Below are 114,598 nucleotides of genomic sequence, written 5' to 3'. Positions count from 1 at the left end.
TCCCCAGAACCTTGTTCAGCTCCGAGCACGAACTTTTTCGCGACAGCGTGCGAACGTTCCTCGAAAAAGAGGCCGTGCCGTTCCATGGGCAGTGGGAAAAACAAGGCTATATCGACCGCAAACTCTGGAACAAGGCAGGGGAGGCGGGGATGTTGTGCTCGCATCTGCCGGAAGAATACGGCGGCCTGGGGGCGGACTTTCTCTACAGCGCGGTGGTGATTGAAGAGGTCGGTCGTCTCGGCTTGACCGGTATCGGTTTTTCCCTGCATTCGGACATCGTCGCGCCTTACATCCTGCATTACGGCAGTGAAGCGCTGAAACACAAATACCTGCCGAAACTGGTGTCTGGCGAGATGGTCACGGCGATTGCCATGACCGAACCGGGTGCCGGTTCCGACCTGCAAGGGGTGAAAACCACCGCGGTGCTCGATGGCGACGAGTATGTGATCAACGGTTCGAAGACGTTCATCACCAACGGCTTTCTCGCTGACCTGGTGATTGTTGTGGCCAAGACTGATCCGAAGGCCGGCGCCAAAGGAACCAGCCTGTTTCTGGTGGAAGCCGACACCCCAGGCTTCGCCAAGGGCAAGCGTCTGGAAAAAGTCGGCATGAAGGCTCAGGACACCTCGGAGCTGTTCTTCCAGGACGTGCGTGTGCCAAAGGAAAACCTGTTGGGGCAGGCTGGGATGGGCTTCGCGTACCTGATGCAGGAATTGCCTCAAGAGCGTCTTACCGTTGCCGTCGGCGGGCTGGCTTCGGCTGAAGCAGCGCTGCAATGGACGCTGGAATACACCCGCGAGCGCAAGGCATTTGGCAAGGCGATCGCCGACTTCCAGAACACCCGCTTCAAACTGGCGGAGATGGCGACCGAGATTCAGATCGGTCGGGTCTTCGTCGATCGCTGTCTGGAACTGCACCTGCAAGGCAAGCTCGACGTGCCGACCGCGGCGATGGCCAAGTATTGGGGCACTGACCTGCAATGCAAGGTGCTCGACGAGTGCGTGCAGTTGCATGGCGGTTACGGTTTTATGTGGGAATACCCGATCGCCCGGGCGTGGGCGGATGCGCGGGTGCAGCGGATTTATGCGGGGACCAATGAAATCATGAAGGAGATTATTGCGCGGTCGCTTTGATTTGCAGTGATTGGACTGACGCCTTCGCGAGCAGGCTCGCTCCCACAGGGATTGCGCTGTACCTGTGGGAGCGAGCTTGCTCGCGATGGGGCCTATGAATCAATCAAGGTGCCGGGTTCGGGTGATCCTTGTGAATCGCCTCAATCCCCTCCAGTACTTCATCCGACAGCTTCAACTCGAAGCTGGCGATGTTGCTCTCTAATTGCTCCATCGTCGTCGCGCCAATGATGTTGCTGGTCACAAACGGCTGCTGCGTAACGAACGCCAACGCCATTTGTGCCGGATCCAGGCCGTGTTCACGCGCCAGTGCCACATAACGACTGCACGCTGCTTCCGACTGCGGGTTGAAATAGCGGCTGAAGCGGCTGTAGAGGCTCAGGCGGCCTTTAGGCGGACGCGCGCCACCTTCGTACTTGCCCGACAGGAAACCGAACGCCAGCGGCGAATAGGCGAGCAGGCCGCACTGTTCGCGGATTGCGATTTCCGCGAGGCCGACTTCGAAGCTGCGGTTGAGCAGGTTGTACGGGTTCTGGATCGACACAGCGCGCGGCCAGCCACGGGCTTCCGCCAGGGCGAGGAAACGCATGGTGCCCCATGGCGTTTCGTTGGACAGGCCGATGTGGCGGATCTTGCCGGCCTTGACCTGTTCGTCCAGCGCTTCGAGGGTGTCCTCCAGCGGCGTGAGGTTGGCTGCGGTCGTGTGTTTGTAACCGAGCTGACCAAAGAAATTGGTGCTGCGCTCCGGCCAATGCAGCTGGTAGAGGTCGATGTAGTCGGTCTGCAAGCGCTTGAGGCTGGCGTCCACGGCTTCGGTGATGTGCTGGCGGTTGTGTCGCAGGTTTTTGTCGCGGATGTAGTCGATGGTGTTGCCGGGGCCGGCGATCTTGCTGGCCAGGATCCAGTCGGCGCGATCACCGCGGCTTTTGAAGTAATTGCCGATGTAGCGCTCGGTGGAGGCGTAGGTTTCGGCCTTGGGCGGCACCGGGTACATCTCGGCGGTATCGATGAAATTGATCCCGGCACTCTTGGCTCGTTCAATCTGGGCGAAGGCTTCAGCCTCGCTGTTTTGCTCGCCCCAGGTCATGGTTCCGAGGCAGATGGCGCTCACGTTCAGATTGGTTCGGCCTAGCTGTCGATAGTCCATCGGGTGCTCCTTGGGCAAAACAATCATAAAAGCAGGTTGAATTATTTTTCGCAATCTGCATAATTGCGCACCTCTTTCTGCAGTGGAAGTGATGCGCCGCCGCCGAAGAATCTTGCCGTTGAACGGACGCGCCGACCCGAGCCCCCGAAAGCGTCTGTATCCGGCTGCCTTTGACTTGTCAAAGTACGCACTATTCAGTAAGATCCGCCGTCTAATTTACAGGGCGGCCCCTGAGGCTATAAAGAATGAAAACTTTTACTGCTAAACCGGAAACAGTACAGCGCGACTGGTTTGTCGTCGACGCTGCAGGTCAGACCCTGGGTCGTCTGGCCACCGAAATCGCGAGCCGTCTGCGTGGCAAGCATAAAGCTGAGTACACTCCTCACGTTGACACCGGCGATTACATCGTTGTTATCAATGCCGAGCAGATTCGTGTAACCGGTGCTAAAACCACCGACAAAATCTACTACTCCCACTCCGGTTTCCCGGGCGGCATCAAGTCGATCAACTTCGAAAAGCTGATTGCTAAAGCCCCTGAGCGCGTGATCGAGACCGCGGTCAAAGGCATGCTGCCTAAGAACCCGCTGGGTCGCGACATGTATCGTAAGCTGAAAGTCTATGCGGGCGCTGTACACCCTCATACTGCTCAGCAGCCCCAAGAACTGAAGTTTTAACGGAATAGTTCATTATGTCGGCGACTCAAAATTACGGCACTGGCCGTCGCAAGACCGCAACCGCACGCGTTTTCCTGCGTCCGGGTACTGGTAACATCTCCATCAACAACCGCACCCTGGAAAATTTCTTCGGCCGCGAAACTGCCCGCATGGTAGTTCGTCAGCCGCTGGAACTGACTGAGACTGTCGAGAAATTCGACATCTACGTCACCGTGATCGGTGGTGGTGTAAGTGGTCAAGCTGGCGCAATCCGCCACGGTATCACTCGCGCACTGATGCAGTACGACGAAACCCTGCGTGGCGCTCTGCGCAAAGCTGGCTTCGTTACTCGCGATGCACGTGAAGTTGAACGTAAGAAAGTTGGTCTGCGTAAAGCGCGTAAGCGTCCGCAGTACTCGAAGCGTTAATTCGCTTTTACGTTCAAAAAGAACGCCCAGCTTCCTCGCGAAGCTGGGCGTTTTTTTATGGGCGTGAGTTATCGAAGAATTGCTCTGTGACAACTTGCCACAGCCGTAGAAGCCCTATACTGCAAGGCTTGGCAGTGGAGCCCCTCGGTAATTACCTTGTCAGAATTGGGGCTTTTCATTACCATTCGGCAAAATTTTTATAAGTTCAGATTTTTACTTAGTAGACGCCTGATTTAACAGGCCACAAAGCTGATGGGAGAGGACTGAATGAGCAATGACGGCGTGAATGCAGGCCGGCGTCGCTTCTTGGTAGCAGCCACATCCGTGGTGGGTGCTGCAGGAGCGGTGGGGGCTGCGGTCCCGTTCGTGGGGTCATGGTTTCCCAGTGCCAAGGCGAAAGCCGCAGGTGCACCGGTGAAGGTGAATGTCAGCAAAATCGAGCCAGGCCAGCAGATGATTGCTGAGTGGCGCGGTCAGCCGGTGTTCATTGTCCGCCGTACCGAGGAAATCCTGGGGAATCTGAAAAAGATCGAGGGCCAGCTGTCTGACCCGACCTCCAAGAACTCGACACAACCGACCTATGTCGACCCGGAAACGCGTTCGATCAAGCCAGAGGTTCTGCTGCTGATCGGTATCTGCACGCACCTGGGTTGCTCGCCGACCTTCCGTCCAGAAGTGGCACCTGCGGATCTGGGCAAGGACTGGGTAGGTGGTTATTTCTGCCCTTGCCACGGTTCCCACTACGATCTGGCTGGCCGCGTCTACAAGTCGCAACCTGCGCCTTTGAACCTGCCAGTTCCCCCGCATTCCTATGAGACCGATGACATCATTGTCATTGGCGTCGATACGGAGAAAGCGTGATGAGCAAGTTCATGGATTGGGTTGATGCGCGCTTTCCCGCGACCAAAATGTGGGAAGACCATCTCAGCAAGTACTACGCCCCGAAGAACTTCAACTTCTTCTACTTCTTTGGTTCCCTCGCACTGCTCGTTCTGGTCAACCAGATCGTTACCGGTGTCTGGCTGACCATGAGCTACACCCCATCGGCGGAAGAGGCGTTTGCATCCGTCGAATACATCATGCGCGACGTCGAGTACGGCTCGATCCTGCGTCTGCTGCACTCCACCGGCGCTTCGGCGTTCTTCATCGTGGTCTATCTGCACATGTTCCGTGGCTTGCTCTACGGTTCGTACCAGAAGCCGCGTGAGCTGGTGTGGGTCTTCGGTATGCTGATCTATCTGGCGCTGATGGCTGAAGCCTTCATGGGTTACCTGTTGCCGTGGGGGCAGATGTCCTACTGGGGTGCCCAGGTGATCATCTCGCTGTTCGGTGCGATCCCGGTCATCGGCAACGATCTGACTCAGTGGATCCGTGGTGACTACCTGATTTCCGGTATCACCCTGAACCGCTTTTTCGCCCTGCACGTTGTTGCCTTGCCGATCGTGATCCTCGGTCTGGTGGTGCTGCACGTTCTGGCGCTGCACGAAGTCGGTTCGAACAACCCGGACGGCGTGGACATCAAGAAATTCAAAGACGAAAACGGCGTACCGCTGGACGGCATTGCCTTCCACCCGTATTACACCGTGAAAGATATCGTCGGCGTGGTGGTGTTCCTGTTCATCTTCTGCTCGATCGTGTTCTTCTTCCCGGAAATGGGTGGTTATTTCCTCGAGAAGCCGAACTTTGAAGTGGCGAACGCCTTCAAGACTCCAGAGCACATCGCTCCGGTCTGGTACTTCACCCCGTTCTACGCGATTCTGCGGGCAATTCCGGACAAGCTCCTGGGCGTTATCGCCATGGGCGCGGCCATCGCTGTGCTGTTCGTCCTGCCATGGCTCGATCGTAGTCCGGTCAAGTCGATGCGCTACAAAGGCTGGATGAGCAAGATCTGGCTCTGGGTGTTCTGCATCTCGTTCGTGATCCTGGGCGTGCTGGGCGTATTGGCCCCAACCCCTGGGCGGACGTTGCTGTCGCAGGTATGTACCTTCCTGTACTTCGCCTACTTCATTCTGATGCCGTTCTACACCAGGCTCGAGAAGACCAAACCGGTTCCGGAAAGGGTGACTGGCTGATGAAAAAGCTATTTGCTGTACTGATTCTTGCTGCCATGCCAGTGTTCTCGTTCGCGTCGACAGCGGGTGCTCCCGAGTTGGAAAAAGTCGACATCGACGTTTCCGACCAGGCTGCCATGCAGGATGGCGCACGTACGTTTGCCAACTATTGCATGGGTTGCCATAGCGCCAAGTTCCAGCGCTACGAACGTGTAGCCGATGATCTGGGCATTCCTCACGATCTCATGCTGTCGAAGCTGGTGTTCACTGGCGCCAAGATCGGTGACCACATGAACATCGGCATGCAGCCGGCTGATGCCAAGACCTGGTTCGGTGCCGCGCCACCGGATCTGACATTGGTCGCTCGTGTTCGTGGTACCGACTGGCTCTATGGTTACCTGAAATCCTTCTATGAAGACCCATCGCGTCCTTGGGGCGTGAACAACAAGGTGTTCCCGAACGTCGGGATGCCTAACGTTCTGGTCGGCCTGCAGGGTCGTCAGGTGGTAGGCTGCAAACAAGTTCAAATCGTCGAAGACGGCAAGAAGCAATACGATCCGCTGACCGGTACGGCGCTGACTCATGAAGCGTGCGACCAGCTGACCGTAATGCCGAAAACCGGCACGCTGAGCGAAGAGCAGTTCGACGAGAAGGTCAAGAATCTGGTGACCTTCCTGGCCTACTCGGCCAACCCGGTGAAGCTGCAGCATCAGCGCATCGGTACCTATGTGTTGCTGTACTTGGCGTTCTTCTTCGTATTCGCTTACTTGCTCAAGCGTGAATACTGGAAAGACGTCCATTGATATTGCTGTAAAATTGCTGTCAATCGCGCGCGCCCAAGGGCGTCTCTGAAGGTGTAACGAGCCTGGTGATCCAGGCGTTACGGGAGGCGCCCTCTGGGCGCGCGCGTTTTTCCGTTTCCGATAATTTCAACAAGCGAGGAGGACCGCCATGGGCGTGACCAATCGGTTGGCCTGTTACTCCGACCCCGCCGACCACTATTCCCACCGAGTGCGTATCGTACTTGCAGAGAAGGGTGTCAGCGCCGAGATCATTTACGTGGAAGCTGGTCGCCAGCCGCCTAAACTGATTGAAGTGAACCCTTACGGCAGCTTGCCCACCCTGGTCGATCGTGACCTGGCGTTGTGGGAGTCGACCGTGGTGATGGAATATCTGGATGAGCGTTACCCGCACCCGCCTTTACTGCCGGTTTATCCAGTGGCGCGTGCCAACAGCCGTCTGCTGATTCATCGTATTCAGCGTGACTGGTGTGGTCTGGTGGATCTGATCCTGGATTCCCGGTCCAAGGAAGCAGCCCGTGTCGTGGCTCGTAAAGAGCTGCGCGAAAGCCTGACTGGCGTGTCGCCGTTGTTCGCCGACAAGCCGTTTTTCCTCAGTGAGGAACAAAGCCTGGTGGATTGCTGCCTATTGCCAATACTCTGGCGATTGCCGATTCTGGGTATTGAACTGCCGCGGCCTGCCAAGCCGCTGCTTGATTACATGGAGCGCTCGTTTGCGCGTGAGGCTTTCCAGGCGAGTCTGTCTGGTGTCGAACGCGATATGCGCTAAGGCTTAAGGAGCCGCTATGAACTCCAGTCGACCTTATCTGGTCCGCGCGCTCTACGAGTGGATTGTGGACAACGATTGCACCCCGCACATGCTGGTCAATTCCGAGTATCCGTCGGTGCAGGTGCCTCAGGGTTTTGCCAGTGACGGACAGATTGTCCTGAACGTATCGCCGGCAGCCGTGCGTCATCTGCACATGGACAACGAAGCGGTCAGCTTCGAAGGGCGTTTCGGTGGCGTGCCGCACACCCTGTACGTGCCTATCGCATCGATCCTGGGTATTTACGCCCGGGAGAACGGTCAGGGCATGGTGTTCGATCTGGAATCGCCTATGGAAGACGAGGAAGAGATCGAGCCGGATGATGATATTCCGCCACCCGACAGCGAGCCGCCGCGTCCCAGCGGTCGACCCAGTTTGAAAGTGGTGAAGTAATAAAAAAGGCGATCCAGATGGATCGCCTTTTTTATGTCTGCGTGTTGCGTGTCAGTCGATGTATTCGAACAGTTTCACAATCTTCTGCACACCGGAAACGCCTTGCACCAGGTTGGTGGCCTGAGCGGCTTCCTGTTTGGTCAGCAGGCCCAGCAGGTAGACGATGCCGTTCTCGGTAACAACCTTGATGCGCGAGCCCGGGATGTTCGGGTCGGTGAGCATCTGAGTCTTGATCTTGGAAGTCAGCCAGGTGTCATTCTGGCGGGCAAGGAAACCGGAGGGTGGCAGAACCTGCAGTTCGTTGTGAACCGTCTTCACCCGCTGAACAGCCGCCGCAGCCTGTTCGGCTTTGGCCTTGAGGTCTGCGCGCGGGGTTTGCCCGGCAAGCAGCACGATGCCATTGAAGCTGGTGACGACGATGTGCGAGTCGTTATCCAGGGCTGGATCGGCCTTGGCAATGTTCACGCCGACCTTGGTGTCGATCAGAGAGTCGTCGATCTTACTGCCGAAGGTGCGGGTGCCGCGGTCATCTTCAATCGGTGCTTCACGGCTGGCGTTAACCACCGAGGTGCAGCCGCTGATGCCGAGGCACAGGGTCAAGGCCAGAAGGCCTAGGCGATTAGGGGTCATTCTTCACTCCCGAACAGTTGGCTGTCGATCAAATCGCAAAGGCAATGGATCGCCAGCAGGTGGACTTCCTGAATACGTGCGGTGACGTTGGCCGGTACGCGAATCTCGACGTCCTCGGGCAATAGCAGCGATGCCATGCCGCCGCCATCGCGACCGGTCAATGCTACGACAATCATTTCGCGATCATGTGCGGCCTGGATCGCTTGAATAATGTTTGCTGAGTTGCCACTGGTGGAAATCGCCAGCAATACGTCACCCGGCTGGCCGAGGGCGCGGATCTGTTTGGAGAAGATTTCGTTGTAGCTGTAGTCGTTGGCGATCGAGGTGATCGTCGAACTGTCGGTGGTCAGCGCAATCGCTGGCAGGCTCGGACGCTCGCGCTCGAAACGGTTGAGCAGCTCGGACGAGAAGTGCTGGGCATCACCGGCAGAGCCGCCGTTGCCGCAGGACAGCATTTTGCCTTCGTTGAGCAGGGCGTTGACCATCACTTGGCTGGCTTGCTCGATGTGCGGTGCAAGTACGTCCATCGCCATTTGCTTGGTATCGATACTGGCCTGAAAAAGCTGGCGAATTCGGGATTGCATGTCCATCTGTGTGACCTTAATTAGCGCGGCTACTCGGCACATGAATGTGCAGCCCGCAAAGCAAAGAGCAAAAGTGTTGGGTGAAAGTGTCCGGTTCGGGGTGCTTGCGATCAGCTGTCGAAGGCATTCTGCAACCAGTTCAACTGATCAAGGTTGCTGTCGATGGCAACCACGTCGAAACGGCAAGGGGAATTGGCCCAACGCGACTCGCGCTGAAGAAAATACTGCGCGGCAACTATCAGCTTCTGCCGTTTGCGCTCATCGATGCTACCGAGCGCGCCACCCCATTGAGTGTTTTTTCTGTAGCGGACTTCAACGAATACTACTGTATCGCCATCAAGCATGACCAGATCAAGCTCGCCGCGTTTACACAACCAGTTCTGCGCCAGCAGGCGCAGACCTTGTTGTTGAAGATGTTCGAGCGCATGGCGCTCGGCATCTTTACCGCTTTGCTGGCGTGATCCGTCGGGCATCAGCGCGGGGTGTCCGGCAGGCGTTGAACCTGGCCGCTGACGAACTGTGCCCATGGCAACTGACGCACGACTCGCTGGGTTGCAGTCATGCCCAAGCTGCCCGATTGACCTTCGATGCGGCTGTCCGGCAGAGCCTTGAGTTGACCCAGGCGTGGTGCCAGGCGATAGGCGTCAACGCCCATCGCGTACAGACGGCCCAGGCTGCCAGCAGCTTGTGGCCATTGAGCGGTAACCTGTTTGCGCAGTGGATCGTTGGCCTCCAGCAACCATGGGGTTTCGCAGAAGCGAATGCCGTTCATGTCGTTGTACTGATTCACGTCGCCGCTGGCGCTGAACACGTGGGAGGTGGCATAAACCGGCACATCACCGGCGTACTGGAAGTTCAGGGTGGGCTTGATCTGCTGGGCTTGCTGAGGCGTTGCAGCCAGGAAGATGAACTCGATGTCCTGACGGCGCGAAGGCTGGGCGGCTACCTGCCCGCCAACGGTGCTTTGCAGGCTCTTTGCACGACCTTCGCTCTGACGCAGCTGGAACATGTCGGCGATCTGCTGGGCCAGTTGAACCGGTTGGTCGACACGTTCGGTAGCGACGATGCTGCCACCGTTAGCCTGCCAATCCTGGCTGAACGCTTTCAAGACGCGATCGCCCCATTCGCCTTTCGGCACCATGATGGCTGCGCGATGCAGGCCATCGGCGCGAGCGCGGCGGGACACTTCACGGGCTTCGTCTTCAGCCGCAAGACCGAACTGGAACAGCTGGGCCGGACCTTGTGCGCCTTCGCTGTAATTCAGCGCCAGGGTGGTGATCGGCAGTTGCGGGCGAGCGCTGAGCTGTTTGACCAGAGGTTTCTCCAGCGGGCCGACGACCAGTTGCACGCCGTCGGCCTGAGCCTTGCGATAGAACTCGTCGAGGGACGTCAGGCGCGAGCTGTCATAGAGCTCGATGGCTGGCGGCTTCTGCCCGGCTTGTTGGGCCTGGTAGTGAGCTGCCATGAAACCTTCGCGCAGTGCTTTGCCGACCGACGCCAGCGGGCCGTCCTGTGGCAGCAGCAGGGCGATTTTGCTCAGGGGCTGGCTGGCCAGTTCCTTGAGCTTGGTCAGTGGCAGCGGCAACTGGATGGCGGCCGGGTGCTTTGGATTCTGTGCGCGCCAGTTGTCGATCGCGGCTTGCTGCTGTTCCAGGGTGCCGGCAGTTTTCACCGCCAGTGCCAGGCCCATCCAGCCGCCGAGGTCGTCGGTGGCGCTCGGCTGCAATTGATCGGTCGGCAGCGAGGCGATCAGGGTCCAGATCGCTTCGTGGTTTTTGCTTGCCGCGTCACCTTCGAGCATTGGCGCGATGAAGATGCGCTCCCGTGCGGCGGCCAGCGTCTGGCCATCGGCTTCAAGGGCGCGGGCATGGACGGTGCCGGTGCGAACCTGTTGCTCAACCGGCAGTTCACTCAGGCGTTGCAGGCTCGGATGACTCAAGGCTGTCAGCGCCGCTTTGGGCTGATTGCGAACCATGGCCAGTTCAGCCGCCAGGGTACTGGCGAAAACCTGTTGGCCAGGCTTGAGTGTTTCGACGGGGACTTGTTGCAGGATTTGCGCGGACTGGCCGGCATTCCCCTGACGATAGGCCAGGTCTGCCGCGCTCAGGCGCAACAGGGAGGCTTTTTCCGGGTCTTTGCTTTGAGCGGCCTGTGCGAGCAATTGCTCGATACTGGCATCCGGGGTCCGTGGAAGTTCGCCAAGGCTGGAGGAGGGCGAGCTGGCGCAAGCCGCCAGCAAGGCAGCGAGGCAGAGGGCAGTGAGCAGCCGCAGGCAAGCGATCATGTAAGTGTTCCTGATACTCGATCAAATTAGCGTGGAATTGTACCCAAGCACTGGCCGGGGCGCGATGTTACTGGTGTGAATCGATCAATTTAGCTCGTGCAAATGTTGCGGCACTGCACAAAAGGCTGCAAAACCGAGGGTTGCTTGCGCGTATCGCGAGCGTCGCGACGCGCTACAATGGCGGCTTTTACCGATCATGAGGTGTGCGCTTTGACTGCTCCAGGTGCTTTGAATTCCGCTGCTGGCTCGCTTTATGTGGTGGCGACGCCCATCGGCAACCTGGACGATATCAGTGCGCGTGCACTGAAAATCCTGCGCGAGGTCGCCCTGATCGCCGCCGAAGATACCCGTCACTCACAGCGATTGATGCAGCATTTCGGTATTCCTACGCCGCTGGCGGCCTGCCATGAACACAATGAGCGGGATGAAGGTAGCCGCTTTATCACTCGCTTGCTTGCCGGCGACGATGTGGCGCTGATTTCAGATGCCGGCACGCCGTTGATTTCCGATCCGGGTTATCACCTTGTGCGTCAGGCTCGTGCTGCGGGTATCAATGTGGTGCCGGTTCCGGGCGCCTGCGCGTTGATCGCAGCGTTGTCGGCGGCGGGGTTGCCGTCGGACCGTTTCATCTTCGAAGGTTTCCTGCCGGCCAAGGCTGTCGGTCGGCGTGCCCGTCTTGAGTTGGTAAAGGAAGAACCGCGTACGCTGATTTTTTATGAAGCCCCGCACCGGATCCTTGAGTGCCTTCAAGACATGGAGTTGGTGTTTGGTGGTGAACGTCCTGCGTTGCTGGCGCGCGAGCTGACCAAGACTTTCGAAACCCTTAAAGGCTTGCCGCTGGCCGAGTTACGCGAGTTCGTCGAGTCAGACAGCAATCAGCAGCGCGGTGAGTGCGTGGTGTTGGTGGCGGGTTGGTCTGCCCCCGAGACCGAGGACGCCGTCAGCAGTGAAGCGATGCGCATTCTGAATCTGTTGCTTGAAGAAATGCCGCTCAAGCGAGCCGCAGCGTTGGCGGCGCAAATTACCGGCGAGCGCAAGAATGTGCTCTATCAGGTCGCGCTGGATAAACAGAAGGGCGAGTAAAAACCGACGTGCAGGCGTAGCCCAAGGCGTTTAGCGCTTGTCCTTCGGCTGCTCTGCCGTTAATCTTCGCGGCGGAGAGTCGATCGGACAGTCGCTGCCCTCTATGAAAATTAGGGGGGGGAGGAAAGTCCGGGCTCCATAGGGCGAAGTGCCAGGTAATGCCTGGGAGGCGTGAGCCTACGGAAAGTGCCACAGAAAATAACCGCCTAAGCGCTTCGGCGCCGGTAAGGGTGAAAAGGTGCGGTAAGAGCGCACCGCACGTCTGGCAACAGTTCGTGGCTAGGTAAACCCCACTTGGAGCAAGACCAAATAGGGTCCCAAGGCGTGGCCCGCGCTGGGACCGGGTAGGTTGCTAAAGATGTCCAGTGATGGCCATCGTAGACGAATGACTGTTCAAGACAGAACCCGGCTTACAGATCGACTCTCCACCTTTTTCCCCCTACCTGCTTTAATCATTGAGCAGGGCGCCTGTAGTAGCAATTTCCCTCCTTACAGAATCAACAGCAGAAGCACTTTCCTAATACCGAAAAAATCTTACTCTTAACAAATTACTTTAACTTTCGAGCGCAGCCATCAGTGCTGGTTCAAGTTATTGAGCGGGATTACACGTCTGATTCTCCTTACCCCTCCTAATACGCTCCTAAATCTCAGTTCTGTAAGGCTTTTCCTTTAATCCGCGCCTTGACGGTGCGGTGGCCGCATTCCTATAGTGTGCACAAGTGGCGGAAAGTGGCATGAAGTGGGTTTTTTGAGCTCAAAACGCTAATATTTGGAGAAACGCTGTCGTGTTTCGCGGAGCTAACGCTATCAGTCTCGATGCAAAGGGCCGTCTCGCTATGCCGAGCCGGTACCGTGACGAGCTCGTTTCGCGTAGTTCCGGTCAGTTAATCGTCACAATTGATGCCGTTGATCCGTGTTTGTGTGTTTACCCCCTCGATGAGTGGGAAATTATTGAAACCAAACTGCGCGCACTGCCTTCGCTTCGCGAAGAGAACCGCCGCCTGCAACGTTTACTGATTGGTAATGCCGTCGACCTCGAGCTCGATGGCAGTGGTCGTTTTCTGGTTCCACCGCGTCTTCGTGAATATGCCAAGTTGGATAAGCGCGCGATGTTGGTAGGCCAACTCAACAAGTTCCAATTGTGGGACGAGGATGCCTGGGATGCGGTTTCTGCCGCTGACCTGGCTGCCATTCAACAACCGGGCGCCATGCCTGATGAACTGCGTGATTTGATCCTGTGACTATTGATAGCGGCTTTAACCACATCACCGTACTGCTTGACGAAGCCGTGGAGGCTCTCGCCGTACGTCCTGATGGCTGCTATCTGGACGGTACGTTCGGGCGCGGCGGACACAGCAGGTTGATCCTCAGCCAGCTCGGTCCCGAGGGTCGGGTGCTCGGATTCGATAAAGATCCTCAAGCGATTGCCACCGGGCAAACGCTAGCGGCCGAAGACGGCCGCTTTGTCGTTGTACAGCGCAGCTTTGCCGAGCTCGGTTCGGAAGTTGCCGAACGTGGTCTGGACGGCAAGGTCAGCGGCGTTTTGCTCGACCTCGGCGTGTCCTCGCCGCAGCTCGACGACCCTGAGCGCGGCTTCAGTTTCCTCAATGATGGCCCGCTGGACATGCGCATGGATCCGTCCCGCGGGATCAGCGCTGCCGAATTCGTCAACACCGCCCCGGTGGAAGAAATCGCCCGAGTGTTCAAGCAATACGGCGAAGAACGTTTCTCCGGCCGCATGGCCCGTGCCGTGGCCGAGCGTCGCGACATCAAGCCGTTCGAGCGCACTGCCGATCTGGCTGAAGTCCTGAAAGTCGCCAACCCGGCCTGGGAAAAGGGCAAAAACCCGGCGACCCGTGCGTTCCAGGGCTTGCGTATTCACGTCAACAACGAACTGGGTGATCTGGAAGCCGGCCTCGAAGCCGCGCTGGAATGCCTGGAAGTCGGCGGCCGTCTGGTGGTCATCAGCTTCCACTCGCTGGAAGACCGCATCGTCAAACTGTTCATGCGCAAGCTGGTGAAAGGCGAAGCCGACAACCTGCCGCGCAACCTGCCGGTACGTCACGTCGCCTTCGAACCAATAATCAAAATCCATGGCAAAGCGCAGTCCGCCTCCGAGGCCGAACTCAAAGCCAACCCACGTTCCCGTAGCGCCGTCATGCGCGTCGCGGAGAAGCTGCGGTGAGCAAGCTTTTCGCCAAGCCACTTCCCGGCGGAAGCTTTTTCATGTTTCTGCTGTTTATTGGCGTGCTCGTGTCGGCCATCGGCGTTTCCTACAGCGCCCACTGGAACCGTCAACTGCTGAACTCGCTGTACAACGAGTTGAGCGTGCGCGACAAGGCGCAAGCGGAGTGGGGCCGTTTGATTCTCGAACAGAGCACCTGGACCGCCCACAGCCGTATCGAAGTCCTGGCGACCGAGCAACTGAAGATGCGCATTCCTGGCGCAGCTGAAGTGCAGATGGTGGCGCCATGATGAAACTCGAGGGCGCACTCTTTCCATGGCGGTTCCGCCTGGTGCTGGGTTTGCTCGGCGTCATGGTCGCGGCGATTGCCTGGCGCATTATCGATCTGCAAGTAGTCGACCGTGCCTTTCTTAAAGGTCAGGGCGACGCGCGCAGTGTTCGTCATATTCCGATTCCGGCTCACCGTGGTCTGATCACCGACCGTAACGGCGAGCCTTTGGCCGTGAGTACCCCAGTCACCACCCTTTGGGCCAATGCCAAGGAAATGCAAACGGCCAAAGAAAAGTGGCCTGCACTGGCGGCTGCCTTGGGGCAGGACCCGAAAGCCCTGGCCGAACGTCTCGAGGCCCAGGCCAACAAAGAATTCATTTATCTGGTGCGCGGGCTGACCCCCGAACAGGGCCAGTCCGTGCTCGATCTGAAAGTGCCGGGCGTTTATGGCATCGAAGAATTCCGGCGTTTCTACCCGGCCGGTGAAGTCACTGCCCATATGGTTGGTTTTACCGACATCGATGACCACGGTCGTGAAGGCGTCGAGCTGGCCTACGACGAATGGCTGGCCGGGGTCCCCGGCAAGCGACAGGTGATCAAGGATCGACGCGGTCGACTTATCAAAGATGTTCAGGTGACCAAAAACGCCAAGGCCGGTAAGCCCTTGGCGTTGTCCATTGACCTGCGTCTGCAATATTTGGCCAACCGCGAACTGCGTAACGCGATCATCGAGAACGGCGCCAAGGCCGGCAGCCTGGTGATCATGGACGTGAAGACCGGCGAGATCCTCGCCATGGTCAACCAGCCGACCTACAACCCGAACAACCGTCGCAACCTGCAACCGGCGATGATGCGTAACCGCGCGATGATCGACGTGTTCGAACCGGGTTCGACCATGAAAGCGATTTCCATGAGCGCCGCGATTGAAACCGGGCGCTGGAAGCCAACCGATACCGTTGAGGTGTACCCGGGCACCTTGCAGATTGGTAAATACACCATCAAGGACGTATCCAAGAGTGAAGGTCCGGTACTCGACCTAACTGGCATTCTGATCAACTCCAGTAACGTCGGCATGAGTAAGGTCGCCTTCGATATCGGCGGCGAAACGATTTTCCGTCTGGCGCAAAAAGTCGGCCTCGGCCAGGACACGGGCCTGGGCTTCCCGGGCGAGCGCGTCGGCAACCTGCCGAACTACCGCGAATGGCGCAAGGCTGAAACCGCCACGCTGTCTTACGGCTACGGTATCTCGGTGACCGCGATCCAGTTGGTCCACGCTTTCTCGGCCCTGGCCAACAATGGTCGCCTCGCGCCGCTGACCCTGATCAAATCCGACAAGGCGCCGCAAACCACACAGGTATTGCCGGAAGCTGTCGCGAAAACCATGCAAACCATGCTGCAACAAGTGATCGAAGCCCCGCGCGGTGTATTCCGTGCGCAAGTGCCGGCGTATCACGTGGGCGGCAAGTCAGGTACCGCGCGTAAAACGTCGGTCGGCACCAAAGGCTACGCCGAGAATTCCTACCGCTCGCTGTTCGCCGGCTTCGGCCCGATGAGCGATCCGCGTTACGCCATTGTGGTGGTGATCGATGAACCGACCAAAGCCGGTTACTACGGTGGTCTGGTATCGGCGCCCGTGTTCAGCAAAGTGATGTCCGGGACCTTGCGCCTGATGAACATCACCCCGGACAACCTGCCACCTACTCAACAAGCGAACGCAGCACCGGTCGTTCCGCTGAAAGCCAATGGAGGGCGAGGCTGATGTCTCTGAGTCTGAACAAGATTTTTGCCCACGCCGGCCGCGATCTGTTGATCCGCGAACTGACCCTGGACAGCCGCAACGTGCGGGCTGGCGATCTGTTTCTCGCCGTCCCTGGCGGCAAACTCGACGGTCGCGCGCACATCGCCGACGCCCTGCAACGCGGCGCTGCCGCTGTGGCGTATGAAGTCGAAGGCGCGACTGTATTGCCGATTACCGATGTGCCGCTGATTCCGGTCAAAGGCCTGGCGGCGCAGTTGTCGGACATTGCCGGGCGTTTTTACGGTGACCCTAGTCGTCACCTGAACCTGATCGGCGTGACCGGCACCAACGGCAAAACCAGCGTGACGCAGTTGGTTGCGCAAGCATTGGATTTGCTCGGCCAGCACTGCGGCATCGTCGGCACGTTGGGCACCGGTTTTTACGGGGCACTCGAAAGCGGCTTGCACACCACGCCGAACCCGATCGCCGTGCAGGCGACCCTCGCCGACCTGAAAAAGGCCGGCGCCAAAGCCGTAGCCATGGAAGTTTCTTCCCACGGTCTGGATCAGGGCCGCGTGACCGCACTGGCGTTCGATGTGGCGGTGATGACCAACCTGTCCCGCGATCACCTGGATTACCACGGCACCATGCAAGCCTACGGCGAAGCCAAGGCCAAGCTGTTCGCCTGGAATGATTTGAAGTGCCGGGTGGTTAACCTTGACGACGAATTCGGCCGCCAACTGGCAGCCGATAAACGCGAGTCGCGCCTGATCACCTACAGCCTGGAAGATGCCAGCGCCTACCTGTATTGCCGTGAAGCACAGTTCGATGACGAAGGCGTGCGCGCCACGCTGGTCACGCCGCAGGGCGAGCATCATCTGCGCAGCACTTTGCTCGGTCGCTTCAACCTGAGCAACGTGCTGGCTGCGGTCGGCGCCTTGCTGGGTCTGGACTACGCGCTGGACGAAATCCTCAACGTGCTGCCGAAACTCGAAGGCCCGGCCGGACGCATGCAGCGCCTCGGCGGCGGTACTCAGCCGCTGGTAGTGGTCGATTACGCCCACACGCCGGATGCGCTGGAAAAAGTCTTGATGGCCCTGCGTCCACACGCCAAAGGCCGTTTGCTGTGCCTGTTCGGTTGTGGTGGTGATCGCGATCGCGGCAAACGCCCGCTCATGGCTGAAGTGGTCGAGCGTCTGGCTGACGGCGTGCTGGTGACCGATGACAACCCCCGCACTGAAGACCCTGCAGTGATCTTCGACGACATCCGCGCCGGTTTTACCGCTGTGGATAAAGTCACCTTCGTCGCTGGCCGTGGCCAGGCGATTGCCCAATTGATCGCCAGCGCTTCGGCGGATGACGTGATTGTCCTGGCCGGTAAAGGTCACGAGGACTATCAGGAAGTCAACGGCCAGCGTCACGCGTTCTCTGATCTGGTCGAGGCCGATCACGCCTTGACCGCGTGGGAGGTGGTCCATGCTTAAAGCCTTGAAACTGAGCGAACTGACCGGCGCGCTGAATGCCCGCTTGGTCACTGCCGATGCCAGCTTCGACGGCGTCAGCATCGACAGCCGCGCGATCAAACCAGGCCAGCTCTTTATTGCCCTGACCGGCCCGCGTTTTGATGGTCATGACTATCTCAATGACGTCGCCGCAAAAGGTGCCGTAGCGGCGCTGGTCGAGCGTGAAGTCGCCGACAGCACACTGCCGCAATTGCTGGTGAAAGATACTCGTCAGGCGCTGGGGCAACTCGGTGCGTTGAACCGTGCGGCTTACACCCATCCTGTCGCAGCGATTACCGGTTCCAGCGGCAAGACCACGGTCAAGGAAATGCTCGCCAGCATCCTGCGCACGCGCGGTCCGGTGTTGGCGACCCGTGGCAACCTGAACAACGACCTCGGCGTTCCACTGACCCTGCTCGAACTCGTACCGGAACATACCGCTGCGGTGATCGAACTGGGAGCTTCGCGTCTCGGCGAAATTGCCTACACCGTCGGCATGACCAAACCTCATGTAGCCGTGCTCAACAACGCCGGGACCGCCCATGTTGGCGAGTTCGGCGGGCCGGAAAAAATCGTCGAAGCCAAGGGCGAGATTATCGAAGGGCTGGATGCCGATGGCGTCGCCGTTCTCAATCTTGACGACAAGGCGTTCGACATCTGGAAGACCCGCGCTGCCGGTCGCAAAGTGCTGACCTTCGCCTTGAGCAATGTCAGCGCCGATTTCTACGGCAGCGATCTGGACCGTGACGCTCGCGGTTGCCCGGCGTTCAACCTGCACAGTCCTGAAGGTATGGAGCGCGTTCAACTGAACCTGCTCGGCACCCATAACGTTGCCAATGCCATGGCCGCCGCCGCCGCCGCCCATGCGCTGGGCGTGTCGTTGTTCGGCATCGCCACCGGTCTCGGCGCAGTACAACCGGTCAAGGGCCGCACCGTTGCGCAACTGGCCACCAATGGCATGCGCGTAATCGATGACACGTACAACGCGAACCCCACCTCCATGTGCGCCGCCGTTGATATACTTGCCGGCTTTTCCGGTCGCACCGTTCTGGTGCTCGGGGATATCGGCGAGTTGGGCGATTGGGCGGAGCAGGGGCACCGCGATGTGGGCGAGTACGCCCGCGGCAAGGTTTCCGCGCTTTACGCTGTCGGGCCAATGATGGCTCACGCCGTGAACGCTTTCGGCGAGCAGGCTTATCACTTTGCCACTCAGGCTGAGCTGATCAAGGCCTTGGGCGCCGAGCAAGACACAAACACCACCATTTTGATCAAGGGCTCGCGCAGCGCTGCGATGGAAAACATCGTCGTCGCTTTGTGCGGGACCAGCCTGGAGAAACATTAATGCTGCTGCTGCTAGCGGAGTATCTGCAACAGTTCTACAAAGGCTTCGCGGTCTTTCAGTACCTGACCCTGCGCGGGATTCTCGGTGTGCTGACCGCGTTGGTTTTGTCGCTGTGCTTTGGCCCGTGGATGATCCGCACTTTGCAGAACCGTCAGATCGGTCAGTCCGTTCGTAACGACGGTCCACAATCGCACTTGTCCAAGTCGGGCACCCCGACCATGGGCGGCGCGCTGATTCTTTCGTCCATCGGCGTCAGCACGTTGCTTTGGGCTGACCTGACCAACCGTTATGTCTGGACTGTGTTACTGGTGACCTTGTTGTTCGGCGCCATCGGTTGGGTCGACGACTACCGCAAAGTGATCGAGAAGAACTCCCGTGGCTTGCCGAGCCGCTGGAAGTACTTCTGGCAATCGGTGTTCGGACTGGGCGCGGCGATCTTCCTTTATATGACTGCAGCGACGCCGGTGGAAACCACCCTGATCCTGCCAATGCTCAAGGACCACAGCATTCCGCTGGGCATAGGCTTCGTCGTCCTGACCTACTTCGTGATCGTCGGCTCGAGCAACGCGGTCAACCTGACCGACGGCCTCGACGGTCTGGCGATCATGCCCACCGTAATGGTCGGCGGCGGGTTGGGAATCTTCTGCTACCTGTCAGGTAACGTGAAATTCGCTGAATACCTGCTGATTCCGTATGTGCCGGGCGCAGGCGAGTTGATCGTGTTCTGCGGCGCCTTGATCGGCGCGGGCCTCGGGTTCCTCTGGTTCAACACGTACCCGGCTCAGGTGTTCATGGGCGACGTCGGCGCACTGGCGCTGGGCGCGGCACTGGGCACCATCGCGGTGATCGTCCGTCAGGAAATCGTCCTGTTCATCATGGGCGGCGTGTTCGTGATGGAGACCCTGTCAGTCGTCATCCAGGTCGCATCCTTTAAGCTTACCGGTCGCCGTGTGTTCCGCATGGCACCGATTCACCACCACTTTGAACTCAAGGGCTGGCCCGAGCCACGCGTGATCGTCCGTTTCTGGATCATCACCGTGATTCTCGTGCTGGTTGGCCTTGCCACCCTGAAGCTGAGGTAGAACGAGTGTCTCTGATCGCTTCTGACCACTTCCGCATCGTTGTCGGCCTCGGCAAGAGCGGCATGTCCCTGGTTCGCTTCCTGGCGAACCGGGGCACGTCGTTTGCTGTCGCCGACACGCGGGAAAATCCACCGGAACTGGCCACGCTCAAGCGTGACTATCCGCACGTGGAAGTGCGTTGTGGCGAGCTGGACGTCGAATTCCTGTGCCGCGCCGACGAGCTCTACGTGAGCCCCGGCCTGGCGCTGGCGACCCCGGCCCTGCAGGCTGCCGCCGCCCGTGGCGTGAAATTGTCCGGTGACATCGAGCTGTTCGCGCGTAACGCGAAGGCGCCGATTGTCGCCATCAGCGGTTCCAACGCGAAAAGCACCGTCACCACATTGGTGGGCGAGATGGCTGCAGCGGCCGGCAAGCGTGTCGCTGTTGGCGGCAACCTCGGCACGCCAGCGCTGGACCTGCTCAGCGACGACGTCGAGCTGTACGTGATGGAACTGTCGAGTTTCCAACTCGAAACCACCGATCAACTCAACGCCGAAGTGGCGACCGTGCTCAACGTCAGCGAAGACCACATGGACCGCTACAGCGGTCTGCCGGCCTATCACCTGGCCAAGCACCGGATCTTCCGGGGTGCCAAGCAGTTTGTAGTCAACCGTCAGGATGCCCTGAGCCGTCCGCTGATGGGCGAAGGTCAGCCGTGCTGGACTTTCGGTTTGAGCAAGCCCGATTTCAAGGCATTCGGTATCCGCGAAGAAGACGGCGAGAAGTACCTGGCCTTCGAATTCCAGAACCTGATGCCGGTGCGCGAGTTGAAAATTCGCGGCGCCCACAACCAGTCCAATGCTCTGGCGGCATTGGCGCTGGGGCACGCGGTCGGCTTGCCGTTCGATGCCATGCTCTCGAGCCTGCGTACCTTTGCCGGGCTTGAGCATCGCTGCCAGTGGGTCCGTGACCTGAATGGCGTGAGCTACTACAACGATTCCAAAGCCACCAACGTCGGTGCCGCACTGGCTGCCATCGAAGGCCTGGGCGCGGACATCGACGGCAAACTCGTGCTGATCGCCGGTGGCGACGGCAAGGGTGCCGAGTTCAAGGACCTGCGTGATCCGGTGACGGCCAACTGCCGCGCCGTGGTGTTGATGGGCCGCGACTCCGAGCTGATCGCTCAGGCCATCGGCGATGCCGTGCCACTGATTCGCGTCAACTCGCTGGTCGAAGCGGTCGAGCAATGCCGCGCCATCGCAGAAAAGGGCGACGCGGTGCTGCTGTCCCCGGCCTGCGCCAGTTTCGACATGTTCAAGAATTACGAAGACCGTGGTCACCAGTTCGTCCGCGCTGTGGAGGATCTGGTATGAGCCTGATGAACATCATCAAGCCCTATCCGTCGCCGATCATCACCGGGCGCGGCATCGACCTCGACTTCCCGATGCTCGCCGGCTGCCTGGCGTTGATCGGCCTCGGGCTGGTCATGATTGCATCGGCCTCGACCGAAGTGGCTGCGGTGCAGTCGGGCAGTGCCCTGTATTACATGATTCGCCACCTTATTTACATCGTGCTGGGCCTGGGTGCCTGCATCGTCACCATGATGATTCCGATCGCCACCTGGCAACGCCTGGGCTGGCTGATGCTGATTGGTGCGTTCGGTTTGCTGGTGATGGTGATCATCCCGGGGATCGGTCGTGAAGTGAACGGTTCGATGCGCTGGATCGGCTTCAGTTTCTTCAACGTTCAGCCGTCGGAAATCGCCAAGGTCTTTGTCGTTATTTACCTGGCCGGTTACCTGGTGCGTCGCCAGAAAGAAGTGCGTGAAAGCTGGATGGGCTTCTTCAAGCCGTTCATCGTTCTGCTGCCAATGGCGGGTCTGTTGCTGATGGAGCCGGACTTCGGCGCCACGGTCGTGATGATGGGGGCTGCTGCTGCAATGCTGTTCCTCGGCGGGGTCGGGCTGTTCCGTTTTTCCTTGATGGTTGTCCTGGCGGTCGCGGCGGTGGTGTTGTTGATTCAAGTGCAGCCGTATCGAATGGCGCGCCTGACCAACTTTGCGGATCCGTGGGCCGACCAGTTCGGTGCTGGCTATCAGTTGTCTCAAGCGTTGATCGCTTTTGGTCGCGGCGAATGGCTGGGCGTTGGCCTGGGCAACAGCGTGCAGAAACAGTTCTACCTGCCGGAAGCCCACACCGACTTCGTGTTCTCGGTCCTGGCCGAAGAGTTGGGTGCTGTGGGTTCTTTGTGCACGGTGGCGCTGTTCGTCTTTGTCTGTATTCGTGGCATGTACATCGGTTATTGGGCCGAGAAGGCCAAGCAATTTTTCGCCGCCTACATCGCGTACGGCTTGTCGTTCCTGTGGATTGGTCAGTTCCTGATCAACATCGGGGTGAACGTCGGGTTGTTGCCAACCAAAGGTCTGACCCTGCCGTTCCTCAGTTATGGCGGCAGTTCGTTGGTGATCTGCTGTGCCTGTCTCGGCTTGTTGCTGCGCATTGAATGGGAAAGTCGAACCCACTTGGGCAGCGAAGAGATGGAGTTCCATGAGAGCGACTTCGCCGAGGAGCCGACCCATGGGCGCTAACGTATTGATCATGGCCGGCGGCACCGGTGGCCACGTGTTCCCGGCGCTGGCCTGTGCTCGCGAATTCCAGGCCCGTGGTTACACCGTGCATTGGCTCGGGACCCCGCGCGGCATTGAGAACGATCTGGTTCCAGTGGCCGGCATCGAACTGCATCGAATCAATGCCAGCGGTCTGCGCGGCAAGGGCAAATTGTCCCTGCTCAAGGCGCCGTTCATGTTGCTCAAATCCATCTGGCAGGCGCGGGCGATCATTCGTCAGCTGCGGCCGGTGTGTGTCGTCGGCTTTGGTGGTTATGTGACCGGTCCTGGTGGCGTTGCAGCCAAACTGGCCGGCGTGCCGGTGATCGTTCATGAGCAGAACGCCGTGGCCGGTACCGCCAATCGGTTGCTGGTGCCGTTGGCCGCCCGAGTCTGTGAAGCGTTCCCCGACACCTTTACCCTGTCGGGCAGCCGTCGGACCACCGGTAACCCGGTGCGCACCGAGCTGTTCCTCGAAACACCGCGACAGGCGCTGGCCGGTCGCAAGGCGCGTTTGCTGATCCTGGGTGGAAGCCTGGGCGCAGAACCGTTGAACAAGTTGCTGCCTGAAGCCCTGTCGCAAGTCGCCCCCGACCTGCGCCCGGAAGTGTTTCATCAGGCCGGCAAAAACCACGATGAAGTGACTGCAGAGCGCTATCGCGCGGCTGGCGTCGAGGCGCAAGTGCAGCCTTTCATCAAAGACATGGCCCAAGCCTATGGCTGGGCCGACCTGGTGGTGTGCCGTGCAGGCGCGCTGACCATCAGTGAACTGGCTGCCGCCGGTCTGCCCTCGATGCTGGTGCCTTTGCCCCATGCGATCGACGATCACCAGACCCGCAACGCCGATTATTTGGCCCGTGAAGGCGCTGCCTTCCTGATGCCGCAAAGAACGACTGGCGCAGCGGATCTTGCCGCACGCCTGACAGAGGTCTTGATGCAACCACAACGACTGACCGACATGGCCACCGCGGCACGCCGCCTGGCCAAACCCGATGCAACCCGTAACGTGGTCGATACCTGCCTGGAGGTGGCCCATGGTTGAGAATCAGAAAGCCATGCCGCAACCGGAAATGCGCCGCATCCGTCGCATCCACTTCGTCGGAATCGGCGGCGTGGGCATGTGCGGTATCGCCGAAGTGTTGTTGAACCTGGGCTATGAAGTGTCCGGTTCCGACCTGAAAGCTTCGCCGGTGACAGAGCGTCTCGAGTCCTTCGGCGCCCAGATCTTTATCGGCCACCGCGCCGAGAACGCCGCGAACGCCGATGTGCTGGTTACCTCCAGTGCCGTGAACACGTCCAACCCGGAAGTCGCCACCGCCCTGGAACGCCGCATTCCGGTGGTGCCTCGCGCTGAAATGCTGGCTGAGCTGATGCGCTACCGCCACGGCATCGCCGTCGCCGGTACCCATGGCAAAACCACCACCACCAGCCTGATCGCTTCGGTGTTTGCCGCCGGTGGCCTGGACCCGACATTCGTGATCGGTGGCCGTCTGAATGCCGCGGGCACTAATGCTCAACTTGGCACCAGCCGTTACCTGATCGCTGAAGCTGACGAAAGCGACGCCAGCTTCCTGCACTTGCAGCCGCTGGTGGCCGTGGTCACCAACATCGACGCCGACCACATGGCGACCTACGACGGTGACTTCAATAAACTGAAGAAAACCTTCGTCGAATTCCTGCACAACCTGCCGTTCTACGGTCTGGCGGTGGTGTGCCTGGACGATCCGGTGGTGCGTGAAATCCTGCCGCAGGTGAAACGTCCGACGGTCACTTACGGCTTCGGCGACGACTGCGATGTACGCGCAATCAATGTGCGCCAGCAGGGCATGCAGACCTTCTTCACCGTGCTGCGTCCTGATCGCGATCCGCTGGATGTCTCGGTGAACATGCCGGGCAACCACAACGTGTTGAACGCACTGGCAACCATCTGCATCGCCACCGACGAGGGCGTCAGCGATGAAGCCATCGTCCAGGGCCTGTCCGGGTTCCAGGGTGTCGGCCGACGCTTCCAGGTCTACGGCGAACTGCCGGTAGAAGGTGGCAGCGTGATGCTGGTCGACGACTACGGTCACCACCCGACCGAAGTCGCCGCGGTCATCAAAGCCGTGCGCGGTGGCTGGCCGGAACGCCGTCTGGTGATGGTCTACCAGCCGCACCGTTACAGCCGGACCCGCGACCTGTACGACGATTTCGTCAATGTATTGGCCGACGCCAACGTCCTCCTGCTGATGGAAGTCTACCCGGCCGGTGAAGAACCGATCCCGGGCGCCGACAGCCGCAAGCTGTGCAACAGCATCCGCCAGCGCGGTCAGCTCGACCCGATCTACATCGAGCGCGGTGTTGACCTCGCGCCGGTGGTCAAGCCGCTGCTGCGTGCTGGCGACATCCTGCTGTGTCAGGGCGCCGGTGACATCGGTGGTCTCGCACCGAAACTGTTGAAAAGTCCGTTGTTCGCAGGCGCCGTTGCTGCGCCGAGTGTGGGGAAGTTGAAATGACTGCTGCTTACGCCAACCTCGTCTCCACCCTCTTGCCGAAAGATTTCGGTCGCGTCGCCGTGCTCTTCGGCGGCAAGAGTGCCGAGCGTGAGGTTTCCCTGAAGTCGGGTAACGCGGTTCTCGACGCGCTGCTAAGCGCCGGTGTGGACGCGTTTGGTCTCGACGTGGGCGATGATCTTTTGCAGCGTCTGCTGAACGAAAAAATCGACCGCGCCTTCATCATTCTCCACGGTCGTGGCGGTGAAGACGGCAGCATGCAGGGCCTGCTGGAATGCTTGGGTATTCCGTACACCGGCAGCGGCATTCTGGCCTCGGCCCTGGCCATGGACAAGCTGCGCACCAAACAGGTCTGGCACAGCCTCGGTATTCCGACGCCACGCCATGCCGTGCTGAGCAGCGAGGCCGATTGTATTTCGGCGGCGACGGAACTGGGCTTCCCTTTGATCGTCAAACCGGCCCATGAAGGTTCAAGTATCGGGATGGCCAAAGTGACCTCCGCGTCGGAGTTGATCGACGCGTGGAAAGCGGCCAGTACCTACGATTCGCAAGTGTTGGTCGAGCAATGGATTCAAGGTCCGGAGTTCACCATCGCCACCCTGCGTGACCAGGTGTTGCCACCGATCGCCCTGGGCACGACGCACAGTTTCTACGACTACGACGCCAAGTACGTGGCTTCCGATACTCAGTACCGGATTCCGTGTGGCCTGGACAGCAGCAAAGAAAAAGAACTGATGGACCTCACGGCGAAAGCCTGTGAGGCGCTGGGTATCGCCGGTTGGGGCAGGGCTGACGTGATGCAGGACGCCGACGGGCAGTTCTGGTTCCTGGAAGTCAACACCGCACCGGGCATGACCGATCACAGTCTGGTGCCGATGGCGGCTCGTGCTGCCGGTCTGGATTTCCAGCAACTGGTTCTGGCGATTTTGGCCGCCAGCATTGCCGGCAATAACGAGCCGCGAGGTTAAGACCATGCAAGGCGCACAGCTGAGACATCAGCCCTCCGCACCACCCGGCCGCAAGCCGGTGCCGCGGGGTGCCAGCCGAATGGTGGCCAAAGAGCCGATGTCTGCGCGCCTGCCGAAAGCCAATTTTGGTTTTCTGAAATCCTTGTTCTGGCCGGTGCTGTTGGTCGCACTGGGTTTCGGCACTTACGAAGGCGCGCAGCGTTTGTTGCCGTACGCCGACCGGCCGATCACCAAGATCAACGTGCAGGGCGACTTGAGTTACATCAGCCAGCAAGCGGTGCAGCAGCGGATCGCTCCATACGTGGCGTCGAGCTTCTTCACCATCGACCTGGCGAGCATGCGCACCGAGCTTGAAACGATGCCGTGGATTGCCCACGCCGAAGTGCGTCGGGTGTGGCCGGATCAAGTGGTGATCCGCCTGGAAGAACAACTGCCGGTGGCCCGTTGGGGCGATGAATCGCTGTTGAACAACCAGGGGCAGGCGTTCACCCCGCGAGAGCTGGCGAACTACGAACACTTGCCACAGCTGTTCGGCCCACAACGGGCCCAACAGCAAGTGATGCAGCAATACCAGGTGCTGAGCCAGATGCTCAGGCCGTTGGGCTTCTCGATTGCACGCCTGGAATTGCGTGATCGAGGCAGCTGGTTCCTGACCACCGGCGCCGGCAGCGCGGGCCCGGGAATCGAACTGTTGCTGGGACGCGGCAACCTGCTGGAAAAGATGCGCCGCTTCATTGCCATCTATGACAAGACGCTTAAAGAACAGATTACGAACATTGCGCGCATCGATCTGCGCTACGCCAACGGCCTCGCTGTTGGCTGGCGGGAACCTGTAGCGCCCACGACAGCCCAACCCGCTGTCGCGAAGAATTAAGAAGAGGCAGGACCCATGGCAAACGTGCAAAGCGGCAAAATGATCGTCGGTCTCGATATCGGCACCTCCAAGGTGGTGGCGCTGGTCGGCGAGGTCTCGGACGACGGCACGCTGGAAATCGTCGGGATCGGTACCCATCCGTCTCGTGGCCTGAAAAAAGGCGTGGTGGTGAACATTGAGTCCACCGTGCAATCGATCCAGCGCGCGATCGAAGAGGCGCAGCTGATGGCTGGTTGCCGCATTCACTCGGCGTTCGTCGGCGTGGCTGGCAATCATATCCGCAGCCTGAACTCTCACGGCATCGTGGCGATTCGTGATCGCGAAGTCAGCTCCGCCGACCTCGAGCGCGTGCTCGACGCCGCCCAGGCCGTGGCAATCCCGGCTGACCAGCGCGTGCTGCACACCCTGCCGCAGGATTACGTGATCGATAACCAGGAAGGTGTTCGTGAGCCGCTGGGCATGTCGGGCGTACGTCTGGAAGCCAAGGTTCACGTAGTCACCTGCGCCGTCAACGCCGCACAGAACATTGAAAAATGCGTGCGTCGCTGCGGCCTGGAAATCGACGACATCATTCTCGAGCAACTGGCTTCGGCCTACTCGGTTCTGACCGACGACGAGAAAGAACTGGGCGTGTGCCTGGTGGACATTGGTGGCGGCACCACCGACATTGCGATTTTCACCGAAGGCGCGATCCGTCACACCGCGGTCATCCCGATTGCGGGCGATCAGGTGACCAACGACATCGCCATGGCGTTGCGCACTCCGACCCAGTACGCCGAAGAAATCAAGATTCGCTACGCCTGCGCCCTGGCCAAACTGGCCGGTGCCGGTGAAACCATCAAGGTTCCAAGCGTCGGCGACCGTCCACCGCGCGAGCTGTCCCGTCAGGCCCTGGCCGAAGTGGTCGAGCCGCGTTACGACGAGCTGTTCACGCTGATCCAGGCCGAGCTGCGTCGCAGTGGCTACGAAGACCTGATCCCGGCCGGCATCGTGCTGACCGGTGGTACGTCGAAGATGGAAGGCGCAGTCGAACTGGCCGAAGAAATCTTCCACATGCCGGTCCGCCTGGGCGTGCCGCATGGCGTCAAGGGCCTGGACGATGTGGTCCGCAACCCGATTTATTCCACCGGCGTTGGCCTGTTGATGTACGGCCTGCAGAAGCAGTCCGACGGGATTTCGTTCTCGGGCATCAGCAGCCGCGACAGCTACAGCAATGAAGAACCGAAAGTCGCCTTGCTCGATCGCTTCAAGAGCTGGGTACAAGGCAACTTCTAAAGATTTACCGCAGCACCGTTGTAGATACAGGCAGTAGGCGAAAAAACTAGAGAAATGAAAGGAGAGGGAAAATGTTCGAACTCGTAGACAACATCCCCGCAAGCCCGGTAATTAAAGTTATCGGTGTTGGCGGAGGCGGCGGCAACGCCGTCAACCACATGGTCAAGAGCAACATTGAAGGCGTTGAATTCATCTGCGCCAACACTGATGCCCAGGCGCTGAAATCCATCGGCGCGCGGACCATCCTGCAACTGGGCACCGGCGTGACCAAAGGTCTCGGCGCTGGCGCCAACCCTGAAGTAGGTCGTCAGGCCGCTCTCGAAGATCGTGAGCGCATTGCCGAAGTCCTGCAGGGCACCAATATGGTGTTCATCACCACTGGCATGGGCGGTGGTACCGGTACCGGTGCTGCGCCGATCATTGCTGAAGTGGCCAAGGAAATGGGGATTCTCACCGTTGCGGTGGTGACTCGTCCGTTCCCGTTCGAAGGCCGCAAGCGCATGCAGATTGCCGATGAAGGCATCCGTCTGCTGTCTGAAAGCGTCGACTCGTTGATCACCATTCCCAACGAGAAGCTGCTGACCATCCTTGGCAAGGACGCGAGCCTGCTGTCCGCATTCGCCAAGGCCGACGATGTACTGGCCGGTGCCGTTCGCGGTATCTCCGACATCATCAAGCGTCCGGGCATGATCAACGTCGACTTTGCCGACGTACGGACCGTGATGAGCGAAATGGGCATGGCGATGATGGGCACTGGCTGCGCCAGCGGTCCGAACCGTGCACGTGAGGCCACCGAAGCGGCCATTCGCAACCCGTTGCTGGAAGACGTGAACCTGCAAGGTGCACGCGGCATCCTGGTGAACATCACCGCCGGTCCTGACCTGTCTCTGGGTGAGTACTCCGACGTGGGTAGCATCATCGAAGCCTTTGCTTCCGAACACGCAATGGTCAAGGTCGGTACCGTTATTGATCCGGACATGCGCGACGAGCTGCACGTGACCGTGGTTGCTACTGGTCTGGGCGCGAAAATCGAGAAGCCTGTAAAGGTCATCGACAACACCATGCACACGTCCGTGGCATCGCAACCGCAACAGCAAGCGTCTTCGCGTCAGGAAGCGCCTGCGGTAAACTACCGTGACCTGGACCGTCCGACCGTCATGCGCAACCAGGCTCAAGCCGGTGCTGCGACTGCCGCGAAGATGAATCCGCAAGATGATCTGGACTACCTGGACATTCCGGCTTTCCTGCGTCGTCAGGCCGATTAATGGAATGTATCAGGGCTATGAAGGTGATTGGTGTTCAGCAAAGGTCTGGTCTGCTATCATCGCCAGCCTTTGTTGATACCAGTTCGCAATTTGCGCTGAAGCGGCCCAAGCCATGATTAAACAACGCACACTGAAAAATATTATCCGTGCTACAGGTGTAGGCCTGCACTCCGGGGAGAAGGTATACCTGACCCTCAAGCCCGCACCTATCGACACCGGCATTGTGTTTGTTCGTGCCGATCTCGACCCTGTGGTGCAGATTCCTGCCCGCGCGGAAAACGTTGGTGAAACCACGATGTCGACCACATTGGTCAGTGGTGACACCAAAGTGGATACGGTGGAGCACTTGCTCTCGGCCATGGCTGGCCTGGGCATCGATAACGCCTACGTCGAGCTCTCCGCGTCTGAAGTTCCGATCATGGATGGTAGCGCTGGACCTTTCGTATTCCTGATCCAATCGGCCGGCCTGGAAGAACAGGACGCTGCCAAGAAGTTCATCCGGATCCTGCGGGAAGTGACAGTGGAAGACGGCGACAAGCGCGCCACTTTCGTCCCTTTCGAAGGTTTCAAAGTGAGCTTCGAGATCGATTTCGATCACCCGGTTTTCCGTGACCGCACACAAAGTGCAAGCGTGGATTTTTCCAGCACTTCGTTTGTAAAAGAAGTCAGCCGCGCCCGTACCTTTGGTTTCATGAGTGATATCGAGTACCTGCGCAAGCACAACCTCGCACTCGGCGGCAGCGTTGAAAACGCTATTGTGGTCGACGCGGATGGTGTACTGAACGAAGATGGCCTTCGCTATGAAGACGAATTCGTGAAGCACAAGATCCTCGATGCAATTGGTGACCTCTACCTGCTGGGCAATAGCCTGATTGGTGAGTTCAAGGGCTTCAAGTCCGGACATGCATTGAACAACCAGCTGCTGCGCAAGTTGATTGAGCAGACAGATGCTTGGGAAGTCGTGACTTTCGATGACGCCAGCACTGCACCGATCTCTTACATGCGTCCAGTTGCGGCCGTGTAAGTAAAAAACCTCTCTAGTTTTTTAAAGGCTGCCTTCGGGTGGCCTTTTTTTATACCTGATCGGTCCCACGCAGAGCGTGGAAACGATCAAATCCTCAGTCAGCAGCAACCACCCGGTTACGCCCACGTTCCTTGGCCTGATACAACGCCTTGTCCGCTGCGAACAGCAGTTGTTCCAAGCTGATCTCGGCAGCTGTGGTCCAGGTACTGATACCGATACTGACAGTAATCGGCGACTCGGCACCTGCCACCAGCGGTAATTGCTCGACTGTCGCTCGGATGTGTTCGGCAATCTGTTGCGCACCCTGGCTGTCGGTTTCCGCGAGAATCACCGAAAACTCTTCGCCGCCGTAACGGGCGACCAGATCCGCTGGTCGCCTCACATTGTCGGAGATCACCTTGGCCACCGAGCGCAACGCATCATCGCCACCCTGATGACCATGACGATCGTTGAAGGCCTTGAAGTGGTCGGCATCAATCATCAGCAGCGACAATGGCTGGCCGGAACGTTGAGCGCGGAACCACTCATGACGCAGGACCTGATCCAGCGTTCGGCGGTTGGCTAGGCCGGTCAAGGCATCGGTGGCGGCCAGTTGCGCCAGTTCCTGTTCGGCGTTGTGGCGCAGGCGCAGTTCCCGGCTGAGCAGCCAAGTCAGCCAGAGCAAGCTGATGCACAGCGCAATAGTCGCAACGCTAACCACCACCGCCGTGCGCTTCCACGAGGCAAACACTTCATCACTGGACAGTGCAACGATGACGATCAACGGCAAGTTGCCTACCTTGGAGAACGTGTACAGGCGTTTGTCCTTATAGCGGCTTGAAACACCGGTGAAGCTGCCGTTGCCTTCTTTGACGATGCGCTGGAAGTTGGGGCGGCTGCTGAAGTCCTTGCCAATCAGCTCTTCGGCCAAGCGTGGTTCCTGAGCCAGAAGAATCCCGTCCGAGCTGATCAGGTTGACCGAGCTGTCACGACCGATGCTCAAGCTGTTGAACAGCTGATCGAAATAACTCAAGCGCATGGCGGCTTCGGCCACGCCAAGAAATTCACCCTGTGAGCCGCTGATCCGGCGACTGAAGCTGATTCGCCATTCATGTTCAGCCTGCCTGGACCGGAAGGGACGGCTGATGAGCATGTTCGGATCACGATTGTTTACGTGCGACTGGAAGTATTCGCGGTCAGCAAAATTGCCCTTTCTGGGCTCTACCGAGGCCGAGTCGGCGATCACGTCGCCCTTGTTGTCCAGCAACAAAATGTCGCCCTTGTACGGCGCGGCAGTGGCACGGTCAAACAAGGCCAGATGGCGGATGGCAGGGGAAACGCTCTTGAGGTCTTCACGCTGCGAGGCTGCGATCAAGCCGAGCAAGGACAGGTCATAGAGTTCGACGTTGCGTAACACGTCTGCGTCGATCAATTGCACGATATTGGTTGCTGCGCGAGTGGCAGACTGTTCAGCATCGGCGCGTTCGCGAATGAGCAGGAACGCCACGATGCTTAGTATCGCAATCACCAGCAGCAAACTGCCAAGAACCAGAAGCCGCTCCGATCGCGTCGACCGGATCGGATGGTGAGATGTTGCACTGCTCACACTCATGGTTCTGACTTCTGCTAATGAGGCGTTATGAAAGTGTTTTGCAAGACTCAGGCAGAATCCCAGAAACCGTTTGCGTTCGGAGCGCCTGTATAAATCCCGGATAAAAAAAAGGCCAGCAAAACATGCTGGCCTTTTACTTATTGAAGCTTAGAAGACATTGAGCGGGTAGTCGACGATCACCCGGTATTCATCGGTGTCCTGATCCAGCGCGCCGTAGCCGTTGCCGCCACGGTTGGTCGCCCATTGAAGGCGCAGCGCCAGGTTTTTGGCCTTGCCGCCCTGAACCACATACTTGAGATCAATGTCGCGTTCCCAGTGCTTGGCGTTTTTGCCATCAGCGCTGTACCACGAGGCATAACCGGGGCTGTCCGGATCGACCTTGGTCAGGTCCAGTTCACCTCGGGAGTAAGAGACCGCCGAGGTCAGGCCGGGCAGGCCGAGCCCGACAAAGTCGTAGGCGTACTTGAGTTTCCAGGAGCGTTCGTTCGGGCCGTTGAAGTCCGAATACTGCTGGGAATTGTCGAGATAGACGCTGTCGCCCTGGCTGATGTAGTCGAACGGCGTGTCGCCGTTGACCCGCTGATACGCGGCGGTGACGCTGTGATTGCCCACGCCGACGGTGAAATGCAGGCTGTACGTGTTGTTGTCGATGTTACCCAGCAGCGCATTGCCGGTGTCTTGCGTGTGATAGGCGTGCAGACCCGGGTTGAGGCTGACCAGATCATTCAGCGCGTAGGTGTAGTCCAGATCGTAGTAATACTGGTTCCAGATGTCCTTGAGCTCGGAAGCATAAAGACTGCTGGTCAACCCCGGCAGACCGCTCCAGGCGACACCGGCCCAGTTCAGGTGCCGGCTTTCGTCACCGTCGGCCAGGCTGCCGTAGGACGTGCCGATTCGGGTGTGTCCGCTCTGGTTGTAAGGCTTGGTGAAACTTGCCTGGCCACCTTCAATCATCCAGCCGTCGAAACTGTGGTTGGTCAGGCTGACGCCGCGAAAGGTCTGAGGCAACATGCGGGTTTCGCCGCCGGCGATCACCGGGTTGGTGAGAAACAAGTCACCGGCCTTCAGTTCGGTATCGAAGGCACGCACTTTCAGCGTAACGCCCGCCGTCGAGAAAGAGCCCGGCGCTTTACCGTTGCCATCGCTGACCGGCAGGATGCTCGAATTATCAGTGCCGCCACCGCCGTCGAGCTTGAGCCCGAGCATGGCGTGGGCATCAACGCCGAAACCGACGGTGCCTTGGGTGTAGCCCGATTCGAAGAGGCCTAGGAAACCCTGGCCCCATTCAATGTTGTCGTCCGTCTGCTGCAGGCGGTTGCGGTTCATGTAGTAGTTACGGGCGTTGAGGTTGAGGCTCGAGCCTTCAACGAAACCTTCGGCGTTTGAGTCGTCTGCGGCGTGAGCAGCAGGAACCACCGTTGCAGCGATTGCAATGAATAACGGGCTGAATCTAAGAGGGAAACGCACTAGCAGTAAAGCTCCTTGGGTCAACTAAGAGCCTCATTGTTTTGAGACTCAGGATGTTTCTTGTTAGGGAAGACGAACTGAAGCTGTTTAAAACCACAACGAAAAAAAGCCGCTGATAGCAGCGGCTTTGTCTACAACTTTTCAAAGGGAAGAGCCGATGAAAAGTGTCGAGGGAACAGAGTGATACTTGGCAATCAGCTGTCTTTCTCAATCCGTGACTGGGCTTGAGTGGTCGACGCTTGAGGGGTTTGCGCAGCTTCCTGAGCCTTGGCCGTCATTTCGCTCTGATTCTGTTTGAATGCAGCAGCGCGTGCGGAATTTTGCGCGACGAACGTCTGCGACTCTTCAGCCATGGCGAACGGAGACAGAAACAAAGAGGACAAAACGAAAGCGCTGGCAATACCCATAGTGTTGGACATCTTTAAAACCTTCTTGCTTGGCAAGTGCTGTTTGGTGCGGCAAAGATAAGGGGGATTGGAGAGGGGAAAAAGAGCGGATTCATGAAAGGACTGTTGCGTGGGAGGTAAGAGTTGTGCAGCACCTGTGCCGACGTAAGTAGCGTTCAGTCAGGTTGACCGCGTTATCGTTCTTCGCTTGGACCGTAGGAGCGAGCGATGCGGCGACCCGACTTGCCCGCGAAGGCGTCAGGCCGTCAATACAAAACCCGACGGACTCGCTTGCGGCTTGAAGCTTGCTGCTTCCGACACAGGTATACTGCCGCCTTTCGCGGCTCGCTGACCGGGCCCGACTCTATGGCATCACCCGGAGCTTTCATGACTTCCCCGACACAACCGCCGGTTGCCGACGCTTTGAGCGACGACCAGGCAGACCTGCCAGACAGCGTCGACTCCAGCGCAGACAGCGAAACCAAAGCCGAGATCCCTGCGTTCAAATTCCCGTTCAAGCCGGGCGACCTGGCTGCCGCAAAGAACGCCAGCCAGCCTTGGTACAAGAACGGCGCCAAGAACGGCCATACCAAGACCCCGGGCGCAGCGCCACCCGGCACTCGTCGCTCAATGGGTAAACGCTGACTGTCAGGCGTTTTGTTGACCGGTAATTGTTCCTCCTGTCATTGAGATTATTCCCACAAGGATGAGCGATTCGCCCTCTGGGAAAGTCGGCGGCCACTCGTCAAAGATTCATACCCCTGAATTTTTGATGAAGGCCGCCAAAATGTCTCTTGTAAAAACCCTCTCTCTACTGTCGCTGGTGGTCCTGACCACTGGCTGCATGTCGTCTGCGCCCGATCCGCAGATCCGTTTCGGTGTCGAAGCCCTGGTTCCACCGTTCGAGAGTCGTAACGACAAGGGTGAGCTGGTCGGATTGAATATCGAGTTGGGCGATGCACTGTGTGCCGAACTCAAATCCCGCTGTGTCTGGGTTGATCAGGATTACGCGACCAACATTCACGCCCTCGAATCCAACCTTTTCGACGTGATCATGCCGATGACGGCAACATCGGCGCGTCGAGAGCGGGTCGATTTCACCGATAATCTTTACCCCCTGAGTAGCCGTCTGGTGGCGCGCAAAGGGGCGAATCTTCAACCGGATGTGCAATCGCTCAAGGGCAAGCGTGTCGGCGTCCTGACAGGCACCAGCCGCGAAGCGTTCGCCAAGTCCCGTTGGGCCCCGGCCGGAGTGACGATTCGCAGTTTCGCTCTCAACAATCAACTGGTCGACAGCCTGCTGGTGGGTGATATCGATGCAACCCTGCAAGACTCCATTGAAATTACCCAAGCGTTATTAAGCCTGCCCCAAGGGCAAGCTTTCGAGTTTGCCGGTGCCCCTCTCAAGGACCCCATGCTGGGCAGTGGCGTGGCCATGGCTGTGCGAAAAACCGACACCCTGCTGCGCGATAAATTGAATGCGGCGCTTGAGCGTCTTAAGCAAAATGGCCAGTACCAGGCGATTACCCAGCGTTATTTGCCACCCGCAGCACCAGACTCACCACGCTACTTTCCGAATGAGGAAGGTCTGCCATTCTCCGATGCGGTGCAGGTCGGCGAGACCCTTTACTTTTCCGGGGTGATCGGCCTCGGGGCTGATGGTGAACTGGTGAAGGGCGGCATCGGCCCGCAGACGACCCAGGCCATGGAGAACTTGCGTACCGCGCTGCAACGCAACGGTTCGTCCCTGGCTCAAGTGGCCAAATGCACGGTCATCCTTGCCGACATAAGGGATTTTTCCGCCATGAGTGCTGTGTATCGCAGTTTCTTTCCGGCGGATCGTTTGCCCGCACGTACGACGTTTGCTGGCAAGTTGGTCGAGAACGCGCGAGTAGAAGTGGAATGTCTGGCGGTGACGGCCAGCTAACCCTCTTGACGACGAATCACTGCGAAACGGGATTGCGCAGTGGTTCCGAAGTCTTGCGTCTTAGGCTGCCCGCAACGAAATGAACGCGTAATTCTCGGGAGCATCAGTCGCCACGTGCGCCCCGGCCGCCTGCACTTGCCCGGCAATGTCCTCGCCCGACACATGAAACAACCAGTCAGCGCCTGACCCGGCCACAGGCTGCGTCGCAACTTGGTCGATGACCCTCGCAAACGCCGTCATGTCTGGCAGATAAGCAGTAAAGCCATCGCCCTTCAGTGCTGTAGTCCGAATCCCCAACAACGCGCAAATCGCATCCTTGGTCCGAATGTCATCGCGATCCGCCTGACGGGAGCGCTGGATTAATCCCACCAGTTCCTGATCCACCAATTCACCACCCACAATCAGATCCGGTCCCTTTTCCCACGACTCGGGAGGACATTCCTTCACGGCAATGTTCAGGGGGATGTGTGGATTGATTTCCATCGGGTAGATGCGGCACACCAGCGGCCGGCGTTCGTAGATGCGGCAGAGGTTGTCTTCGTCAAGATTCCGGCAAGGACCGACGTTGTAGGCGGCAAAGGTAATGGCTATGTGCGCCTCGGATGCGCCGCTTCGAACCCTCACCGAACGGCGTTCGGCGTGTTCGCGTTGCTGCACTGGCAGGCCCAGGCCATTGCCCAGGAAACCTTCCACCAGCACGATCACCTGACCGCCATCGGCCGCCCACATTCGGGCTTCGGGCAGGGTCAGGGGCACGTGGTGGTCATTGCAGCATTTGCCACAGCCTACGCAGGAAAACGTCGTATTCATTGAACGGCCAGTCGCATAAAAGGACATGAAACGGCGACAGAATGCCGCCGCAAAGGCCGCTATCGAAGCAAGTTATGCGCCAGTCACTGCGCCTTGGTGGTGGGGCGGATGGAGTCCCATTCGGTGACGTAAGCGGTTTTGCTTTTCTTGTTGTAGAGACACAGTTCGGTGCCTTGCTGGCCTTTCATGTGTTTTTGCGGGTATTGGCCTTGCAACAGCAGTGCGGTGTAGCCAACCCGGTCATCGAACTGCGCGGCGTTGCCGACGGGTTTGGCATTCTTCAAGCCGCTGGCCTTGGTGCAACTGGCGAGCACCGCTTTGTCGTAGGCGGCCCAGGCGTCGGGGCTGGAGGCATGGGCCTGGGTAGCGAGGGCGGCGAGACAGAGGAGGGTAAGGGTCGAGGCTTTCATGTGCTGGCATCCTTGGGCGGGTATTGACCAAGGTCTGAGTATGTCAGGCCGGAACCGGTTCCCGGCGGATCACACGCATTCCGGCGTTTTCATACAAACGCTGCGCCCGAAGGTTGTCTTCCAGCACCTTCAAATCCACAAAACCTTCGTGTCGTTGCTGAAATATCTTGAAAGCATGTAGCAGCAACGCGCGTCCTAATCCTTGCCCTTGAGCCCGTGGATGCACCACCAGGTTTTTGATATAGGCGCTGGTCCAGCACTGGCAGACGCCGACGATACCTTCGGTATCCAGAGCAATAAAGCACAGACTCGGATCATATTCAGGATCGGTTTCAAAACGCTGTTGCCAGACGTCGAGTGCCGGCACGCGACCGCCACCTTGCTGATAGCCCAGTTCCATTAAACGATGAACGGCTTCAGCCAGAACGGGGCGGTAGTCGCTGAGGACGATTCCCTGAGGCCAAGTGATCGCAGGCACAACGTCAGCGAGGTTGCGCCGCATCAAAAAGCAGAAGTCCTTGCTCAAGCCTCAATGACCTTGTTCAGCGACAGCCTTGGCTGCTTCGATCAGGCACTTGGTCAGTTCTGGCGAGGAGAACTTGGTCAGCACCGCGTTCGCGCCGGCAAGACGGGCCTTTTCGCTATTCATCGCGCTGTCCAAAGAGGTGTGCAGCAGCACATAGAGGTGCGAGAAGTCCGGGGTTTCGCGCAGGGTTCGGGTAAATGCGTAACCGTCCATCTCCGACATTTCGATGTCCGAGACGATCAGGTTGATCTGCTGGGCCGTGCCTTGCAGGTCCAGCAGGCAGTCGATGGCTTCCTTTGCGCTGCGGGCGGTGTGGCATTGCAGGCCGAGGTTGCGCAGGGTGTGCACCGATTGCTGCAGCGCCACCTGGCTGTCATCGACCACCAGAATCCGTGCGTTGCCGAGTACTTCGGCGTCTTCCATGCTCAGTTCGGTCGGGGCCGTTTCGATCTGCGCCGGGGCGATGCCATGAATCACTTTTTCGATGTCCAGCACCTGTACCAACGTGCCGTCGACCGAGGTCACGCCAGTAATGTACGAGCGCACGCCGCCAGAGCCAAAGGGCGGCGGACGGATGTCGGTGGTCAGGCAGTGGACGATCTTGCTCACGGCTTGAACGTGCAAACCCTGCTTGGAGCGGCTGACATCGGTGACGATCAGGCAGCCACCGTTCGGGTCTTCCAGCGGTCGTTCGCCGATGGCACGGCTGAGGTCGATCACCGACAACGAGGCACCGCGCAGGGTGGCGATGCCTTTGACGTGGGGATGTGACTCCGGCAGCTTGGTCAGCGGCGGGCAGGGAATGATTTCACTGACTTTCAGCAGGTTGATCGCCATCAGCTTGCCGCTGCGCAAGGTAAACAGCAGAAGCGAAAGTGAGTCTGCGCGGGCTTTGTTTGAAGACATAAAAACCTTCTGTGGAAAAAGGTGATGGGCGACCGCGAGGATCGCCAACAGCTATCGATGCCGGGTTATCGACTTGTTGCGGGCAGGCTTTAGGGGTATTCCGTCGCCAGACCATTGAGTGCGATCCCTGTAATTGGATGGACTCGCCCAAGCCGAGGCGTCAATGCGCCACGGTGGCAGTCTAAACAGCCAACGACAGCGAGGGCGAGTCCATGAAAAAGCATACTTCGATTGATCAATTCCTGTCTTCTTCCGATTTGTCGGCCTGCACAACCGTGGCGGTCGATCTGGCCAAGCAGGTCTTTCAGGTCGCCGGTGAAGACGTCCTCGGCCAGGTGCACTACGAGCAACGGATCAAGTCGCGCGAGGCGTTTTATGAGTTTCTACGCCAGTTGCCGCCTCATGTCGTGGTTCTGATGGAGACCGGCCCGGGTGCTCAAGCCTGGGCCCGGCAGCTGCAAGACCAAGGCAATCTGGCGCGGATTCTTCCAGCCGGCTTGGTGACCACACATCGCAGCGGGCCTAAAAATGATCGCAACGATGCGCTGGCGATCCTGCGGGCTGGTCGCGATGAAAAGATCTGCGCAGTGCCGGTCAAAAGCGTTGCGGCGCTGGCAATGCAGGCGTTGCATCGCGCCCGCCAGGGCTATGTGCGTCGACGCACGGCGGTGAGTAATCAGATGCGCGGCCTGCTGCTCGAGCATGGCGTGGCCTTGGCGCAGGGCGATGTTGCGATCAGCCAGAAAATTCCGCGGGTACTGGAAGATGCCACCCAGCCGGTGCCGGGTCTGCTGCGTGAACTGATCGACGAACTGTTGGCCGAGTGGCGCCATTTGGGCGAACGCATCAGCGTGCTGACGGGGCGCCTCGAAGTGGCCGCCAACGCCGACATGACGGCGAAGCGACTGATGACTGTGCGCGGCATCGGCCCAGTCACTGCCACGGCACTGGTGGCCAAGGAAACCAAGCCTGAGCGATTTCCCAATGCCCGCAAGTTTGCCGCGTACTTTGGCATGGTGCCTGACCAGCACAGCAGCGGGCAGACGGTCCGGCTGGGGGACATGACCAAGCGAGGCGATGTTTATTTACGCAGCCTGATGATCCAGGGAGCCCATGCGGTACTGCAACAACTACGACCTGATTCCCAGCAACCCGATGACCGCCGCTTGTTGCGCTGGATGAGCCGACTGGGCCGTAAGGAGGCTGCGGTCAGGTTAGCCAACCGCAACCTGCGAATCGTCTGGGTGCTTCTACAGAATGACCAGACTTATCGTCGCCAGGCTGGTGATGGCCGGCAAGCGACGATGAGCCACTGAGCGACAGAGTTCTGCCACCGAGGTACTAACTGTCCGGCCCTTTGCTGAAAAAAAATTGACCCCAGGTAAGACCGGCGTGGATTGATGCCTTAGCTGCTACTGGCCTTCGAGGCCTGACTGTAATCGGCATACCACGAGCTCTTCCAATTTTGGCCAGAAGCCGAAGACGGCTTCCTCGAATAGGCCTAATACATAGATGCAACGGGGCGGCAGTTTTTTTAAAAGCGGGTAGACAGTGGGGGCGAGTCCATCCAATTACAAGGGATCGCGTTATTTCATGCCCAGGCGTTTGGCCATTCGCCCAAGATTCGCCCGATCCAAGCCTAGCTCACGCGCCGCACTCGCCCAATTGTTTTGGTGCCGTTCCAGACAGGCGTCGATCAGTCGACGCTGATAATCCTCGGTCGCTGCCCGCAAGTCTCCCGAGACCAAAGCAGCAGGGCTGACAGGGGCTGGCTCGGTTGCAAGCTCAACGCTGCCAGTGGGCAGATCCAGATCCGCCGCGCTCAAACTCAGAATCTTCGGCCGTTCCTTGCAATTACCCAGCGCCTTCAAGGCACTTCGGCCAATCAAATGCTCCAGCTCCCGCACATTTCCCGGCCATGTATACGCCAGCAATGCAACCTGCGCATCGCTGTTCAGGCGCAGGCTGTTGAGGCCCATGCGTGAACGGTTTTGCTCCAGAAAATAGCCGCTGAGCAGCAGCACATCCCGCCCACGGTCACGCAGCGCTGGCACCAGCAACGGATAAACGCTCAGGCGGTGATAGAAGTCGGCACGGTAACGGCCGCTGCGCACTTCCTCCGCCAGGTCGCGATTGGTCGCGGCGATCAGCCGTACGTCCACCTGATGTTCTTTATCCGACCCCAATCGCTGCAGCTGACCGCTTTGCAGGACTCGCAGCAATTTGGCCTGGACGGTCAGGGACAGCTCACCGACCTCATCGAGAAACAGCGTGCCGCCATTGGCCAGTTCAAACTTGCCGCGCCGATCGTTCATCGCGCCGGTGAAGGCACCGCGGACGTGGCCGAACAATTCGCTCTCCACCAGCGTATCCGGCAGCGCGGCACAGTTGAGGCTGATGATCGGCTTGTCGGCCCGGGGCGATGCGGCGTGGATGGCTTGGGCGACCAGTTCCTTGCCGACCCCGGTTTCGCCGGTGATCAGCACGGTAAGATCGCTGCCGCCCACCAGATTGATTTCTTCCACCAGCCGTTTGTGGGCCTTGCTCTGGCCAATCATCTCGCGGTTCTGCTGGCCGCTGGCTTGTCGGTAAACCTCGGCGCGCTGATGTTCGTCTTCGACACGATTGGCCAGGCGTTCGATGCGCTCGGCGGCGTTGACGGTGGCGGCGGCGAGGCTGGCGAAGGCTTCCAGGGCGTCCAGTTCGATCGGTTCGAAGCGCTCCGGATCGAGTGCGTCGAGGGTCAGCAAACCCCACGGACGCTCGTCGATAAACAGCGGGCAGCCCATGCAGTCGTGGACTTCCAGATGATCGTCAAGGCCATCGACCAGTCCGTCGTAAGGGTCGGGCAAGTCGCTGTCGGCGGCGAAACGGGTCGGGCCGGGGCTGCTGAGCAGCGCTTCGAAGCGCGGGTGTTCGCTGACTTTGAAGCGTCGGCCTAGGGTGTCGGTGCTCAACCCGTCGACGGCCAGCGGCACCAGCCATTCGCCATCAAGGCGCAGCAGGGCAGCAGCATCGCACGGGAGCAAGGCGCGCATGGCTTCGAGCAAGCGCCGATAACGCTCGCCTTCGGGGAGTTCGCGGGACAGGTCGGCGACCAGTGGAAGCAGGGTGGTTAGCAAGGCTTTTGCAGTCATAGTGACTCCATGTAGTCGGTATGACTATAAGTCAGTGTGTGTCGATATGACTATAAAGAACTTAACTGATTGATTTATAGGGTTTTATTTTCTGGCATGAAAACTGATAAGTACAAGGCAGTCAGTTAGAAAATCAAGCAGATCAGGAGTCGCCTTATGCTTAGCGTTCAAGACCGTGCAATCGTCAAATCCACTGTGCCCTTGCTGGAAAGCGGTGGCGAAGCATTGATCACTCATTTCTACCGCATGATGCTGTCCGAGTATCCGGAAGTTCGCCCGCTGTTCAACCAGGCCCACCAGGCCAGCGGTGATCAGCCGCGCGCTTTGGCCAATGGTGTCTTGATGTATGCGCGGCACATCGACCAGCTCGACCAGTTGGGCGACTTGGTGGCCAAGATCATCAACAAGCACGTCGCCCTGCAAATCCTCCCGGAACATTACCCGATTGTCGGCGCCTGCCTGCTGCGAGCCATCTCCGAAGTGCTGGGCGACGAGATCGCCACACCTGAAGTGATGGCCGCCTGGGGGGCTGCTTACGGTCAACTGGCCGACATCCTGATCGGCGCCGAAACCAGCATCTACGACCAGAAGGAACAGGCACCGGGTGGCTGGCGCGGGGCGCGGGAATTCATCGTGGTGGCTAAGGTCGAAGAAAGCGCGGAAATCATCTCGTTCTACTTCGAACCGGCTGACAAAGGCCCGATTCTGGCAGCAGAGCCGGGCCAGTACATTGGCATGAAACTGATCCTCGATGGTGAAGAGATTCGTCGTAACTATTCACTGTCGGCCTTGGCCAACAAGGGCCAGTACCGGATCAGCGTCAAACGTGAAACCGGTGGCCGCGCCTCCAACCATCTTCACGATCAATTACATGTGGGCTCCAGCATCCAGCTGTTCCCGCCATCGGGCGAATTCACTCTGACCGACAGCGACAAACCGTTAGTGCTGATCAGCGGCGGCGTTGGCATCACACCGACGCTGGCGATGCTCGAAGCGGCGCTGGCGACCGAACGGCCGGTGCACTTTATCCACTGCGCGCGTAACGGTAGCGTTCATGCTTTCCGCGACTGGATCGATGGCTTGGCCGAGCGTCACCCGCAACTCAAACGCTTCTATTGCTACGACGAAGATGATGGCGTGAGCCCGGCGGCGCACAAGGTTGGCCTGTTGAGCCAGGAGCAACTGGGCGAGTGGTTGCCGCAGCAGCGCGATCTGGACGCGTACTTCCTCGGTCCTAAAGGCTTCATGGCGGCGGTCAAGCGCCACCTCAAAGCCTTGGGTGTGCCGGAGAAGCAAAGCCGTTACGAGTTCTTCGGGCCGGCTTCGGCGCTGGAGTAACCGCTTATCTTGTAGGGGCACGGCTTGCCGGCGAAGGCGATCTTAAGGATGCCTTCGCCGGCAAGCCGTGCTCCTACGAGTGCGTGTCGGTCTTTCAGCCCTTCAGTTCTTTCAAATGTTTGTACACCGTTGCCCGCCCCATGTTCAGCACGTTCGCCACATAGTTGGATGCGCTTTTGCCTTTGAAGGCGCCTTCGGCGTGCAGTGCCAGCACCAGTTCGCGTTTATGGTCACGGGTCAGCAGGTTCAGGCTCAGCTGGCGTTCGCGAAGCCAGGCGTGGAGGAAGGTGTTGATGCGCTCCTGCCAGTCATCGCGAAACAGCGAATCGGGCTGCGGAATCAACTTGCTCGGTGACAGGAACAGATCCAGAGCGGCTTTGGCATTTTCGAACAACGAAATATTCAGATTAATGCACAGCACCGCCAGCGGATGACCTTCGCTGTCGCGCAGCACACTGCTCAGGCTGCGAATCTTCTGGCCATCCCAATTGAGCTTTTCGTACGGCCCGATGTTTCGTTCGCTGATCTCTTCGCTGAGCATGTCCTCCAGCGCCGAGTCGTCACCGATTTCCCGTTTGGACAGGTTGTTGGCAATGTAGTCGACCTTCTGTGTGCGCAGATCGTGCAGCACCACCTCGGCGTGAGGAAAGAACAACGTGGCGATGGCATCGGCGATCGCGCGGAAATTGTCCAGCGGCGAGCTCTTCAATGCTGAGTCATCGCGGGCCGGCTCTTGTTCTTGGGCGTTCATAAAGTGGAGCTCCAGACAGCATCAGCGCCCCGTCAAAAAGGGGCGCTGGAAGTTTGCCGCAATCGTGTCGACACGTCACCTGACGTCTGAACGTCAGCCCAGTCGAGCGGGGGAGAGCATCCCGGGGTTCAGACCGAAGCGAGTCAGTTGCTCGGGCAAGGCTTCACCGCGTACCAGTGCAGCGCTGGCCTGGCCCATGGCCGGCGAGGTCTGGATGCCATAACCGCCTTGTGCCGCTACCCAGAATAACCCCGGCACCTGCGGATCGAAACCGGACAGCAAATCACCGTCGCTCACGAAACTGCGCAAGCCGGCCCAGGTGCGGGTCGGACGGCGGATGGTCAGGGTGGTGGCTTCTTCGATCTGGTAGATGCCCATCGCAATGTCCAACTCTTCGGGCTGAACGTCGTGCGGTTCCACCGGGTCGGCGTTGGCTGGCGAGCCGAGGAACATTCCGGCGTCGGGCTTCATGTAGAAGGATTCGTCGAGGCTGACCAGCATTGGCCAATGGTGGATGTCCACGCCCTCGGGGCCGGCGAAGATGAACGCCGCACGGCGCTTGGGTTGCAGGCCCAGTGGTTTGGCGCCGGCGAGCTCGCCGATCTTGTCGGCCCAGGCACCTGCCGCGTTGATGATGACCGGGGCGCTGAAGGTCTGACCGTTGGTTTGTACTTGCCATTCACCTTCGGCGTCACGGGTCAGGCTCAGGACTTCGCTGTCGGTATGAACTTCGCCTTTGTTGCGTCGGATACCGCGCAGGTAGCCCTGGTGCAAGGCATCGGTGTCGATGTCGCTGGCAGTCGGGTCGTAAATCGCACCATGGACTTTTTCCCGGCGCAGAATCGGCAGGCGCACGCAGGCCTCGTCGGCGCTGAGCAGCTGCATCTCCGGCACCGTGGCTTTGGCACTCAGGTATTGATTGTTCAGTTCGGCCGGGTCACCGGTGAAGTCCACGGTCATCTCGCCACGCGGGGTCAGCAGCGGGTGTTCGCAGAAACCGGCCGGAGGCGCGTCGAAGAAGTCGCGGCTGGCTTGGGTCAGCGCCCGAACTTGAGGCGTGCCGTAGGCGGCGGTGAACAGTGCAGCTGAACGTCCGGTGGAGTGATAAGCCGGATGGGACTCGCGTTCGAGCACGATCACTCGGGCGTGCTGCGACAGCCAGAAACCGGTGGAAGCGCCGGCAATCCCGCCGCCGATGATGATGAAGTCTGCCTGGCTCATGAACATCTCCTGATGGGGCGTAAATGCGGATTTTGTGGAGGCCTCTGTAGGAGCGAGGCTTGCCCGCGAAGAACGATGACTTGGTCTGATTGACAGTCCGAGGCGCTCATTTCGCGGGCAAGCCTCGCTCCTACAAGGGTTCGTGGCGTTAGTGCTGTAGGCGGTAGATGGCATTGGCCAGCGCGATGTCTTCCAGACCCAGGCCAATGGAGCGGAAGAACACATGACGGTCGTAGTCGGGGCGCCGCACTTTTTCGCTGAGCAGATCGGGCAGGTCGCCGATGATCGCATTTTTGTCCCAGCCATGTTGTTCACCGGCAATCAACATCTCGCCGGCCGAGCCCGGGGTGGTCAGACGATAGTCGCAGAACACTTGCATGTCGTTGAGGCTCTGCGGCGGCACTTCATGGGCACGCGGCGCGTTGGTGCTGATGGAGGTGATCAGCGCCGGTTTGCTCAAGCTTGACGGGTCGATCACCGGGCCTGCAGACGAGGTGCAGAGCATGATGACATCGGCGTCTCGCACGGCCGCTTCACGACTGTCGACGATGGTCAGCCGAGGATCGAGACTTAGCAGCTGTGCCAATACTTCGGAATTCTTGTCGCTCAGGCTCGGCGAGTAGAGGCTGATGCTCTGCCAGTCGCGCAGACCTTTGACGTAATGCAGGTGGGCCTGGGCGACCTTGCCGCTGCCGATGATCGCCAGGTGTCGGGCCTTGAGCGGGGCGAGGGCGTCGACCGCCACTGCGGTTGTTGCGGCGGTGCGTGCCGTGGTCAGTTCACCGGCATCGCAGAGCAGCAACGGCTGGCCGGTCTGCATCGACATCAGTAGCGTCCAGGCGGTCACCAGCGGGCCTTGTTCACGCACGATGTACGGCGAGGTCTTGACCCCGTAAACGCCGTCTTCGGCCAATACGCCCAGGTAGTTGATGAAGTCGCCAGCGCCCTGTGGAAACTCCACTAACTGCTGCGCCGGTTGCACAGCTTGCCCGGCGGCCAGGTCGCGGAACAGTTTGCGCAGGATCTGCGGTACGTCGACCTGCGCCAGCAACTCGCGGGCCTGAGGTTGGGTGATCACGTAAGGCGTACTGGACATGGTCGGCTCCGGGAGCTGAAAGTAAACTAATTTGTCCATTATGGACTTTTAGTTATCGCGAGCAAGCTTCTGTTGAAAAAAACCGGACGAAAAAAAAGCGCAGTCCGTTTCCGGCTGCGCCTCTTTTAATGTGACCCGCGTTACGGGCGCTTGCGCTCAACCGCCCGCAGCAGATGCGTCGGTGGCGTTTCGCAGCTGATCTTGCGACCCAGCAGCGCCTCGATGGACGGTAGCTGGTAGGAGTCGTCTTCACCGGCAAAACTGATGGACACGCCATCGGCGCCGGCACGACCGGTACGACCGATGCGGTGCACGTAGTCGTCCGGGACTTCCGGCAGGGTGAAGTTGATCACGTGGCTGATGCCGTCGATGTGAATGCCGCGACCGGCAACATCGGTGGCGACCAGGACGCGGATCTTGCCTTCGCGGAAACCTTCGAGGGTCTTGATGCGCTTGTGCTGCGGCACGTCGCCAGACAGTTGCGCGGCATTGACGCCATCACGGACCAGGCGTTCTTCGATGCGCCGCACTTCGTCCTTGCGGTTGGCAAACACCATCACCCGCTCCCAACCGTTGTCGTTGACCAGGTTGTAGAGCAGTTTGTATTTGTCGGCGCCGGCCACAGCGTAAATGTGCTGCTCGACGTTTTCGCTGGCCACGTTCTGCGACTCGATCTCGACGATCGACGGGTCGGTGGTCCATTGCTTGGCCAGGTTCATCACGTCTTCGGTGAAGGTCGCGGAGAACAGCAGCGTCTGACGCTCGTCCTTCGGCGGAGTCTGGCGAATGATCTGACGCACTTGTGGGATGAAACCCATGTCGAGCATCCGGTCGGCTTCGTCCAGGACCATGACTTCGACCATGTCCAGGTGCACGTCGCCGCGCTGGTTGAAGTCCAGCAGACGGCCCGGAGTGGCCACGAGGATGTCGCAATGACGGGCTTCGAGGTGCTTGAGCTGCTTGTCGAAGTCCATGCCGCCGACAAACGTCATGACGTTGAGGCCGGTGTACTTGGTCAGATCGGCCGCGTCCTTGGCGATCTGCACCACCAGTTCACGGGTCGGCGCAATGATCAGTGCCCGCGGCTCGCCCATATAACGCTCTTTCGGCGGCGGGGTTTCCAGCAACTGGGTGATGATCGAAATCAGGAACGCAGCGGTTTTGCCGGTGCCAGTCTGGGCGCGGCCAATGGCATCTTTGCCGGCCAGGGTGAAGCCCAGGACTTGTGCCTGGATCGGCGTGCAATACGGGAAGCCCAGGTCCTGTATGGCGTGCATCAGTTCGGGGGCGAGTTTGAAATCGTGAAAACGGGTTTTGCCTTCCTGGGGTTCGACGGCGAAGTCTTCGAGTTTCCAGGGGATAACCGGCGCTTTTGGCTTCGGTTCGCGACGCGGTTTGGCAGGTTTCGCAGCTTCGCTGCTCGGTTCTTCAGAGGCTTGAGCCTCAACGGGTTGGACGGTCGGTGTGGCCATCGGTTCGTGCTTCGGTACCGCTACGGTTGCGGTCCGGCCAGACTGATTACCGTCGGTGCGGTGGCTGGGATGGTGAGACGGAGCGCTGGAGACTGGCGCGAGCTGCTCAGTCTCGCTTTTACCGAACATTTTTTTGAGTGCTTTGAGCACGGTCATCTCATCAATTGATTAAGGAATATACGCCGGCCAGTGTAATGCAAGAATCGGGCGCGGCGTAGTGGGATGGATCAATGGGCTGTTTTTACATAAGCGGTTAACGCAAGCGCTCGGCGAGCCAGACGCCAATATCGCGAATTTCCTCGGGTAACACTTCGTGGGCCATTGGGTATTCCTGCCATGTCGCGGTGACACCATGCTGCTTTAGATACTCGTAAGCGGTGCGGCCCATGGAGTTTTGAACGACATCATCGTATTGGCCGTGTAAAGACAGTACGGGAATGCGCTGCTGGCTGGCGGAAAGCTCCAGTTCTTCGCTGAAGGTCGGTGCATAGGTCGAGAGGGCAATTACGCCACCCAGCGGTCCCTGCCATTTCAGAAACGCGGCGTGTAACGCCACCGCGCCACCTTGGGAAAAACCTGCCAGAAATATCCGCGAGGCGTCTATTCCGATGGCGCGCTCCACTTCGATCAAATTAATGATCCTTTGTGCCGACTCTTCCAGCTGCTCGCGGTTGATCGCGCGCGCGGGGCTCATGGCCAATATGTCGTACCAGCTTGGCATCTCGTAACCACCATTGATGGTCACGGCGCAGGTCGGTGCCTGAGGGAGAACGAAGCGGGTGGTCAGCAGGCTTTCCTGCAACGCCTCGGCCACCGGCAAGAAGTCGTAGCGATCGGCGCCCAGGCCGTGCAGCCAGATAACGCAGGCGTCTGCGGGCTTGACGGGCTGAAGAATCAAGGGCTCGGTCATGGTTGCTCCAATGTTGTGCAGGTGCTCTCTTTGAGTGCGAGGTCTGAGGGAGTGCCTGATTGATCAGTTAAGAAGATGTCGCAAGGCTACAAGTTTTGCTATTGACCTGTCGCGCAATCGCTTCGGCGAGCGGTCTGGTACGGGCTTTGCTATGGGGAAGCGGTGCAACCCATCTCGCGCCTTGCGGTAACACTATCAGTGTACTGCTGGCGGTGGGATAGCAAAGAATCCGGTGATGGATGTTCGCCAGTGGCCGCTACGGGCTTCGCGAACGTGAAAGGGCTACAGCCCGTTCGGCCGATTGGTGAGAAGTGAGTTGTCCATGATGTGGATTTTCTCCTACTAGACTCATAGCGCAGGTCTTACGTCGGTTGACCCCAAAAAAAGCCAACACGGGTCAACAACGCCTCATAAGGGTGCGACTGGACTCAAGCTCCGACACAACAAGAGCAAAACTGGAGGTTTGAATGAAGATGTTGAAATCCACCCTGGCTATCGTGACTGCAGCCGCAGTACTCGGTGTCAGTGGGTTCGCTCAGGCGGGTGCAACCCTGGATGCAGTGCAGAAGAAAGGTTTCGTACAGTGCGGCGTCAGTGACGGTTTGCCGGGCTTCTCGGTTCCGGATTCGACTGGCAAGATCATCGGCATCGATGCTGACGTCTGCCGCGCTGTGGCCGCTGCCGTTTTCGGCGATGCGACCAAGGTCAAATTCAGCCAGTTGAACGCCAAAGAGCGCTTCACCGCGCTGCAGTCCGGCGAAATCGACGTGCTGTCGCGCAACACCACCTGGACCAGCTCCCGCGATTCGGGCATGGGCCTGGTGTTTGCCGGTGTGACTTACTACGACGGCATCGGCTTCCTGGTGAACAACAAGCTGGGCGTGAAGAGCGCTAAAGAGCTCGACGGCGCCACCATCTGCATTCAAGCCGGTACCACGACCGAGCTGAACGTTTCCGACTACTTCCGCGGCAACGGTCTGAAATACACCCCGATCACCTTCGACACCTCCGATGAAAGCGCCAAGTCGCTGGAATCCGGTCGTTGCGACGTGCTGACCTCCGACAAATCCCAGCTCTACGCACAACGCAGCAAGCTGGCGACCCCGACCGACTACGTCGTTCTGCCGGAAACCATCTCCAAGGAGCCTCTGGGCCCGGTCGTGCGTAAAGGCGACGAAGAGTGGTTCAGCATTGTGAAGTGGACGCTGTTCGCCATGCTCAACGCTGAAGAAATGGGTATCACCCAGAAAAACGTCGAAGCTGAAGCCAAAGCCACCAAGAACCCGGACGTCGCTCGTCTGCTGGGCGCTGACGGTGAATACGGCAAAGACCTGAAAGTGAAGAAAGACTGGGTCGTGCAGATCGTCAAGCAAGTCGGTAACTACGGTGAAGTGTTCGAGAAAAACCTCGGCAAAGGCACTCCACTGGCCATCGACCGCGGGCTGAACGCTCTGTGGAACAACGGCGGCATTCAATACGCACCACCAGTGCGCTGATGGTTCTATCACCCGGTGGGCCAACCACCGGGTGATGTTCTGTTCCATTATTTGCGGGGCACTTCATGCAAAATTCAATCGGCGCACCAAAGCAGAGGCTCAGCCTCAGCGATCCAAAAGTGCGTGCGTGGCTATTTCAGATCATCACCATTGTGGCGGTGGTCTCGATGGGCTGGTATCTGTTCGACAACACGCAGACCAACCTTCAACACCGGGGCATTACCTCCGGCTTCAGCTTTCTGGAGCGCAGTGCCGGTTTCGGCATCGCTCAACACCTGATCGACTACACCGAATCGGACAGCTATGCCCGGGTGTTTGTCATCGGCTTGCTCAACACCCTGCTGGTGACCTTCATCGGCGTGATCTTGGCGACGATCCTCGGGTTTATCGTCGGTGTGTCACGGCTGTCGAAAAACTGGATCATTGCCAAACTGGCGACTGTTTATGTGGAAGTCTTCCGCAACATTCCGCCGCTGCTGCAAATCCTGTTCTGGTACTTCGCGGTGTTCCTGACCATGCCAGGACCACGCAACAGCCATAACTTCGGCGACACCTTCTTCGTCAGCAGCCGCGGCCTGAATATGCCCGCAGCGTTGGCGGCGGACGGTTTCTGGCCGTTTGTGGTCAGCGTCGTCGTGGCCATCGTCGCCATCGTGCTGATGTGCCGCTGGGCCAACAAACGCTTCGAAACCACCGGCGTTCCGTTCCGCAAGTTCTGGACCGGCCTGGCGCTGTTGCTAGTGATCCCGGCGCTGTGCGCGCTGATCTTCGGCGCCCCCGTGCATTGGGAAATGCCGGAGCTCAAGGGCTTCAACTTCGTCGGTGGCTGGGTGCTGATCCCTGAACTGCTGGCGCTGACTTTGGCCCTGACCGTGTACACCGCGGCGTTTATCGCCGAGATCGTGCGTTCGGGCATCAAGTCGGTCAGCCACGGCCAGACCGAAGCGGCGCACTCGTTGGGTTTGCGCAACGGTCCGACGCTGCGCAAGGTGATCATCCCGCAAGCCCTGCGCGTGATCATTCCACCGCTGACCAGCCAATACCTGAACCTGGCGAAGAACTCCTCGCTGGCAGCCGGTATCGGTTATCCGGAAATGGTCTCGTTGTTTGCCGGTACGGTGCTGAACCAGACCGGGCAGGCGATCGAGGTGATTGCCATCACCATGAGCGTGTACCTGGCGATCAGTATCAGCATTTCCCTGCTGATGAACTGGTACAACAAGCGCATTGCGCTGATCGAGCGGTAAGGAAAAGCGCATGAGTACTCATACTTTCAAACCTGACATGCCACCCCCGAGCCGCAGCATCGGTGTCGTGGCGTGGATGCGCGCCAACATGTTCTCCAGCTGGCTCAACACCCTGCTGACCCTGTTCGCGTTCTACCTGATCTACCTGGTGGTGCCGCCAATCCTGAGCTGGGCGATCCTCGATGCCAACTGGGTCGGCACCACCCAGGCTGACTGCACCAAGGAGGGCGCCTGCTGGGTGTTCATCCAGCAGCGCTTCGGCCAGTTCATGTACGGCTACTACCCGGTGGACCTGCGCTGGCGCGTGGACCTGACCGTGTGGCTGGCGGTCATCGGCGTGGCACCGTTGTTCATCTCGCGTTTTCACCATAAAGCGGTGTATGGCCTGAGCTTCCTGGTGCTGTACCCGATCATTGCCTGGTGCCTGCTGCACGGCGGCGTGTTCGGCCTGAGCGCCGTGGCGACCAGCCAATGGGGCGGCCTGATGCTGACCCTGGTGATCGCCACCGTCGGTATTGCCGGTGCTCTGCCGCTGGGTATCGTTCTGGCGCTGGGCCGTCGTTCGAACATGCCGGCGATTCGGGTGGTCTGCGTGACCTTCATCGAATTTTGGCGCGGCGTGCCGTTGATCACGGTGCTGTTCATGTCCTCGGTGATGCTGCCGTTGTTCCTGCCTGAAGGCATGAACTTCGACAAATTGCTGCGGGCATTGATCGGCGTGATCCTGTTCCAGTCGGCCTACGTCGCCGAAGTGGTGCGTGGCGGTCTGCAGGCGATTCCCAAAGGTCAGTACGAAGCGGCTGCAGCGATGGGCCTCGGTTACTGGCGCAGCATGGGCCTGGTGATTCTGCCGCAAGCCTTGAAGATGGTGATCCCCGGCATCGTCAACACCTTCATTGCGCTGTTCAAGGACACGAGCCTGGTGATCATCATCGGCCTGTTCGACTTGCTCAACAGCGTGAAACAAGCCGCCGCCGACCCGAAATGGTTGGGCATGGCCACCGAAGGCTATGTGTTCGCGGCCTTGGTGTTCTGGATTTTCTGTTTTGGTATGTCCCGCTACTCCATGCATTTGGAACGTAAGCTGGACACTGGCCACAAGCGTTAGGAGCGTAGTTTATGAGTGAAGCGATCAAACAGCCTGTGAGCCCTGAAGGCATTATTCAGATGCAGGGCGTGAACAAGTGGTACGGCCAGTTCCACGTGTTGAAAGACATCAACCTGAACGTTAAACAGGGCGAGCGTATCGTCCTGTGCGGCCCGTCGGGTTCCGGCAAGTCCACCACCATTCGTTGCCTCAATCGTCTGGAAGAGCACCAGCAAGGTCGCATCGTAGTCGATGGCGTGGAGCTGACCAACGACCTCAAGCAGATCGAATCGGTTCGCCGTGAAGTCGGCATGGTGTTCCAGCACTTCAACCTGTTCCCGCACCTGACCATCCTGCAGAACTGCACGCTGGCGCCGATGTGGGTGCGCAAGATGCCCAAGCGCCAGGCCGAAGAAATCGCCATGCATTACCTGGAACGCGTCCGCATTCCAGAGCAGGCACATAAATTCCCGGGGCAATTGTCCGGCGGTCAGCAGCAGCGTGTGGCGATTGCTCGTGCTCTGTGTATGAAACCGAAAATCATGCTGTTCGACGAACCGACCTCGGCACTCGACCCGGAAATGGTGAAAGAGGTTCTCGACACCATGATCGGCCTGGCCGAAGACGGCATGACCATGCTCTGCGTGACCCACGAAATGGGCTTCGCTCGCACCGTGGCCAACCGTGTGATCTTCATGGACAAGGGTGAAATCGTTGAGCAGGCTGCGCCGAACGACTTCTTCGATAACCCGCAGAATGAGCGTACCAAGCTTTTCTTGAGCCAGATCCTGCATTGATGCCAGGATGACTGGTTAAACAAACCCGGCCTCGCGCCTAATGCCGATCAGTTAAGCCCTCTTGCTTGACCTTTGGCCGCAAGAAATCAAAATCCGATGCCTGTACTGGCATCGGATTTTTTTATGCGTCTCGCTCGGGCCCTAGAACTGACCCACAATATCGCCTCCACCCCTAACTCAATCGAGGGACTGGATTCTTTACTCGATCCATCTTTGGTCGAGCAGGCACTTGAACAGGCCGGCGTGGCGACCCTGCGCAAGCGGCGTTTGCCGCTGGAAATGATGCTTTGGTGCGTGATCTCCATGGCGTTCTTTCGACGCATGTCGGCCTGGGATGTGGTCAGCCGCATGAACATCATGCTGCCGGGACAACGTCCGCTGGTGGCGCCCAGCGCCGTAGTCCAGGCCCGTCAGCGATTAGGCAGCGAAGCTGTACGACAAGTCTTCCATCTGACTCAGAAAAGTTGGCATGAGGCCGTGGATCACCCAACTTGGGCAGGCTTGCGTTTGCTGGGGGTCGACGGTGTCGTATGGCGAACGCCCGATACACCCGAAAATCGGGCGCGCTACGATTCCGCCAGCAACCAGCATGGCGACACCGGTTTCCCCCAGGTGCGCATGGTCTGCCAAATGGAGTTGACCAGCCACATGCTGATCGGCAGCGCGTTGGATGGCTATCGCAGCAACGAAATGAAACTGGCGGAGCAACTGATCGAAACCACGCCCGATCACTCGCTGACGCTGTTCGATCGCGGTTTTTACTCCTTGGGTTTGCTGCATCAGTGGCAGCAAGCAGGCATCGAGCGGCATTGGCTGATGCCTCTGCGCAAAGGTGCGCAGTACGAAGTGATTCAGCGCTTGGGGCGCCAGGACGCTGTGGTCTCGTTGAGCACTTCGCCGCAGGCCCGCACGCAATGGCCGGGGCTGCCGGAGCGCCTGACCGCGCGATTGCTGAGCAAAACCGTCAAGGGCAAGGTTTGTCAGATCCTGACGTCGATGGCCGATCCGCTACGCTTCCCGTCCGACGAAATCGTCGACCTGTACAGCCAGCGATGGGAGATCGAATTAGGGTTTCGCGAGATGAAACAGACGCTGCTCAACAGCAGCTATACATTGCGTAGCAAGACGCCCGAGATGATCGAGCAGGAACTGTGGGGTGTGTTGCTGGGCTACAACCTGCTGCGCTACCAGATGGTGGAAATGAGCCGCCACTGTCCAGGTATTTACCCGTGCGAAATGAGCTTTGCCGCGTGTACTTGGGCAATTTTAGGGTTTATCAACAGCGTTTCGGCCGACCGTTCCGGGAACATCCCCAAATATCTGGCCGAGCTGCACGCCTCTGCCCCGCATTATGTTCTGCCGCATCGACGGGAAGAGCGCATTTATCCCCGCGCCATAAGGCTCAAATCACCGAAATATCCGATCAGAAAGAAAAATGCCAGTCAGCTTAACTGACTGGCATTAGGCCTCGCGCCGGGTTTTTTATGTTTGCTGTTCAGGATGCGGTGAGCGTTTCATGCTCTTTGTGAACTGTGTCCTTGAACCCTCTCAAGTCTGCGCCTTCGCCCAAGGTTCGCGCATCGGTGAGCAAATGCGGGTAGCGATCAAGCAAGCGCATCAGCACCATCAACGCCTTGGGGGGTAGTAATTCGCCGCGCTCATAGCGCGAAAATGCATTGTGTCCGCCGCCGGACAGCAGGAGCACCGCTTCTTTTTGCGACAAATGCAGTTTGCGGCGGATGCGCTTCATCTCGTTGCCGATCATCTGTCTGCCGGCGATAACCAACTCGTCGCACGCATCTGAATAGCGCTCCGAGCAACCGGGGTTGAGTATGACTTCCCCGCATGCCTGGCACTCCCATCCAGACAAATCATCAATCCGGCGCTCCATTCCTTTCACGCTCATGGTTTCACCTCGACCTTCGAAGTGCCGCATTCCTTCAGGTGCCCCGCAACTGAAGCATTGTTTGGTGTTCATGGGTTTTTCTCCTTGAAGGAGATCACCGGAGGTTCACCGCCTGAGCAATAAGTGACCTTGATGTAAATCTCCAGATCGTGCGAAGTGATGTGGTACACGTCTTGCCAAACCCGATGATCGCTATAGGTCGTCATCGATTTGTACAACATCCTGCTGTGTAATTCGAAAACGATTTCCTGCATTTCCTTGATGCTGAAACCCAGGTCTCTGCCGTTTTTCCGTGCAGTCGTGGTAAATGCGTTTTTCCCAAGCCGCCTGGCATCCTCCTTGATCACCGCCAGGTTGTAATGGGGTGTGTTCTTCTCCATAAGAAATCTTGAACCTATCCCTAAAATTACCCTTAAAGGGTAATTTTGACTAATCGAAAATCCCGCTCCATTTCCCTCTCCCTGACCGTAGGCGGTTGCCGTCCTACACGTAGCTGACTAAGATGTCAGAAAATTCATCCTATGATTGGATGAAAGGGCGAATTCCATGTCAGACATTTCTCCATTAGTTAAACGATCCCTGGTCGATCAGGCGCTGGACCAGCTCCGCCTGCGCATCAATGAAGGCGTTTGGGTCGTCGGCCAACGCTTGCCCACCGAGCCAGAGCTGTCCGCCGAACTGGGCATCAGCCGTAACACCGTGCGCGAAGCCATGCGCGTATTGGCGTTTTCCGGGTTGATCGAAATCCGTCAGGGCGATGGCAGCTACCTGCGGGCGGTGGTCGATCCGCTCGACACCATGAAGGCGTTGTCTCGCTGCTCCCATGAACAGGCCCGGGAAACTCGGCACATTCTGGAAGTCGAGGCCATCGGCCTGGCCGCGTTGCGTCGTACCGACGAAGACCTGGTGGCATTGCGCGAGGCGTTGGGCGTCAGTGGCAGTCACTACCACGGCGATCTCGACACGTATATCGCCTGCGATCTGGTGTTCCACCGCCGTCTGGTTGACGCCGCACACAACCCGACGCTCAGCGAGTTGTACCGCTATTTCTCCAGCGTCGTCGGTGCGCATTTGCGCGAAACCCTGAACATTTCACCTCGACGCCAAGAAGTGTTCGACCTCCATATCGAACTGCTTGATGCCGTCGAGCAACGCGACCCGGAACGGGCCAAAGCCCTGTCGAGGCAGTTGATCAATGAACCTTGAAACCGAGAACCCCATGTCCAGCCAGCAGGTCAACAACAGCAGCATCCCCCAAGCCAAGCGCACGGCGGAGCTCAAAGAGCTGCTGATCGACGCCGAGGCGGATGACGAACAGGTCCAGCAAAGTCACCCGATCCTGCGCCGCCCGTGGCTGTTGTTGCTGGGCCTGATTCTGGTGGCGCTGAACCTGCGCCCGGCGCTGTCAAGCATGGCGCCGATGCTCAGCGAGATTTCGAAAACCCTCGGTTTGTCGGCAGCCCAGGCCGGTTTGCTGACGACGTTGCCGGTGCTGTGCCTCGGTTTGTTTGCACCGCTGGCGCCCGTGTTGGCACGACGTTTCGGCGCCGAGCGAGTGGTGTTGGGCATTCTCTTGATGTTGGCCGGCGGGATCATCCTGCGCAGTTCGTTCGGTGAGATCGGCCTGTTTGCCGGCAGCGTGCTGGCCGGCGCGAGCATTGGTGTGATCGGCGTATTGCTGCCCGGCATCGTTAAACGCGACTTCGCCAAGCACGCGGGCACCATGACCGGCGTCTACACCATGGCCCTGTGCCTTGGGGCGGCGATGGCCGCGGGCGCGACCGTGCCGTTGAGCGAGCATTTCGACAAGAACTGGGCCTTGGGCCTCGGTTTCTGGGTGGTACCGGCATTGGTCGCGGCGATTTTCTGGTTGCCACAAGTCGGCCAGAAACACGGCGCGCACAACGTCGCGTATCGGGTTCGCGGTCTACTGCGTGATCCACTGGCCTGGCAAGTGACGCTCTACATGGGCCTGCAATCTTCTCTGGCCTACATCGTGTTCGGCTGGTTGCCGTCGATCCTGATCGGTCGCGGCCTGACGCCGACCCAGGCGGGTCTGGTGCTATCAGGCTCGGTCATCGTTCAGTTGGCAAGTTCACTGGCGGCGCCATGGCTGGCGACGCGTGGCAAGGATCAGCGTCTGGCGATCGTCATCGTCATGCTGCTGACCCTTGGCGGCTTGTTCGGTTGCCTATACGCACCGATCGAAGGCTTGTGGGGCTGGGCGATCCTGCTGGGTCTCGGGCAGGGCGGTGCGTTCAGTCTGGCGTTGACCCTGATTGTGTTGCGTTCGCGGGACGCCCATGTCGCGGCGAACCTGTCGAGCATGGCCCAAGGCTTCGGTTACACCCTGGCGTCCATGGGGCCGCTCGCGGTCGGTATCGTGCATGACTGGACCGGCGGCTGGAACGCCTTGGGCTGGATTTTCGGCATCATCGGCCTTGGGGCGATCATCGCCGGTCTCGGCGCCGGACGTTCGCTGTACGTCCAGGTCGAAAGCGAAAAGGTCTGACACCCGCACACTGTCGGTATTCGTTCCACGAATGCCGATAGTGTTTCGCGCCTTTGTTGACTATCGTGCAGGCAATCTTTTGAAACCACTTTGCGCATCTATTTGCACATCCAGAGGGAGCCTGTCCATGAGTGATGCCCACAACGCTTTGATCACCCAGTTCTACCAAGCCTTCCAGCGGCTGGATGCCGAGGCCATGAGCGCCTGCTATACCGACGACGTGGTGTTCAGTGATCCGGCGTTCGGCGAACTGCGCGGCCAAGAGGCCGGCGACATGTGGCGCATGCTCACCACCCGGGCCAAGGATTTTTCCCTGACGTTCGATAACGTGCGCAGCGATGAGCGCACGGGCGGCGCCCATTGGGTGGCGACGTACCTGTTCAGCCAGACCGGCAACACCGTGGTCAACGACATTCAGGCGCGTTTTGTTTTTCGCGATGGCAAGATTTGCGAGCATCACGACAGCTTCGATATGTGGGCCTGGTCCCGACAGGCGCTGGGTTTCAAAGGGCTGTTGTTAGGCTGGACGCCGGCGGTGAGAAACGCCGTGCGCGCGCAAGCCTTGAAGGGTCTGAAGGCATTCCAGGCCAGTCGCTGATAAGATCGCGGCTTGTTTCCTTTCAAGCCTTGATCGTCACGTGAACACCGCCAGCGAATCTTCCGTCACTGCCGCCGAACCGACGCTGCCTGTCAGCAAACCCTGGTTCGTCTACCTCGTTCGCGCGGCCAATGGTTCGCTCTACTGCGGGATCAGCGATGACCCCGTGCGTCGCTTCGCCACCCACCAGAGCGGCAAGGGCGCGCGCTTTTTTCTCTCCAGCCCTGCCGTGGCATTGGTCTACACCGAAGCCTGCCGCGATAAAAGCGAAGCGCTGCGTCAGGAACGGCTGATCAAAAAACTCAAGAAAAGTGCCAAGGAATGCCTGGTGGCGAGTGCTGCTGCGGGCTTATCAATCTGACTGATAAGCGCCCATCAGGCAGATGGCTGGGCTGCTCAGGGAATGCGCGCTAAGCTGCGGATTCCTTATCCGTGCGGCGGAGCCGAGCATGTCCGAGTTGATTTTGCATCATTACCCGACGTCCCCTTTTTCTGAAAAGGCCCGCTTGCTGCTGGGCTTCAAAGGGTTGTCCTGGCGCTCGGTGAAGATCTCGCCGGTGATGCCAAAACCCGATCTGACCGCGCTGACCGGCGGCTACCGCAAGACGCCGGTGTTGCAGATTGGCGCGGATATCTATTGCGACACCTCGCTGATCGCCCGTCGTCTGGAACAGGAAAAAGCCTTGCCGGCGTTCTTCCCGGAAGGTCAGGAAATGATCACCGCCACGTTCGCCGCATGGGCGGATTCGGTGGTGTTTCAGCACGCGGTCAGCCTGGTGTTTCAACCGGAATCGATCGCCGTGCGCTTCGGCAATATGCCACCGGAAGCGATCAAGGCGTTCATTGCCGATCGCGCGGAGTTGTTCAGCGGTGGCAGCGCCACACGGCTGTCGGCAGAGCAGGCCCTGCATCAATGGCCGACCATCATGACGCGTCTGGAGCAACAGCTTCAGCGTGAGCAGGGCGACTTCCTGTTCGGTGAACCGTCGATTGCCGACTTCGCCCTGGTCCATCCGTTGTGGTTCCTCAAAGCCACGCCCGTCACTTCACCGTTGGTCGATGCTTATCCAGCGGTTTCGGCGTGGCTGGGTCGCGTGCTGGGCTTCGGTCATGGCGCGTTCAGCGAGATGACGTCCGAGGAGGCGCTGGAGGTTGCGCGCAATGCCACACCGGCCGCATTGCCGGAGGAGCAATTCGACGAGCCGAATGGTTTTGAGGCTGGCCAGCAGGTGGTCATTGCCGCCATCGATTACGGCGTTGACCCGGTGGCGGGTGAGTTGCTGTTTGCGGGCAGTGAAGAGTTGATTCTGCGTCGTGAAGACGAGCGGGGCGGTGTTGTGCATGTGCACTTCCCGCGGTTCGGGTTCCGCATCGAAAAACGCTGAGCCCCACGCCTTTGTAGGAGCAGGGATTTGTGTTTACTTCAGTGCGGCGAGAATGGCGTCCGGGTCATACCCGCGAATCAACGTCCCGTTCACATCGATGATCGGAATTCCGCCGCCACCCAACGCCTCGTAGGCCTTGCGCGCCGTGGCATCCTTCTCGATATCGAACTCCTTATAGGGAATGCCTTTCTGATCGAGAAAGCGCTGGGTCAGTTTGCAGTAACCACACCATTCAGTGGCGTAGAGCACGACGTTGGCCTTGGCCTGAGTCTGTTCCGACACCACCTGCGCCGGATGGAACACCTGCTCGATCTTGCCCCAGTTCTGGTAGGCCACGACCACCAGCAGGATCAGCAGGCATTTCTTCAGTACGCCGCCGAGCATCAGCTACGTCGCTTGAGTTGATCGGTGAGTTGAGTCGGCAGACCTTTGATGATCAGCGTGCCGGCTTCTTCGTCGTATTCGATCTTCGAGCCCAGCAGGTGCGCTTCGAAGCTGATGGACAGGCCTTCGGCGCGGCCGGTGAAGCGGCGGAACTGGTTGAGGGTACGTTTATCTGCCGGAATCTCCGGCGACAGGCCGTAGTCCTTGTTGCGGATGTGGTCGTAGAAGGCTTTCGGGCGCTCTTCGTCGATCAGCTCCGAGAGTTCTTCCAGGCCCATGGGTTCGCCCAGTTTTGCCTGGCTGCTGGCGTAATCCACCAGTGTCTTGGTTTTCTCGCGGGCGGATTCTTCCGGCAGGTCTTCGCTTTCGACGAAGTCACTGAAAGCCTTGAGTAGGGTGCGGGTCTCGCCGGGGCCGTCGACGCCTTCCTGGCAGCCGATGAAGTCGCGGAAATACTCCGAAACCTTTTTGCCGTTCTTGCCTTTGATGAACGAAATGTATTGCTTGGACTGCTTGTTGTTCTGCCACTCGGACACGTTGATCCGTGCCGCCAGGTGCAGTTGCCCCAGGTCCAGGTGCCGGGACGGGGTCACGTCCAGCTGATCAGTCACTGCAACGCCTTCACTGTGGTGTAGCAGGGCGATCGCCAGGTAGTCGGTCATGCCTTGCTGATAATGGGCAAACAGCACGTGGCCGCCCACAGAGAGGTTCGACTCTTCCATCAGCTTTTGCAGGTGTTCCACCGCCACCCGACTGAACGCAGTGAAATCCTTGCCGCCCTCGAGGTATTCCTTCAGCCAGCCGCTGAACGGATGCGCCCCGGACTCAGCATGGAAGAAACCCCAGGCCTTGCCTTGTTTGGCGTTGTAGCTCTCATTGAGGTCGGCAAGCATGTACTCGATGGCGCTCGACTCGGCCAGTTCGGAATCGCGAGCGTGGAGGACTGCGGGCGTGCCGTCGGGTTTTTTGTCGATCAGGTGGACGATGCAATGGCGGATCGGCATGGGCTTCTCGGCTGATTGAAGAGAGGAGGGCGTGCTCCCCCAAAAAGTGCCAAGTGTACCGCAACCACTGGTTTTGGCGCGGCACGAAGGGCAATTCGCAGGTGTCCGATAGCGCTTATGCTGTTTTTTACAGTTTTAGAGTAATAAAGCTGACCAAATGGGTAGCTAGAGGCGGATATTTCCCCGTCCCTGTGCTAGTTTTGCCCGGTCTTACGCGAAGTCACAGCGTTAAGCGTGCATTCAGCATTTGTCAGGTCGAACCAAACCCTGATTTCGGTATCTATAACCCCGATCCAGTGGTTATTGGCCGAGGGTGCCAGATCCAGAAGATCGGGCTCGATGGCTGACACTGCACTCTGCAATCCATATGAATTTGATAGGGAAGGAACACTACATGGCTCTTACTAAAGACCAACTGATCGCCGACATCGCTGAAGCTATCGACGCGCCAAAAACCACCGCGCGTAACGCTCTGGACCAACTGGGCCAAATCGTTGCCGATCAGCTGGAAAACGGCGGCGAAATCACTCTGCCAGGTATCGGCAAACTGAAAGTGACTGAGCGTCCTGCCCGTACCGGCCGCAACCCTTCGACTGGCGCTGCCATCGAAATCGCTGCCAAGAAAGTTATCAAGCTGGTTGTGGCCAAAGGCCTGACCGACGCTGTTAACAAGTAAGACGCAGTAAAAAAAGCCGTGCTCCGGAGTGATCCGGGCACGGCTTTTTTGTGTCTGCGATTCAGCGATTCAGCGACTGACCAAGGGCCAATTGCTGTTTAAGCCGCTACTCAGCTTTTGCGAGCCCAACGTTCGCGCCAGACCTGCTGCTCGGATTTGGTCTGGAAGGTCCAGGCGACGAAGCGGCTTTGCTTCTGCCCCTGAGACATTTCCACAACCTGGCTTTCCAGTACGCCGGCCTTTTTCAGCGCCGTCTGGATCGCCGGCAGGTTTGAGGCTTTCGACACCAGGGTGCTGAACCAAAGCACTTTATGTTGGAAATGTGCGCTCTCGGCGATCAGTTGCGTCACAAACCGTGCTTCGCCACCTTCACACCACAATTCTGCCGATTGACCGCCAAAGTTCAGCACCGGCAGTTTGCGTTTTGGGTCGGCGCGACCCAGGGCGCGCCATTTACGCTCGCTGCCTTTGGTCGCTTCGTCCATCGAGGCGTGGAACGGCGGGTTGCACATGGTCAGGTCAAAGCGTTCGCCGGGTTCGAGCAGGCCCAACAGAATGTGCTTGGGGTTGCTTTGCTGGCGCAGCTGGATGGCTTTGTTCAACCCGTTGGACTGCACGATGGCTTTGGCAGCGGCCACGGCCGTCGGGTCGATTTCCGAGCCGAGGAAGTGCCAGCGGTAGTCGCTGTAGCCGATCAACGGATAGACGCAGTTGGCGCCCATGCCGATATCCAGCACCTTGACCGGCGCGCCGCGAGGGATCTCGCCGTCGTTGACGCTGGCTAGCAGGTCGGCCAGGAAGTGCACGTAATCGGCACGGCCCGGAACCGGTGGGCAGAGGTAGTCGGCGGGGATGTCCCAATGGGCGACGCCGTAGAACGACTTGAGCAACGCACGGTTGAACACCCGCACAGCGTCCGGGCTGGCGAAGTCGATGCTTTCTTTGCCGTACGGGTTGATGATCACGAACTTCGCCAGTTCCGGCGTGGTTTTGATCAGCGCCGGGAAGTCGTAACGACCCTGATGGCGGTTGCGCGGGTGCAGGCTGGCCTTTTCACGCGGTTCCACGGCTTTGGCCGGGGTGGCGGAGTCAGGCTTCTTGCGCGCAGGTCTTGGTGTGCGGGGGGCGTTCATGGGCGTGGTCGATTCGGGTATGGCTAAAAGTGGCGGGTATTGTCCCACAGACAATGGCCGCGCGGGGGATCCCGTAGGAGCGAGGCTTGCCCGCGAAAGCCGCGACGCGGTCAAACCGACATACCGCGTTATCGTTCTTCGCGGGCAAGCCTCGCTCCTACAGAAAGCGAAAATGGCAGGCACAAAAAAGGGAGACCGTTGCGGGCCTCCCTCTTTCATTGCGATTTACCGTTACAAACTGGCAATCCGCGCATGCTGCTCGGCCAACTTGCCCAAAGCCTGTTCGGCCTCAGCCAGTTTGGCGCGTTCCTTCTCGATGACTTCGGCCGGGGCCTTGTCGACGAAACCGGCGTTGGACAGCTTGCCGCCAACCCGCTGAACTTCGCCCTGCAGACGCAGGATTTCCTTGTCCAGACGCGCCAGCTCAGCATCTTTGTCGATCAGGCCAGCCATTGGCACCAGCACTTCCATCTCGCCAACCAGTGCGGTGGCGGACAGCGGAGCTTCTTCGCCGGTAGCCAACACAGTGATCGATTCGAGGCGAGCCAGCTTTTTCAGCAGGGCTTCGTTCTCGGTCAGACGACGCTGATCTTCAGCGCTGACGTTTTTCAGGAACAGGTTCAGCGGCTTGCCCGGTCCGATGTTCATTTCGCCACGGATGTTGCGCGTACCGAGCATCAGTTCCTTGAGCCACTCGATATCGTTCTCGGCCGCCGGATCGATGCGCTCTTCATTGGCCACTGGCCACGGTTGCAGCATGATCGTCTTGCCTTCGATACCGGCCAGCGGCGCGATGCGCTGCCAGATTTCTTCGGTGATGAACGGCATGAACGGATGTGCCAGACGCAGCGCGACTTCCAACACCCGAACCAGCGTGCGGCGGGTGCCGCGCTGACGTTCGACCGGCGCGTTTTCGTCCCACAGCACAGGCTTGGAGAGTTCCAGGTACCAGTCGCAATACTGGTTCCAGATGAACTCGTACAGGGCTTGTGCAGCCAGGTCGAAACGGAACTGATCGAGTTGACGGGTCACTTCGGCTTCGGTGCGTTGCAGCTGCGAAATGATCCAGCGATCCGCCAGCGACAGCTCGTAAGCTTCGCCGTTCTGACCGCAATCCTCGCCCTTGTCCAGCACGTAGCGCGCGGCGTTCCAGATCTTGTTGCAGAAGTTGCGATAGCCTTCGACGCGGCCCATGTCGAACTTGATGTCGCGACCGGTGGACGCCAGCGAGCAGAAGGTGAAACGCAGGGCGTCGGTGCCGTAGCTGGCAATGCCGTCGGCGAACTCGTCGCGGGTCTGCTTCTCGATCTTCTTCGCCAGTTTCGGCTGCATCATGCCCGAGGTACGTTTCTGAACCAGGTCTTCGAGCTCGATGCCGTCGATGATGTCCAGCGGGTCCAGAACGTTGCCCTTGGACTTGGACATCTTCTGGCCCTGGCCATCACGCACCAGGCCATGAACATAAACGGTCTTGAACGGAACCTGCGGCGTGCCGTCTTCGTTTTTCACCAAGTGCATGGTGAGCATGATCATCCGGGCAACCCAGAAGAAAATGATGTCGAAACCGGTCACAAGCACGTCGGTGGAGTGGAATTTCTTCAGGAATTCGGTCTGCTCAGGCCAGCCGAGCGTCGAGAACGTCCACAGACCCGAGCTGAACCAGGTGTCGAGAACGTCGTTGTCCTGTTGCAGCGCAACGTCCGGGCCGAGGTTGTGCTTGGCACGTACTTCGGCTTCGTCGCGACCGACATAGACTTTGCCCGACTCGTCGTACCAGGCCGGAATCCGGTGGCCCCACCACAACTGACGGCTGATGCACCAGTCCTGGATGTCGCGCATCCACGAGAAGTACATGTTTTCGTACTGTTTCGGCACGAACGCGATGCGGCCGTCTTCAACGGCGGCGATGGCAGGCTCAGCCAAAGGCTTGGTCGACACGTACCACTGGTCGGTCAGCCACGGCTCGATGATAGTGCCGGAGCGGTCGCCTTTCGGCACTTTCAGCGCGTGGTCGTTGACGCTGACCAACAGGCCGGCAGCATCGAACGCAGCAACGATCTGCTTGCGCGCTTCGAAGCGGTCAAGGCCGGCGTAGTCAGCCGGAATCTTGCCGTCGATGCTTTCGTTCAGCGTGCCGTCGAGGTTGAACACCTGACAGGCCGGCAATACAGCAGCGTTTTTGTCGAAGATGTTCAGCAGCGGCAGGTTGTGGCGCTTGCCGACTTCGTAGTCGTTGAAATCGTGGGCCGGGGTGATTTTCACGCAACCGGTGCCGAATTCAGGGTCGCAGTAATCATCGGCGATGATCGGAATGCGGCGGCCGACCAGCGGCAGCTCGACGAATTTTCCGATCAGGGCCTGGTAGCGTTCATCGTTCGGGTTAACCGCTACGGCGGCGTCGCCGAGCATGGTTTCCGGGCGAGTGGTCGCGACGATCAGGTAATCCTGGCCTTCAGCAGTCTTGGCGCCGTCGGCCAGCGGGTATTTCAGGTTCCACAGGAAACCTTTCTCGTCGTGGTTTTCCACTTCGAGGTCGGAAATTGCCGTGTGCAACTTGGTGTCCCAGTTGACCAGACGCTTGCCGCGGTAGATCAGGCCGTCTTCGTGCAGGCGCACAAAGGCTTCTTTAACGGCTTCCGAGAGGCCGTCGTCCATGGTGAAGCGCTCGCGGCCCCAGTCCACGGACGAGCCGAGACGGCGGATCTGACGGCTGATGTTGCCGCCGGACTGATCCTTCCATTCCCAGACTTTTTCGAGGAATTTCTCACGGCCCAGATCGTGACGATTCTGGCCCTGGGCTTCGAGTTGGCGCTCCACCAGCATTTGCGTGGCGATACCGGCGTGGTCGGTACCCGGCTGCCACAGGGTGTTACGACCCTGCATGCGACGGAAACGGATCAGGGCGTCCATGATCGCGTTGTTGAAGCCGTGACCCATGTGCAGGCTGCCGGTGACGTTCGGCGGCGGGATCATGATGGTGTAGGACTCGCCCGCGCCTTGCGGGGCGAAGTAATTCTCTGACTCCCAGGTGTTGTACCAGGAAGTTTCAATGGCGTGCGGCTGGTAGGTCTTATCCATGCGCGGCGGGACCCTATTGGCATTTATTCAGGAAAAGCCGGCAAGTATAGCGGGGCATGGGGCGTAGGGCGAGTGAGTGCAGACAGGGCGCGTTATCAAAGGCGCCGCAGATCCAATGTGTGCGGGCTTGCTCGCGAAGGCGTTGTGTCAGTCAGCATAATTGTTGAATGTCAGACCGCATTCGCGAGCAAGCCCGCTTCCACAGGGATTTGTGTTCGGTTCAGTCGTTGTACTGGCTGAGGAGCCGTTCCATCCGCGCGCTGAGGCGGCGTTTGATTTCGGTTTCGATGTGCGGGGCGAAGTCGTCGATCACGTCTTGCATGATCAATTGCGCGGCGGCGCGCAGTTCGCTATCCAGGTGCAGTAGGTCGTCGGGACCCCTGCTGGCGGCGGGCGCCGGTTGGGCGGCAGGGGTAGCAGGGGCGGGTGGCGCCGGTTCGAGGGTTGGCGAGCTGGCGCCGACTGTATCGAACAGCATCGGAATCTGTTCCTGATCACCTTCCTCGACCGTATCGGTAAGCAAGGGTGGTTGCAGGTTGTCATCGCCGAGCAGTTGGCGGATCGACTCAAGGTCATCCAGCAGGTGCGCGGACTTTTGCTGCGGTTTTGGAGTGTCCATCGGAATGCTCAGAGTCGCTGTAAACGGTGATCTTGCAGAGGATAGCCCTGTTCGCGGTAGAAACGGAAACTCTCCCGCGCGGCCTGTCGAATCGTCGGATCTTCCACCACCACTTCCGCCACACGGGCGAACTTGTTGGCGAATGCCGGGACTTTCAGGGCGAGATTGACCAACAGGTCCTGATGCGGACCGCAGTCATCGCCAAAGCCCAACACAATCAAACCGTCCGGCTCATTTTCAGCGGGGCCATGAGGCACGAAGCTTTCGCCCTTGAAGGCCCACAGACGCGCATCGAGATCGTCGCGCTGTGCAGCATCGCTGCAATGCAGATAGATGCGGTGGCCCATGCGCCAGGCTTTTTCGGTGAGCTTGCAGGCGAAATCCAGCCGTGCCGAAGGATCGGCGCTGGGCAGGATATAGAAGTCGACTTTGGTCATTGCGGTTCCTGAGCCAAGAGCGGCGTCACCCGGAAGTGACGCCGCCCGAGGTCATCGGTTTCAGGCTTTGGCGCGATCCAGCAGGTATTGGGTCAGCAATGGAACCGGACGGCCAGTGGCGCCCTTGTCCTTGCCGCCGCTGGTCCAGGCCGTGCCGGCGATGTCCAGGTGCGCCCAGTTGAGGTTCTTGGTGAAGCGCGACAGGAAGCAGGCAGCGGTGATGGTGCCGGCTTTCGGGCCGCCAATGTTGGCGATGTCGGCGAACGGGCTGTCCAGCTGTTCCTGGTACTCATCGAACATCGGCAGTTGCCAGGCGCGATCGTCAGCCGATTGGCCGGCGCTCAGCAGTTGGCCGATCAGTTCGTCGTTGTTGCCCAGCAGGCCCGACGTGTGGGAACCCAGCGCAACGACGCAAGCGCCGGTCAGGGTCGCGATGTCGATCACTGCTTGCGGCTTGAAGCGCTCGGAGTAGGTCAGGGCGTCGCACAGCACCAGACGGCCTTCGGCGTCGGTGTTGAGGATTTCCACGGTCTGGCCGCTCATGGTGGTGACAATGTCGCCAGGACGCGAAGCGTTGCCGCTCGGCATGTTCTCGGCGCAGGCCAGGATGCACACCAGGTTGATCGGCAGTTTCAGCTCGAGCACGGCACGCAGGGTGCCAAATACGCTGGCAGCGCCGCCCATGTCGTACTTCATTTCATCCATGCCGGCGCCCGGTTTCAGGCTGATACCACCCGTGTCAAAGGTGATGCCTTTGCCGACCAGTGCATACGGCTTCTCGGATTTCTTGCCGCCGTTGTATTGCATGACGATCAGGCGCGGTGGCTGGGCGCTGCCCTGGCCCACGGCGTAGAACGAGCCCATGCCCAGGTCCTTGATCTTCTTCTCATCAAGGACTTCGACTTTCAGGCTTTTGAATTCTTTGCCCAGGTTCTTCGCCTGCTCACCGAGGAACGTCGGGTGGCAGATGTTCGGCGGCAGGTTGCCCAGGTCGCGGGTGAACGCCATGCCGTTGGCGATGGCGGTGGCGTGGGCCACGGCGCGCTCGACTTCAGCCTGTGCAGCCTTGATGGTCACCAAAGTGATTTTCTTCAGGGCGCGAGGTTCGGCTTTCTGGCTCTTGAACTGGTCGAACGTGTATTCGCCGTCCACCAGGGTTTCGGCCAGCAGGCGGGTCTTGCCGTAGCTGTCGCGGCCTTTGACCGCGACTTCGTCCAGGGCCAGCACCGCATCGCTGCCGCCCAGGCCTTTGAGGGTATTGAGGATGCCGGCAATGATCTTACGGAACGGGCGGTCGCCCAACTCTTCGTCCTTGCCAACGCCGACCAGCAGCACACGCTCAGCCTTGAGGTTCGGCAAGCTGTGCAGCAACAGACTCTGACCGACTTTGCCAGCCAGGTCGCCGCGCTTGAGCACAGCGCTGATGGCGCCACCGCTCAGTTCGTCGAGTTGTTTGGCGACGGCGCCGAGCTTGCGGCCTTCGCTGACGGCGACCACCAGAGTGGCGGTTTTCAACGTTTCTGGGCTAACGCTTTTTACAACCAGTTCCATGTCCGGGTCCCTGAATTAATGGTCAACACGCAAGAGCTCGACGGCATCATTCGAGCTTGCTTATAAATAGAAAGGCGCAGGTCACGGCCCGCGACAAAGGCCGCAGTTTGAACCTCGTGCCCCGAGCCTGACAACCCTCGGTCGTACGATCTTCAGCGCTTTACCCGCCTGCTTGAGCATGCGCAGTGACAGGCGCACCCAATCACAGGATAATGCGCCAACTTTTTTCGGCGGCTCTGTCTTGCGGGCTGCCCGATACGTTTGCTTGTTTGGCCGCCTTAGCCTGACAACCCTGGAGTGTCTGGTTTGATCGTCTTCCGTTATCTATCCCGCGAAGTCCTGTTGACCTTGAGCGCCGTCAGCGCCGTGCTGCTGGTCATCATCATGAGCGGTCGCTTCATTAAATACCTCGCCCAGGCGGCCTCTGGCCTCCTGGATCCGGGCTCGCTATTCCTGATCATGGGTTTCCGTCTGCCGGGCTTCCTGCAACTGATTCTGCCGTTGGGCCTGTTTCTCGGGATCCTGTTGGCTTATGGTCGCCTGTACCTTGAAAGCGAAATGACGGTGCTGTCTGCCACCGGCATGAGCCAGCAGCGTCTGTTTACCATGACCCTTTTTCCAGCCACCCTGGTCGCACTGGTGGTGGCGTGGTTGAGCCTGAGCCTGGCGCCACAAGGTGCCAATCAGTTCCAGTTGCTGTTGAACAAGCAGGATGCCCTGACCGAGTTCGACACCCTCGAGCCGGGTCGCTTCCAGGCGCTGCGTGACGGGACACGGGTGACCTACACCGAAACGCTGTCGGATGATCGCATCAACCTCGGTGGCGTATTCATTTCGCAGAAGAACGTCAATTCCGATAAGAAGGATCGCGGGATTTCCGTGCTGGTGGCCGAGAAGGGCCGTCAGGAAATTCGCCCCGACGGCAACCGTTACCTGATTCTCGACAACGGCTATCGCTATGACGGCAATCCGGGTCAGGCCGACTACCGGGCGATCAAGTACGAGGAGTACGGCGTATTGCTGCCCAAGCCGGACGTCAGCGACGAAGTGACCGACCGAGATGCGATGACCACCCGTTCCCTGATCGGCAGCGATGACATTCGCTCCCGCACCGAACTGCAATGGCGTCTATCCCTGCCATTGCTGGTCTTCATCGTGACCCTGATGGCGGTGCCGCTGTCGCGGGTCAATCCGCGTCAGGGTCGTTTCCTCAAGCTGCTGCCGGCGATTCTTCTATATATGGCTTACCTGTCCATTCTGATTGCCGCCCGCGGCGCCCTTGAAAAGGGCAAAATCCCGCCAGCTCTGGGGTTGTGGTGGGTGCACGCAATCTTCCTGGCCATCGGCCTGGGCTTGCTCTATTGGGAACCCTTGCAGTTGAAGCTGGCGAGTCGCCGCAGCGCGCTGGAGGTGGCTCGTGGATAAGCTCGATCGCTACATTGGTAGCAGTGTGTTCGTGGCAATTCTGGCGGTACTGGGGATCATTCTCGGTCTGGCCACACTGTTTGCGTTCATCGATGAGATGGGGGATGCCAGCGATACCTACACCCTGGTCGACGTGTTGAGTTATGTCCTGCTGACCGCGCCGCGTCGTCTTTACGATATGTTGCCGATGGCGGCGTTGATCGGTTGCCTGATAGGCCTCGGCAGTCTGGCCAGTCACAGCGAGCTGACCATCATGCGCGCTGCGGGCGTGTCGATCGGACGAATCGTCTGGGCGGTCATGAAGCCAATGCTGATCCTGATGGTGGTGGGTGTGCTGATCGGCGAATACGTTGCGCCGGCCACCGAAGTCACCGCTCAGGCCAATCGCTCCCTGGCTCAGGGTGGCGGTGATGCGCAGAGCGCCAAGCATGGTTTGTGGCACCGCCAGGGCGATGAGTTTATTCACGTCAACTCGGTGCAACCCAACGGTCTGCTGTACGGCGTCACCCGTTATCGTTTCGACAATGAGCGTCATATGCTGTCTTCCAGCTTCGCCAAGCGGGCGAAGTTCGATCAGGATCACTGGCAATTGAGCGACGTCACCACCACGCTGTTCCATGAAAAGAGCACCGAAGTGGTCACCACCCCGGACGAGCGCTGGAATGTCGCCTTGAGTCCGCAGCTGTTGAGTACGGTGGTCATGTCGCCTGACACGCTGTCGATCAGCGGTCTGTGGGGTTACATCCACTACCTGGCTGATCAGGGCCTGAACAATGGTCGTTACTGGCTGGCATTTTGGGTCAAGGTGTTGCAGCCGCTGGTCACCGCCGCTCTGGTACTGATGGCGATTTCCTTCATCTTCGGTCCATTGCGCTCGGTGACCCTCGGTCAGCGAGTGTTCACTGGCGTGCTGGTGGGTTTCACCTTCCGTATCGTTCAGGATTTGCTCGGCCCGTCGAGCCTGGTCTTCGGTTTCTCGCCACTGTTTGCGGTGCTTGTTCCGGCGGGTGTTTGTGCCTTGGCCGGGGTCTGGTTGTTGCGCCGGGCCGGTTGATCAAGGGTTTCTTCTGACTTTGCAGGTCACTCAAAACGCCCCTGTCGCAAGACCGGGGCGTTTTTGTAGGCGCTGTCTGACCTGCGAACGTGACGCTTGCGCCGTGGATCAGGTACAATTCCCGGCTATTTTTCGGCGGGCTATGCCTGCAGCCTTTTTGAGTGTTGATCCGTGAGTGATTTGAGTCATATCCGCAATTTCTCCATCATCGCCCACATTGACCATGGCAAGTCGACGCTGGCCGATCGCTTCATCCAGATGTGTGGCGGCCTTGCCGAGCGCGAAATGGAAGCCCAGGTTCTGGACTCCATGGACCTGGAACGTGAACGCGGGATCACCATCAAGGCCCACAGCGTCACCCTGTATTACACCGCTCGCGATGGCATCAAGTACCAGCTGAACTTCATTGACACCCCGGGCCACGTCGACTTCACCTATGAAGTCAGCCGGTCGCTGGCGGCCTGTGAAGGCGCGTTGCTGGTGGTCGATGCCGGTCAGGGCGTTGAAGCGCAGTCGGTAGCCAACTGCTACACCGCGATTGAGCAGGGCCTGGAAGTGATGCCGGTCCTGAACAAGATCGACCTGCCTCAGGCCGATCCAGACCGCGTGAAAGAAGAAATCGAAAAAATCATCGGCATCGATGCCACCGATGCGGTCGAGTGCAGTGCCAAGACCGGTCTGGGCGTCGACGAAGTGCTGGAGCGTCTGGTCAAGACCATTCCTGCGCCGACCGGCAACTATGAAGATCCGCTGCAAGCGTTGATCATCGACTCCTGGTTCGACAACTACCTGGGCGTTGTTTCCCTGGTTCGCGTGCGCCACGGTCGTGTGAAGAAGGGCGACAAAATCCTGGTCAAGTCCACCGGCAAGATCCACCTCGTGGACAGCGTCGGTGTCTTCAACCCGAAACACACCGCCACCGTTGACCTGAAAGCCGGCGAAGTGGGCTTCATCATCGCTGGCATCAAGGACATTCACGGTGCACCGGTCGGTGACACCCTGACCTTGAGCTCCACGCCGGACGTCGACGTGCTGCCAGGCTTCAAACGCATTCAGCCGCAGGTATACGCCGGCCTGTTCCCGGTCAGTTCCGACGACTTCGAAGATTTCCGTGAAGCCCTGCAAAAGCTCACGCTCAACGACTCGTCCCTGCAATACACCCCGGAAAGCTCCGACGCCCTGGGCTTCGGCTTCCGTTGCGGGTTCCTCGGCATGCTGCACATGGAAATCATCCAGGAGCGCCTGGAGCGCGAGTACGACCTGGATCTGATCACCACGGCACCGACGGTAATTTTCGAGCTGCTGCTGAAAACCGGCGAAACGATTTACGTCGACAACCCGTCGAAGCTGCCAGACCTGTCCTCGATCGAAGACATGCGCGAACCGATCGTGCGGGCCAATATTCTTGTGCCGCAAGAGCACCTGGGCAACGTCATTACCCTGTGCATCGAGAAGCGTGGCGTACAGCACGACATGCTGTTCCTCGGTACCCAGGTTCAAGTGACCTACGATTTGCCGATGAACGAAGTGGTCCTGGACTTCTTCGACCGTCTGAAATCCACCAGCCGTGGCTATGCTTCGCTGGATTACCATTTCGATCGTTATCAATCGGCTAATCTGGTGAAACTGGATGTGCTGATCAACGGTGACAAGGTCGACGCCCTGGCGTTGATCGTGCACAAGGATAACGCGCACTACAAAGGTCGCCAGTTGACCGAGAAGATGAAAGAACTGATTCCACGTCAGATGTTCGACGTCGCGATCCAGGCCGCCATCGGCGGGCAGATTATTGCGCGGACCTCTGTCAAGGCGCTCAGAAAGAACGTATTGGCCAAATGCTACGGCGGTGACGTTAGCCGTAAGAAGAAACTGCTTGAGAAGCAAAAGGCCGGTAAGAAACGCATGAAGCAAGTCGGTAACGTGGAAATTCCACAAGAAGCCTTCCTTGCAGTGCTCAGGTTGGATAGTTAGGTCCTATGTCACTAAATTTCCCGCTGTTGCTGGTCATCGCCGTGTTCGTCTGCGGCCTGTTGGCGTTGCTCGATCTGGTTTTCCTGGCGCCACGGCGCCGGGCTGCCATCAACTCCTATCAGGGGAGTGTCAGCCAGGCTGACATGGTGGTCGTCGAGAAACTGAACAAAGAGCCGCTGCTGGTCGAATACGGCAAGTCGTTCTTCCCGGTGTTGTTCATCGTGCTGGTACTGCGTTCGTTCCTGGTGGAACCGTTCCAGATTCCTTCCGGCTCGATGAAACCGACCCTGGACGTTGGCGACTTCATTCTGGTGAACAAGTTTTCTTACGGGATCCGCTTGCCGGTGATCGACAAGAAAGTCATCGAAGTGGGTGATCCACAGCGCGGCGATGTGATGGTGTTCCGCTACCCGAGCGATCCGAACGTCAACTACATTAAACGTGTGGTGGGCCTGCCGGGTGACCAGATTCGTTACACCGCCGACAAGCGTCTGTTCGTCAACGGTGAATCGATTGCCGAACAACTGGTCGGCTCCGAGCCGGGCACGTTGGGCAGCGCTGAGCTCTACAAGGAAAAACTCGGTGTCGCCGAGCACCTGATCCGCAAGGAAATGAGCCGTTACCGCGCAACGCCGGACCGTTCGTGGACCGTGCCTGCCGGGCACTACTTCATGATGGGCGACAACCGCGACAACTCGAACGACAGTCGCTACTGGGATGATCCGAGCATTCCCAAGGATCTGCTGGGCATGGTTCCCGACAAGAATATCGTCGGCAAGGCCTTCGCAGTCTGGATGAGCTGGCCGGAACCTAAACTCAGTCACCTGCCGAATTTCTCGCGGGTTGGCCTGATCAAGTAATCACACACGGCGCTGTTGAACACAGCGCCGAATGCATTTCTGGAGTCGGCATAATCGGCGACAGAAGCATGAAAACAACGATATTCAGGACGTTATTTTTGAACACAGCGTTAATTGTCCCAAGCCTGCGCCGCATCACGGCGATGGCGGTGGAATCCAACCACGAACTCAGCGTGGGTAAACCGTGAGCGTCTCCTTAAGCCGTCTCGAGCGTCAGCTCGGTTACACCTTCAAGGATCAGGAACTGATGGTCCTGGCCCTGACTCACCGCAGCTTTGCCGGGCGTAACAACGAACGCCTGGAATTCCTCGGTGATGCCATCCTTAACTTCGTTGCTGGCGAGGCGCTGTTCGATCGCTTCCCGCTGGCTCGCGAAGGTCAGTTGTCGCGCTTGCGCGCACGCCTGGTGAAAGGCGAGACCCTGGCCGTACTGGCTCGCGGTTTCGATCTGGGCGAATACCTGCGCCTGGGTTCCGGTGAGTTGAAAAGCGGCGGTTTCCGTCGCGAGTCGATTCTGGCCGATGCCCTTGAAGCGCTGATCGGTGCGATCTACCTGGACGCCGGCATGGACATGGCACGCGAGCGTGTGCTGGCCTGGCTGGCCGGGGAGTTCGAAGGCCTGACACTGGTCGACACCAACAAAGATCCTAAAACCCGCCTGCAGGAATTCCTGCAGTCGCGGGGTTGTGAGCTGCCACGTTACGAAGTGGTGGATATCCAGGGTGAGCCACATTGCCGGACGTTCTTCGTCGAATGTGAAATCACCTTACTGAATGAAAAAAGCCGAGGTCAGGGTGTGAGTCGTCGTATTGCCGAACAGGTAGCGGCCGCCGCAGCACTGATTGCCCTGGGTGTGGAGAATGGCAATGACTGATTCAACTGCAACTCGCTGTGGCTATGTTGCCATCGTCGGCCGTCCCAACGTGGGCAAGTCCACGCTGCTGAACCACATCCTGGGTCAGAAACTGGCGATCACCTCGCGCAAGCCTCAGACCACTCGCCACAACATGCTCGGCATCAAGACCGAAGGCGCCGTGCAGGCGATCTACGTCGACACCCCCGGCATGCACAAAGGTGGCGAGAAAGCCCTGAACCGCTACATGAACAAGACCGCTTCGGCGGCGTTGAAAGACGTCGACGTGGTGATCTTCGTGGTTGATCGCACCAAGTGGACCGACGAAGACCAGATGGTCCTCGAGCGCGTTCAATACGTGACCGGCCCGCTGATCGTGGCGCTGAACAAGACTGATCGCATCGAAGACAAAGCCGAACTGATGCCGCACCTGACCTGGTTGCAGGAACAGTTGCCGAACGCGCAGATCATGCCGATCTCGGCCCAGCACGGGCATAACCTCGAAACGCTGGAGCGCGTGATTGCCGGTTACCTGCCGGAAAACGATCACTTCTTCCCGGAAGACCAGATCACCGACCGCAGCAGCCGCTTCCTCGCCGCTGAACTGGTACGTGAGAAAATCATGCGCCAGATGGGCGCCGAGCTGCCGTACCAGATCACCGTCGAAATCGAAGAGTTCAAGCAGCAGGGCAAAACCCTGCACATCCATGCCTTGATCCTCGTCGAGCGCGACGGCCAGAAGAAAATCATCATTGGCGACAAGGGCGAGCGGATCAAACGCATCGGCACCGAGGCGCGCAAGGACATGGAGTTGCTGTTCGACTCCAAGATCATGCTCAACCTCTGGGTCAAGGTGAAAGGCGGCTGGTCCGATGACGAACGCGCCTTGCGTTCGCTGGGTTATGGCGATCTGTAACACCCGGTTCCAGATACACCAGAGAAACCTGTGGGAGCGAGCTTGCTCGCGATGAGGACCTGAAATTCAACATCCATGTTGACTGACAGACCGCAATCGCGAGCAAGCTCGCTCCCACATTGGTTTTGGGTAGTTTATAAATCTGTGCTGACTCATTGAGAGCGCTGACTTCCATGTCCCCAAACCCACCCATCGGCCAACCCGCCTTCGTGCTCCACAGTCGCGCCTACCGCGAAAACAGCGCGCTGGTGGATTTCCTCACGCCGCAAGGTCGGCTGCGGGCGGTGTTGCGCAGTGCTCGGGGCAAGGCCGGAACCCTGGCGAGGCCGTTCGTGCCGCTGGAGGTCGAGTTCCGTGGGCGTGGTGAGTTGAAGAACGTCGGTCGCATGGAAAGCGCTGGCGTCTCCACCTGGCTCAATGGTGAGGCGCTGTTTAGCGGTCTCTACCTCAACGAGTTATTGATCCGTCTGCTGCCCTCCGAAGATCCCCATCCCGCCGTGTTTGATCACTACGCCGCGACCCTGCTCGCACTTGCCGAAGGTCGCCCGCTGGAGCCTTTGTTGCGATCCTTCGAATGGCGGCTGCTGGATGACTTGGGTTATGGCTTCGCCCTGACCACCGACATCCATGGCGAGCCCATTGCGCCGGACGCTCTCTACCGTCTGCAAGTGGATGCGGGGCTCGAGCGGGTCTATCTGCTGCAACCCGGTCTGTTCAATGGCACCGAGCTGCTGGCGATGGCCGATGCAGATTGGTCTGCCCCTGGCGCGCTATCAGCAGCCAAGCGATTGATGCGTCAGGCACTGGCCGTTCATCTGGGCGGTCGTCCCTTGGTGAGTCGCGAGTTGTTTCGCAAGCCATAGGGTCTGTTGATGCTTGGTAGCGGCCGCGCCGGGCGCCCACTTGGCGCAGGGCTGCGTTGCTCGGAACTTATTTGGAACAACCAAACTACGTTCCTCGCGCCTTGCCCTGCACCAAGTGGTCATCCGTCGCGGCCGCTGCCAAACATCAACAGACCCTATCTCCCCGTGTATGCTGTGCGCCGAACTTTTCCATTTTCAGGAGCGCTTCCGTGACCACCAGCAATCGCATTCTTCTTGGCGTGAACATCGACCACGTTGCCACCCTGCGTCAGGCCCGGGGTACGCGCTATCCGGATCCAGTCAAGGCAGCAATGGACGCGGAAGAGGCGGGCGCTGACGGCATCACCGTGCACCTGCGCGAAGACCGTCGGCACATTCAGGAACGCGACGTGTTGCTGCTCAAGGATGTGCTGCAAACCCGCATGAACTTCGAAATGGGCGTCACCGAAGAGATGATGGCGTTCGCCGAGCGCATTCGTCCGGCGCACATTTGCCTGGTGCCGGAAACCCGTCAGGAGCTGACGACCGAAGGCGGCCTAGACGTGGCGGGGCAGGAAGCACGGATTAAAGCGGCGGTGGATCGCCTGGCGAAAATCGGCTGTGAAGTGTCGCTGTTCATTGATGCTGACGAGCGGCAGATCGAAGCGTCTCGTCGTGTTGGCGCGCCGGCTATTGAGCTGCATACCGGTCGTTACGCCGATGCCGAGACGCCAACCGATGTGGCTGAAGAGCTCCAGCGTGTGGCGGATGGCGTGGCGTTTGGTCTGGCTCAAGGCCTGATCGTCAATGCCGGCCACGGTCTGCATTACCACAACGTTGAAGCTGTAGCGGCGATCAAAGGCATCAACGAACTGAACATCGGCCACGCGCTGGTGGCTCATGCGTTGTTTGTCGGGTTCAAGTCGGCTGTGTCGGAGATGAAGGCGCTGATTCTGGCCGCCGCAAAAGCCTAAGCCGAACACAAAACCAATGTGGGAGCGAGCCTGCTCGCGATAGCTGTTTTACAGGCAACATCTTTGTTGAATGTTAAGACGCCATCGCGAGCAGGCTCGCTCCCACATTTGATTGGTGGTGGCTGTTAGAGCTGAGGGGTTTCCTGATTCGGCTTGGTCTTGTCGACCCCCGGCACATGCAGGTTGCCCTCGGCGACCTGATTGCCTTCAAGCTGCGGCTGGGTCACCCACGTCAGGATGTCGTAGTAGCGGCGGATGTTCGCCACGAAGTGAACGGGTTCGCCGCCACGGGCATAACCGTAACGGGTTTTGCTGAACCACTTCTTCTCGGACAGGCGCGGCAGGATCTTTTTCACGTCCAGCCACTTGTCCGGGTTCAGTCCTTCCTTGGCCGCCAGTTTGCGCGCGTCATCCAGGTGACCGCTGCCAACGTTGTAGGCCGCCAGTGCAAACCATGTGCGATCCGGTTCCTGGATCGACTTATCCAGCTGTTCCTTCACATAAGCCAGGTACTTGGCGCCGCCCATGATGCTTTGTTTGGGGTCCAGTCGGTTGGACACACCCATGGCCTGCGCAGTGTTCTGGGTCAGCATCATCAGGCCGCGCACGCCGGTCTTCGACGTGACGGCCGCTTGCCACAGGGATTCCTGATAGCCGACCGCGGCCAGCAGGCGCCAATCGACTTTCTCTTTCTTGGCGTACGCTTTGAAGTGCTGTTCGTATTTGGGCAGCCGTTGCTGCAAGTGTTGGGCGAAGGTATAGGCGCCCACGTAGCCGAGCACATCGACGTGCCCGTAATAGCGGTCTTTCAGACGTTGCAGGGTGCCGTTTTTCTTCACCTTGTCGAGGTAGGCGTTGATCTCGTTGAGCAAGCTGTTGTCGTCGCCGGCGGCCACCGCCCAGCTCTGGTTGCTGGCGTCACCGAGGTCGAAGGCTACCCGCACCTTGGGGAAGTAGACCTGGTTCATCGCGACTTCGTTTGAATCGACCAGGGTCAGATCAATCTGATCTTCATCGACCATCCGCAGCAAGTCGACGACTTCAACGGCGTCGGACTCTTCGTATTCAATGCCGGGATATTTCTTTTTCAGCTCCGCCAATTGCTCGGCGTGGGTGCTGCCCTTGAGCACCATGATCTTCTTGCCCACCAGATCCTTCGCGTCGGTCGGCCGCGATTGGCCGTTGCGATAGATGATCTGCGGGGTGACTTCGAGGTAAGAGTGGGAAAACCGCACCTGTTGTTTGCGTTTGTCGCTGCTGACCAGGCCGGCAGCAGCGATCACCGGGCCGTTGGGTTTGCCCACCTGATTGAACAGGTCGTCGAGGTTGTCGGCGGTTTCGATTTTGAGTTCTACCCCCAGATCGTCGGCGAAGCGCTTCACCAGCTCGTATTCGAAGCCGGTTTCACCGTTGCGATCCTGAAAGTAGGTGGCGGGGCTGTTACGGGTAACCACCCGCAGCACGCCATCCTCCTTTACGCGCTCCAGCGTGTTGGGTTTATCAACACAGCCACTGAGCACCAGGAAGAGTCCGGTTGCGATCAGCCATTTGGCGTACCGCGGACGCAAAGCCGTTGGGGAAAACATTTGCGCAGTATACGCAAAGGACCACGAGCGCCATATCTCGACAGCGAAGGGCTTGTCTGCTAGAGAGCGATAAACCCGCGTGAAGCCCGCAGGAATGGGCTCGGACGCTAATGTGTGACGGCAAAAATAACCCCAGGCACCCCCTGGTTTCAGGCCCAAACACCCGGCCCGACGCCCGGGTGCAGCCGCCCGTACCGTTTCGGGTGATGTCGCGGCCTGTTTAGGCTAGAATGCACGGCCTCAAAGCACACCCCTTCCCGAGGCTGTCCCGAAGATGTTGATCCTGCGCGGCGCTCCTGCCCTTTCTGCCTTTCGCCACAGCAAACTCCTTGAGCAACTGAGCCAGAAGGTCCCGGCTGTCAGCGGCTTGTATGCTGAATTCGCTCACTTCGCCGAAGTTACCGGCGTCCTGACCGGCGACGAACAGCAGGTGCTCGCGCGCCTTCTGAAGTACGGCCCAAGTGTTCCGGTACAAGAGCCGACCGGTCGTCTGTTCCTGGTGTTGCCGCGGTTCGGCACCATCTCGCCGTGGTCCAGTAAAGCCAGCGACATCGCTCGCAACTGCGGCCTGACGAAAATCCAGCGCCTGGAGCGTGGCATCGCGTTCTACGTCGCCGGCCAGTTCAGCGACGCCGAAGCGCAGCTGATCGCAGGCGTGCTGCATGACCGCATGACCCAGATCGTCCTCGGTAACCTTGAACAAGCCGCCGGCCTGTTCAGTCATGCCGAGCCGAAACCGCTGACCGCGATCGACGTGCTGGGTGGCGGCCGCTCCGCGCTGGAAAAAGCCAACACCGAGCTGGGCCTGGCCCTGGCCGAAGACGAGATCGACTACCTGGTCAATGCCTTTGTCGGCTTGAAGCGCAACCCGCACGACATCGAACTGATGATGTTCGCCCAGGCGAACTCCGAGCACTGCCGTCACAAGATCTTCAACGCCAGTTGGGACATCGACGGTCAGAGCCAGGAAAAAAGCCTGTTCGGCATGATCAAGAACACCTACGTGATGCACAGCGAAGGCGTTCTGTCGGCTTATAAGGACAACGCTTCGGTGATCGTCGGCAACGTCGCCGGTCGTTTCTTCCCGGACCCTGAAACCCGTCAGTACGGCGCGGTGCAGGAACCGGTGCACATCTTGATGAAAGTCGAAACTCACAACCACCCGACCGCGATTGCCCCGTTCCCGGGCGCGTCCACCGGTTCCGGTGGCGAGATTCGCGACGAAGGTGCCACCGGTCGCGGTGCCAAGCCAAAGGCTGGCCTGACCGGTTTCACCGTGTCCAACCTGCAAATCCCGGGCTTCGAACAGCCGTGGGAAGTGCCGTACGGCAAGCCTGAGCGCATCGTCACTGCGCTGGACATCATGATCGAAGGTCCACTGGGTGGCGCCGCGTTCAACAACGAATTCGGTCGTCCGGCCCTGACTGGTTACTTCCGTACCTTCGAGCAGTCGATCACCACCCCGCGTGGCGACGAAGTTCGCGGCTACCACAAGCCGATCATGCTGGCCGGCGGTATGGGTAACATCCGTGCCGAACACGTGCAGAAAGGCGAGATCATCGTTGGCTCCAAGCTGATCGTCCTCGGCGGTCCAGCCATGTTGATCGGTCTGGGCGGCGGCGCGGCTTCTTCCATGGCCACCGGTACCAGCTCGGCAGACCTGGACTTCGCTTCCGTACAGCGCGAAAACCCGGAAATGGAACGTCGCTGCCAGGAAGTCATCGACCGTTGCTGGCAGTTGGGTGAGCACAACCCGATCAGCTTCATCCACGACGTCGGCGCGGGCGGTCTGTCCAACGCCTTCCCGGAACTGGTCAACGATGGCAACCGTGGCGGTCGCTTCGAACTGCGCAACATTCCAAACGACGAGCCGGGCATGGCCCCGCACGAAATCTGGAGTAACGAATCCCAGGAACGCTACGTTCTGGCGGTCGGGCCGGCTGACTTCGAACGCTTCCAGGCGATTTGCGAACGCGAGCGTTGCCCGTTTGCCGTCGTCGGCGAAGCCACTGCCGAGCCGCAACTGACGGTCACCGACAGTCACTTCGGCAACAGCCCGGTGGACATGCCACTGGAAGTGCTGCTGGGCAAAGCCCCGCGCATGCACCGTTCGGCCGTTCGTGAAAACGAACTGGGCGACGATTTCGATCCGTCGACCCTCGAGATCGCAGACTGCGTCGAACGCGTTCTGCATCACCCGGCCGTGGCGAGCAAAAGCTTCCTGATCACCATCGGCGACCGCACCATCACCGGCCTCGTGGCCCGTGATCAAATGGTCGGCCCGTGGCAGGTTCCGGTAGCCGACGTTGCCGTCACCGCCACCAGCTTCGACGTGTACACCGGTGAAGCCATGGCCATGGGCGAGCGTACTCCGCTGGCTCTGCTGGATGCTCCGGCGTCGGGCCGTATGGCCATTGGCGAAACCCTGACCAACATCGCGGCTTCGCGCATCAACAAGATCTCTGACATCAAACTGTCGGCCAACTGGATGTCCGCTGCCGGTCACCCAGGCGAAGACGCGCGGCTGTACGACACGGTGAAAGCAGTCGGCATGGAACTGTGCCCTGAGCTGGGCATTACCATTCCGGTGGGCAAGGACTCCATGTCCATGGCCACGCGCTGGAACGACGAAGGCGTCGACAAGACCGTCACCTCGCCGATGTCCCTGATCGTGACCGGTTTTGCGCCTGTGGCTGACATCCGTCAGACCCTGACGCCGGAACTGCGCATGGACAAGGGCACCACTGACCTGATCCTGATCGATCTGGGCCGCGGCCAAAACCGCATGGGCGCCTCGATCCTGGCCCAGGTTCACGGCAAGCTCGGCTCGCAAGCACCGGATGTCGACGACGCCGAAGACCTCAAAGCCTTCTTCGCCGTGATCCAGGGCCTCAACGCCGACGGTCACCTGCTGGCTTACCACGACCGTTCCGACGGTGGTCTGTTGACCAGCACCGTGGAAATGGCCTTCGCCGGTCATTGCGGTCTGAGCCTGAACCTCGACGGTCTGGCAGAAACTTCCGCCGACATCGCCGCAATCCTGTTCAACGAAGAACTGGGCGCCGTGATCCAGGTTCGCCAGGACGCTACTCCAGACATCCTCGCGCAGTTCAGCGCTGCCGGTTTGGGTGACTGCGTTTCGGTGGTCGGTCAGCCGATGAACAACGGCCAGATCAACATCACCTTCAACGGCGAAACCGTATTCGAAGGCCAGCGTCGTCTGCTGCAACGTCAGTGGGCTGAAACCAGCTACCAGATCCAGCGTCTGCGTGATAACGCCGACTGCGCCGAGCAAGAATTCGACGTGCTGCTGGAAGAAGACAATCCGGGCTTGAGCGTCAAGCTGAGCTACGACGTCAACCAGGACGTCGCCGCGCCTTACATCAAGAAAGGCATCCGCCCACAGGTTGCCGTGCTGCGTGAGCAGGGCGTCAACGGTCAGGTGGAAATGGCGGCCGCGTTCGACCGCGCCGGTTTCAACGCGATCGACGTGCACATGAGCGACATTCTGGCCGGCCGTGTCGACCTGAACGAGTTCAAAGGTCTGGTCGCTTGCGGTGGTTTCTCCTACGGCGACGTACTGGGTGCCGGCGAAGGCTGGGCCAAGTCCGCGCTGTTCAACAGCCGTGCACGCGATGCGTTCCAGGGCTTCTTCGAACGTAACGACAGCTTCACCCTCGGCGTGTGCAACGGTTGCCAGATGATGTCCAACCTGCACGAGCTGATCCCGGGCAGCGAGTTCTGGCCGCACTTTGTGCGTAACCGTTCCGAGCAGTTCGAAGCCCGTGTGGCGATGGTTCAGGTTCAGGAATCGAACTCGATCTTCCTGCAAGGCATGGCCGGTTCGCGTATGCCGATCGCTATTGCTCACGGTGAAGGTCATGCCGAGTTCGCCAGCGAAGAAGCGTTGCTGGAAGCTGATCTGTCGGGTTGCGTGGCGATGCGTTTCGTCGACAACCACGGCAAGGTCACCGAAAACTACCCGGCCAACCCGAACGGCTCGCCGCGCGGGATCACCGGTTTGACCAGCCGCGACGGTCGCGTAACGATCATGATGCCGCACCCGGAACGTGTGTTCCGCGCCGTGCAGAACTCGTGGCGTTCGGAAGACTGGAACGAAGACGCACCCTGGATGCGTATGTTCCGTAATGCGCGCGTCTGGGTTAACTAAGCGCTATGTACAAGCTTTCCTTTTTTGTTCCGGCCAGCCATGTGCAACAGGTCAAGAGTGCCGTATTCGCTGCCGGTGGCGGACGGATCGGCGCTTATGACCATTGCGCCTGGCAAGTGCTCGGCCTCGGCCAGTTTCGTCCATTGGATGGCAGTCAGCCGTTTATTGGGGAAGCGGGGCAGGTCGAGCAGGTTGAGGAATGGAAGGTTGAGCTTGTCGTTGCGGATGAGTTGATTCGTTCTGTGGTGTTGGCTCTGAAGCAGAGTCATCCCTACGAGACGCCGGCTTATGAGGTATGGCGGTTGGAGGATTTTTGATCTGCCTGCCGCTGAAATGAGAAACCCGCTGAATTAGCGTTCAGCGGGTTTTTTATTGGCCGGCATTTGATGGCGGTGTGGAGATCAAAACTGTGGGAGCGGGCTTGCTCGCACCCGGACGCTATATCCAGCGTCCCCTCGCCACACAAATCCCCTCGCCATAGAGGTTGAGTCGCCTTAAAGCTTTGAGCTAGAGCCATCGCCGTGCGAATGCTGGCTGGATAGGGATATGACGACGCACCATTACCGTGCAATACTCCGCGCCGTTTCATTGTCGAATAATCCTACGTAAGGCAGGTAATGCCCCTCCGTAAACCCGGCTTTTCCCGAGAGTTCTCGCTGAATGTTGTGGTTTATAGAGTGAAAAACCCTGTAGGAAGCTTTTTATACTGCACGCCCCGCTGATCTTGCAGGTTTTGTCCTACAAGACGGGTTTGCCCACGAAGCAGGCCCGGTTTCAGAAAAGCATTGGCTTACCGGTCAGCGCTTCGACACTCGGTGGTCATATCCAATAACAAGACGAGGTTGTACCCCTATGCCAGGCAATCACCTGCCCAATGGCGAGACCGCTCAAGGCGGCCCGCTCAAACGCGAACTCGGCGAACGGCATATTCGCTTGATGGCGCTCGGTGCCTGTATCGGCGTCGGTCTGTTCCTCGGTTCGGCCAAGGCCATCGAGATGGCCGGTCCGGCAATCATGCTGTCCTACATCATCGGTGGTCTGGCGATCCTGGTGATCATGCGCGCCCTCGGCGAGATGGCGGTGCACAACCCGGTCGCCGGCTCCTTCAGCCGTTATGCTCAAGACTACCTCGGCCCATTGGCGGGCTTCCTGACCGGCTGGAACTACTGGTTCCTGTGGCTGGTGACCTGCGTTGCGGAAATTACCGCGGTGGCGGTGTACATGGGCGTCTGGTTCCCCGATGTGCCGCGCTGGATCTGGGCACTCGCCGCGTTGATCAGCATGGGCTCGATCAACTTGATCGCGGTGAAAGCCTTCGGTGAATTCGAGTTCTGGTTCGCCCTGATCAAGATCGTCACCATCATTGCGATGGTGATCGGCGGTATCGGCGTGATCGCGTTCGGCTTCGGCAACGACGGCGTGGCGCTGGGGGTTTCCAATCTCTGGGCGCACGGCGGCTTCATGCCCAACGGCGTGCAAGGCGTGTTGATGTCCCTGCAAATGGTGATGTTCGCCTACCTCGGTGTCGAGATGATCGGCCTGACCGCCGGTGAAGCGAAGAACCCGCAGAAGACCATTCCCAATGCGATCGGCTCGGTGTTCTGGCGGATTCTGCTGTTCTACGTCGGCGCGCTGTTCGTGATTCTGTCGATCTACCCGTGGAACGAAATCGGCACCCAAGGCAGTCCGTTCGTGATGACCTTCGAGCGTCTGGGCATCAAGACTGCCGCCGGCATCATCAACTTCGTGGTGATCACTGCGGCACTCTCGTCCTGCAACGGTGGCATCTTCAGCACCGGGCGCATGCTCTACAGCCTGGCGCAGAACGGTCAGGCCCCGGCCGGCTTCGCCAAGACCTCGAACAACGGCGTGCCGCGTCGCGCCTTGCTGCTGTCGATCGGTGCCTTGTTGCTGGGTGTGCTGCTCAACTATCTGGTGCCAGAAAAAGTCTTCGTCTGGGTGACGGCGATTGCCACCTTCGGCGCGATCTGGACCTGGGTGATGATCCTGCTGGCCCAGCTCAAGTTCCGCAAAGGCCTGAGCGCCAGCGAACGTGCCGGCCTGAAATACAAGATGTGGCTGTACCCGGTCAGCTCGTATCTGGCGCTGGCGTTTTTGGTACTGGTGGTCGGCCTGATGGCGTACTTCCCGGACACCCGCGTGGCGCTGTATGTGGGCCCGGCGTTCCTGGTCCTGCTGACGGTGTTGTTCTATGTGTTCAAGCTGCAACCGACCAATGTGTCGCAGGGTGCGCTGCGTTCGGCTTCGTAAGACGTAACGCCCGTACATATCCGTTCCTGCGGTTATGGCGGCTTAGGGTTCCGCCCTTACGGCGGGTCACTTGGAAAAAGCCCCAAGTAACCAAGGGCTTTTGCCCCTCCATTCGGTGCCTCGCCTAGGCTCGGCATGCCCTCACTCCGGCATTGCTCCGGGGGCCCGCCGCCATCGGCCATCCATGGCCGGGGGCGGCTACCGCGGCATCCTTGCCGCGGTGCCCCCTGCGCAACGCCTGCGTTCGGCCTCTGGGAAAGGGGCGGCAGATCTGAAGCCAAAGCAAAGCAACAGCAAGATCAAAAGTCGCAGCCTCACTTCGCTCGACAGTTCCTACAGGGAAATGCGCTCACTTGAAGCCAGGTCGGCCGGTTGGCCACCTCGCTTTGGCTTTTGCGGTGCACGCCCCCTCGAGAGGCCGAGTGGAGGTCCTGCGCAGGGGGCAACCCGGCATGGATGCCGGGTTAGCCGCCCCGGGCCATGGATGGCCGATGGCGGCGGGCCCACGGAGCAGGACCGGAGCGAGGGCACCCTGAGCCTAGGCGAAGGGCTGAACGAAAGGGGCAAGAGCCCTTGGTTACTTGGGGCTTTTCCAAGTGACCCGCCGTAAGGGCGGAACCCTAAGTAGCCGTGACCACAGAAATGGATATATACACGATCAAAACCCGGCCGGCTTTCAGGCCGCCATCCATTTTCTTAAGCGAACAGCATGCATTGGCCGGGGCTTTTGCATTTCAGGCTGTCGCGGTTTGCACTGATCGATTCAGGCGTTTATTGAAGTCCAGCCACGCGCCCAGCAACGCCATCACCCCGGCACCCACCAACGCTGTAAAAATCTGCATGGCAAACGCATCGTCGGTCAGGGCGTTGAGCATGTCCGCCAAGGGCGCCAACAGCACACCGAGGCAGAACACTTCCAGTGAGTAGCGCCCCATGCGACAGCATTGCTGCGCCAGCCAGTTTTGCGTCCAGCCGTTGCCGGGCAAGAGCCTGGCGGTGACATAAGCCAGCGCCAGGAAGTGCAGCAGACGGACCGGCGACAGATCGGTCTTGCTGATTGGGTACAGCAGGTTGCTCAGGCTGGCTGGCATCAGGGCATCGTGTATTTCCGGCCAGCGCCAGGAGACAGTGATCACGCCGGTCACCACCACGTACACCGCCGCGCTGACAAACAAGGGCTGGCGCAACAGCGGGCGAGTGTCGGGCAACCGTGGCCGCAGCCCGTGGATCGCCGCAAAGCCGCCGAGGATAAACAGCAGTTGCCAGGTGACGGGGTTGAAGTACCACACACCGTCCTTGATTGCCGCAAGGTTCCAGCCAAACCGCGGTGCCAGCAAGTACACCGCCAATGACACCGCTACGACCGCCCACGGCTTGCGCACCAGCAACGGCAGGACCAGTGGCAATCCCGCCAGCAGCACGATGTACAGCGGCAGCGGGTCCATCAGGTTCGGCTTGAAGCGCAGCAGTAACTCATCCGTCAACGCTTGCTGGGGGTTGGTGATGAAGTGATGCAGGCCCATTTCTTCCACCAGATCGCGGGTTTCCACATGACTGTTGGCGAAGAACACGATGCCCATCAGCATGGCCAGCAGGAAAATATGGACCACGTAGAGCACCCAGGCGCGCCGCAGAATCTTCACGCAGGCGATCAGGTAACCATCGCGCGCAAGGATTTTGCCGTAGGCCAGAACGGCCGCGTAGCCGGCGAGAAACACGAATATTTCTGCGGCATCGCTGAAACCGACATTGCGCAGGGTGATTTGGCCAAGGGGGTTATGAGGCACGTGATCCCAAAAAATGAAGATCAGTGCCAGGCCGCGAAAAAAGTCGATTCGGTGATCGCGCTCAAACGTCATGACGGCGGGCTCGTGAACGGGTGTTGAGATAAGGAGTCGCCGAAGGCGCCAAAGATTGCGCGCCGCACATCGGCGGCGCGGCAGGGTGGCGTGATTTGCTGGTAATTGCAAAACCGGGATATTACGGGATGTCTCCTGGCATTGAGGCAAACCCTGACCGTTGGTCTGAAAGGCCGTCAGACCTGTGATTTCTGACAGTAGACAGGTTCAAAGTTTTATGACTTGAAACAGGAGAGTCAGCATGAGGCTCTTGTGGAAAGGATTTTCCAGCTACACGGTGGTCGGGGTCGCCAACACGCTGATCCACTGGCAAATTTTTTTCCTGCTGAGCGTGGGGGCCGGCTTCAGTCAGGCTGTCAGTAACCTGGCTGCCTTCTGCGTGGCCGCCTCGTTTTCCTTCTATATGAACGCGCTGTATACCTTCGATACCAAGGCGTCGGTCGGCGGCTATCTTCTATTCTTGGGAACCATGGGGACGCTGAGTCTGGGCGTCGGCCATGCAGGCGACGTGTGGAGACTTCACGGCCTGCTGACGGTGGCTATCTTTTCGGCATTGAGCCTGGTGCTTGGCTTTCTGTTTTCAAAGTACGTGGTCTTTCGCGGGCGTAACGCATGAAAGTCTCGTTGATCGTTCCGGTATTCAATGAAGAACAGGCGATCAGTCTGTTTTATCAGGCAGTGCGTCGCGAGTTGAGGCTTGACCAGGCTGAGGTCGAAATCGTGTTCATCAACGATGGCAGTTCCGACCGGACGGCTGAAGAGGTCAAGGCCTTGGCGCAGGCCGATGAACAGGTATTGCTGATCAACTTCTCGCGCAACTTCGGCAAGGAACCGGCGTTGTTCGCCGGCCTGGAATATGCCACCGGCGATGCGGTGATTCCCATGGATGTCGATTTGCAGGACCCGATCAGCGTCATCCCGCGGTTGATTGGCGAGTGGCAAAAAGGCGCAGATGTGGTGCTCGCCAAACGCCGGGATCGCACCGCCGACAGTTACCTGAAACGCCACAGCGCGTCGCTGTTCTACCGTGTGCTGAACCGTATCGCTTACACCCGTATCGAAGAAAACGTCGGGGATTTTCGTCTGATGGACCGCAAGGTGGTCGAAGTGATTCGCGCGCTTCCCGAGCACCAGTTGTTCATGAAAGGCGTGCTGTCGTGGGCCGGGTTCACCACCGTGGTGGTGGAATACGAGCGAGCCGAGCGAGTGGCGGGCACCAGCAAGTTCAATGGCTGGAAGCTCTGGAACCTGGCGCTGGAAGGCGTGACTTCGTTCAGTACGGTGCCGTTGCGTTTATGGACTTACGTCGGTGGCGGTATTTCGATCTTCGCGGTGTTCTACGCGGTGTACATGGTGCTGGACAAGATTTTCTTCGGCAACAGCGTCCCGGGTTACCCGTCGTTGATGACCGCGATCCTGTTTCTCGGTGGCGTACAGCTGATCGGCATCGGCATTCTCGGTGAGTACGTCGGCCGCATCTACATCGAAGCCAAACATCGGCCGCGCTATATCGTCAAAGACGTCGTCGGCGGCAAAGACCGGCTCGGGTTTTAGCATGGGCAGGTTCAGCGATTTTTTCAGCAAGGAACTCGGACATCGGCAGGTCTGGCTGTTTTTTCTGTTGGCGACCTTTGTGTATGTGGTGCCGCTGATCCTTGCGGACTATCCGTATATCGATGACAACTGGCGATCCCTGTCGGCCGCGGCTGGTACGGCCTGGGCGGAACAGGGACGGTTATTCACCGAACTGTTCTACAACCTGCTGACCTTCAGCAATGCCGCGCCGAACATCTTTCCGCTGCCGCTATTGATCGCGGTGCTGGCCATGGCCTCGGCTTTGACCAGCCTGACGTTTCATTACTACCCGCAACCGACGATTGCTTGCTGCCTCGTGCCGTTGCCGCTCTGGTTCAACCCATTCTTTCTGCAAAACCTGTCCTATCAATACGACGGCCCCGCCATGGCTTTGAGCGTGGTGGCGGTCATCTACGCGATCACCTTTCGTCATCCCTCGCGCATAGTTCATTGGCTGGTGCCCTCGTTCCTGATTGCCCTGGCGCTGGGGCTCTATCAGGTGAGCCTCAATGTGTTTCTGGGCCTGTGTTGCCTGGAACTGCTCAGGAACGCGAATGACAAGCTGGCCTGGCCGCAGTGGTGCGAGTTGATCGGCTGGAAAATATCGCAGGCCATCCTGGGCTGGTTGATTTACAGCGTCAGTGCTTATCCGTTCATGAGTGGAAATCGCACCTTGTTGTTGAACTGGACGGCGCAACCCCTGCTACAACTTCAAATCAATATCGCCCGGGTGCTGGAAAAAGTCGTGCTGCTGTTTCACGGCGGATTTGCCTGGGTGTTCGCCGCACTGCTGCTGTGTGCCATTGCCGGCAGTGTCCGGCTGGGGCTGAACGTGCTGGAACGTCAGGACACAGGGCTGAAGAAGTTCCTGATCGGCCTGGTGTGTTTCCTGACATTGCCGGTCGTGGCGCTGCTGGTGTCGGGTGTCGCGCTGTTTTTCCGGGACTTCAATGAAGGCGCCAGGACCCTGATGGGCTTCGCGGTCCTGTTGGTGCTGTTGTTCTATTTGAGCCATCTGGCGCTGGCACGAATCCACCAGCGGTTGCCGCTGTTGTTGGTGGTTCCATTGTTGGCGATGCTTTCGATTTCGTATGCCTATGGGCGGGTGCTGACGGTGCAGAAAGCCTTCGCGTCCAGCGCGCTATTGAGTCTTGAACACGACATCGCGTCGAATCGACAACTGCTCGAAGCCAAGCGCATTTACATGTCAGTGACCTATTCCGATCACTGGCTGCTGGGGGCGGCGGGCTCGTTCAAGCAGATGCCGGTGTTGCACTATCTGCTGAACATCGACTTTTTCATGCTGGCCGAGAACCTGCCGAAAGTGAGCATTACCAACGTCGTTGCGGAGAAGGAGCGACGTAACGCGACGAGGGTGGGTTATCGGGGTTATCCGCCGGTGCTGGAGAGCCAGTACTACCGGATTTATCTGCTCGGCGATTACGGTTTTATTGTCATGAAAGAGCCAGCGCCGATTAAGGCGCTGCACTGGTGAAATGTGAGGGGGATACAGTTCGCGACGATATCGTCAGCATGACCGTTGGTCAGTAATCCTCACCTACCTGTTATTTCTGACAGTAGACCGTTACAGGGTTGTCACTTAGTTTGAAAAGCACGTCAAACAGGGATATTGGCAGGTGCCGGAATGAAAGTGTTATGGAAAGGATTCTGTAGCTACATGGTCATTGGCGTGGTCAATGCGCTCATCCATTGGCAGTTTTTTTTCGTACTCACCGTCGCCGCCGAACTCAGTCAGGCCGCCAGCAACCTGGCAGCGTTTTGCGTCGCGGCCAGCTTTTCCTTCTATGTGCATTCGCTTTACACCTTTGAGAACAAGGCGACCGTGCTTGGCTATCTGTTGTTCAGCGCTGTCATGGGCGTCGTGAGCTACGGCGTCGGGCGTATTGCCGATCTGTGGCGGCTTCATGGTTTGGTGACGGTGACATCGTTTTGTCTATTGAGCCTGATTGGCGGGTTCTTCTTTTCCAGGTTTGTGGTGTTTCGCGGACGTGAGTCGTGAAGGTTTCTCAGCGTGTGGCGCGACGGAAAATACAGCTGAACGTCACGTCCAGACCGTTTGTGGTCGATCTGGATGGAACGCTCCTCAGGTCCGATCTTCTTTTCGAAAGCGCCATGGCTTTTGTACGTAGCCAGCCGTCAGGGTGGCTCAAGCCTTTGGGTTGGCTCAGTCGCGGCAAGGCTTTTTTGAAAGAACAGTTGGCCATGGCGACGGATATCGATGTCACAAGGTGTTTGATGACGTCCTGGCCACGAGCCTGGAGTGCAATCTGTCGGGCACGCACAAGCGTGATTTGCTGGTCGCGTTGTACGGTGAGAGCGGTTTTGATTGCGTCGGTCATTCTCTTGACGATCTGTCGATATGGCGTTCGGCCGAACGGGCCTATGTCGTCAATCCTCTGCCAGGCGTCGAACTCGCTATTAAAAGCCTGGACAATGTCGTGCAAGTAGTTCGTTCAGGAACGACGAAATTCAGGGATTTGTACAAGGCGTTTCGCATCCATCAATGGGCGAAAAATGCCCTGATTTTTGTGCCGTTGCTGGCCGCGCATCAGATGAGCAATCCGCTCCTGCTCTGGCACGGTCTGTTGGCTTTTGTGTTTTTCGGGTTATGCGCCTCCGGTGTTTATGTTCTTAATGACCTGCTGGACCTGGAGGATGATCGAAGGCATCCGAGCAAACGCAATCGACCCTTTGCCAGTGGGCGGTTGTCGATCAAGTCCGGCCTGACAGCGTTCCCCTGTTTATTGTTTGTCTCCTTTGCTGGCGCCTGGTGGTGGTTGCCCTGACAGTTTGCCGCCGTGTTGGCCACTTACTACATGTTGACGCTGATCTATTCGCTGGTGCTGAAACGGATCATGGCGTTGGATGTGATTGCTCCTGGATGCTGGCGTTTTCGATGTTCATGTTTTTGAGCCTGGCACTGGTCAAGCGTTATGCCGAACTCCAGGCGGCACTGCGCAATGGCATTACCGGGAAAACCGGTGGCCGTGATTACTATCCTGCCGACCTAGCGATGCTTTCCTCATTAGGGGCTGCGTCCGGATACCTGTCGGTGATGGTCCTTGCGTTGTACATCCATGACAACGCCACGATCGCGCTCTATGCCTACCCCCGGATGATCTGGCTCGCCTGCCCGTTGTTGCTGTTCTGGATCACCCGTATCTGGATGCTGACCCATCGCGGCAGGATGAATGACGACCCTGTGATCTTTGCGCTTCGGGATCGCCTGAGCCTGGCGATGGGCGCGATGTTTGGCCTGATTTTTTGGTTGGCGGCATGAAACGTCGCGGCCGCGCGGATGCGAGCGCCCCGGGGTGGCAGTTTCAATTTTCAATGGGGTCGGTTCGAACGATGAATCATCAATTGAGCTCATGGGGGCATTACCCCTCGGCACCGCAAACAGGCCATTCATGCGCATGGCGAAATGATCTGGAGCAACATCTGCAACGATTGATCTATATCCACGGCACGACGTTGCCGTTCGGCAACGGCCGCAGTTACGGAGACAGTTGCCTGGCCAGCAGTGATCATGTGCTGCACCTGCGTCCCTTAAACCGGTTTATCGAAGCAGAAACCTGGCAGGTATGCGCACTCAACATAACCTTGCTGTCGATTCCGGGGTTTATCGCTGTGTTTGGGCGCTACGCGGTCTCGCACCAACCAACCTGACGCTGTCAGGAGCCTGCGGCGGACTACTCGCCAGTGCAATGGCGAGATTGCAAATTCCCTACACTGCCCCGAGACGCAAGTACCATTTTTTGGGGGGGTACTTGCTGGGCATGCTGGTGCCGACTGTACTAGGCGCATTACTCGGGCGACGCTGGCTGCGCTGGTAGCAGATCGTGCGCATTGTCTATGACTACTGCTCAAAAGCTCACTGACTTGTCCGCTTTCTTTTGAGGTCGAAGCTTAGTAATGAGCTTTTCTAGGTCAGTCTGCACTTCGGATTCATGGAGCAGCGTGAGGTACCCACGGACACAGCAGCAGAGCCACACGACCCTCGCGGAGCGGGGCAGGCTATCGGCGTTTCTTTTTCTGGCTGACGGCCAGTTCAAATAGCAATGTCGAACGCCCAGCGACTTGATAGCTGTCGCCAAACTTGAACACTTCCTCCGCTATCAGCTCCGGCTCGTTGGTATCTAATTGCAATTTCCAATATTGCCCTTGCGCCACTTCGGGCAAGATGAAGTCGACTATGTCGAAATGTGAGTTGACGATAATCAAGAGCGAATTTTCTCCACCCGCTTTGCGAATGCCGGTAGGTTGCGCACGGCCATCAAGCAAAATGCCTAAGCATCGGTTGCTAGCATCATTCCATTGCTCGTTGCCCATGTCCTCGCCATTGGGCTGTAGCCAGCTGACATCCTTGATATCCAGATGCGCGTTGTAGACGCCGGTAAAGAACCGGTTGCGACGCAGTAATGGGTAGCGCTTGCGTAGGTCGATCAGGTATCGCGTGAAGTCCTGCAGCTCGACGCTTTTTTCACTGATGTCCCAGTTGATCCAGCCGATCTCGCTGTCCTGACAGTAAGCGTTGTTACTGCCGCCCTGAGTTCTTGCAAACTCGTCGCCGGCTAGCAGCATGGGTGTACCTTGAGCCAGGAACAGCGTGGCGAGTAAGTTGCGCATCTGTCGGTAGCGCAACTCGATAATCTGCGGGTCATCGGTTGTACCTTCGACGCCGCAGTTCCAGGAACGGTTGTCCGAGTGGCCATCGCGGTTATCTTCGCCGTTGGCTTCGTTGTGTTTATCGTTGTAAGAGACCAGGTCGTTGAGCGTGAAACCGTCGTGAGCGGTAATGAAGTTTACGGAGGAGGCTGGCTCGCGACCGCGTCGGTTGAATTGATCGCCAGACGCCAGGAAGATCTTGGCGAAATCACCGAGGCGATTATCGTCGCCTTTCCAGAAGGCTCGGGAGATGTCGCGAAACTTGTCGTTCCACTCCATCCAGCCAGGAGGGAAATTGCCGACCTGATACCCGCCAGGGCCGCAATCCCATGGTTCTGCAATCAATTTGACGTGGTTCAGGGTAGGGTCTTGGCGGCACGCGTCGAGAAAGCCACCGCCTTCATCGAAGCCGTGGGGTTCGCGGCCCAAGATGGTTGCCAAGTCGAAGCGGAAGCCGTCGACGCCCATCTCGTTGCTCCAATAACGCAACGAGTCGGTGACCATCTGCAGTACACAAGGGTGGCTCATGTTCAGGGTGTTACCAGTACCGGTGTCGTTGATGTAGTAGCGCGCATCGTTCGGCATCAGGCGGTAATAGTTGGCGTTGTCGATGCCCTTGAGCGAAAGAGTAGGGCCCAACTCGTTGCCTTCGGCGGTATGGTTGTAGACAACGTCGAGAATGACCTCCAAGCCTGCCTTGTGGAGTCTTGAGACCATGATTTTGAATTCACCAATCGAACTCCCAGCCATGTAGCGTGCATGCGGCGCGAAGAACGCCAACGTGTTGTAGCCCCAATAATTTCGCAAGCCTTTCTCAAGCAGGTGGTTGTCATTCAGGAAGTAGTGGATGGGCATCAGTTCAATCGAAGTAACGCCCAGCGACTTAATGTATTCCACCACATCACTTTCGTGAAATGCGGCAAACGTACCTCGCGCGGCCTCTGGCACACTGGGATGTTGTTTGGTGAAACCGCGCACGTGGGCTTCATAGAAGACGGTACGGGCCCATGGAACATTTGGCTTGGGCGTGTTGCCCCAGGTAAACGCTGGATCAATCACCCGGCAGCGCGGCATGAACGGCGCGCTGTCGCGCTCATCGAACGACAGGTCAGCATCGGGATGGCCTATGGTGTAACCAAACAGCGCATCGTCCCACTCCAGCTCGCCCACGATCTGCTTGGCGTACGGGTCGATTAGCAGCTTGTGATGGTTGAAGCGATGGCCGTTTTGCGGCTCATAACGCCCGTGCACTCGATAGCCATATAAAGTGCCAGGCCGTGCGTCGGGTAGGTAACCGTGCCAAGTTTCGTTAGTAAACTCTGGCAACTCAATCCGCTCGATTTCTTCTTTCCCGTCGGCGTCGAACAGGCAAAGTTCGACCTTAGTAGCGTGGGCCGAGAAAATTGCAAAATTGACCCCAGATCCGTCCCATGTAGCTCCGAGTGGATAAGGCTGGCCTTCCTGAACACGTGAATGCATTTGGCTTTGGAAATCGTTACAGGCGGCGCTCTGGGCTCCGCAGTCAGGCGTCTTCGAGGTCATACTTATTCATGGCCCATGTGGATTCTGCACCGAAGCTAGAATGGTGCGGGAGCAGGCGGACGGTGTGATCGGTGGAGTCGTGGTTATGCCCACCGTCCAGAAATTGATGCAAATGCTGTCAAGTCAACGCTCGAATCCCAGTGGCGCGAAGTCGGTGTGTTTACTCGTGATCAGCCAAGTTAGAACTCATTGCACTATTTAGACCATGATAATTTATTGTTTTTATTGAAATTTTATGCGGGAGAGGGAAAACCTAACTACAACTTGATGCGCGATTCAATACTCTATCTGGCTGTTTATCCAAGGTATTGAGAGCATCACTATGAAGCAGCATGTCACGCGTATTTTGGGCCTTGATGGTTGTCTCGTTGCGGTTGAAACTTCGAACCACACCGGCAGGTTTTTGAGCATATACGGTGGTGTTGCAGCCCTGCTGGCGGTCACCAGTGTTTCCGCTGCGCCGCTGTCTTCACCCAGCCTTTCCAGCTCGTTACAGCCCAATGAAAACCCTTTCGCCATTGATGCTGGCCCGCTGGGGAAAGTCTACGTAAGCGGGCAACTGACGGGGATCGCCCTGTGGCAAAACCATGTAGTCGATGCACCCAACACCGGAAATTCCGAGTCGCTGTCCGACATCAGCAACGCCCAAGTGGAAATACAGACGATCGAGGGGCCGCTGCAGTTCTACATACAGGCCGGATCGTATGCGCTGCCCTCTCTTGGTTCGGCCTATCTCAAGTCGGACAAAACCGTGGACAGGCTTTACGGTGATGTTCCAGTCGGTTACTTGAAGGCAGTGCTCAGCCCTGAAATTTCCCTGATGGCCGGCTCGCTGCCCACATTGATCGGAGCTGAGTCGACCTTCACTTTCCAGAACATCAACATCCAGCGTGGGCTGCTTTGGAACCAGGAGCCTGCCGTCAGCCGTGGTGTGCAGGTCAACTACTCCGGTGGCAAGACGAATGCAGCGATATCGTTGAACGACGGTTTCTATTCCGGCAAGTACAACTGGGTCACAGGCTCGTTCTCATACGCCTTTGATGCCGCCAACACTTTAAGCGTGATCGGGGGCACAAACTTCTCCAGCAACTCGGAATCCTCTGTGGCGACACCCACAGCGCAGAACAATAGCCAGATTTACAATTTGATCTTCACCCACACCGATGGGGCATTGACGCTCACGCCTTACCTGCAATACACCCGGGTCGATAAGGACTCGAAAGCGGATATAGATCGCGCAGCGCAAACCTACGGGGCAGCGATCCTTGCCAAGTACAGCTTCTCCAGTCACTGGTCTATCGGTGCCCGCGCCGAATACCTGGACAGCAACGGCGGCGAATGCGGAGCCGACGAGGACTGCTCACCCACCAATCTGCTTTATGGGACAGGCTCCAACGCCTGGTCGCTGACCGCTACGCCGACCTATCAAGACGGTCGCTTCTTCGTGCGAGGCGAACTCGCCTACGTGCGCACTGAGGACGCCACCTCGGGCTCAACCTTTGGAGACAACGGTACCCAGCGCGATCAGGCTCGCGTGCTTGCTGAGGCAGGCGTTCTTTTCTAATTGGCGCTCACTGCTTGTTCGGTCGTAACCTGCAAAAAGTGCAGAGATACGGAACGTTGTTATTAGGCATGAGAGGACTCCGTGAGAAAATTAAGTTCACTGAAGCAATTGGCGTAACCGACCGGCCAGTACCCACTGCTGAGAGCCTCAAAAATTAGCAAAAATAGTGTCCATCATTTTTTGGTGGACACTGTCTTGGATATCATTGCCCCAGCCCGTCGACCCGCTCGCCGCCCCAACTTCCCGCCAGAATTCAAACGCAAAGTTGTCGAAGCCACGTTCCAGTCTGGCACCTCCGTGTCGTTGATCGCTCGCGAACATGACGTTAATGCCAACCCGGTCTTTCGCTGGCGGCATCAATATCAGGAAGGGTTATTCGGCCCCGTCAACCGAGTGCAACGTTTTTGCCAGTCCAGGTGATCGAGGGCGGCAGTTTGTGAGGTGTTGATCTGGGTTTGGTTATTTTTGATGGGGGAGGGGCGTGGAGGGCAGGAATGCCGGGGACGACGGTGATCGGCCAGAGCCCGTCGTGCTCCAGGAAGGGCAGGCTGGCGAGGGTAAGCATCACACAGACGGCAAAGAAGGCTTAGCGGCTCAGGAGTGACAGGCTCATACGGTTTCCTTGGGTTCGGACTCGGTGGGGCAGTCAGGCATTTTGTGCCTGGAGAAAAATCGAAAACAGCTCTGACTGGGATTTGATCCCCAGTTTGCTGTACATGTGTTTCTTATGGACTTTCACGGTTTCGACAGAGATTTCCAGTTTGCGGGCGATTTCTTTACTGGAGCAACCACTGAGCATCAAGCGTCCGACATCCAGTTCCCGGGCGGTCAATTGCGCGCCTTTGAGTTGCTGCACCGACGCTTCCAGCTGCACGCGCCAGTCAACTTGCGGCGGTGCTGGCGCGAGGGCCACGACTTCGTTGATTTCGTAAGGCAGGCGCTGGCGCAACAGGCCGAGCACCCAGGGCTGGATCAGCGACAGCAAGGCAATCTGCTGGCCGCTGAAACGTTGCTTGCTGCCCAGTGACAGGCACAGCGTGCGGTCGCCTTCGAGCTGGCAATTGAACTGGATTTCATCGGCCACCACATTCAGACGAAAGTAGCGCTGGTAATACTCGGTCAGCTCGAAATGCTCCGGCGCCACTTCCGACAGGCGATAGAGCCCGGTGCGCGACTGCTCGCGACAGGCGATGTAGAACGGATCGAGCAGGTACAAACCGCGCAGATAGTCCTGGAACAACTGATCGGGACTGCCGTCCGCGCCCGGGCATTCGGCGAACACTTGCGGATGCTGATCGGCGCTGAAAAGCAGCGCCACCCAGCTGTCGAAGGTCACGTACTGATCCAGCAACCGTACCAGCTGCGTCCAGAAATTGGGCTTGTCCAGGGCGTCGATCAGTTGCCCGACCGAGCGGTGCCACGCGATGTCGTCTAACGAGAGTGTCATGCCTCTACCCCTATCGGGTTACCCCAGCGGCGTGATTTCCCGGCCGGTGGCTTGCTGCGCATACTGGCGCACAGACACCGACCGGGCAATCTTTCTGCCAGCCTGGTTAAGAACAAGGAATGACCATGAAAGTCGAACTCGCCCAGTTGGCGGGCCGTGACAACGACACGGCTTACAACCTCGAACGCGCTCTGCAGGCGATGGCTGCCTGTGCTGCCGATACACAGCTGATCGTGTTTCCCGAAACCCACCTGATGGGCTTTCCGTCCCTCGAGGCCTTGGCCGAAACCGCCGAACCGCTGGACGGTCCGACCGTCAGCGCGGTGTTGGCTGCGGCCCGAGAACGCAACATCGCCGTGGTGATCGGCATGGCCGAGAACGACAACGGCCGCTTCTACAACACCACGCTGCTGATCACCCCTGAAGGTATCGCGCTGAAATACCGCAAGACGCACCTGTGGGCGTCGGATCGCGGTGTGTTCGAGGCCGGCGACCGTTACGCCACGTGTGAGTGGAACGGTGTGCGGGTCGGCCTGCTGATTTGCTACGACATCGATTTCCCGGAAACCGCCCGGGCCCTGGCGCAATTGGGGGCCGAACTGCTGATCGTCACCAACGGCAACATGGACCCGTACGGCCCGACGCACCGCACCGCGATCATGGCCCGCGCCCAGGAAAACCAGGCGTTTGCGCTGATGGTCAACCGGGTGGAAGAGGGCGATGGCGGGTTGGTCTTTGCGGGCGGCAGTGCGCTGGTGGATCCGCTGGGGACTTTGTTATTCGAGGCCGGACGCGAGGAAGGACAATTTGCGGTTGAACTGGATCTGAATCAGCTGACGGCGGCGCGACAGGATTATCGGTATCTGGATGATCAGCGGCTGCGGTTGCCTGGGGAAGTGGTGGAGCAGATCGGCGGTGTTCGGGAGTTATTGATTCCTGAGCGTTGAACCAGCCCTCACCCTAACCCTCCCGAAACGTCGGACCGCCCGGAGGGAGAGGGGACTGACCGTAGAGTCCTCAAGAAATATTGCGACCTGAAACACCCGGTCGAACTCAGGATTTGAAAAGCATGGAAATCTGCCCCCTTTCCCCCTCTCCCCCCCGGGGAGAGGGCCGGGGTGAGGGGTGGCTTTTGCAGTAGACGTAAATTTTTGCCGAACTCGGCTCTGCCATAAATCTAATAAATTCGGAGTAGTCGCTCATGGCTCGTTTGCAACGCACCCTGTCATTGGGTTCGGTGGTGCTGTTCGGCATCGCCTACATGACGCCGATCATTGTGCTCGGCACCTTCGGCATCCTCGCTCAATCCACCGCCGGCATGGTCCCGGCTGCTTATCTGGCGGCGCTGGTGGCGATGTTTTTCACCGCCATGAGTTACGGCCGAATGGCCTCGGCGTTCCCCGTCGCTGGCTCGGCCTATAGCTATGTCCGCAAGGCGATCAGCCCGAAACTCGGTTTCATCGCCGGTTGGGCCGTGCTGCTCGACTACCTGTTCCTGCCGATGGCGATCTGGCTGATCGGCGCGGCCTACCTCAACTCCGCCTTCCCGGCCGTACCGCAGTGGATCTGGGTATTGGCGTTCATCGGCATCACCAGCGCGATCAACATCGTCGGTCTGAAACTGGCCAACGGCATCAACGCGTTACTGATGCTGGTGCAGTTCCTGGTGCTGATCGCCTTCGTTGCGCTGTGCGTTCATTACGTCGGTGGTGATGCGAGCACGCCGTTGTGGTCGATCAAACCGTTCTTCAACGGTGACATGCAGATGCCGCTGATCATGAGCGGTGCAGCCATCGCCTGTTATTCATTCCTCGGGTTTGACGCGGTCAGCACCCTGACCGAAGAAACCCGCGACCCGCGCCGCACCATCCCGCGAGCGATCATGCTGATCACCCTGATCGGCGGGCTGATCTTTGTCGGTGTGTCGTATTTCGTGCAGATCGCGCATCCGTCGTTCCAGTTCGACAGCGTCGACTCGGCGGCCTATGAAATTGCCCGCAACATCGGTGGTGATCTGTTCGTGTCGATCTTCCTGATCGGCCTGATCGTCGGCCAGTTTGCGTCGGGCCTGTCGGCGCAGGCCAGCGGCTCGAGGCTGTTGTTCGCCATGGGCCGTGACGGCGTGCTGCCAAAATCGTTCTTCGGCACCTTGCACGAACGCTTTGGCACGCCGATCAACAGCATCCTGCTGTGCGCCGTGGTCGCTTTGCTGGCGCTGAAACTGGACGTCACCACCTCGACCTCGTTCATCAACTTCGGCGCGTTCCTGGCGTTCAGTCTGGTGAACCTGTCGGTGATCTTTCACTACTGGATTGGCGGTGAGAACAAAGGGCTGCGTGAATTCGTGTTGTTTCTGCTGTTCCCGTTTATCGGTCTGGCGGCGGATTTGTGGCTGATGGTCAGCCTCGATCACCTGGCGATCTATCTGGGCCTGAGCTGGCTGGCGATTGGCGTGGTGTACTTGGCGGTACTGACCGACGGCTTCCGTCGCCAGCCACCGGAGATGGATTTCCAGGAGGCTACATAGGCGGGAACGGTTTGGATTGGTGAATCGGCAACTGGACCCGAAACGTGGTTCCCACGCCAACTTCACTGCGCACCGTAATATCCCCCCGATGTTTTTTCACGATGCCATAGGACAGGGACAACCCTAGCCCTGTCCCCTGGCCCACCGGTTTGGTGGTGAAGAACGGGTCGAAGATTTTTTGCAGGCAGTCCGGCGCAATGCCGGCGCCGGTGTCTGCGACCTCGATCCACACCGTTTCCGCTTCAAGCCCGGTGCGCAAGGTGATGGTGCCGCGCTCCGGGCCGATGGCCTGAGAGGCGTTGACGATCAGGTTCATGATCACCTGATTGATTTGCGAAGGCAGGCATTCGATGTCGGGCAGGTCCTGATATTCCTTGAGCACATCGGCCTTGTACTTGAGTTCGTTGGCGACAATGTTCAAGGTCGATTCGATGCCCTGTTGCAGATTGGCCCACTGCCATTCCTGATTGGAGTCCACCCGGGAGAAGTCCTTCAAGTCCTTGACGATCTGCCCGACCCGGTTGATGCCGTCCTTGGACTCCTTGATCAGGAGCGGAATGTCTTCGCGCAGGAACTCCAGCTCGACCCGTTCGCGCAGTTGGTTCAAACGCTCGACGAGCTCGCTGGAGCCGATCGCCTCTTCCGCATCCCGATAGGCGTCGAGCATTTCCTGCAGCTGTCTGAAGTAGCCATCCAGGGTGCCGAGGTTGGAGGAAATGAAGCCGATAGGGTTGTTGATTTCATGAGCGACGCCGGCCGCGAGTTGCCCCAATGAAGCGAGTTTTTCCGATTGCACCAATTGGGTTTCAAGCTGTTTGCGCTCGTCGATTTCCCGCTGCAACTCAACGCTGGCCTCTGTGAACTGCCGGGTTCGGCGCTCGACCATTTGCCCTAAATGGTCCATCTGCACGCTGGCCCGTTCGGTCATGTCCCATTTGGTCAGCAGGGTGTTGGCCATCTGCTGGACTTCAATGTTGTCGAACGGCTTTTTCAGAATCAGCAGCCGGTCATGCGCCTGCAATCGATCGAGCAATTCATCCCAGGAATAGTCGGAATAGGCGGTGCACACCACCACTTGCAGGCGCGGGTCGGCCTGCCACAAATGTTCGATGGTCTGCGCACCGTCCCAGCCCTCGGGCATGCGCATGTCGACAAAGGCCAGGGCGTAGGGGCGATGTTCTTGCAAGGCTTCGTTCAGTTTGCCCAGGCCTTCCTGGCCGCCATAGGCCGAGTCCAGCTCGAACAGCGCACTGGTTGATTTCACTTCGCTACCAAACAGCGCGACCTCCATCTCGTCCAGTTCGACGGTCTGCTCCGGCATGGGCATGAGAATCTTGCGGAAATCCACGTGAATGGACAGGGTGTCATCGATCAGCAGAATGCGTCGGTTCGAAAGCTCGCTCATGCTTCCTCCGGTACGGTTTTCAGCGGGATCTGCAACGTGAACATCGCCCCTTTGCCCGGTCCGTCGCTATGGGCGGTGAGGTGGCCATTCATTTCGATGGCAGCCAGGGCGCAGCTGTGCAGGCCGAAGCCATGGCCTTCCTTGCGGGTAGTAAACCCGTGGGCAAAGATGCGCGTCATGTTTTCCTCGGCGATGCCTTCGCCGTCGTCCTTGACGCTGACTTGCAGGGTCTTGTCTTCGACGATTTTCACCCCCAGGGTCATTTGCCGCGGGCGGTTGCTGAGGTCGGACATGGCGTATTTGGCGTTGCTGATCAGGTTGATCAGGATCAGCAACAACCGGTGCTTGTCACCCATGACTTGCGGCACATTGCTGTACTCCTTGACCACCGTGACGTGGTGTCGGGTCAGGGCGCCGGAGTTCATGCGCAGGGCGTCTTCCAGCAATTCGCTGATGTGCAGTGGTTCCATCAGGCTGTTGGCGCCCGCGTAGGACTGCTGGGTGGCGACGATGTCCTTGATGTGGTCCACGCTTTTGGTCAGTTGGGCCAGTTCGTCGGTCATGCCTTGTTGTTCCAGGGCTATCGCGTCCACCAGTTGATTCAGGTAACCCGGTAGCAACTTGCCTTTTGCGTCCTCGGTCAGAAAGGTGCCGAGGTCGCCTGGATGTTCGTTGATCAGCTGCATGGCCTTGCCCAGGCCCTGCGCTTTGCTGGCGCGCAGTTTGCGGGTCACCAGGTCGGCTGAAATGTTCACGCTGTTGAGCACGTTGCCGACGTTGTGCAGCACATTGGTGGCGATCTCGGCCATGCCGGCCTGACGCGCGGTGTCGAGCAGTTCACTCTGGGTATCCCTGAGCTCGCGGGTGCGCTCTTCAACCCGCAGCTCCAGGTCTTCATTGGCGGTTTGCAGGGCTTTGTTGACGCGATTGATCACGGTGAAACTGCGCATCAGGTGAATCGCCAGGTACACCAGCAGCAACACCAGCAGCACCGAAAACAACAGCATGTAGAAGTGATAGCGCTGGTCGACCGCATCGGTCCGCTGCTGATCGGTGTTGAGCAGGTTGGTAATATCGTCCAGGCGTTCGGCCACGGGAACGGCTTCGATGTTTTCCAGCAACCGATTGACCACGGGTTGTTCGCGCAGGATCAGCGCAATGTGACTGCTCAAAATATCGATCGGGCTGTGGAACGGTTCCGGTAGTCGCAGTTTGTTCACCCCCAGTTTGTTCAGCCCGAGCAGGATGTCGGCGGCCTTGTCGTCGGAGGTGACCTGAGCGAACTCCAGGCTGCTGAGCAGCAAGTCATACGTGTCGGTGGTGATGTTATGAAGTTGCAGTTGGTCCTCATCCACCAACCGGCCCAGCTGTTCCTGAATGTCGTCCTCGGCGGTGGGCAGGAACGCCAGCGAATTGCGCAGCACGGCGTTGTGAGATTTGAACTGCTCCACCAACCGGGTCTTTTCCTGAATGGCGGTCAGGTACGCATCATGGCTGGCGCGCCAGACAGGCGATTCGGTGCGACCGTGGTTCGACTCCATCGTGTCGAGCCGCTCCCACAGGTTCGTCATCTCGGTCAGCGGTGCGACCAACGGATCGTAGTTGTGACTGATGGCGATCCTGGCCTTGAGGATCTCGGTTTCCCATTGTGCGTTCAACTGCTTGATCCGGCCGATCACGTCCCGGGATTCGGCGTAGGTCGTCGTCTGGTTCGAGTTGGATTTGAGGTACAGGAACAGCAGCACCGAAGCCAGCATCACGGCCACGACGCTGAGCAACGCCAGGTTGCGGCGGTTAGTCGTCTTCATAAGGGCTTGCCTCCCCATTCACCGGTCAGGGTCTTGAGGAATTTGATGATCAGGGTCTTGTCGTCGTCAGAGGGATTGCGACCGAGCTGGAACTTGAACATCACATCCACCGCCTCTTCGAGGGTCTTGGCCGAACCATCGTGAAAATACGGCGCGGTCACGGCGACGTTGCGCAAGCTCGGGACCTTGAACACGTTGCGGTCCTCTTCGTCCTTGGTCACCAGATAGCGGCCCAGGTCGGCTTCGGCGGGGTTGCCCCGAATCTTGAAGTAGTCGCCCATGACCCCGAACTTCTGGAACATGTTGCCGCCGATGTTCACCCCTTGATGGCAAGCGATGCAGCCGTAGTCCTTGAAGCGTTGATAACCGTATTTTTCCTCCCGGGTGAGAATGTCGGTATCACCCAGCAGGTATTGGTCGAAGCGCGAGTTGGCGCTGATCAGCGTGCGTTCGTAGGTGGCCAGGGCATTCTGCACATTGTTCATGCTCACGCCGTCGGGGTAGGCCTTGCTGAACGAGGTCCGATAAGCCGGGTCAGCGGATAGCACTTCCACCACGTGTACCCAGTCACTGCCCATTTCACTGGGGCTCTGCACCACTCCGTGGATCTGGGTTTCCAGGGTGTCGGCGCGGCCGTTCCAGAATTGCCGGAAATTCAGGCTGGCGTTGAACACGCTGGGGGTGTTGATCGTCACTGGAGCGCCGTTGAACCCGATGGAAAACGCCTTGTTGTCGGCACCGCCGTTTTCCAGTCGATGGCAACTGGCACAGGACAGACTATCGTTGACCGACAAGCGTTTCTCGTTGAATAACTGGCGGCCGAGTTCGACCCGCAGCGGGTTCTGTTGGGGCACCGCCGGCAGCGGTTTGAGCGGTTCATCCAGCGGCGCGGCGCCAGCGTTCAGGCAGAGCCCGAACAACGGCGCCAATAGCAGACGGTGAAAAGAAGGCGACATCTGATGATTCCTTGGCTTGGGGCCTGCGCATCGTTCACGTGGCTGCGGATGAAGAGGGCTGCACCGACCCCAGATATCGGACGAAGGCGTCCGGCTCCACGGCCTTGCTGAAGTAGTAACCCTGGCCTTCCTCGCATTGATGGGCCTTGAGGAAGTCCAGTTGTTCGAGGGTTTCCACCCCTTCGGCAATGATGGTCAGCTTGAGGCTCCGGCCCAGGCTGATGATGGCGCTGACCAGCGCGGCGTCGTTGCTGTCGCTGCTTAAACCGCGAATGAACGACTGGTCGATTTTCAGCACATCGATGGGAAAACGCTGCAAGTAACTCAGACTGGAATAACCTGTACCGAAGTCATCGATGGCCAGTCGCACGCCCATGGCCTTGAGCCGGGTCAGCGCGGTCACCGTGGTTTCGACGTTCTGCATCAACACGCCTTCGGTGATTTCAAGCTCCAGCAAGGCCGGTTCCAGACCTGTTTGTTTGAGTGTCTGTTCGATGCCGTCGACAAAGTCCCGCTGACGGAAATCGATGGCCGAGATATTCACCGACATATAGATTTTCGGCAGCCCCGCGGCCTGCCAGGCGCAGGTTTGTCGGCAAGCCTCGGCGAGCACCCATTTGCTTAACGGCACGATCAAACCGCTGTCTTCGGCCACACCGATAAATTTGGACGGGTAGACCAGACCGTGCCCCGGTTTTTGCCAGCGGATCAGCGCCTCGGCACCTACCACCTGGCCGCTGCTCAGGTCCAGCTTGGGCTGGTAATGCAGGACAAATTCGTTGCGCTCCAGCGCAAGGCGAATACCAGACTCGATGCTTTGCTGATCCCGGGCGCGCTGGTTCATGTCGTCGATAAAAAAACTGTAATCGTTCGGGCCGCTTTCCTTGACGTTGCGCATCGCGGTTTCGGCTTTCTTGATCAGCGAGATGGCATCGAGGCCGTCCTCGGGGTAGATGCTGATCCCCAGGCTGGCGGTCACGCTCAGGTCGTGGCCGGCAATGTGCTGGGGCGCGCGGATGGCGTTCAAGAGTTTTTCGGCGATGCCCTTGGTCTGCTGGGGATGGCGGACGTCGGCGAGGATCACCACGAATTCATCGGAACCGTAGCGAAACACCGAGTCGGACTCGCGCACCGTCGCCACCAGATTACGGCCGACCTGTTTGAGCATCTCGTCCCCGGCCGGATGTCCCAGGGCATTGTTGATGCGCTTGAAGCGATCGAGGCCCATAAACATCACGGCCAGTTGCTTGTCATGGCGCCGGGACAGGGCCAGGGACTGGTTCAGCCGGTCACCGAGCAACGTGCTGTTGGGCAGCTCGGTCAGCACGTCGTACTGCAACAGGTGCGACACCTTGAGCAATTCGTGGACCCGCGCCTCGATGGTTTGCTCCAGGCTCAGGACCTTCATCGCCGCGTCCTGTGCCATCTGCCATTTCCAGGTCAGGGCACTGGCCATCTGACGGATTTCCAGGCTGTCGAAGGGTTTTTTCAGCACCAGCAACTGGTCGCCGAACTCCAGCCGTTCGGCCATGTCTTCCCAGGTGTAATCGGAATAGGCCGTGCACAACGCGATTTGCAGGTGAGGGTCGGCCTTCCACAGTTGTTCGATGGTTTCCAGGCCGTCCCAGCCAGGAGGCATGCGCATGTCGGTGAACGCCATGGCATAGGGGTGACCTTCGGCCAGTGCGCGCGTGACCAGTTCGAGGGCTTCCTGGCCCTGGTAGGCCGAGTCGAGCTGGAACGTCAGCCGATCAAGCTGTACGGTGCCGAACAGGGCTTCTTCAGCACCAGCCAGGGTCTGTTCGCCTTCGGTCTCTGGGCCAAGAATCTTGCGAAAATCCTCATGAATCGAGGGCGTGTCGTCGATGATCAGGATGCGCCGGTTAGTCCGCACGAAAGGCGTTTTCATCCTTTGTCCTCCGTGGAGCGTGGCGGGTTGTCCAGAATCGGCCCGATGTCATGGTTCGGGGGCACGATGCTGCCGGCCTTCAGCAGCTCGGCGGCCTGCTGGCTGCTGACCGCTTTGCTGAAGAAGTAACCCTGGGCGTTCATCGGTGAACCGGTGGCCATCAGCGAGCTGCGCTGCTCCTGGGTTTCGACGCCCTCGGCAATGATGCCGATCCCGACTTCACGGGCGAAGTTGATGATGGCGCGCAGGGTGTTTGCGCTGGCCGGATCGCGGGCGGCGGTGTCGATGAAGGCCTGAGCGAGTTTCAGGTGATTGACCTGGTAGGTCTTGAGGTAGTCGAACGAGGAGTACTCGGTGCCGAAGTCGTCGATGGCGATCTTCACCCCCAGCTCACGCAGGCGCGGCAGCACATCGTTGTGGGTCCATTTGGTCTGGGCCAGCGTCGCTTCGGTGACGTCGAAGCGCAGGTCCCAGGGGCAGAGTTCCCAGCGCGCGGTGGTGCGCAGCACGTCATAGATCAGTTCGGGACCACTCTTGAGTTGGGCCAGGGACAGCTTGATCGCAATCACCGGCGGCGCCATGCCTTCATCGCGCCATTGACGCATTTGCTGGCAGGCGCGATCCAGCACCCAGTGACCGAGCGCGACGATGGTGCCGGTCTTTTCCGCCGCAGGCAGGAACGCCGGGGCTTCCAGTAAACCGCGTTCAGGGTGGTTCCAGCGGACCTGCGCTTCCATGCCGAGGATTTTGCCGCTGCTCAGGTCCACTTCCGGCCAGTAATGCAGTTCGAGTTCTTGGTGTTCGATGGCCGCTCTCAAGTCGCTGGCGATGGTCATGCGTTCGACCACCTCCTGATTGATCTCCTCGGAATGGAAGTGGTACTGGTTGCGACCCTTTTCCTTGGAGCGATACAGCGCCATGTCGGCCTGAGTCAGCAGGCCGTCGGCGCTGGTGCTTTCCGGGGTGCAGCTGCTGATGCCAATACTCACCGAGACCCGCACATCATTGCCGTCCAGGGAATAGGGCAGTACCAACGTATCGCGGATCTTGGCGGCCAGGGCTGCGGATTGGGTCGGGTCACCGACGTCCAGTTGCAAGATCGCGAACTCGTCACCGCCGAGGCGGGCAACCACATCGTTTTCGCGCACGCAGGCTTTGATCCGGCGTGCAACCTCTTGCAGCAACAGGTCGCCCACCGGATGGCCGAGGGTGTCGTTGATGCGTTTGAAGTGATCCAGGTCCAGGTAAAACATGGCGAACGGTGCCGCCCCCCGACGCGCAGAGGCGAATGCCTGGTGCAACCGCTCGATCAGCGTCGCACGGTTGGCCAGCCCGGTCAGCCCGTCAGTGCGGGCCAGCAGGGCGATTTTCTCTTCGGCCAGTTTGCGTTCAGTGATGTCGATGATGATGCCTTCGACTTCCAGCAAACGGCCTTCATCGTCGCGCACCGGGATGTAGCGGTTTTCGACCCAACGCCAGGCTCCTTCGCCAGTGCGCATCCGAAACTCGATGGAAGCGCCCGCCGCATGACGGTCCAGCACCCGGGCCATGGCGGTGTCGACCTTCGATTGATCATCGGGATGGATCAGTTCCTGGGCCCAGTTGGCCGAGGCGACCAGTTTCGCCGCGACATGACCGTATTTGGTGATGTTGTGCGAGATATACATCAACGGAAACGACGGCTCGCCGCGCAACCGATACAGAATGGTGGGGCTGTTCTGCACGATGATGTTGGCGTCGGACAGCTCTCGGGTGCGTTCTTCTACCGCCTGTTCGAGCAGCGACATCTTCAGCTCTGCGTCTTCGGTCATTTGCCACTTGGCCGTCAATGCGCTGGCCATCTGGCGGATTTCGATGGCATCGAAGGGCTTTTTGAGAATCAGCAGGCGATCGCCCAGTTCCAGGCGCTCGTCGATGTCTTCCCAGGAATAGTCGGAATAAGCGGTGCAGAGCGCCACTTGCAGCTTGGGATCGACCTGCCACAGCCGTTCGATGGTTTCCAGCCCGTCCCAGCCCGGCGGCATGCGCATGTCGATGAAGGCCATCGCATAGGGCATGTCGTTGGCCAGCGCCGTCTCGACCTTATCCAGGGCTTCGAACCCCTGAAACGCCGAGTCGAGCACAAAGCTCTGCAGCGATAGCGCCGCAGGGGTGCCGAACAGGGCATTTTCGGCGCTGATCAGGCTGTCGTCATCGATCGATGGCGGACTGAGGATCTTGGCGAAGTCCGCATGAATCGAGGCGGTGTCGTCGACGATAAGAACTCGCCGGTTGGTCCGCACCAGCAGCGTATTTATCGACATACGCCAGTACCGGCAGCGGTTTGATGCGGTGTACTCATAGAGGGGCTTCCTTTCCCTGATCACCTGGCCGAACGTACAGATTATGGATCCGAGTCAGCTGAGCATAGTCGTCAGTCCAGCACTTCGCGCAACTCAATGAGCTGAATCATTTCCTTTGGCGGGCTGAAAATCATCTAGCCTGTAGGTCAGGCTCCGGCAATAGGGGATGTTTGCCTCGGGGCCTGCCACAACGATGTGCCCGTTTCACTTGAGGTGACGCCATGGAAGAGCAACTCCCCACGACTTTGAACGATAAACCCAAGGTGCTGCTGGTCGATGACGAGGAGTCAATCCTCAACAGCCTGCGTCGCCTGTTACGCGGCCAGCCCTACGAGTTGCTGCTGGCCACCAGCGGTGCCCAGGCGCTGGAGATCATGGAGCAACACTCCATTGACCTGGTGATGACCGACGCACGCATGCCCAACATGGACGGCGCCACGCTGCTGGCGCGCATCCATCAGCTTTACCCGACGACCACCCGGATTCTGCTCACCGGCTACGCGGACATGCCGACGATCATCAAAGCGATCAACGAAGGGAAGATTCACCGCTACATCAGCAAACCCTGGAACGACGAGGAAATGCTCCTGACCTTGCGCCAGGCTTTGGCTCATCAATATTCCGAGCGCGAACGCCAGCGTCTGGAGCAGTTGACCCGGCTGCAGAACGACCAGTTGAAGTCGCTCAACATCACCCTGGAAAAACACGTCGCCGCCCGCACCGCCGAACTCCAGCAGACCGCCGACATGCTCGACCTGGCCTACGAAGAGCTCAAGCACAGCTATGTCACCGGCACCGAGGTGTTCTCGCTGCTGGCTAACCTGCGCCTGCCGCCGGCCAAACAGACCAACCGCCAGATCATCGAACTGGTGCGGGTCTACTGCAAACTTCATGGCCTGGACGAGGGCACCAGTCGCGACCTGACCATGGCCGCGGCGCTCTACAACATTGGCAAGCTGAGCTGGACCGACAGCATGATGACCGCGCCTGCGGACTTGCTGCACCACAGCGATAGGGAGCGCTATCGCGGTTATCCCAAGCAGAGTGAATCGCTGTTGATGACGCTCGACCCGATGAAGGACGCCGCCCGTCTGATTCTTCATCATCAGGAGCGCTGGGATGGCAGCGGCTTCCCCGACCGGCTCAAGGGCGAGGCGATTCCGTTCGGTTCACGCCTGCTGAAACTGGCGGTGGATTTCATCGAGTTGCAGCGCGGGCTGATCCTCGAGCGGCAGATGAACAGCGATGAAGCACTGATCTACATCCGCAGCTATGCCGGGCGGCTTTACGATCCCGAACTGGTGGAAGATTTCATCCAGGTCTGTGCCGCGTACCTGAGCGACATCTCGCTGGCCGATCCGTCGGTCAAGGTGCTGACCACACGGGAAGTGGCGGCAGGCATGATCCTGGCGCGCAACCTCAATGCCGACAACGGCATGCTGCTGCTCAATGCCGGCAAGGTGTTGAATGGGCCGCTGGTGGAGAAGTTGATCGCCTTCGAAGCCATGGAAGGCGCGAAATACAGCATTTTCGTGAAGGTGCCGGAGGAAGTTGCGATTCTCGAGGCCAGTGGGGTCTAGGAACTGTACTAGTCCAATGTGGGAGCGAGCCTGCTCGCGATGAACGATGATGCGGTGTTCCTGAAAAACCGCGTCGTCTTCATCGCGAGCAGGCTCGCTCCCACAGAGGGCTTGGTAGATGCTGTTTTCGGGGTGACGAAGCGGCAGCGGCCATGTGATCCTTGCGCTTTTTTCCAAGGCCGATCCTGATCCATGATCCTTTCATCCGCTGCTTCGCCCCGTCTCATCCGCATCGCCGCCGCCCTGTTGATCGGCCCGGACGGTCGCACGCTGTTGGTTCGCAAGCGCGGCACCGAAGCGTTCATGCAGCCGGGGGGCAAGATCGAAGCCCATGAGCAACCGGTCCACGCGCTGGCCCGTGAACTGGAAGAAGAATTGGGGCTGGTCATCGATCCGGCACACGCCACTTATCTCGGGCAATTCTCGGCACCGGCCGCCAATGAGCCGGGTTTTACCGTCCAGGCCGAACTCTTTCAGCTGACCATCGATTCAGACGTTTCGCCTGCGGCGGAGATCGAAGAGGTGCGCTGGATCGACTCGGCCACCGACGGCAATGTCACGCTGGCGCCATTGACACGGGACCTGATCCTGCCGTTTTATCGTGCCTTGTTAACCGAAACTGCCTGATTATTCCCGGGCAAAGGACTGCCCATGATCCCGCTTCAAGACTTGCTGATTTTCGCCGCTGCCGCATTGCTGATGGTGCTGACGCCGGGGCCGAACATGATTTACCTGATCTCCCGTTCGATCTGCCAGGGGCGCAAGGCTGGCGTGACCTCGTTGCTCGGAGTGGTCGCGGGTTTTTTCGTGCACCTGTTCGCGGCTGCTGCCGGTTTGACCGCGGTGTTTCTGGCGGTGCCGATGGCCTACGAAGTGCTGAAGTGGGCTGGCGCGCTGTACCTGATGTGGTTGGCCTGGCAAGCCGTCAAACCGGGTGCGCGTTCACCGTTCGAGGCGCAGCAGTTGCCGCCGGACTCGTCGCGCAAACTGATCACAATGGGCTTTCTGACCAGCGCCCTGAACCCGAAGATCGCCGTGTTTTATCTGTCGGTGTTTCCGCAGTTCATTACGCCTGAGCATGGCTCGGTGTTCACTCAAAGCATCACGCTGGGTCTGACTCAGATCAGCGTCAGTTTCAGCGTCAATCTGCTGATCGCGCTGTTCGCCGCGGGCATCGCCTCCTGGTTCGTCAACAACCCGTCCTGGCTGGCGGTGCAGCGCTATTTCATGGGGTTCGTGCTGTCGGCGCTGGCGGTGCGACTGATGCTGGAACAACGACGGATGGCTTGAACATGTGGATTGAACGGCTTGATGCCAGTCATGCCCTGGACTATCGGGCGCTGATGCTCGAAGCCTATGACCTGCATCCCCAGGCGTTTACCTCCAGCGTGCGCGAACGCGCCGTGATGCCGCTGAGTTGGTGGGAATCACGTCTGGCCAGCAAGCTGGACGTGGTGTTCGGCGCGTTCGAAGACGGTGAGTTGGCGGGCATCGTCGGCTTGGCTTTCGAGCCTCGGGAAAAGGCCCGGCACAAGGCGACATTGTTTGGCATGTACGTGTCGGGCAAGGTCCGGCAACGCGGGTTCGGTTATCACCTGGTGCAGGCCGCCCTGGCTGAAGCGCAGGACCATAAAGGTCTGAGGTTGATCCAGCTGACCGTTACCGCCGGCAATGACGCCGCGTTCAACCTGTACCAGCGTTGCGGCTTCATCCAGTTTGGTCTTGAACCGCTGGCGGTGCGGGTGGGCGAAGACTACTTCGACAAAATCCACATGTGGCGCGAGCTCTAAAGATCACCGAAATCCCTGTGGGAGCGAGCCTGCTCGCGAATGCGATCTGTCTGCTACATCAATGCTGACTGACACTCCGCCATCGCGAGCAGGCTCGCTCCCACAGGGGTATGTGGTGTGTCAGCGAACGGCGCTGACGCCGTCGAGTGTCGAGAACGACGTGTCCTTGGCCGTCAGCAAAAAGTCGCGCATATACGGCGCATCCAGCATGTCGGCGCGAATCCCGGCGTACAGCGTCGCAAACAAACCTTTCTCGCCCAGCCGCTTGGCCTTCACATAACCCCGTGAGCTGTATTCATGCAGCGCCCAATGGGGCATGCCGCACACGCCGCGACCGCTGGCCACCAATTGCATCATCATCACTGTCAGTTCCGACGTGCGGACCTGAGCCGGTTCGATATCGGCCGGTTCCAGGAAACGGGTGAAGATGTCCAGTCGATCACGCTCCACCGGGTAGGTGATCAGCGTTTCGGTGAGCAAATCTTCCGGGACGATGTAGGCCTTGCTCGCCAAACGGTGCTGGTTGGCGACCGCGAGCATCGCTTCATAGGTGAACAACGGCACGTAAGTGATTCCGGCCAGTTCCAGCGGGTCGGAGGTCACCACCAAATCCAGATCGCCACGGGCCAGCGCCGGCAGCGGGGCGAAGGAGAACCCTGAGGCCAGGTCCAGTTCGACTTCCGGCCAGGCATCGCGGAACTGGTCGATGGTCGGCATCAGCCACTGAAAGCAACTGTGACACTCGATCGCCATGTGCAAACGCCCGGCAGTGCCACCGGCCAGCCGCGCGATATCGCGCTCGGCACCGCGCAGTAATGGCAAGGTCGCGTCGGCCAGTTGCAGCAGACGCAAACCGGCGCTGGTGAAACGCACCGGTTTGGTCTTGCGCACGAACAGCGGCATCCCCAGCCGTTCCTCAAGCTCCTTGAACTGATGGGATAGGGCCGACTGCGTCAGGTGCAAGCGGTCGGCCGCATCCACCAGGCTATCGGCTTCGCGCAAGGCGTGCAGGGTCTTCAGGTGACGGATTTCAAGCACTGGGGGCTCCATGAGGAAAACTTGTGATCAACACGAAAAGGTTGAGTTTGTCTCATGTTGGGTTGGCTGTCGACAATAGCGCCATCTTTTACAGGGAGAAATTCACCATGGCTCTGGCCCATACACTTGGTTTCCCACGCATCGGCGCGGACCGCGAACTGAAAAAAGCCCTCGAATCCTACTGGAAGGGCGATCTGGATCAGGACGCGCTGAAAAGCGTCGGCCGCCAATTGCGCGCCACCCACTGGCAATTGCAGAAAGACGCCGGCATCGACCTGCTGCCCGTGGGCGATTTCGCCTGGTACGACCAGGTCTTGACCCATTCCTTGACCTTCGGTGTGATCCCCGAGCGTTTCGACAGTGCCAAGGACTCGCGCGGCCTGCCGACCCTCGACACCCTGTTCGCCATGGCCCGTGGCGCCACGACTGCCTGCTGCGGCGGCGAACACAGCAAAGCGCAATACGCCCTGGAACTGACCAAGTGGTTCGACACCAACTACCACTACCTTGTCCCGGAGTTCACCGCTGACCAGCAGTTCAAGCTGAGCTGGGAACAGTTGTTCGACGAAGTCGACGAGGCGAAGGCCCTCGGCCACAACGTCAAACCGGTGATCATCGGCCCACTGACTTACCTGTGGCTGGGCAAAGCCAAAGGCAACGACTTCGACAAACTCGACCTGCTGGAACGCCTGCTGCCGATCTACGGCGAAATCCTCGGTCGCCTCGCCGCTCAAGGCGTTGAGTGGGTGCAGATCGACGAGCCGATCCTGACCCTTGACCTGCCACAGGCCTGGAAAAACGCTCTCGAACGCGCCTATCACATCCTTCAATACTCGCCGCTGAAAAAACTGGTGGCGACCTACTTCAGTGGACTGGAAGACAACCTCGGCCTGGCGGTCAGCCTGCCGGTGCAAGGCTTGCACATCGACGCCGTGCGCGCCCCGGATCAGCTCGGCCAAGTGCTGGACCGTCTGCCGACCTACAAGATTCTCTCGGTGGGCCTGGTGAACGGTCGCAACGTCTGGCGCTGCGAACTGGAGCAAGTGCTCGCTCAACTGCAGCCGGCCCAGGAACGCTTTGGCGACAACCTGTGGGTCAGCAGTTCCTGCTCGCTGCTGCACAGCCCGGTGGATCTGGATCGCGAAGACAAACTCGATCCGGAACTGAAAAGCTGGCTGGCGTTTGCCGTGCAGAAG

General features: G+C 58.9%; 103 protein-coding genes, 1 other RNA gene and 2 pseudogenes (2 of these 106 cut by a window edge). 68 read left to right on the top strand and 38 right to left on the bottom strand.

The genetic code is table 11. The features are described 5' to 3' along the window. Positions 1-1,133, top strand: the 3' portion of a protein-coding gene (locus QFX16_RS24060; RefSeq protein WP_283181612.1) for an acyl-CoA dehydrogenase family protein. It extends 4 nt beyond the left edge of the window; the window shows 1,133 of its 1,137 coding nt (coding positions 5-1,137); its start codon lies off the left edge, out of view; it ends in the stop codon at positions 1,131-1,133. Between the two features lie 103 nt (positions 1,134-1,236). Here QFX16_RS24060 and QFX16_RS24055 read toward each other — a convergent pair whose 3' ends face one another. After that, complete coding sequence (locus QFX16_RS24055) at positions 1,237-2,277, bottom strand: NADP(H)-dependent aldo-keto reductase (RefSeq protein ID WP_283181611.1); 1,041 nt, start codon at positions 2,275-2,277, stop codon at positions 1,237-1,239. A gap of 245 nt (positions 2,278-2,522) precedes the next feature. Between QFX16_RS24055 and rplM the strand changes: the two genes are divergently transcribed. The 7 genes from rplM (at position 2,523) to QFX16_RS24020 (ending at position 7,408) form a co-directional block, all read left to right on the top strand. Then, positions 2,523-2,951, top strand: a complete 429-nt coding sequence (gene rplM, locus QFX16_RS24050) for a 50S ribosomal protein L13 (RefSeq protein ID WP_007905295.1) — start codon at positions 2,523-2,525, stop codon at positions 2,949-2,951. A gap of 14 nt (positions 2,952-2,965) precedes the next feature. Further along, positions 2,966-3,358, top strand: coding sequence for a 30S ribosomal protein S9 (gene rpsI / locus QFX16_RS24045; RefSeq protein ID WP_003216038.1), 393 nt, complete (start codon positions 2,966-2,968; stop codon positions 3,356-3,358). 267 nt (positions 3,359-3,625) lie between these two features. Beyond that, positions 3,626-4,219, top strand: coding sequence for a ubiquinol-cytochrome c reductase iron-sulfur subunit (gene petA, locus QFX16_RS24040; RefSeq protein WP_007905300.1), 594 nt, complete (start codon positions 3,626-3,628; stop codon positions 4,217-4,219). Beyond that, positions 4,219-5,430 carry a cytochrome b gene (locus tag QFX16_RS24035; RefSeq protein ID WP_283181610.1) on the top strand — a complete coding sequence of 404 codons (1,212 nt, stop codon included), beginning with the start codon at positions 4,219-4,221 and terminating at the stop codon, positions 5,428-5,430. The genes petA and QFX16_RS24035 overlap by 1 nt, the downstream gene beginning before the upstream one ends. Then, a complete protein-coding gene (locus QFX16_RS24030; protein ID WP_283181609.1) occupies positions 5,430-6,212 on the top strand; it encodes a cytochrome c1 in 783 nt (260 codons plus the stop codon). The genes QFX16_RS24035 and QFX16_RS24030 overlap by 1 nt, the downstream gene beginning before the upstream one ends. A gap of 148 nt (positions 6,213-6,360) precedes the next feature. Next, on the top strand, positions 6,361-6,978 hold the full coding sequence (locus tag QFX16_RS24025; protein WP_008155978.1) for a glutathione S-transferase N-terminal domain-containing protein: 618 nt from the start codon (positions 6,361-6,363) through the stop codon (positions 6,976-6,978). Between the two features lie 16 nt (positions 6,979-6,994). Further along, on the top strand, positions 6,995-7,408 hold the full coding sequence (locus tag QFX16_RS24020) for a ClpXP protease specificity-enhancing factor (protein ID WP_008155980.1): 414 nt from the start codon (positions 6,995-6,997) through the stop codon (positions 7,406-7,408). 51 nt (positions 7,409-7,459) lie between these two features. Here QFX16_RS24020 and QFX16_RS24015 read toward each other — a convergent pair whose 3' ends face one another. The 4 genes from QFX16_RS24015 to QFX16_RS24000 form a co-directional block, all read right to left on the bottom strand. Then, positions 7,460-8,038: a BON domain-containing protein gene (locus QFX16_RS24015; RefSeq protein WP_283181608.1), complete on the bottom strand. Its 579-nt coding sequence runs from the start codon at positions 8,036-8,038 to the stop codon at positions 7,460-7,462. After that, on the bottom strand, positions 8,035-8,628 hold the full coding sequence (locus QFX16_RS24010; RefSeq protein WP_008025961.1) for a phosphoheptose isomerase: 594 nt from the start codon (positions 8,626-8,628) through the stop codon (positions 8,035-8,037). Before QFX16_RS24010 ends, QFX16_RS24015 begins: the two co-directional genes overlap by 4 nt. A 104-nt stretch (positions 8,629-8,732) precedes the next feature. After that, the gene (locus tag QFX16_RS24005; RefSeq protein WP_201185765.1) at positions 8,733-9,095 is read right to left on the bottom strand and encodes a YraN family protein; all 363 of its coding nucleotides are present in this window, start codon (positions 9,093-9,095) and stop codon (positions 8,733-8,735) included. Next, positions 9,095-10,906 (bottom strand): penicillin-binding protein activator, encoded by a 1,812-nt coding sequence (locus QFX16_RS24000; RefSeq protein ID WP_283181607.1) that lies wholly within the window; start codon positions 10,904-10,906, stop codon positions 9,095-9,097. Before QFX16_RS24000 ends, QFX16_RS24005 begins: the two co-directional genes overlap by 1 nt. A 177-nt stretch (positions 10,907-11,083) precedes the next feature. Between QFX16_RS24000 and rsmI the strand changes: the two genes are divergently transcribed. The 18 genes from rsmI (at position 11,084) to lpxC (ending at position 30,590) form a co-directional block, all read left to right on the top strand. Continuing rightward, on the top strand, positions 11,084-11,989 hold the full coding sequence (gene rsmI / locus QFX16_RS23995; protein WP_161990822.1) for a 16S rRNA (cytidine(1402)-2'-O)-methyltransferase: 906 nt from the start codon (positions 11,084-11,086) through the stop codon (positions 11,987-11,989). Between the two features lie 75 nt (positions 11,990-12,064). Then, positions 12,065-12,418: RNase P RNA component class A (gene rnpB, locus QFX16_RS23990), an RNA gene on the top strand. A gap of 356 nt (positions 12,419-12,774) precedes the next feature. Then, entirely contained in the window at positions 12,775-13,230 is a 456-nt protein-coding gene (mraZ, locus tag QFX16_RS23985) for a division/cell wall cluster transcriptional repressor MraZ (RefSeq protein WP_008147486.1), read from the top strand. Beyond that, positions 13,227-14,174: a 16S rRNA (cytosine(1402)-N(4))-methyltransferase RsmH gene (gene rsmH / locus QFX16_RS23980; RefSeq protein WP_411741480.1), complete on the top strand. Its 948-nt coding sequence runs from the start codon at positions 13,227-13,229 to the stop codon at positions 14,172-14,174. Before mraZ ends, rsmH begins: the two co-directional genes overlap by 4 nt. Further along, a complete protein-coding gene (gene ftsL, locus QFX16_RS23975; protein WP_033053422.1) occupies positions 14,171-14,464 on the top strand; it encodes a cell division protein FtsL in 294 nt (97 codons plus the stop codon). Before rsmH ends, ftsL begins: the two co-directional genes overlap by 4 nt. Next, positions 14,464-16,203, top strand: a complete 1,740-nt coding sequence (locus tag QFX16_RS23970) for a peptidoglycan D,D-transpeptidase FtsI family protein (RefSeq protein ID WP_283184627.1) — start codon at positions 14,464-14,466, stop codon at positions 16,201-16,203. Before ftsL ends, QFX16_RS23970 begins: the two co-directional genes overlap by 1 nt. Next, complete coding sequence (locus tag QFX16_RS23965; RefSeq protein ID WP_283181606.1) at positions 16,203-17,666, top strand: UDP-N-acetylmuramoyl-L-alanyl-D-glutamate--2,6-diaminopimelate ligase; 1,464 nt, start codon at positions 16,203-16,205, stop codon at positions 17,664-17,666. Before QFX16_RS23970 ends, QFX16_RS23965 begins: the two co-directional genes overlap by 1 nt. Beyond that, a complete protein-coding gene (locus QFX16_RS23960; RefSeq protein WP_283181605.1) occupies positions 17,659-19,026 on the top strand; it encodes a UDP-N-acetylmuramoyl-tripeptide--D-alanyl-D-alanine ligase in 1,368 nt (455 codons plus the stop codon). The genes QFX16_RS23965 and QFX16_RS23960 overlap by 8 nt, the downstream gene beginning before the upstream one ends. Next, positions 19,026-20,108 (top strand): phospho-N-acetylmuramoyl-pentapeptide-transferase, encoded by a 1,083-nt coding sequence (gene mraY / locus QFX16_RS23955; protein ID WP_283181604.1) that lies wholly within the window; start codon positions 19,026-19,028, stop codon positions 20,106-20,108. The genes QFX16_RS23960 and mraY overlap by 1 nt, the downstream gene beginning before the upstream one ends. A gap of 5 nt (positions 20,109-20,113) precedes the next feature. Next, on the top strand, positions 20,114-21,460 hold the full coding sequence (murD, locus tag QFX16_RS23950) for a UDP-N-acetylmuramoyl-L-alanine--D-glutamate ligase (protein ID WP_283181603.1): 1,347 nt from the start codon (positions 20,114-20,116) through the stop codon (positions 21,458-21,460). Then, a complete protein-coding gene (gene ftsW, locus QFX16_RS23945) occupies positions 21,457-22,674 on the top strand; it encodes a putative lipid II flippase FtsW (protein WP_095130486.1) in 1,218 nt (405 codons plus the stop codon). Before murD ends, ftsW begins: the two co-directional genes overlap by 4 nt. Continuing rightward, positions 22,664-23,734, top strand: coding sequence for an undecaprenyldiphospho-muramoylpentapeptide beta-N-acetylglucosaminyltransferase (gene murG, locus QFX16_RS23940; protein ID WP_046048250.1), 1,071 nt, complete (start codon positions 22,664-22,666; stop codon positions 23,732-23,734). Before ftsW ends, murG begins: the two co-directional genes overlap by 11 nt. Next, on the top strand, positions 23,727-25,187 hold the full coding sequence (murC, locus tag QFX16_RS23935; RefSeq protein WP_283181602.1) for a UDP-N-acetylmuramate--L-alanine ligase: 1,461 nt from the start codon (positions 23,727-23,729) through the stop codon (positions 25,185-25,187). The genes murG and murC overlap by 8 nt, the downstream gene beginning before the upstream one ends. Further along, entirely contained in the window at positions 25,184-26,152 is a 969-nt protein-coding gene (locus QFX16_RS23930) for a D-alanine--D-alanine ligase (protein ID WP_283181601.1), read from the top strand. The genes murC and QFX16_RS23930 overlap by 4 nt, the downstream gene beginning before the upstream one ends. A gap of 4 nt (positions 26,153-26,156) precedes the next feature. Further along, positions 26,157-27,026: a cell division protein FtsQ/DivIB gene (locus tag QFX16_RS23925; RefSeq protein ID WP_008147517.1), complete on the top strand. Its 870-nt coding sequence runs from the start codon at positions 26,157-26,159 to the stop codon at positions 27,024-27,026. Positions 27,027-27,041: 15 nt separating this feature from the next. Next, positions 27,042-28,301 (top strand): cell division protein FtsA, encoded by a 1,260-nt coding sequence (gene ftsA / locus QFX16_RS23920; protein WP_033061341.1) that lies wholly within the window; start codon positions 27,042-27,044, stop codon positions 28,299-28,301. A gap of 71 nt (positions 28,302-28,372) precedes the next feature. Then, positions 28,373-29,566, top strand: coding sequence for a cell division protein FtsZ (ftsZ, locus tag QFX16_RS23915; RefSeq protein WP_074880059.1), 1,194 nt, complete (start codon positions 28,373-28,375; stop codon positions 29,564-29,566). 112 nt (positions 29,567-29,678) lie between these two features. Continuing rightward, on the top strand, positions 29,679-30,590 hold the full coding sequence (lpxC, locus tag QFX16_RS23910; protein ID WP_283181600.1) for a UDP-3-O-acyl-N-acetylglucosamine deacetylase: 912 nt from the start codon (positions 29,679-29,681) through the stop codon (positions 30,588-30,590). Positions 30,591-30,684: 94 nt separating this feature from the next. Here lpxC and QFX16_RS23905 read toward each other — a convergent pair whose 3' ends face one another. From QFX16_RS23905 to QFX16_RS23895, 3 genes are all read right to left on the bottom strand, one after another. Next, positions 30,685-32,181, bottom strand: coding sequence for a sensor domain-containing diguanylate cyclase (locus QFX16_RS23905; protein WP_283181599.1), 1,497 nt, complete (start codon positions 32,179-32,181; stop codon positions 30,685-30,687). A gap of 147 nt (positions 32,182-32,328) precedes the next feature. After that, positions 32,329-33,648 carry an OprD family porin gene (locus QFX16_RS23900; RefSeq protein WP_283181598.1) on the bottom strand — a complete coding sequence of 440 codons (1,320 nt, stop codon included), beginning with the start codon at positions 33,646-33,648 and terminating at the stop codon, positions 32,329-32,331. Positions 33,649-33,842: 194 nt separating this feature from the next. After that, positions 33,843-34,067, bottom strand: coding sequence for a hypothetical protein (locus QFX16_RS23895; RefSeq protein ID WP_283181597.1), 225 nt, complete (start codon positions 34,065-34,067; stop codon positions 33,843-33,845). Positions 34,068-34,421: 354 nt separating this feature from the next. On the opposite strand from QFX16_RS23895, the gene QFX16_RS23890 reads away from it, so the two are divergent. Further along, positions 34,422-34,679 (top strand): hypothetical protein, encoded by a 258-nt coding sequence (locus QFX16_RS23890; protein WP_008147542.1) that lies wholly within the window; start codon positions 34,422-34,424, stop codon positions 34,677-34,679. Positions 34,680-34,821: 142 nt separating this feature from the next. Continuing rightward, a complete protein-coding gene (locus QFX16_RS23885) occupies positions 34,822-35,961 on the top strand; it encodes a transporter substrate-binding domain-containing protein (RefSeq protein WP_283181596.1) in 1,140 nt (379 codons plus the stop codon). A 60-nt stretch (positions 35,962-36,021) separates the two neighbouring features. Here QFX16_RS23885 and QFX16_RS23880 read toward each other — a convergent pair whose 3' ends face one another. The 4 genes from QFX16_RS23880 to QFX16_RS23865 all read right to left on the bottom strand — a co-directional run bounded on the left by QFX16_RS23880 (position 36,022) and on the right by QFX16_RS23865 (position 38,613). Next, positions 36,022-36,771, bottom strand: a complete 750-nt coding sequence (locus tag QFX16_RS23880; protein WP_283181595.1) for a YkgJ family cysteine cluster protein — start codon at positions 36,769-36,771, stop codon at positions 36,022-36,024. 83 nt (positions 36,772-36,854) lie between these two features. Continuing rightward, on the bottom strand, positions 36,855-37,181 hold the full coding sequence (locus QFX16_RS23875) for a hypothetical protein (RefSeq protein WP_283181594.1): 327 nt from the start codon (positions 37,179-37,181) through the stop codon (positions 36,855-36,857). A 43-nt stretch (positions 37,182-37,224) separates the two neighbouring features. Continuing rightward, the gene (locus tag QFX16_RS23870; RefSeq protein WP_283181593.1) at positions 37,225-37,683 is read right to left on the bottom strand and encodes a GNAT family N-acetyltransferase; all 459 of its coding nucleotides are present in this window, start codon (positions 37,681-37,683) and stop codon (positions 37,225-37,227) included. Positions 37,684-37,710: 27 nt separating this feature from the next. Then, positions 37,711-38,613 (bottom strand): chemotaxis protein CheV, encoded by a 903-nt coding sequence (locus tag QFX16_RS23865; RefSeq protein WP_008147551.1) that lies wholly within the window; start codon positions 38,611-38,613, stop codon positions 37,711-37,713. Positions 38,614-38,870: 257 nt separating this feature from the next. On the opposite strand from QFX16_RS23865, the gene QFX16_RS23860 reads away from it, so the two are divergent. Continuing rightward, the gene (locus tag QFX16_RS23860; protein WP_283184626.1) at positions 38,871-39,929 is read left to right on the top strand and encodes an IS110 family RNA-guided transposase; all 1,059 of its coding nucleotides are present in this window, start codon (positions 38,871-38,873) and stop codon (positions 39,927-39,929) included. A gap of 270 nt (positions 39,930-40,199) precedes the next feature. Here the strand turns inward: QFX16_RS23860 and norR are convergent, their stop codons facing one another. Then, positions 40,200-41,750 (bottom strand): nitric oxide reductase transcriptional regulator NorR, encoded by a 1,551-nt coding sequence (norR, locus tag QFX16_RS23855; protein ID WP_283181592.1) that lies wholly within the window; start codon positions 41,748-41,750, stop codon positions 40,200-40,202. Positions 41,751-41,906: 156 nt separating this feature from the next. Here norR and hmpA point away from each other — a divergent pair, with 156 nt between their 5' ends. After that, positions 41,907-43,088, top strand: a complete 1,182-nt coding sequence (gene hmpA, locus QFX16_RS23850) for an NO-inducible flavohemoprotein (RefSeq protein WP_046048235.1) — start codon at positions 41,907-41,909, stop codon at positions 43,086-43,088. Positions 43,089-43,182: 94 nt separating this feature from the next. On the opposite strand, the gene QFX16_RS23845 is transcribed toward hmpA, so the two are convergent. The 5 genes from QFX16_RS23845 to QFX16_RS23825 form a co-directional block, all read right to left on the bottom strand. Further along, complete coding sequence (locus tag QFX16_RS23845) at positions 43,183-43,839, bottom strand: helix-turn-helix transcriptional regulator (protein WP_283181591.1); 657 nt, start codon at positions 43,837-43,839, stop codon at positions 43,183-43,185. Between the two features lie 93 nt (positions 43,840-43,932). Next, positions 43,933-45,060 carry an NAD(P)/FAD-dependent oxidoreductase gene (locus QFX16_RS23840; protein WP_283181590.1) on the bottom strand — a complete coding sequence of 376 codons (1,128 nt, stop codon included), beginning with the start codon at positions 45,058-45,060 and terminating at the stop codon, positions 43,933-43,935. A gap of 148 nt (positions 45,061-45,208) precedes the next feature. Further along, positions 45,209-46,156 (bottom strand): ornithine cyclodeaminase family protein, encoded by a 948-nt coding sequence (locus tag QFX16_RS23835; RefSeq protein ID WP_283181589.1) that lies wholly within the window; start codon positions 46,154-46,156, stop codon positions 45,209-45,211. Between the two features lie 140 nt (positions 46,157-46,296). Then, on the bottom strand, positions 46,297-47,784 hold the full coding sequence (gene rhlB / locus QFX16_RS23830) for an ATP-dependent RNA helicase RhlB (RefSeq protein ID WP_283181588.1): 1,488 nt from the start codon (positions 47,782-47,784) through the stop codon (positions 46,297-46,299). Positions 47,785-47,881: 97 nt separating this feature from the next. Further along, a complete protein-coding gene (locus tag QFX16_RS23825; RefSeq protein ID WP_283181587.1) occupies positions 47,882-48,538 on the bottom strand; it encodes an alpha/beta hydrolase in 657 nt (218 codons plus the stop codon). Positions 48,539-49,005: 467 nt separating this feature from the next. Here QFX16_RS23825 and QFX16_RS23820 point away from each other — a divergent pair, with 467 nt between their 5' ends. The 5 genes from QFX16_RS23820 (at position 49,006) to QFX16_RS23800 (ending at position 54,620) form a co-directional block, all read left to right on the top strand. Beyond that, positions 49,006-50,034 (top strand): amino acid ABC transporter substrate-binding protein, encoded by a 1,029-nt coding sequence (locus QFX16_RS23820; protein WP_123365710.1) that lies wholly within the window; start codon positions 49,006-49,008, stop codon positions 50,032-50,034. A 65-nt stretch (positions 50,035-50,099) separates the two neighbouring features. Continuing rightward, positions 50,100-51,281, top strand: coding sequence for an amino acid ABC transporter permease (locus tag QFX16_RS23815; RefSeq protein WP_283181586.1), 1,182 nt, complete (start codon positions 50,100-50,102; stop codon positions 51,279-51,281). 10 nt (positions 51,282-51,291) lie between these two features. Continuing rightward, positions 51,292-52,389: an amino acid ABC transporter permease gene (locus tag QFX16_RS23810; protein ID WP_283181585.1), complete on the top strand. Its 1,098-nt coding sequence runs from the start codon at positions 51,292-51,294 to the stop codon at positions 52,387-52,389. Between the two features lie 11 nt (positions 52,390-52,400). After that, the gene (locus tag QFX16_RS23805; RefSeq protein WP_129441418.1) at positions 52,401-53,165 is read left to right on the top strand and encodes an amino acid ABC transporter ATP-binding protein; all 765 of its coding nucleotides are present in this window, start codon (positions 52,401-52,403) and stop codon (positions 53,163-53,165) included. Positions 53,166-53,288: 123 nt separating this feature from the next. Then, positions 53,289-54,620 carry an IS4 family transposase gene (locus tag QFX16_RS23800; protein WP_283181584.1) on the top strand — a complete coding sequence of 444 codons (1,332 nt, stop codon included), beginning with the start codon at positions 53,289-53,291 and terminating at the stop codon, positions 54,618-54,620. Between the two features lie 40 nt (positions 54,621-54,660). Here the strand turns inward: QFX16_RS23800 and QFX16_RS23795 are convergent, their stop codons facing one another. Together QFX16_RS23795 and QFX16_RS23790 are read right to left on the bottom strand one after the other, a co-directional pair. Next, positions 54,661-55,143 carry a type II toxin-antitoxin system MqsA family antitoxin gene (locus QFX16_RS23795; RefSeq protein ID WP_283181583.1) on the bottom strand — a complete coding sequence of 161 codons (483 nt, stop codon included), beginning with the start codon at positions 55,141-55,143 and terminating at the stop codon, positions 54,661-54,663. Further along, positions 55,140-55,451 carry a type II toxin-antitoxin system MqsR family toxin gene (locus QFX16_RS23790; protein WP_283181582.1) on the bottom strand — a complete coding sequence of 104 codons (312 nt, stop codon included), beginning with the start codon at positions 55,449-55,451 and terminating at the stop codon, positions 55,140-55,142. Before QFX16_RS23790 ends, QFX16_RS23795 begins: the two co-directional genes overlap by 4 nt. Positions 55,452-55,617: 166 nt before the next feature. On the opposite strand from QFX16_RS23790, the gene QFX16_RS23785 reads away from it, so the two are divergent. The 5 genes from QFX16_RS23785 (at position 55,618) to QFX16_RS23765 (ending at position 59,566) form a co-directional block, all read left to right on the top strand. After that, positions 55,618-56,277 (top strand): FadR/GntR family transcriptional regulator, encoded by a 660-nt coding sequence (locus tag QFX16_RS23785; RefSeq protein WP_283181581.1) that lies wholly within the window; start codon positions 55,618-55,620, stop codon positions 56,275-56,277. After that, entirely contained in the window at positions 56,267-57,583 is a 1,317-nt protein-coding gene (locus QFX16_RS23780) for a CynX/NimT family MFS transporter (RefSeq protein ID WP_283181580.1), read from the top strand. Before QFX16_RS23785 ends, QFX16_RS23780 begins: the two co-directional genes overlap by 11 nt. Before the next feature lie 127 nt (positions 57,584-57,710). After that, positions 57,711-58,181 carry a nuclear transport factor 2 family protein gene (locus tag QFX16_RS23775; protein WP_283181579.1) on the top strand — a complete coding sequence of 157 codons (471 nt, stop codon included), beginning with the start codon at positions 57,711-57,713 and terminating at the stop codon, positions 58,179-58,181. Between the two features lie 40 nt (positions 58,182-58,221). Next, positions 58,222-58,542 (top strand): GIY-YIG nuclease family protein, encoded by a 321-nt coding sequence (locus tag QFX16_RS23770; RefSeq protein WP_150654740.1) that lies wholly within the window; start codon positions 58,222-58,224, stop codon positions 58,540-58,542. Positions 58,543-58,630: 88 nt separating this feature from the next. Next, positions 58,631-59,566: a glutathione S-transferase family protein gene (locus tag QFX16_RS23765; RefSeq protein WP_283181578.1), complete on the top strand. Its 936-nt coding sequence runs from the start codon at positions 58,631-58,633 to the stop codon at positions 59,564-59,566. Between the two features lie 33 nt (positions 59,567-59,599). Here QFX16_RS23765 and QFX16_RS23760 read toward each other — a convergent pair whose 3' ends face one another. Further along, positions 59,600-59,950, bottom strand: a complete 351-nt coding sequence (locus QFX16_RS23760) for a glutaredoxin family protein (protein ID WP_283181577.1) — start codon at positions 59,948-59,950, stop codon at positions 59,600-59,602. Further along, positions 59,950-60,954 carry a nucleoid-associated protein YejK gene (gene yejK, locus QFX16_RS23755; protein ID WP_283181576.1) on the bottom strand — a complete coding sequence of 335 codons (1,005 nt, stop codon included), beginning with the start codon at positions 60,952-60,954 and terminating at the stop codon, positions 59,950-59,952. Before yejK ends, QFX16_RS23760 begins: the two co-directional genes overlap by 1 nt. Positions 60,955-61,348: 394 nt before the next feature. On the opposite strand from yejK, the gene QFX16_RS23750 reads away from it, so the two are divergent. Beyond that, on the top strand, positions 61,349-61,630 hold the full coding sequence (locus tag QFX16_RS23750; protein WP_007905514.1) for an HU family DNA-binding protein: 282 nt from the start codon (positions 61,349-61,351) through the stop codon (positions 61,628-61,630). Positions 61,631-61,740: 110 nt separating this feature from the next. On the opposite strand, the gene rlmF is transcribed toward QFX16_RS23750, so the two are convergent. From rlmF to QFX16_RS23725, 5 genes are all read right to left on the bottom strand, one after another. Beyond that, positions 61,741-62,763, bottom strand: coding sequence for a 23S rRNA (adenine(1618)-N(6))-methyltransferase RlmF (rlmF, locus tag QFX16_RS23745; protein ID WP_056743581.1), 1,023 nt, complete (start codon positions 62,761-62,763; stop codon positions 61,741-61,743). A 231-nt stretch (positions 62,764-62,994) separates the two neighbouring features. After that, positions 62,995-65,841, bottom strand: a complete 2,847-nt coding sequence (locus QFX16_RS23740; protein WP_283181575.1) for a valine--tRNA ligase — start codon at positions 65,839-65,841, stop codon at positions 62,995-62,997. 220 nt (positions 65,842-66,061) lie between these two features. Beyond that, on the bottom strand, positions 66,062-66,460 hold the full coding sequence (locus QFX16_RS23735; RefSeq protein WP_283181574.1) for a DNA polymerase III subunit chi: 399 nt from the start codon (positions 66,458-66,460) through the stop codon (positions 66,062-66,064). An 8-nt stretch (positions 66,461-66,468) separates the two neighbouring features. Beyond that, positions 66,469-66,897 carry a DNA polymerase III subunit chi gene (locus tag QFX16_RS23730; protein WP_283181573.1) on the bottom strand — a complete coding sequence of 143 codons (429 nt, stop codon included), beginning with the start codon at positions 66,895-66,897 and terminating at the stop codon, positions 66,469-66,471. A 60-nt stretch (positions 66,898-66,957) separates the two neighbouring features. After that, on the bottom strand, positions 66,958-68,448 hold the full coding sequence (locus QFX16_RS23725) for a leucyl aminopeptidase (RefSeq protein ID WP_283181572.1): 1,491 nt from the start codon (positions 68,446-68,448) through the stop codon (positions 66,958-66,960). 306 nt (positions 68,449-68,754) lie between these two features. Here QFX16_RS23725 and lptF point away from each other — a divergent pair, with 306 nt between their 5' ends. From lptF to pdxJ, 8 genes are all read left to right on the top strand, one after another. Then, the gene (lptF, locus tag QFX16_RS23720) at positions 68,755-69,873 is read left to right on the top strand and encodes an LPS export ABC transporter permease LptF (RefSeq protein ID WP_283181571.1); all 1,119 of its coding nucleotides are present in this window, start codon (positions 68,755-68,757) and stop codon (positions 69,871-69,873) included. Continuing rightward, positions 69,866-70,927 (top strand): LPS export ABC transporter permease LptG, encoded by a 1,062-nt coding sequence (gene lptG, locus QFX16_RS23715; protein WP_283181570.1) that lies wholly within the window; start codon positions 69,866-69,868, stop codon positions 70,925-70,927. Before lptF ends, lptG begins: the two co-directional genes overlap by 8 nt. A gap of 171 nt (positions 70,928-71,098) precedes the next feature. Further along, positions 71,099-72,898, top strand: a complete 1,800-nt coding sequence (gene lepA, locus QFX16_RS23710) for a translation elongation factor 4 (RefSeq protein WP_008151572.1) — start codon at positions 71,099-71,101, stop codon at positions 72,896-72,898. Positions 72,899-72,903: 5 nt separating this feature from the next. Continuing rightward, positions 72,904-73,758 carry a signal peptidase I gene (gene lepB, locus QFX16_RS23705; RefSeq protein ID WP_283181569.1) on the top strand — a complete coding sequence of 285 codons (855 nt, stop codon included), beginning with the start codon at positions 72,904-72,906 and terminating at the stop codon, positions 73,756-73,758. A gap of 184 nt (positions 73,759-73,942) precedes the next feature. Further along, entirely contained in the window at positions 73,943-74,632 is a 690-nt protein-coding gene (gene rnc / locus QFX16_RS23700; RefSeq protein WP_010463056.1) for a ribonuclease III, read from the top strand. Next, positions 74,625-75,527 (top strand): GTPase Era, encoded by a 903-nt coding sequence (gene era / locus QFX16_RS23695; protein WP_008151577.1) that lies wholly within the window; start codon positions 74,625-74,627, stop codon positions 75,525-75,527. The genes rnc and era overlap by 8 nt, the downstream gene beginning before the upstream one ends. A 173-nt stretch (positions 75,528-75,700) precedes the next feature. After that, entirely contained in the window at positions 75,701-76,390 is a 690-nt protein-coding gene (gene recO, locus QFX16_RS23690; protein ID WP_283181568.1) for a DNA repair protein RecO, read from the top strand. A gap of 209 nt (positions 76,391-76,599) precedes the next feature. After that, a complete protein-coding gene (pdxJ, locus tag QFX16_RS23685) occupies positions 76,600-77,343 on the top strand; it encodes a pyridoxine 5'-phosphate synthase (protein WP_283181567.1) in 744 nt (247 codons plus the stop codon). Positions 77,344-77,468: 125 nt separating this feature from the next. Here pdxJ and mltF read toward each other — a convergent pair whose 3' ends face one another. After that, entirely contained in the window at positions 77,469-78,929 is a 1,461-nt protein-coding gene (gene mltF / locus QFX16_RS23680) for a membrane-bound lytic murein transglycosylase MltF (protein WP_283181566.1), read from the bottom strand. Between the two features lie 274 nt (positions 78,930-79,203). Between mltF and purL the strand changes: the two genes are divergently transcribed. From purL to QFX16_RS23665, 3 genes are all read left to right on the top strand, one after another. Continuing rightward, positions 79,204-83,100 carry a phosphoribosylformylglycinamidine synthase gene (purL, locus tag QFX16_RS23675; RefSeq protein ID WP_283181565.1) on the top strand — a complete coding sequence of 1,299 codons (3,897 nt, stop codon included), beginning with the start codon at positions 79,204-79,206 and terminating at the stop codon, positions 83,098-83,100. Positions 83,101-83,105: 5 nt separating this feature from the next. Then, positions 83,106-83,417: a YqfO family protein gene (locus QFX16_RS23670; protein WP_283181564.1), complete on the top strand. Its 312-nt coding sequence runs from the start codon at positions 83,106-83,108 to the stop codon at positions 83,415-83,417. 535 nt (positions 83,418-83,952) lie between these two features. Beyond that, positions 83,953-85,371: an amino acid permease gene (locus QFX16_RS23665; RefSeq protein WP_283181563.1), complete on the top strand. Its 1,419-nt coding sequence runs from the start codon at positions 83,953-83,955 to the stop codon at positions 85,369-85,371. 734 nt (positions 85,372-86,105) lie between these two features. On the opposite strand, the gene QFX16_RS23660 is transcribed toward QFX16_RS23665, so the two are convergent. Next, complete coding sequence (locus tag QFX16_RS23660) at positions 86,106-87,230, bottom strand: OpgC family protein (protein WP_283181562.1); 1,125 nt, start codon at positions 87,228-87,230, stop codon at positions 86,106-86,108. A 241-nt stretch (positions 87,231-87,471) separates the two neighbouring features. Here QFX16_RS23660 and QFX16_RS23655 point away from each other — a divergent pair, with 241 nt between their 5' ends. The 7 genes and pseudogenes from QFX16_RS23655 (at position 87,472) to QFX16_RS23625 (ending at position 92,662) form a co-directional block, all read left to right on the top strand. Continuing rightward, positions 87,472-87,846, top strand: coding sequence for a GtrA family protein (locus QFX16_RS23655; protein ID WP_283181561.1), 375 nt, complete (start codon positions 87,472-87,474; stop codon positions 87,844-87,846). Further along, positions 87,843-88,784: a glycosyltransferase family 2 protein gene (locus QFX16_RS23650; RefSeq protein ID WP_283181560.1), complete on the top strand. Its 942-nt coding sequence runs from the start codon at positions 87,843-87,845 to the stop codon at positions 88,782-88,784. Before QFX16_RS23655 ends, QFX16_RS23650 begins: the two co-directional genes overlap by 4 nt. Position 88,785: 1 nt before the next feature. Further along, complete coding sequence (locus QFX16_RS23645; RefSeq protein ID WP_283181559.1) at positions 88,786-90,300, top strand: glucosyltransferase domain-containing protein; 1,515 nt, start codon at positions 88,786-88,788, stop codon at positions 90,298-90,300. Positions 90,301-90,450: 150 nt separating this feature from the next. Beyond that, positions 90,451-90,825, top strand: coding sequence for a GtrA family protein (locus QFX16_RS23640; RefSeq protein ID WP_283181558.1), 375 nt, complete (start codon positions 90,451-90,453; stop codon positions 90,823-90,825). 35 nt (positions 90,826-90,860) lie between these two features. Next, a pseudogene (locus QFX16_RS23635) lies at positions 90,861-92,106 on the top strand (UbiA family prenyltransferase). Next, positions 92,103-92,495 (top strand): hypothetical protein, encoded by a 393-nt coding sequence (locus QFX16_RS23630; protein ID WP_283184666.1) that lies wholly within the window; start codon positions 92,103-92,105, stop codon positions 92,493-92,495. Before QFX16_RS23635 ends, QFX16_RS23630 begins: the two are co-directional and overlap by 4 nt. Continuing rightward, positions 92,411-92,662 carry an NrsF family protein gene (locus QFX16_RS23625; protein ID WP_283181557.1) on the top strand — a complete coding sequence of 84 codons (252 nt, stop codon included), beginning with the start codon at positions 92,411-92,413 and terminating at the stop codon, positions 92,660-92,662. The genes QFX16_RS23630 and QFX16_RS23625 overlap by 85 nt, the downstream gene beginning before the upstream one ends. 181 nt (positions 92,663-92,843) lie before the next feature. Here the strand turns inward: QFX16_RS23625 and glgX are convergent, their stop codons facing one another. Then, positions 92,844-95,036 carry a glycogen debranching protein GlgX gene (gene glgX, locus QFX16_RS23620; RefSeq protein ID WP_439900098.1) on the bottom strand — a complete coding sequence of 731 codons (2,193 nt, stop codon included), beginning with the start codon at positions 95,034-95,036 and terminating at the stop codon, positions 92,844-92,846. Between the two features lie 322 nt (positions 95,037-95,358). Here glgX and QFX16_RS23615 point away from each other — a divergent pair, with 322 nt between their 5' ends. Beyond that, entirely contained in the window at positions 95,359-96,600 is a 1,242-nt protein-coding gene (locus QFX16_RS23615) for an outer membrane beta-barrel protein (RefSeq protein ID WP_283181556.1), read from the top strand. Between the two features lie 183 nt (positions 96,601-96,783). Then, a complete protein-coding gene (locus QFX16_RS29605; protein WP_369698809.1) occupies positions 96,784-97,020 on the top strand; it encodes a transposase in 237 nt (78 codons plus the stop codon). A gap of 226 nt (positions 97,021-97,246) precedes the next feature. On the opposite strand, the gene QFX16_RS23610 is transcribed toward QFX16_RS29605, so the two are convergent. Next, positions 97,247-98,047 carry a helix-turn-helix transcriptional regulator gene (locus tag QFX16_RS23610; protein ID WP_008147857.1) on the bottom strand — a complete coding sequence of 267 codons (801 nt, stop codon included), beginning with the start codon at positions 98,045-98,047 and terminating at the stop codon, positions 97,247-97,249. Positions 98,048-98,172: 125 nt separating this feature from the next. Between QFX16_RS23610 and QFX16_RS23605 the strand changes: the two genes are divergently transcribed. Together QFX16_RS23605 and QFX16_RS23600 are read left to right on the top strand one after the other, a co-directional pair. After that, on the top strand, positions 98,173-98,994 hold the full coding sequence (locus tag QFX16_RS23605) for a carbon-nitrogen hydrolase family protein (protein WP_283181555.1): 822 nt from the start codon (positions 98,173-98,175) through the stop codon (positions 98,992-98,994). 254 nt (positions 98,995-99,248) lie between these two features. Beyond that, positions 99,249-100,574 carry an APC family permease gene (locus QFX16_RS23600; protein ID WP_283181554.1) on the top strand — a complete coding sequence of 442 codons (1,326 nt, stop codon included), beginning with the start codon at positions 99,249-99,251 and terminating at the stop codon, positions 100,572-100,574. Here QFX16_RS23600 and QFX16_RS29875 read toward each other — a convergent pair. From QFX16_RS29875 to QFX16_RS23575, 6 genes and pseudogenes are all read right to left on the bottom strand, one after another. Continuing rightward, positions 100,567-101,241, bottom strand: coding sequence for an ATP-binding protein (locus QFX16_RS29875; RefSeq protein WP_439900144.1), 675 nt, complete (start codon positions 101,239-101,241; stop codon positions 100,567-100,569). The two genes, QFX16_RS23600 and QFX16_RS29875, sit on opposite strands and share 8 nt — an antisense overlap. Positions 101,242-101,298: 57 nt before the next feature. Beyond that, positions 101,299-101,385 (bottom strand): annotated as a pseudogene (locus QFX16_RS29870) (hypothetical protein); the annotation flags it as partial. Positions 101,386-101,975: 590 nt separating this feature from the next. Further along, positions 101,976-103,787, bottom strand: a complete 1,812-nt coding sequence (locus tag QFX16_RS23590) for a DAHL domain-containing sensor histidine kinase (RefSeq protein ID WP_283181552.1) — start codon at positions 103,785-103,787, stop codon at positions 101,976-101,978. Further along, positions 103,784-104,743, bottom strand: coding sequence for a cytochrome-c peroxidase (locus QFX16_RS23585; protein WP_283181551.1), 960 nt, complete (start codon positions 104,741-104,743; stop codon positions 103,784-103,786). Before QFX16_RS23585 ends, QFX16_RS23590 begins: the two co-directional genes overlap by 4 nt. A gap of 34 nt (positions 104,744-104,777) precedes the next feature. Continuing rightward, on the bottom strand, positions 104,778-106,652 hold the full coding sequence (locus tag QFX16_RS23580; RefSeq protein ID WP_283181550.1) for a putative bifunctional diguanylate cyclase/phosphodiesterase: 1,875 nt from the start codon (positions 106,650-106,652) through the stop codon (positions 104,778-104,780). Further along, positions 106,649-108,955: a putative bifunctional diguanylate cyclase/phosphodiesterase gene (locus tag QFX16_RS23575; protein WP_283181549.1), complete on the bottom strand. Its 2,307-nt coding sequence runs from the start codon at positions 108,953-108,955 to the stop codon at positions 106,649-106,651. The genes QFX16_RS23580 and QFX16_RS23575 overlap by 4 nt, the downstream gene beginning before the upstream one ends. 260 nt (positions 108,956-109,215) lie before the next feature. Between QFX16_RS23575 and nosR the strand changes: the two genes are divergently transcribed. The 4 genes from nosR (at position 109,216) to QFX16_RS23555 (ending at position 112,364) form a co-directional block, all read left to right on the top strand. Beyond that, positions 109,216-110,574, top strand: a complete 1,359-nt coding sequence (gene nosR / locus QFX16_RS23570; RefSeq protein WP_283181548.1) for a response regulator c-di-GMP phosphodiesterase, NosR family — start codon at positions 109,216-109,218, stop codon at positions 110,572-110,574. A 192-nt stretch (positions 110,575-110,766) separates the two neighbouring features. Then, positions 110,767-111,201, top strand: a complete 435-nt coding sequence (locus tag QFX16_RS23565) for an NUDIX hydrolase (protein ID WP_283181547.1) — start codon at positions 110,767-110,769, stop codon at positions 111,199-111,201. A gap of 24 nt (positions 111,202-111,225) precedes the next feature. Next, on the top strand, positions 111,226-111,864 hold the full coding sequence (locus QFX16_RS23560; protein ID WP_033057445.1) for a LysE family translocator: 639 nt from the start codon (positions 111,226-111,228) through the stop codon (positions 111,862-111,864). 2 nt (positions 111,865-111,866) lie between these two features. Beyond that, positions 111,867-112,364, top strand: coding sequence for a GNAT family N-acetyltransferase (locus QFX16_RS23555; protein ID WP_283181546.1), 498 nt, complete (start codon positions 111,867-111,869; stop codon positions 112,362-112,364). A gap of 120 nt (positions 112,365-112,484) precedes the next feature. Here QFX16_RS23555 and metR read toward each other — a convergent pair whose 3' ends face one another. Continuing rightward, positions 112,485-113,402 (bottom strand): transcriptional regulator MetR, encoded by a 918-nt coding sequence (gene metR, locus QFX16_RS23550; protein ID WP_131060908.1) that lies wholly within the window; start codon positions 113,400-113,402, stop codon positions 112,485-112,487. 107 nt (positions 113,403-113,509) lie between these two features. Here metR and metE point away from each other — a divergent pair, with 107 nt between their 5' ends. Beyond that, positions 113,510-114,598: the beginning of a 5-methyltetrahydropteroyltriglutamate--homocysteine S-methyltransferase gene (metE, locus tag QFX16_RS23545; RefSeq protein WP_283181545.1), read on the top strand. Its footprint extends 1,224 nt past the window's final position; only the first 1,089 of its 2,313 coding nucleotides appear in the window; it begins with the start codon at positions 113,510-113,512; its stop codon lies beyond the right edge, outside the window.

Origin of the sequence: Pseudomonas svalbardensis, from assembly GCF_030053115.1 — a bacterium.
Classification (GTDB): Bacteria; Pseudomonadota; Gammaproteobacteria; order Pseudomonadales; family Pseudomonadaceae; genus Aquipseudomonas; species Aquipseudomonas svalbardensis.
Note: the sequence above shows the minus strand (reverse complement) of the source record. Positions and strands in the feature narration are given on the sequence as shown.

Coding starts and splice junctions, on each gene's coding strand:
- QFX16_RS24055 (WP_283181611.1), bottom strand. CDS start 2,277: ATGGACTATCGACAGCTAGGCCGAACCAATCTGAACGTGAGCGCCATC.
- rplM (WP_007905295.1), top strand. CDS start 2,523: ATGAAAACTTTTACTGCTAAACCGGAAACAGTACAGCGCGACTGGTTT.
- rpsI (WP_003216038.1), top strand. CDS start 2,966: ATGTCGGCGACTCAAAATTACGGCACTGGCCGTCGCAAGACCGCAACC.
- petA (WP_007905300.1), top strand. CDS start 3,626: ATGAGCAATGACGGCGTGAATGCAGGCCGGCGTCGCTTCTTGGTAGCA.
- QFX16_RS24035 (WP_283181610.1), top strand. CDS start 4,219: ATGAGCAAGTTCATGGATTGGGTTGATGCGCGCTTTCCCGCGACCAAA.
- QFX16_RS24030 (WP_283181609.1), top strand. CDS start 5,430: ATGAAAAAGCTATTTGCTGTACTGATTCTTGCTGCCATGCCAGTGTTC.
- QFX16_RS24025 (WP_008155978.1), top strand. CDS start 6,361: ATGGGCGTGACCAATCGGTTGGCCTGTTACTCCGACCCCGCCGACCAC.
- QFX16_RS24020 (WP_008155980.1), top strand. CDS start 6,995: ATGAACTCCAGTCGACCTTATCTGGTCCGCGCGCTCTACGAGTGGATT.
- QFX16_RS24015 (WP_283181608.1), bottom strand. CDS start 8,038: ATGACCCCTAATCGCCTAGGCCTTCTGGCCTTGACCCTGTGCCTCGGC.
- QFX16_RS24010 (WP_008025961.1), bottom strand. CDS start 8,628: ATGGACATGCAATCCCGAATTCGCCAGCTTTTTCAGGCCAGTATCGAT.
- QFX16_RS24005 (WP_201185765.1), bottom strand. CDS start 9,095: ATGCCCGACGGATCACGCCAGCAAAGCGGTAAAGATGCCGAGCGCCAT.
- QFX16_RS24000 (WP_283181607.1), bottom strand. CDS start 10,906: ATGATCGCTTGCCTGCGGCTGCTCACTGCCCTCTGCCTCGCTGCCTTG.
- rsmI (WP_161990822.1), top strand. CDS start 11,084: ATGGCGGCTTTTACCGATCATGAGGTGTGCGCTTTGACTGCTCCAGGT.
- QFX16_RS23970 (WP_283184627.1), top strand. CDS start 14,464: ATGAAACTCGAGGGCGCACTCTTTCCATGGCGGTTCCGCCTGGTGCTG.
- QFX16_RS23965 (WP_283181606.1), top strand. CDS start 16,203: ATGTCTCTGAGTCTGAACAAGATTTTTGCCCACGCCGGCCGCGATCTG.
- QFX16_RS23960 (WP_283181605.1), top strand. CDS start 17,659: ATGCTTAAAGCCTTGAAACTGAGCGAACTGACCGGCGCGCTGAATGCC.
- mraY (WP_283181604.1), top strand. CDS start 19,026: ATGCTGCTGCTGCTAGCGGAGTATCTGCAACAGTTCTACAAAGGCTTC.
- ftsW (WP_095130486.1), top strand. CDS start 21,457: ATGAGCCTGATGAACATCATCAAGCCCTATCCGTCGCCGATCATCACC.
- murG (WP_046048250.1), top strand. CDS start 22,664: ATGGGCGCTAACGTATTGATCATGGCCGGCGGCACCGGTGGCCACGTG.
- murC (WP_283181602.1), top strand. CDS start 23,727: ATGGTTGAGAATCAGAAAGCCATGCCGCAACCGGAAATGCGCCGCATC.
- QFX16_RS23930 (WP_283181601.1), top strand. CDS start 25,184: ATGACTGCTGCTTACGCCAACCTCGTCTCCACCCTCTTGCCGAAAGAT.
- QFX16_RS23925 (WP_008147517.1), top strand. CDS start 26,157: ATGCAAGGCGCACAGCTGAGACATCAGCCCTCCGCACCACCCGGCCGC.
- ftsA (WP_033061341.1), top strand. CDS start 27,042: ATGGCAAACGTGCAAAGCGGCAAAATGATCGTCGGTCTCGATATCGGC.
- ftsZ (WP_074880059.1), top strand. CDS start 28,373: ATGTTCGAACTCGTAGACAACATCCCCGCAAGCCCGGTAATTAAAGTT.
- lpxC (WP_283181600.1), top strand. CDS start 29,679: ATGATTAAACAACGCACACTGAAAAATATTATCCGTGCTACAGGTGTA.
- QFX16_RS23905 (WP_283181599.1), bottom strand. CDS start 32,181: ATGAGTGTGAGCAGTGCAACATCTCACCATCCGATCCGGTCGACGCGA.
- QFX16_RS23895 (WP_283181597.1), bottom strand. CDS start 34,067: ATGTCCAACACTATGGGTATTGCCAGCGCTTTCGTTTTGTCCTCTTTG.
- QFX16_RS23890 (WP_008147542.1), top strand. CDS start 34,422: ATGACTTCCCCGACACAACCGCCGGTTGCCGACGCTTTGAGCGACGAC.
- QFX16_RS23885 (WP_283181596.1), top strand. CDS start 34,822: ATGTCTCTTGTAAAAACCCTCTCTCTACTGTCGCTGGTGGTCCTGACC.
- QFX16_RS23880 (WP_283181595.1), bottom strand. CDS start 36,771: ATGAATACGACGTTTTCCTGCGTAGGCTGTGGCAAATGCTGCAATGAC.
- QFX16_RS23875 (WP_283181594.1), bottom strand. CDS start 37,181: ATGAAAGCCTCGACCCTTACCCTCCTCTGTCTCGCCGCCCTCGCTACC.
- QFX16_RS23870 (WP_283181593.1), bottom strand. CDS start 37,683: ATGCGGCGCAACCTCGCTGACGTTGTGCCTGCGATCACTTGGCCTCAG.
- QFX16_RS23865 (WP_008147551.1), bottom strand. CDS start 38,613: ATGTCTTCAAACAAAGCCCGCGCAGACTCACTTTCGCTTCTGCTGTTT.
- norR (WP_283181592.1), bottom strand. CDS start 41,750: ATGACTGCAAAAGCCTTGCTAACCACCCTGCTTCCACTGGTCGCCGAC.
- hmpA (WP_046048235.1), top strand. CDS start 41,907: ATGCTTAGCGTTCAAGACCGTGCAATCGTCAAATCCACTGTGCCCTTG.
- QFX16_RS23845 (WP_283181591.1), bottom strand. CDS start 43,839: ATGAACGCCCAAGAACAAGAGCCGGCCCGCGATGACTCAGCATTGAAG.
- QFX16_RS23840 (WP_283181590.1), bottom strand. CDS start 45,060: ATGAGCCAGGCAGACTTCATCATCATCGGCGGCGGGATTGCCGGCGCT.
- QFX16_RS23835 (WP_283181589.1), bottom strand. CDS start 46,156: ATGTCCAGTACGCCTTACGTGATCACCCAACCTCAGGCCCGCGAGTTG.
- rhlB (WP_283181588.1), bottom strand. CDS start 47,784: ATGACCGTGCTCAAAGCACTCAAAAAAATGTTCGGTAAAAGCGAGACT.
- QFX16_RS23825 (WP_283181587.1), bottom strand. CDS start 48,538: ATGACCGAGCCCTTGATTCTTCAGCCCGTCAAGCCCGCAGACGCCTGC.
- QFX16_RS23820 (WP_123365710.1), top strand. CDS start 49,006: ATGAAGATGTTGAAATCCACCCTGGCTATCGTGACTGCAGCCGCAGTA.
- QFX16_RS23815 (WP_283181586.1), top strand. CDS start 50,100: ATGCAAAATTCAATCGGCGCACCAAAGCAGAGGCTCAGCCTCAGCGAT.
- QFX16_RS23810 (WP_283181585.1), top strand. CDS start 51,292: ATGAGTACTCATACTTTCAAACCTGACATGCCACCCCCGAGCCGCAGC.
- QFX16_RS23805 (WP_129441418.1), top strand. CDS start 52,401: ATGAGTGAAGCGATCAAACAGCCTGTGAGCCCTGAAGGCATTATTCAG.
- QFX16_RS23800 (WP_283181584.1), top strand. CDS start 53,289: ATGCGTCTCGCTCGGGCCCTAGAACTGACCCACAATATCGCCTCCACC.
- QFX16_RS23795 (WP_283181583.1), bottom strand. CDS start 55,143: ATGAACACCAAACAATGCTTCAGTTGCGGGGCACCTGAAGGAATGCGG.
- QFX16_RS23790 (WP_283181582.1), bottom strand. CDS start 55,451: ATGGAGAAGAACACACCCCATTACAACCTGGCGGTGATCAAGGAGGAT.
- QFX16_RS23785 (WP_283181581.1), top strand. CDS start 55,618: ATGTCAGACATTTCTCCATTAGTTAAACGATCCCTGGTCGATCAGGCG.
- QFX16_RS23780 (WP_283181580.1), top strand. CDS start 56,267: ATGAACCTTGAAACCGAGAACCCCATGTCCAGCCAGCAGGTCAACAAC.
- QFX16_RS23775 (WP_283181579.1), top strand. CDS start 57,711: ATGAGTGATGCCCACAACGCTTTGATCACCCAGTTCTACCAAGCCTTC.
- QFX16_RS23765 (WP_283181578.1), top strand. CDS start 58,631: ATGTCCGAGTTGATTTTGCATCATTACCCGACGTCCCCTTTTTCTGAA.
- QFX16_RS23760 (WP_283181577.1), bottom strand. CDS start 59,950: ATGCTCGGCGGCGTACTGAAGAAATGCCTGCTGATCCTGCTGGTGGTC.
- yejK (WP_283181576.1), bottom strand. CDS start 60,954: ATGCCGATCCGCCATTGCATCGTCCACCTGATCGACAAAAAACCCGAC.
- QFX16_RS23750 (WP_007905514.1), top strand. CDS start 61,349: ATGGCTCTTACTAAAGACCAACTGATCGCCGACATCGCTGAAGCTATC.
- rlmF (WP_056743581.1), bottom strand. CDS start 62,763: ATGAACGCCCCCCGCACACCAAGACCTGCGCGCAAGAAGCCTGACTCC.
- QFX16_RS23740 (WP_283181575.1), bottom strand. CDS start 65,841: ATGGATAAGACCTACCAGCCGCACGCCATTGAAACTTCCTGGTACAAC.
- QFX16_RS23735 (WP_283181574.1), bottom strand. CDS start 66,460: ATGGACACTCCAAAACCGCAGCAAAAGTCCGCGCACCTGCTGGATGAC.
- QFX16_RS23730 (WP_283181573.1), bottom strand. CDS start 66,897: ATGACCAAAGTCGACTTCTATATCCTGCCCAGCGCCGATCCTTCGGCA.
- QFX16_RS23725 (WP_283181572.1), bottom strand. CDS start 68,448: ATGGAACTGGTTGTAAAAAGCGTTAGCCCAGAAACGTTGAAAACCGCC.
- lepB (WP_283181569.1), top strand. CDS start 72,904: ATGTCACTAAATTTCCCGCTGTTGCTGGTCATCGCCGTGTTCGTCTGC.
- era (WP_008151577.1), top strand. CDS start 74,625: ATGACTGATTCAACTGCAACTCGCTGTGGCTATGTTGCCATCGTCGGC.
- recO (WP_283181568.1), top strand. CDS start 75,701: ATGTCCCCAAACCCACCCATCGGCCAACCCGCCTTCGTGCTCCACAGT.
- mltF (WP_283181566.1), bottom strand. CDS start 78,929: ATGTTTTCCCCAACGGCTTTGCGTCCGCGGTACGCCAAATGGCTGATC.
- purL (WP_283181565.1), top strand. CDS start 79,204: ATGTTGATCCTGCGCGGCGCTCCTGCCCTTTCTGCCTTTCGCCACAGC.
- QFX16_RS23670 (WP_283181564.1), top strand. CDS start 83,106: ATGTACAAGCTTTCCTTTTTTGTTCCGGCCAGCCATGTGCAACAGGTC.
- QFX16_RS23665 (WP_283181563.1), top strand. CDS start 83,953: ATGCCAGGCAATCACCTGCCCAATGGCGAGACCGCTCAAGGCGGCCCG.
- QFX16_RS23660 (WP_283181562.1), bottom strand. CDS start 87,230: ATGACGTTTGAGCGCGATCACCGAATCGACTTTTTTCGCGGCCTGGCA.
- QFX16_RS23655 (WP_283181561.1), top strand. CDS start 87,472: ATGAGGCTCTTGTGGAAAGGATTTTCCAGCTACACGGTGGTCGGGGTC.
- QFX16_RS23650 (WP_283181560.1), top strand. CDS start 87,843: ATGAAAGTCTCGTTGATCGTTCCGGTATTCAATGAAGAACAGGCGATC.
- QFX16_RS23645 (WP_283181559.1), top strand. CDS start 88,786: ATGGGCAGGTTCAGCGATTTTTTCAGCAAGGAACTCGGACATCGGCAG.
- QFX16_RS23640 (WP_283181558.1), top strand. CDS start 90,451: ATGAAAGTGTTATGGAAAGGATTCTGTAGCTACATGGTCATTGGCGTG.
- QFX16_RS23630 (WP_283184666.1), top strand. CDS start 92,103: ATGAAACGTCGCGGCCGCGCGGATGCGAGCGCCCCGGGGTGGCAGTTT.
- QFX16_RS23625 (WP_283181557.1), top strand. CDS start 92,411: ATGCGCACTCAACATAACCTTGCTGTCGATTCCGGGGTTTATCGCTGT.
- glgX (WP_439900098.1), bottom strand. CDS start 95,036: ATGACCTCGAAGACGCCTGACTGCGGAGCCCAGAGCGCCGCCTGTAAC.
- QFX16_RS23615 (WP_283181556.1), top strand. CDS start 95,359: ATGAAGCAGCATGTCACGCGTATTTTGGGCCTTGATGGTTGTCTCGTT.
- QFX16_RS23610 (WP_008147857.1), bottom strand. CDS start 98,047: ATGACACTCTCGTTAGACGACATCGCGTGGCACCGCTCGGTCGGGCAA.
- QFX16_RS23605 (WP_283181555.1), top strand. CDS start 98,173: ATGAAAGTCGAACTCGCCCAGTTGGCGGGCCGTGACAACGACACGGCT.
- QFX16_RS23600 (WP_283181554.1), top strand. CDS start 99,249: ATGGCTCGTTTGCAACGCACCCTGTCATTGGGTTCGGTGGTGCTGTTC.
- QFX16_RS29875 (WP_439900144.1), bottom strand. CDS start 101,241: ATGCTCGACGCCTATCGGGATGCGGAAGAGGCGATCGGCTCCAGCGAG.
- QFX16_RS23590 (WP_283181552.1), bottom strand. CDS start 103,787: ATGAAGACGACTAACCGCCGCAACCTGGCGTTGCTCAGCGTCGTGGCC.
- QFX16_RS23585 (WP_283181551.1), bottom strand. CDS start 104,743: ATGTCGCCTTCTTTTCACCGTCTGCTATTGGCGCCGTTGTTCGGGCTC.
- QFX16_RS23580 (WP_283181550.1), bottom strand. CDS start 106,652: ATGAAAACGCCTTTCGTGCGGACTAACCGGCGCATCCTGATCATCGAC.
- QFX16_RS23575 (WP_283181549.1), bottom strand. CDS start 108,955: ATGTCGATAAATACGCTGCTGGTGCGGACCAACCGGCGAGTTCTTATC.
- nosR (WP_283181548.1), top strand. CDS start 109,216: ATGGAAGAGCAACTCCCCACGACTTTGAACGATAAACCCAAGGTGCTG.
- QFX16_RS23565 (WP_283181547.1), top strand. CDS start 110,767: ATGATCCTTTCATCCGCTGCTTCGCCCCGTCTCATCCGCATCGCCGCC.
- QFX16_RS23560 (WP_033057445.1), top strand. CDS start 111,226: ATGATCCCGCTTCAAGACTTGCTGATTTTCGCCGCTGCCGCATTGCTG.
- QFX16_RS23555 (WP_283181546.1), top strand. CDS start 111,867: ATGTGGATTGAACGGCTTGATGCCAGTCATGCCCTGGACTATCGGGCG.